Source organism: Micromonospora sp. NPDC049044, assembly GCF_040649215.1.
Lineage (GTDB): Bacteria > Actinomycetota > Actinomycetes > Mycobacteriales > Micromonosporaceae > Micromonospora.
Genome location: NZ_JBEZFA010000007.1, coordinates 1 through 115,343 on the forward strand (window position 1 = coordinate 1; position 115,343 = coordinate 115,343).

Genomic DNA, 115,343 nt, shown 5'->3' on the forward strand with positions numbered 1-115,343 from the left:
GGGGGTGGGGGGGGGGGGGGGGGGGGTGGGGGGGGGGGGTGGGGGTGGGGGTTAGGTTGGCCAGGATTGGGGTGGGGTTGCTGGTGGGGGTGCGCCGACCAGCTCGGCGAGCCGGGAGAGTCGACGGCGACCGGTGATCCGGAACGCGGGACCACCGTCGTGGGGGTCGAGCAGCGTGCCAGCGAGCCCGGCCGCGGCGAGCGCGACCCCGATCCGCTCCCAGCACTCCCGGTCGTCCGGGCCGAGGCGCAACAGGAAGCCATCGGGCGGCTCCGGCGTCCCGGCGGCGGCGAGCCACAGCCGCAGCCGCCGGCCGGTCAGGTGAAAGGTGACGGGCGGGCGTTTCGCCGTACCGTGCAGCCAGCCGGCCGCGAGTGGCTTCAACACCCGGGTGTACGACGTCCGCACGGCGTGTCGCTCCCCCTCGGTCGGCTCCCAGCTCGCCGCCAGCCCGCGCGCCGCCAACTCGGCGACGAGCACGTGCACCCGCCACGCGGCGTCCACCTGCACCGAGAGCCGGGCGGTGCCACCCATCCGGACCACCTCGCCCGGCCCGGCTAGCAGCCCGGCCAGGTCGGCGACCGCAGGCTCGGCCGCCTCCGCCCCGAAGAAGACAAGTTGCCGACCCGCCTCGGCGGCCTGGATCGGCTCCGGCTGCGGCCGGCCGGACTGAGCTGGGACGGCGCGTCGCCGCGCCGGTGCGGGCGCGTCGGACTCCGGGGCGGGAAACAGCGCGAGTGGCTCCGCCGGAGTGTCGTCGAGCCCGCTCAGTGACACTCCGGCACCTCGTCGAAGGCTTTTTTCAGCTCCTCGGAGTTGAGCTTGCTGGTGTCCAGGGCGCTGGCGTCGTACTCCGTGTTGAGGGTCGCCACCGCGGCCCGCACGCCGTCGTAGAAGGCGGTCGGCTCGCCGGTGCCCAGCCCGTCGATGGTGTCCCGGGCGCGACCGTAGGCGTCCCGCATCTTCTCAAGTGAGCTGCGGAAGCCGGCGGAGATGGCCTCGCCGTTGTCGGTCTCCGGCACACCCGCCCGTTCCACCTTGCGGCGCGCTGCCTCACTTGCCTGCTCCGCCCCACCGAAGAGCCGCACCAGGTTCTCCTTGGCCTGCGCCGGCGTGGTCTGCGCGGTCATCTGCTCGTCCGTGCTGCTGGTCAGCTTGCTGATCTCGGAGCGCCACGGGGTGAGCGCGCCGCACACCGAAGCCGCCCAGGCCCGTGGACTGGGGCCACCGCCGCAGCCGGCGAGGACGACGACGATCGTGGCCAGGACCACCGTGAGCTTTCCGGCGGCAGACGCCCGGCACGTACGCATGCGTTGCAGCGTACGGCCTTTGGGCAGGTGTGGCACCGGGCCGGACGGCCCGGGTCCCCGGTCGACGCTGACGTCGACCGGGGACCCGGTGCCGGTGCCGGGTCAGGCGTTGACCGTCTCCGGCCGGTGGTCGGTGCTGCCCGCGCCGGTGCTGCCATCGGCGTCGGAGTCGGACATCGCGATGCCCTTACGCTTGCTGAACACCACAGACGCCACGATGATCAGCGTCGCGACCAGCGCGATGCCGACCCGCACGCCGACGTTGCGGTCATCGCCGACGCTGTACGCCACCACGGCGGGCGCGATCAGCAGCGAGACCAGGTTCATCACCTTGATCAGCGGGTTGATCGCCGGGCCGGCGGTGTCCTTGAACGGGTCACCGACGGTGTCGCCGATGACCGTCGCGGCGTGCGACTCGGAGCCCTTGCCGCCGTACGCGCCGTCCTCGACAAGCTTCTTGGCGTTGTCCCACGCGCCACCGGAGTTGGCCAGGAAGACCGCCATCAGGGTGCCCGCCCCGATCGCCCCGGCCAGGTACGCGGCGAGCGCGCCGGGCCCGAGGCCGAAGCCGACAGCGATCGGCGCCAGGATGGCCAGCAGGCCGGGGGTCATCAGCTCGCGCTGGGCGTCCCGGGTGCAGATGTCGACGACCTTGCCGTACTCCGGGCGCTGGGTGCGGTCCATGATGCCGGGCAGCTCACGGAACTGCCGGCGGACCTCCATCACGACGGCGCCGGCGGAGCGGGACACCGCGTTGATGGCCAACCCGGAGAAGAGGAAGACCACCGCCGCGCCGATGATCAGACCGACCAGGTTGCGCGGGTTCGCCACGTTGAGCGCGTTGAGGATCTCCGCCTCGACGTTGCCCACCTTCGCGTCCCCGTACGCGGCCTTCAGCGAGTCGGTGTACGAGCCGAACAGCGCGGTCGCGGCGAGCACCGCCGTGGCGATCGCGATGCCCTTGGTGATCGCCTTGGTGGTGTTGCCGACCGCGTCCAGCTCGGTGAGCGTCCGGGCGCCGTGCTCGTCGATGTCGCCGGACATCTCGGCGATGCCCTGGGCGTTGTCGGAGATCGGCCCGAAGGTGTCCATCGCGACGATCACGCCGACAGTGGTGAGCAGGCCGGTGCCGGCCAGCGCCACCGCGAACAGCGACAGCGTGATGGAGCTGCCGCCGAGCAGGAACGCGCCGAAGACACCGGCGCCGATGAGCAGCGCCGAGTAGACGGCCGACTCCAGGCCGATGCTGATGCCGGCCAGGATCACGGTCGCCGCGCCGGTCTGCGAACTCTTGCCGATGTCCTGCACCGGTCGCCTGTTGGTTTCGGTGAAGTAGCCGGTAAGCGCCTGGATCGCGGCGGCCAGCACGATGCCGATCACCACCGCGCCGATGGCTACCAGTCGAGGGTTGCCGGGCGCGTCGGTGAGCCCGCCGTCGAACTCGTCGAACGTCGCCGGGAGGTAGGCGTAGGCGGCGATCGCCACCAGCACCGCGGAGAGCACCGCCGAGATGTAGAAGGCCCGGTTGATCGCGCTCAGGGCGTTACGGTCGGAGGCGCGCAACCGGGTGATGAAGACACCGACGATCGCGATCAGCACGCCGATGGTGGAGATGATCAGCGGGAAGACCAGGCCCTCCTCGCCGAACGCGGCGCGGCCGAGGATCAGCGCCGCGACAAGCGTCACCGCGTACGACTCGAACAGGTCGGCGGCCATGCCGGCGCAGTCACCGACGTTGTCGCCCACGTTGTCGGCGATGGTGGCGGCGTTGCGCGGGTCGTCCTCGGGGATGCCCTGCTCGACCTTGCCGACCAGGTCGGCGCCGACGTCGGCGGCCTTGGTGAAGATGCCGCCGCCGACCCGCATGAACATCGCGAGCAGCGCGGCGCCGAAGCCGAAGCCCTCCAGCACTGTCGGCGCGTCACCCCGGTAGACCAGGACGACGAGCGCGGCACCGAAGAGGCCGAGGCCGACGGTGAAGAAGCCGACGACGCCACCGGTCCGGAAGGCGATCTTCATGGCCGCCTCGCGGCCACCTTCCCGTTCCCTCGCGGCGGCGGCGACGCGCAGGTTGGCGCGGGTGGCCAACCACATGCCCGCTCCGCCGATGAATGCGCTGAACAGGGCGCCCACCACGAAGAAGAGGGAGCGGCCGAGCTTCACCGCTACCTCACTGCCGTCGGTGTCGTGCACCGGCAGCAGGAAGAGCAGCACCACGGCGATGACGACGAAGATCGCCAGGGTGCGGAACTGACGGAGCAGGTAGGCCGAGGCGCCCTCCTGGACCGCCCCCGAGATCTCCTGCATGTTGGTGGTGCCCTTGCCGGCGGCCAGCACCGTTTTCGTCAGGGCGGCAGCGAAACCGAGCGCCACCAGCGCGACAACCGCGGCGATGACGACGTAGGTGACATTGCTTCCGGTAAGGGAAAGCCCGCCGCCGTCGGCGGCCAAGGTCTCGGACATCTGTGTCCTCCTGTTACCGAACACTCGCGCCGGTGAGTGGAGACGCACCGACCGACGCCTGGATGCGGACTTCGCAAGCGAGCGCCAACCCCAGCGGACCAGCGATGACCACCCATACCCGCTGGCTGCGGGATGGATCACTTGCTGACAACCCGGGTACTGTAGCCCTCCACAGTGTTGGAGGTCACACGCAGGTGCCACCGTGTCGCGATGATCTTCGTCGCTGTGTTATGAATCCAAATCTGATATAGGGCACGGTCCATGAACGAAAGGGCCGCACCCCCACCGGGATGCGGCCCACGAAACGATTCGGTTCAGCGGCCGACCGGCCACACCATCCGTACCTCGGTGCCGATGCCCTCGTCGACCGGGCGCACCTGGAGGTCCTCGACGAAACCGGCGAGCAGCGCGAACCCGACGCCGGTGGTCAGCGCCTCATCGGTGAGCGACTCGTTCGCCAACTCGTCCGGGGGCAGCGCGGTCAGGCCGATGCCAGCCTCGATCGGCGCCCGGTCCACCACCCGCACCGCGTACGAACCACCGTCGGACATCTCCACGAGCACCGGGTCGGCCAGGCCGTACTGCCGGTGCAGTGCCACCGCACGGGTGCATGCCTCACCGATGGCCAGGCGTACCTCGTCCAGCAGGTCCTCCCGGACCCCGGCCCGCCGCGCGACGGCGACACCGACCAGCCGGGCGGTGCGCACGTGCACCGGAGCGGGGGAGAACGAGAGCTTGACGGTCGCCATCACGCGCCGGCGCCCGCCGGGTCGGCGCTGATCGCCGCGTCGACCGTCGGGTGCAACGGGAACACCTGGTCCAGTGCGGTGATCCGGAAGATCTTGAGCAGCGGTTCCTTGTCACAGACCAGGGCGAACGAGCCGCCGGCCGAGCGGAGCCGCTTGAGCGCGCCGACCAGCACGCCCAAACCGGTGGAGTCGAGGAAATCCACCCGGTCGAGATCGACGACCACGTGCCGGGCGCCACCGTCGATCAACTCGAGGAGTCGTTCGCGGAGCCGGGGCGCGGTGTAGACGTCCACCTCACCACCGACCTCGAGCACCGTGTGCTCACCCTCGGTGCGGGTCGCCAGCGACAGCTCCATCGGTCCTCCTCGCCAGAGCCGTAAACTCTCGTGGGCATCTAACCACTACCGCCGGTGCGGCCTGCGGACGCCAGCGGAGGCTTCCCCTTACCCCCCGGCCCGACTTTTCATCTCCGAACACCAGTGCGAGAGTGCAGGGCGTGACCTCCAACGACTTCGGCGCGGCGCACCACCCGCCGCCCCATGACCCGGAGTCGTCGCCCGCGGCCACCGTATCCGCTGCTCGCGGCCCTGGGCCAGCGCCGGCCGACCTGCTGCGCCGGCTCCGGGCCCGGGGCGTCGGCGATCCGGTCACCCACGTCGAGCGGGTGCCGGCCCGCGCCGGGGTGCCCGCCCCCTGGCCGTCGTGGGCACCGGAGGAACTGCGCGCGGCGTTCACCAGCCGCGGAGTGGCAGCACCCTGGCAGCACCAGGCCGCGGCGGCCGACCTGGCGCACGAGGGTCAACACGTGATCGTCGCCACCGGCACCGCGTCCGGCAAGTCACTGGCGTACCAGCTCCCGGCGCTTGCCACCCTGCTCGCCGACCCCCGGGCCACAGTGCTCTACCTGGCACCGACGAAGGCGCTCTCCGCCGACCAGCTGCGGGTCGTCGCCGCGCTGGAACTGCCAGGGGTACGCCCCGCCTGCTACGACGGGGACACTCCGCGCGCCGAACGGGAGTGGGTCCGCCGGCACTCCCGGTTCGTGCTGACAAACCCCGACATGCTGCACCACGGCATCCTGCCCGGCCACGCCCAGTGGTCCGGTTTCCTGCGCCGCCTCGCGTACGTGGTGATCGACGAGTGCCACACCTACCGTGGCGTGTTCGGCTCGCACGTGGCGCACGTACTGCGTCGGCTCCGCAGGCAGTGCGCCCGGTTCGGGGCCACCCCGGTCTTCGTCCTCGCCTCGGCGACCTCCGGCGACCCGGCGACCGCGGCCGGACGGCTTACCGGCCTGCCGGTGACGGCGGTCACCGAGGACGCGTCGCCGCGCGGCGGGGTGACCTTCGCGCTCTGGGAGCCGCCGCTGCTGCCACCCGAGCCGGGCTCCGCACCCCCTGCCTCCACACCTCCGGTGCCCCCACCGGCCACCGGCGACGGCATCGCGCCGCCCGCACCCCCGCAGGCCACCGGCGACCACGACGACCTTCGGCAGGTCCGCCGGTCGGCGCTGCGCGAGACCGCCGACCTGCTCGCCGACACGGTCGCCGAGGGGGTACGCACCCTCGCGTTCGTCCGCTCCCGCAAGGGCGCCGAGGTCGTGGCGGCAAACGCGCGCCGGTCGCTCGACGACGCGGTGCCGGGGCTCGGCGACCGGGTGGCCGCCTACCGGGGCGGCTACCTGCGCGAGGAGCGACGGGAGCTGGAGCGGGCGCTGCTGCACGGCGACCTGCTCGGCCTGGCCTCCACAAACGCGCTTGAGCTGGGCGTGGACCTGGTCGGGCTGGACGCGGTGCTGATCTGCGGCTACCCGGGCACCCGGGCGTCACTGTGGCAGCAGGCGGGCCGCGCCGGGCGTTCCGGACAGGAAGCCCTCGCCGTGCTGGTGGCCCGGGACGACCCACTCGACACCTACCTGGTGCACCACCCGGAGGCGATCTTCGGTGCCCCGGTGGAGGCGACGGTGCTCGACCCGGCAAACCCGTACGTGCTGGCGCCGCAGCTCGCCTGCGCCGCCGTCGAGGCGCCACTCACCCCGGCCGACCTGGTGCTCTTCGGTGACGGCGCGAAGGAGGCCGTTGACCAGCTGGTGGAGGCCGGGGCGCTGCGGCAGCGGCCCACCGGCTGGTACTGGCGGCATCGCGAGCGGCCCGAGGTGGACCTGCGCGGAGAGGGTGGCGCCCCGGTCTGCGTTGTGGAGTCGTCGACCGGCCGGCTGCTCGGCACTGTCGACGGCAGCTCCGCGCACTTCCTGCTGCACCGTGGCGCGGTCTACCTGCACCAGGGCGTCTCGTACGTGGTCGATGACCTCGACCTCGCCGACGGCTGCGCACTCGTGCACGCCGAGGAGCCGGACTGGTCCACCCACGCCCGCGACGTCACCGACCTGTCAGTGGTGTCGGTACGTTCCTACGTGGACGCCGGGCCGGTCGGCATGTTCCTCGGCGAGGTGGACGTGACCAGTCAGGTCGTGTCCTACCAGCGGCGACGAATCGCCACCGGCGAGGTGATCGACACCCGACCACTCGACCTGCCCACCCGGGAACTGCGGACGGTGGCGGTCTGGTTCACCCTGTCGCCGCAGTCGTTGGCTCTTGCCGGGGTCCAGCCCGCCGACGTGCCTGGTGCGCTGCATGCCGCCGAACACGCCGCGATCGGTCTGCTGCCGCTGATGGCCACCTGCGACAGGTGGGACATCGGTGGGCTCTCCACAGCCGTACACCCGGACACCGAGGCGCCTACCGTGTTCGTCTACGACGGGCACCCGGGTGGCGCGGGTTTCGCCGAGCGGGCGTACGGGACGGCGTCGGCGTGGTTGCGGGCCACTCGGGACGCGATCGCCGAGTGCGGTTGCGAGACCGGTTGCCCGTCCTGCGTGCAGTCGCCGAAGTGCGGCAACGGCAACAACCCCCTCTCCAAGCCGGACGCGATCCGGGTGCTCGACGTGGTGCTGGCGAACCTGCCCGAATGAGCGGTTGCATGAACCGGCCTGACACTGGGCACAATGTGTGGGAGCGCTTCCATCGATCTCTCTCTTGCTGATTGCCCCGCCGTGCCCGAGGAGAAGCCGTGGCCGACACCATCGCCGAGACCGTCGACCTGCTCTACAGCATCGACCAGGATCAACTCACCCTCGACCAGCAGATCGCGCTCGGTTCCGCGCTGGCCAACCTGGCTCAGGCCGAACGGCTGGAGCAGATCAACGAACGGCTGCGCGTCATCCACCAGGTCTTCAACACCTGGGCGCTGCGCGCCGCGACCACCACCGACGGGCGCTGATCCATCCCCCCTGCTGGTCCTCTGACACCCGCCGACGGCTACCCAGCGTCTTGCGATCGCCGATGGCAGGGGAGCACGACAGTTGTTGGGCTGTGCGAGACTCCGGCGGACCAAACCCCTGAGGAGCTCAGATGCAGTTCGACAATTTGCAGAACCAGCAGCAGTTCTATGTCCGTCAGCGACTGCGCATGATGGTCAACCAGTACGAGGTCCGGACGGTCGCCCCGGACGGCACCGAGGGTGAGCTGATCGCGTTCGCGCAGCAGAAGCGCCTCGCCTTCAAGGAACAGGTGACGATCTACACAGACGACTCGAAGCAGCAGCCCCTGCTCGGCTTCAAGGCCCGCCAGCGCATCGACCTCGGCGCCACGTACGACGTCACCGACGCGGCCGGCAACGCGATCGGTTTGTTCCGCAAGGACTTCGCCCAGTCCCTGCTCCGGTCGACGTGGCACGTCGAGCAGGCCGGCCTGCCGCAGGTCACCGGCCAGGAACGCAGCATGCCGGTGGCACTGCTACGCCGGTTTGTCGACTCGCTGTCGTGGCTGCCGTACCACTTCGACTTCACCGCCGGCGGCCAGCCGGTCTTCACCGTGGTCAAGAAGTGGGGGCTGCGGGACAAGTACATCGTCGAGGTGCAGCACCCCCAGATCGACCGTCGCCTGGTCATCGCCATGGCCGTCGCCCTCGACGCGCTCCAGGCTCGCTGACACCTTCGGCTCACCCACTGCCCGGCCGCTGACCGGGACGAGGCCTCAGCCTGGTCCCGGCCAGCAGGCTGTCGGCGGATACCGCGACGTTCGCCGGTTCGTCGAGCGGCCGGCCCCGCCGACCCGACACCTGGCGCGAGCCCTGTGTGGACGGCAGCAGCCGCCCAGCCGCGCGCCCGACCCGGCGATCTTCCGGCGTGCCCACGGAATGCTCGGCCCCGACCCGGCGATCTTCCGGCGGGTCCGCCGAATGCTTGGCATCGACCCCGAGTAGACCCTGATGATGTCGGTCAACCGCGTACCGGTCCGGCGCGGGCCGTCGATGTGGCGACCCGGGTCAGTCCGGGGAGTGGGGTGAACACCACCTCGACCGTCACCAGCACGTCCAGTCCGTCAAGGCGACAGCCGACCGTCCGGCCGGCGTTGCGGCTGGCGATGTCGGCAGCGAACGCGCAGGCCGTCGCCTCGCCGTCGAACGGGTGGGCGGCTCCCGCCAGCGCGCCAAGATCGGCTGCCACCGCCGCCCGCTGACCCGCCAACCAAGTCGCGGCGATGGCGGCGCCGAACGTGCCGACCAGCAGAAAGACCAGCCCGGTCGCCAGCACCAGGATGGTTGCCCCGCCGCGCTGCGCGTCCGGCGGGGCGTCGTCGAGCCGTTCGGAGTCCGGGCCGAGAGTCCGTCGCATCTCAACTCCGCTCAGCAACGCCAGGTTCCACCGCCGCGACCGCGGTGGCGACCACTGTGATCCGGGGAAGCCGGCCGCCAAGCGCCCGGACGGGCGCGCGTACCGTCGTCCGCACCCGGTTGCCGTCCACGGACACCGACACCTCCGCCCCCGGGGGTGCCGCGCGCTCACCTTCGGCTCCGCCGTCCGCGCCACGGGCGGTGGCCAGCGCCGCTTCCCGGGCCGCGTGCAGGCAGCCGGCCTGGGCACTCACGGCATTGACGGCGGCGAGTCCAGCCAGCAGGAGCAGGAGCAGCGCCGGCAGGCCAGCCGCCAGTTCGGCGGTGAACGACCCGCGTTCGCCGTCGGCGACCCACCCGACGGTGCGGGTTCTGCGCCCGCCGCGCGCTCGCCCGGGATCGCCGCGCCTCCGATCGGGGCCAGCCTGCCGGCGCCCGATCACTTCAGCGCCCGGTCGATGACGGCGGTCAGCGCCGACTGAACGTTGCCGGAGGTCAGCACCTTCAACAGGATCCCGGCGAAGGCAACCGCCGCGAGTGTGCCGACGGCGTACTCCGCCGTGTTCATTCCGGCGTCGCCACGCAGGCGGGCGATGAGTTTGCGCATTACTGTTTCCCTTCTCGATGGGTCAGAGCACGTCGCCGAGAACGGCGACGATCACCGGCACCAGGCCGGCGAGAATGAACGCCGGCAGGAAGCAGAGCCCCAGCGGCAGGACGATGAGCACACCCGCCCGACGGGCTGACGCCTCGGCAGCGGTCGCCCGGTCGGCACGTAGGTCGTCGGCGAGCCGGGTCAGTGCACCGGCCAGGGCTGCGCCGCTGTTCGACGAGCGCAACGCCGCAGCGGTCAACCGCTCAGCACCGGGCACCGCGTCCAGCGCGGACCACGCCTCCGCCGGACCACCGCCGAGCAGCATCGTGCGGCCGGCCCGGGCCAGCCGCACGGCGAGTGGTCCGTCCAGAGCCTCGGCGACGGCCAGCACCGAGCGATCCACCGGAGCGCCCGCCCGCATCGCGGCGGCCAGCAGGTCGACAGCGAGCGGCAGGTCGGCGGCTTCCTGAAGCCGCCGCTTGCGCACGCCCGGTGACTCGATCCGGCGCAGGAGAAAATCAAGCAGCACCGCGGTCGGGACCGCACCGAGCAGCCCCAGCCAACCCTCGGCGACCACGGCCACGGCCAGCCCGCCCAGCGCTGCGGCGAGGCGGATCGCGTCCGGCCGCCGCCCACCGGCTGGTCCGCGTGGGCTCGTTGGACTCCGCGACATCATCCGGCCCGCCCCGGCGCCGCGCCCAGCCGCTCCGTCCAGAGAAGGCCCACGACCTGCAAGGCGACCGCGACGACGGCACAGACACCGCCGACACCGCTGTGCAGCAGCACCGCCACCGGGTCGACGCCGATCCCGTACCCCAGCCCGATCCCGCCCACCGGCAACGCGGCCAACAACCAGGCCGTGGCCCGGGCGCCGGCCGCCTGGGCCGCCGCGGCGGCCAGCCCTCTGTCGGTCGCCCGCGCGTCGGCCTCGATCCGCTCGACGAGTTCCGCGAGTGGCGCGCCGGTCCGATCGGCCAGCCGCACCGCGGCCGCCGTCAGCTGACGCAGCCGGTCGGACCCGTCCCGCCCGTCGGTGGCGGCCTCGATCGCGTGCGGCACGGGCAGGCCGGCCCGGAGGTCGGCCGCAAGGCCACACAGTTGGTCCAGCCCACGTCGCCTTCGACGCTCGGCACCCCGGTTCACACGCCAGCGCACCATCGCCCGTGCGGCAAGTACGGCGTACCCGCCAGACGCGACCGCTGCGACCGGGCCGCCGAGCACCGCACCGGCACCAGCTGCCAGCATCCCCACCAGCGGCAGGACCCGCGTCGACGACGGTGGAATCCGCCGCCACGCACCCACGGTCGGGGCATCGGTCGATCCGACGAGCTGGTCGGCCCGGTGCACGACACCTGCACGGCCCTCAGCCGTGGCCGCTCCGGATCGGTCGCCCGGATCGGTTGCCAGGTCGGCACACCTGGCGGTCAGCAGCGCGTCCGAAGCGTCGTCGCGACGGTCCACCGCCTCATCGCCGCCGCAGATCGTCATCGCGGCCACGGATGTGCCACCCTGTCCAGCGACGTCCGGGACCCGGGCCTCCTGCCCGGTGCTCCCGGCCGGACGTCGGGGGTCCCGACGGGTCGGCGGGCGTGTCGGGCCTACCGGACGGGCATAACGCACCGATCCGCCCCTGGCCCCAGGCCCGCCCGCGCCGCCGGTGGCCTCCCGGCTGGGCCAGCCGAGCGCGGTCGACCTCCCAGTCCAGTCCGCCGTGGTCCGCGTCAGGGTCGAAACAGCGACCGGGCCACCCGGCGTCGGTGAGTCGCCAGGCCCGTCGACCAGCCCGTCCGGCGTACGGCCGAGTTCCCGGACCCACTCCACCAGGGCCTCGTCGGGATCGCCGCCCCCGCTCCCCCGAGCCGTCGTCAACACCCGACGCCGGCGGGCCCGGATGCTGCGTACCGGCCACGCCACCAGGGCCGCGGCGACCAGCAACAGTGCTGCCACCAGCATCGTGGCGCCGGTCATGCCGGACCTGCCGACCCGGGCCACGGTTCGCTGAGGATCGGCGGCACCGCCACCCCGCGCTCCCGGAGCAACGCCCCCAACGTGCGGGCGGCCAACCCGAGACCCCCGCCGCGTACCCAGGCGGGCACCACTGTCACCAACCGTTCCGGCCCGTCGGGCAGCAGCAGGCAGACCGACTCCAGGACACGTCCCCGGTCACCACGGCGCACCTGGAACAGCACCTGCAACGCGGCGGCCACCTGGGCGTGCAGCGCGGCGCGCGGCAGCCCACCCAGCATGCCCAGGGCCTCCAGTCTGGCCGGCACGTCGGACGGGGAGTTGGCGTGCAAGGTGCCGGCGCCACCGTCGTGGCCGGTGTTGAGCGCCGCGAGCAGATCGACCACCTCGCCGCCCCGGCACTCCCCCACCACCAGGCGGTCCGGGCGCATCCGCAACGCCTGCCGGACCAGGTCGCCGAGGCTGACCGCGCCCGATCCCTCCACATTGGCGGTACGCGCCTGAAGCCCGACCACGTGCGGATGCCCCGGACGCAGCTCGGCCGCGTCTTCCACGAGCACGATCCGCTCGGTGGCTGGCACCATCCCCAACAGCGTGTTGAGCAGTGTCGTCTTGCCCGAGCCGGTGCCCCCGGTGACCAGGTACGCCAGGCGGGCGGCCACGACGGCGGCGAGCAGCGGTGCCACCGGTCGCGGCACGGTCCCGTGGCGGACCAGTTCGTCAAGGCTGAACGGCCGGTGTCGGAAGGTCCGCAGGGACAGGTAGGGGCCCTCGGTCGCCACCGGCGGCAGCACGGCGTGCAGTCGGGTGCCGTCGGGGAGCCGGGCGTCCGCGTACGGGGAGCCGTCGTCGAGCCGCCGGCCGGCGCTGGCGATCAGACGCTGCGCCAACCGGCGAACGTCCTCGATCGAGCCGAACGGCACCGCGACCTGTTGCAACCCCGAACCACGATCCACCCACACGCGGGTCCCGTTGACGAGGACGTCGGTGACCTCCGGGTCGACGAGCAGTGGGGCCAACGGCCCGGCACCGACGAGATCGTCGTGCACCCGGTCGGCTATCCGCAGCACGGCGTTGTCGCCGAGCACCGCAGTGGTTGGTTCGGCCCGTACCGCGGAGACGATCGACGCCGCCGTGACCGGGGTGGTGGCCGCGGCGATCCGCTGCCGCACTCGGGCGGCGAGGGTGCCGTCCTGCGACCGGCCGGTCATGCCGCACCCGTCGCCGGGACGCCTGTCAGGTCGGCGACGATCCGCTGGCAGAGCGCGGCCAGCGGGCCTTTTCCCGCGGCGGCTGGCGCCTCGCCCCGTTCCAGCCCGCGGCACAGCCCCGGCTCGGGGCGCAACGTGCCTGCCAACGGCAGCCCTAGTGCCCGCGCCACCTCGGTGGCACGTAGTCGTCCCGGGGCGGGCCCGCGCACCACCACCGAGAGCGCGGCGCAGTGCGGGGCGGCCGCGGCCACCACCCGAGCGGCCGCCGCTGTGGCACGCAACTCGGCGGGGACGACGACGAACGCCTGGTCCGCCGCCTGCAACGCGACAACTGCGGCGTCGTCCAACTGCCGTGGCACGTCGGCCACCACGAAGTCCCGACCCCGCCGGGCGGCGTCGACGGTCGCCGCCATCGCCGCCGCTGGCAGCGCCAACATCTCGCCGCGGTCCCAGGAGAGCACCACCAGGTCCCCCCGGTTGGGCAGGGCCCGCACCAACGCCGGGGCGTCCACCCGCCCGTCGGCGCCGGTGAGCGACGGCCAGCGCAGCCCCTCCAACTGCTCCCAGCCGAGCACCAGGTCGAGGCCACCCCCGAGCGGGTCCGCGTCGACAAGCAGCGTGCGCAGCCGGGCCCGGGCGGCGGTCACGGCGAGGCCGCCAGCGAGCACACTCGCCCCGGCACCACCTCGGCCGCCGAGCACCGCGACGATCCGGGCGCCGACGTCGTCCGGGCGGTCCGGACCCTGCTCGGCGAACCGATCCACCAGCCACGGCTCCGCGGTGGGCAGCATGGCGACGTGCTCGGCCCCGATCAGCTCGGCGACCTGCCAGCCGGGGTCGAGCTGGCCGACGCGGCCGACAAGCACCAGCCGGGACCGCTGCGGTAACCGGGCACGCAGACACGACTGCGCCTGGTCGGCGCCGAGCAGCACCAGCGGAGCGGGCTGCCAGCGGGTACGGGCGGCGGCCGGGTCGCGGGCCAGGTCCACCTCGGTCCCGCCGGCGGCGGCGAGTCGGAGCAGGTCATCGAGCAGTTCGTCATCGCCGGTGACCACCAGCGGAAGCCGGCGGGTCGGCGGAACCGAGGTACGGGATGGCATCGCGGCCTCCAGCGGTCGGGCTCTGGTATGCCGCCGACCATGCTCGGAAACCGCCCGGCAAGCTGCCCGACCGCGCCGACCTGTGGACAACCAGGCGGGCTGTGGACAACGCCCGCGGCGACAGTTGATCTGCTACGCGCTCGGCCGGTCCGCCTCGCCACGAGTTGCTCGGCAACGGGACCGCTTCTCCCGGGAGCGGTCCCACTGTCGACGGTCAGGCAAGTTGGTCGGTCGACGGCGCGGGTCACGTGCGATGTTCCAGCGGTCGCGGTCGGCCTCCTGGCGCGCGGCCTGGACGAACCCACTCCCCCACCGTGGTGGGCATCGATCGTTGTAGGATCCCCGTCGTGGGATACGCAGTAAACCCTTCAGGTCGCGTGCACCTCCCGGAGTCGGACGATGCCGCCGCGGCCGCCGCCGCCCAGGCCGCCATGGCCGAACGAGTTGGTTGGTACAACCCGGACACGGTTCCGCCGGTTGGCACGGTTACCGACCTGGCGGACGAGGCCAGCGCCTCGATCATCCGCGACGGAGACTGGCTCGAGTTCGGGTTCGACGACGCGGGCGACCCAAAATGGTCGAACCAGGCCACCGCCTTCTACGTGGCGATCGCGCCGTTCGTTCGCTCGGGAACCGTCGACATCGAGGGCGAGGATGGTGCCCGCTGGTCATACACCTACGCCAACGGGCAGATCACCCAACAGGGTTGGAATGGTTGGGATGGATCGATCGAACCGTTTGGCGAGCACGTGAACCTCGATTCCCTGAACAATCCGTAGGCGCGACTTCCCGCATCGGCCGTTCGGATATCGACAGGGCTCTCCGATGCTCCTATCGAGGGCACATCTCGCCGGCTGACTCCGGGCGGAGTTTGGCCCCTCCCTCCCGAACGCCAGCACGGAACTGCTGCGTGTCAGCCATTGCTGCCTGGTGCCGTTGAGCAGGTGAAACATACTGGCCCATGCCGTCCGTCGTCAGCGCCTGGCGGCCGATTCGCTGCGTTCTCGCCGCTTCGGTCAGTGCCACTAAAACCCACGCCAGACATGGCGGCCAGAACGTGTGGCTTCCGTGTCCCGCAGACGGATCCACCACTCCCGGAGACCAACGGGACTAGCTAAGGCGCCCAGCCCTCTTGGTCACCTCGAACCATTCTCAGCAGAGGCGTCACTTTCTGCGCCGCAGCCGCATCGTGCATTGCTTCCAGAATCCGGATGCCTTCGAGCGCATTTCCGCCGCTCATCATTGCTAGCGCTTGCTTGTATTCGGCGGTGAGTACGTTGCCGCAGGCACGCCGTCACCAGTCCGGGAGCGCTCCCCGCAAAGGGACGACCCCCGTCGGGGGGAGACGGGGGTCGTCGAAGGTTCGGCTCCGGGGGGGTCGAGCCGAACCACTCAGCGGCCACGGGGGGTGCAACCGCTGAGGGTCTTGTCTATTTCGGGGATGTGAATGCTCGTCGTACCGACAAGTCTGCCTGAGCGGGCCCGTCACGTCGAGTGGTGCCGACCCCACTCACTGCGAAATTCTCCTCGCGGAGTGTGACCGTGATCACGCAGAGCGGGGATATTTGGTGCCAGCCCGCAGGTCCGAAGGGTGGCCTGACCCCGGGCACCCGCCGACGATAGACCATCCGGCTAGACTTTCGCGCCGTGGGCCGAAGTGCCGCTTTCTTCGATCTGGACAAGACCGTCATCGCCAAGTCGAGCGCCCTGGCGTTCGGTCGGCCGTTCTACCGGGACGGGCTGATCACCCGGCGTGACGTGGTCAAGTCGGCGTACGCGCAGCTGATGTTCCGGCTGGGCGGCACCGACGAGCAGACCATGGCCCGAACACGGGACTATCTGGCTGCGCTCTGCAAGGGCTGGCAGGTGGAACAGGTCCGCCAGATCGTCGCGGAAACCCTGCATGAGCTGATCAACCCCTATGTGTACGCCGAAGCAGCAGTCCTGATCGCGGAGCACCAGGCCGCTGGCCGCGATGTGGTGCTGGTGTCGGCGTCCGGCGAGGAGATGGTCCGGCCGATCGGCGAGTTGCTCGGGGTCACCGACGTGATCGCCACCCGGATGACGGTTCGGGATGGCCGGTACAGCGGCGAGGTCGAGTTCTACGCGGCCGGTCCGAGCAAGGTCGAGGCGGTCGGCGAGTTGGCCGCTGCCAGGGGTTATGACCTGGCTGACTCGTACGCCTACTCGGATTCGTACAGTGATCGACCGCTGTTGGAGTGTGTCGGTCACCCGAGTGTGGTCAACCCGGACCGGCAGTTGCGCAAGCTGGCTTCGGAGAATGCCTGGCCGGTGCTGGAGTTCCGGCACCCGATCCCGCTGGGCCGTCGGCTGCGGGAACGACCCGCCGTTCCGGTGGCCGCGGCGGCGCTCGGCGTCGGGGTGGGCGTGGCCATCGGTATCGCCTGGTATGGCCGGCATCGCCGGACCCGCGCCGCCGCCACCGCCTGACCGGTCCGGCCTGCGCGCCCCTTCCTCCCTACCCCTCGCTCCGGCATCCCGGAGCGGCGGTGAGTGCGGCCCTCGTTCCCCTGCACCGCGCTCGGATCGCGCCGAATCACTCGTTGAGCGATTGCTCAAGTAGTCGTATGCTCCGTTTGAGCGACTGCTTAAAACGGGAGGTCATGTGACTCAAGACGAGGAACCGCCAGCAGAGCGAACGGCCGCGCACTGGATCCTGGCCGGCTTGATCACGCTTTTCGGGGTGGTCGTCTTCATCAGGGTGGTCGATCAGGGCCGGGCCGACAGCGCCGTGCTCTTCGTGGCGCTTCCGGTGCTGCTGGCCGCCGCGCTCGCCCTGACCCCGCGCCAGACGGCCCACGGCAGGGTCTTCGGGGCCGTCACGGTGGCCCTGCTGCTGGCGGCGGTGGTGCTGCACGAGGGTGCGGTCTGCGTCCTGCTGGCCGCCCCGCTGGTGTACGCGGTGGCGCACGGCACCACCGCCCTGATCCGCGCCCTGCAGAAGGCCAACCGGCCGTACGTGTTCGCGGCCGTGCCGCTGCTGCTCCTGCCCGGCCTGGAAGGCAGTGGCATCGTCGGCCGGGTCGACCCGGCGCAGACGGTCGAGGTGACAAGGGTCGTCGGGCTTCCCGTCGATCGGGTGGCCGAGCGCCTCGCCGCCGGCCCGCACCCGACCACCGTCCGTTCCGCGCCGCTGCGGCTGCTGGGCGTGCCCACACCGGGGCAGGTAAGTGGCGACGGGCTCAGCCTCGGCGATCGGTGGATGTTCGGCTACCACGGCAGCGCGCACGGCCCGGGCGGGCACCTGCTCGCCGAGGTGGACGACGTCGCACCGGGGCGGGTCGGCTTCCGCTTCGTCGAGGACAGCTCCATCACCGCGCGCTGGTTCACCTGGCGGCACGCGGAGCTGACCTGGCGGACGATCGACCCCGGGCACACCGAGGTCCGGATCCAGGTCGACTACGCCCGGGGTCTGGACCCGTCCTGGTACTTCGGGCCGGTGCAGCAGGTGCTGCTCGGTGCCGGGGTCGGGCACCTGCTCGACATGCTGGCGTTGGAGTGACCGTCGCCCGCTGGCTGAGCCTGGCGCTGCCGCTGCTCGCCGTACTCGCCGTCGGTGCCCGGGTGCGGGACCGGACCTCCCGGGCCGCGGCACTGCTGGCGTTCGTCGCGGCCGGGATCGGCATCGCCGCGCTGCACGAGGTCGCCCGCCGGACCGGCTGGTACGCGTTCACGCCGGTCGCCGGCGCCTACCGGGGGATGCCGGTGGACCTGTGGATCGGCTGGGCCGCCCTCTGGGGCGCGCTGCCGGTGCTGCTGCGCCGGGTGCTGCCGCTGCCGGTCGCGCTGGGTCTGCTGCTCTGGGTCGATGCGGTGGCGATGCCGGCGCTGCACCCGCTGGTCCGCCTCGGCCCGCACTGGCTCGTCGGGGAGGTGCTCGGGCTGCTCCTGGTGGCCCTGCCCGCCCAACTGCTCGGTCGGTTCTGCGCCGACCGCCGGCACCTGGGCGCGCGGACGCTGCTCCAGGTCGGGCTCTTCGCCGCGCTGCTGCTCTGGTTCCTGCCCACAGTGGCCTTCGAACTGGGCGACGGGACGTGGGCCGGGCTGACCGGGCTGGACCGCGGCAGGCTGCTCGTGGTGGCGCAGCTGGCCGTGCTGACGGCCACGCCGGCGCTGGCCGCCGTCGCCGAGTTCGCCGTGCGGGGCGGCGGCACGCCGTACCCGTGGGACCCGCCGCGTCGGCTGGTCACCACCGGCCCGTACGCCTACCTCGCCAACCCGATGCAGCTCACCGCGGTGGCGATGCTGCTGCTCACCGCCGGGGTCACCCGGAGCGTCACCCTGGCCCTGGCGGCGGTGTCGGCGGGAGCGTTCGGAGCGGCGGTGGCCGGGCCGCACGAGCACCACGACCTACGAGCGCGGTACGGCGACTCCTGGCGGGCGTACCGGGCTCAGGTGCGCGACTGGTGGCCTCGCTGGCGGCCCTACTCCACCGGGCCCCCGGCGGTGCTCTGGCTGGACGACGACTGCGGGCCGTGCGCGGCCACCTGGCGGATGCTGGCCCGGCGGCACCCGGCCGGGCTGCGGATCCGACCCGCCCGGGAACACGAGCGCGTGCTGTGGCGGGCGGAGTACGTGGGCGGCGACGGTCATACCGAACGGGGGGTGGCCGCCGTCGCCCGCGGACTCGAACACGTCCACCTCGGCTGGGCGTTTGTCGGCTGGACGCTGCGACTGCCCGGGGCCACCTGGCTCGCCCAACTTGTCACCGATGCGATGATCGCACCGCCGCACCCGGCCCGCCCGCGAGGAGAGCCATGTCCGACACCAAACAGCGCCTCCTCGACGGCACCATCGCCGCCATCCGGGAGCACGGCATCGCCGGCGTCTCCGCCCGTACCATCGCCGCCACCGCCGGGGTGAACCAGGCGCTCGTCTTCTACCACTTCGGCACTGTCGACGACCTGCTCGCGGCGGCCTGCCGGCACGGCACTGTCGAGCGGGTCCGGCACTGGTCGGCGCGGTTGACCTCGACCGGGTCGCTACGCGATCTGCTCGCCGTCGGGCGGGAGCTGCACGACGAGGAACGCCAGCTCGGCAACGTCAACTTCCTGGCCCAGATGCTGGCGGGGGCACAGGCGGACAAGCGGATGGCCGCACCGACGGCTGCGGCGCTCCAGCTCTGGGTGGACGAGATCGAGTCGGTCCTGCGCAGACTGCTCGCCGGCTCACCGTTCGCCGAGGTGGCCGACGTGCCGGGCCTGGCCCGCGCGGTCTCGGCCGCGTTCATCGGGCTGGAGCTCTACGAGGGGGTGGACGAGGCGGGCGCCGCCCGGGCGATGGCCGCCCTCGACCAGCTCGCGCTGCTGCTGGAGATCGTCGACGACCTCGGGCCGATCGCCCGCCGAGCGCTGCAAGCCAAGGTCAACCGCGCGGTACGGCGGGAGTGACAGCGGCTCAGCCGGCGGCGAGGATCTCGTCGCCGATGGCGGTGAGCTGGTCGGCGCCGACCTCCACCGCCGCCATGTAGTGGCGCAGCCACGAGCGCAACCCGTCCGGGGTGCCGGTGGCGAAGGCGCTGGCCGAGCCGACGTACTCGGGCTCCCGCTCGCGGTGCCCGACGTCGACGGCGAGCAGCCCCCGCGGGTCGAGACCGCTGGCGAGCAGCACCAGCCGGGCGGCACCACGGGCCACCAGGCCGGACGGTCCGGCGAACGGGCGCAGGTTCAGCAACTCACAGTGGACCACTGCGGCGAGCACAAGCGGCGAGACGGTGCTGCCGCCGGCAACCAGCCCGGCCAGCCCGTCCAGCCGGGCGGCGACCACCGGATCGGCCACCGGGCGACCCAACTCGGCCTCCGGCACCACGTCCCGGGCGGCGAGCACGTGCAGTTTCGCGAGCGCCTGCCGGGGTGCCTTCGGCCAGAGTTCGCTCAGGCCGGGCAGCGCCCCGGCGACCCGCAGCGCCCCCTGGAGCACGCGATCGGTGACAGTGCCGGCGCGGACCGCCTCGCGGTCGTGTCCGGCCCCCTCAAGGGCGGCGCTGGCCACCGCCGAGCGGAGGCTCACCTCGGCCGCTACCTGCCCGCCGTGCCGGCGCAGCGCCCGGTGCCCGAGCGCCTGGTCGAACCGCTCGCGGGCGCGCTCGACGGCGGCGGCGATGTCGGCGAGCGCGAGCAGGGGCGCGAGCGGGTCGGTGGTCACCCCGTCACGCTAGCGACCCGGCCCGACCCGGCGGGTGGCCCCCGGGCGCAACGCGACAGGGACCACCCCACCCGAGACACCCGCCGGCCCCCGACGGTGCCCCCGAGGGGCTCCGGGCGCCGGCCCCGGGCCGGTCCAGTGGGCGGCGACAGGCCGTCGGGCGCGCGGCGGGGGCCGCTCGGCGCGACCGGGGTGGGCGGCGGTCGCCGGCTTGCTGACCCGCGACTACCCTCGTGGCCAGCGAGACGCAGGTCACCCGAGGACGAGGAGTCACGGCATGAGCGAGGCATTGGCAAATCTGCTGAACGAGACGCGCCAGTTCCCCCCGCCGGCCGAACTCGCCGCGCACGCCAACGTCACAGTCGACGCGTACGCGGAGGCCGACTCCGACCGCCTCGCGTTCTGGGCGAAGCAGGCCGACCGGCTGGCCTGGTCGAAGAAGTGGGACGAGGTGCTCGACTGGTCGAACCCGCCGTTCGCGAAGTGGTTCGTCGGTGGGCAGCTCAACGTGGCGTACAACTGCCTGGACCGGCACGTCGAGGCGGGCCGGGGCGACAAGGTCGCGATCCACTGGGAGGGCGAGCCGGGCGACACCCGGACCATCACCTACGCCGACCTGCACGAGCTGACCTGTCGGGCGGCGAACGCGCTCACCGACCTGGGTGTCACGGCCGGCGACCGGGTGGCGATCTACCTGCCGATGATCCCGGAGGCGGCGGTCGCGATGCTGGCCTGCGCCCGGATCGGCGCGGCGCACAGCGTGGTCTTCGGCGGCTTCTCCGCCGACTCGCTGAGCAACCGGATCCAGGACGCCAGCGCCAAGGTGGTGATCACCGCCGACGGCGGCTACCGGCGGGGCAAGCCGTCGGCACTGAAGCCGACAGTGGACGAGGCGGTGGCGAACTGCCCGTCGGTGGAGCACGTGCTGGTGGTCCGCCGTACCGGCGAGGACGTGGCCTGGTCGGCGAAGGACCGCTGGTGGCACGAGACGGTGGAGACCGCGTCGGCCGAGCACACCGCGCAGCCGTTCGACGCCGAGCACCCGCTGTTCATCCTCTACACCAGCGGCACCACGGCCCGCCCGAAGGGCATCCTGCACACCACCGGCGGCTACCTGACCCAGGCGTCGTACACGACGCACGCGGTCTTCGACCTCAAGCCGGAGACGGACGTCTACTGGTGCACCGCCGACATCGGCTGGGTCACCGGCCACTCCTACATCGTGTACGGCCCGCTCTCCAACGGTGCCACGCAGGTGATGTACGAGGGCACCCCGGACACCCCGCACAAGGGCCGGTTCTGGGACATCGTCGAGAAGTACAAGGTCAGCATCCTCTACACCGCGCCCACGCTGATTCGCACGATGATGAAGTGGGGCGAGGACATCCCGGCCGGGCACGACCTGTCGTCGCTGCGGCTGCTCGGCAGCGTCGGCGAGCCGATCAACCCCGAGGCCTGGATGTGGTACAGGGAGTTCATCGGCGGTGGGACGCTGCCCGTCGTCGACACCTGGTGGCAGACCGAGACGGGCGCCATCATGATCTCTCCGTTGCCGGGCGTGACCGCGACCAAGCCGGGGTCGGCGATGGCCCCACTGCCGGGCATCGTGGCCGACGTGGTGGACGACCAGGGCCAGTCGGTGCCGAACGGCGGTGGCGGCTACCTGGTGCTGCGTGAGCCGTGGCCGTCGATGCTGCGCACCATCTGGGGTGACGACAACCGGTTCATCGAGACCTACTGGAGCCGGTTCGACGGCATGTACTTCGCCGGTGACGGGGCCAAGAAGGACGACGACGGGCACATCTGGCTGCTCGGCCGGGTCGACGACGTGATGCTGGTGTCCGGGCACAACATCTCGACCACCGAGGTGGAGTCGGCGCTGGTGTCGCACCCGTCGGTGGCCGAGGCGGCGGTGGTGGGCGCGACCGACCCGACCACCGGGCAGGCCATCGTCGCGTTCGCCATCCCGCGCGGCAGCGCCGACATCGCGGGTGAGGCCGGCGAGCAGTTGATCGCGGACCTGCGCAACCACGTGTCGAAGACGCTCGGGCCGATCGCCAAGCCGCGGCAGATCATGCTGGTGCCGGAGCTGCCGAAGACCCGCTCCGGCAAGATCATGCGCCGGCTGCTGCGTGATGTCGCGGAGCACCGGTCACTCGGTGACGTGACCACGTTGCAGGATTCCTCGGTGATGGAGTTGATCTCCTCGGGGATGAGCGGGGCAAAGTCCGACGAGGACTGACGGCAGGCGTACACACCGGAGGGTGGCGGTCCGTGCGGACCGCCACCCTCAGTCATTTCTTACGGGCACGGCCGACAGCGTCGCCCTGCTGTCACATCGGTCGGTCGGGGGAGCAAAAAGAAGCTGAACGGACCAAGCGGTGGGTCACCTCTGTCCTTTCGGCCGGTTGTGATTTAGGTTCACGCAGGTTGGCACAGTTCGACGGTCGTCGCATCGACGGTCGGCCGGGCCAGCGTCCTCCCCCCATGCCCGAGAAATGGAGCGGCATGAACCACAAACCGCAGTCCGGGTCGCGACGACGACTACTCGTCGCACTGCCCGCCATCGCCCTCGCGGCCACGTCACTGACCGTGACGGGCAGCGCAGCGGCCCAGTCGTCGTCCCCGACGCCCCGGGCGGTGATCGGCGCGGATGAGTACTACATCAACTACGCCGAGCCCGAGGTGCAGCCGGACACCGCCGGCCGCGAGGTCAAGGGTAAGAACGGCGTCTACACCCCCGCAGGCAACGACGCCCGCGCGTTCGACCAGAAGCACGCGCGAGGCAACCCGGTCACCGCCAAGCAGCTGGCCAAGATCGAGGCAAAGTCGATCAAGACGGGCAAGAGCCCGCGCCAGATCAAGCAGGCGCCCACCACGCAGACCGCGAAGCTGCTGACGTTGCTTGTCGAGTTCAACGACAAGGCCAACGACGACTTCACAGACGTGATGGTCCCGAAGACCGTGTTCGAGGACCGGACCTGCGTTCCCGGCACCGTGCAGAACGGGCCGAAGCACAACAAGATCCCGGACCCGTCGCGCCTCGCGCACGAGGACAACAACTCGATGTGGGTGCCGGACTTCTCGCCGTCGCACTACAACAAGATGCTGTACAGCAAGAAGGGCATCACCGAGCGGGTCCGCACGGACCTCAAGGGCCCGGACGGCAAGAAGGGCATCGACATCTCCGGTCGCACGATGCACAACATGTACCTGGAGATGTCCAAGAACGCGTACACGGTCGACGGGCAGGCCAGCCCGTGGATCAGCGTGCCGCACTCCGAGGGCTGGTACGCGGCCAACCGCTGCACCCAGGACGAGAACGGCGACTGGGTGCCCGGCCGGGAGCAGTCGATGAACGGCCACCCGGACAACCCGGCCGGCGCGGGCCGGCTGGCGACCGACGCGATCGACGCGCTCGCCGCGAAGGACCCCACCTTCCCGTGGGCCGACTACGACAAGGAAGACCAGGCCGACCGCGACGGTGACGGCAACCTCTTCGAGCCGGACGGCGTGATCGACCACCTCGTGCTGGTGCACGCCGGCAAGGGCAAGTCGAGCGGCGGCGGCGACCAGGGCGTGTACGCCGTCTGGGCGCACTCCTCCTCGGTTCCGGGTGGCTACACCATCCCGGGCACCAGCCTGAAGGTGTCGAACTACATCGTGCAGCCGGAGGACGCCGGGGTCGGCGTCTTCGCCCACGAGTTCGGTCACGACCTCGGCCTGCCGGACCTCTACGACACCTCCGGCAACGCCGACTCCGACGTGGACTTCTGGGACCTGATGGCCTCCGGTTCGCACTCGGGTGAGATCTTCCAGGCGCTGCCCACGCACATGGGCATCTGGGACAAGTGGGTGCTCGGCTGGGCCGACCCGCTGACCATCCGCCCCGGCTCAAACCCGCGCGAGGTGAAGCTCGGGCAGACCTCCCGCACCCCGATCGACGCCGAGGACGGCATCAAGGTCGACCTGCCGGACAAGGTCACCACGTTCGCCATCCCGCACAGCGGCACCAAGATGTGGCACAGCAACAACGACCAGAGCTGGGCCGATGTCAAGCTGAGCCGCTCGGTCGACGTGCCCAACGCCGCGGACGCCAAGTTCTGGATGTGGAACAACTACATCATCGAGGAAGACTGGGACTTCGGCTTCGTCGAGCTCTCGACCGACGGCGGCACGACCTGGTCCGAGCAGAAGGTGTACGCCGAGGGCGGCACTGTCGTCACGACGCCGGACAACTACGGTGACCCGAACGGCCGGATGAACGACTTCGGTGGCAAGAAGTACGGCCTGACCGGCAGCACCGACGGCTGGCGCCACGACTACGTCGACCTGTCGGCGTACGCGGGCACCACCGTCCAGGTGCGACTGCGGCTCGCCACCGACGAGGCGTTCGAGGAGCGCAACTGGTTCGTCGACGACTTCTCGGTCACCGGCGGCGGCGCCACCACCTGGAGTGACGACGTCGAGGGCGGCGCCAACGGCTGGGAGACCAGCGGCGGCACCTTCGTCGACACCACCGGCGCGGGCTGGAAGGTCTCCGGCGGCACCGAGACGCACGCGCAGTACTACCTGGCCGAGTGGCGCAACTTCGACGGCTTCGACAACGGCCTGAAGTACGCCTACGACACCATCTACTCGCGTGAGGCGTGGAAGGTCGACCGGATCTCCTACAACGCCCCGGGCATGCTCGTGTGGTACCGGGACAGCGCGCTCGGCGACGTCAACCACGTCACCGGGCAGATGACCGCCCTGCCGAGCTACGGCGCCAAGGGCGGGCTGCTGATCGTGGACTCGCACTTCGACCCGTACCGTCGCACGGGCGAGGCGGCCGCGCTGGACCCGTCGGTGACGGACAACCTGCCCAGCCGTCCGCAGTCGGCGAACGCGGCCTTCACGCTCCAGAAGACGTACCCCTTCACGGAGTGCCTGGAAGCGCCGGACGAGCCGTACAGCGCGTACTGCACCAAGTTCAAGGCGCAGGCGCCGGTGAAGGCCTTCACCGATGCCAAGACGTGGTACCCGGGCATCGAGATGCGCGACGGGGCCGCGTACGCCCGGGACAACGACGCGTCGGTGGTCGTTCCGTCGCGCAACAACGCGCCGTACACCACCCGGGTCACCCACCCGGACGGCAGCCCGGCGCCGGAGTTCTACGGCACCACCCTGGGCGGCGGCGCGATCGTGCTGGGCACCGGCAACCCCGGTGACGCAGGCGTGAACTACGGCGTGTCGCTCACCGTCAAGAAGGCCGCGAAGGACAACACCTCCGCGACGATCTTCGTCACCCCGGCGACGAAGTGACGCTCTGCTGAGCGGTAACCGATAACAGTGGTTGGTGGGGCCGGTGGCGGAGACGCCGCCGGCCCCACTGTCGTACATCGATCGGGTCTATCGAAATACGTCGTTGCGGACCGGGGGTGGCCGGCCCGCCGCAGGCCAATGTGGCTGATGAAGCGCCGGGGTGTGACGGTGAAAAGCATTCTCAACAAAATCTTGCAACAAATCGACGCGTTCGTCTTCCCACCCGTCCCAGCAGTAACTATGTTCACCCTTGGTCCCACTCGTGGGATCGATCTCCCACCGGCCCGTACCCCCGTGGGGCCGGTTCCCTCACACCGGAGGTACCACGTGCGCAAAGTCGCAGTGGGTCTGCTCGGGCTCTCACTGACGGCGACGGGCCTGTTCTACGGTCCGTCCGCCTCGGCGGCGCCGCAGCCCAAACTGCCGGCGGCACCGGCCGCCGCAGAGCCGCAGGCGCTGCAGGACGAACTCCCCGACAAGCTCGAGGACAAGCGCCGCGAGCTGCGTGAGCAGGGCCTCGCCGACGTGCTGAGTGGGCGCAGCAAGCCCATCGAGCGCAACGGCAGCAAGGTCGTCAAGGTCGGCCAGGTGGGCAAGGCGAGCACGGCCAAGGCCAACGCCCGCACGGCCGGCACCGACCCGGAGCCCCGGGACCAGTACGTCGAGCTTGAGCGTGAGCGGACCGACAAGATCTTCGTGATCCTTGCCGAGTTCGGCGACGAGCGGCACCCGTCCTACCCGGACAAGGACATGAACCCGGACATCGCCGGGCCGACGACCTTCCAGGGGCCGCTGCACAACAAGATCCCCGAGCCCAACCGGGCCGTGGACAACTCCACCATCTGGCAGCCGGACTTCAGCCCGGAGCACTTCCGCCAGGTCTACTTCGGCACCAACCCGGGCGACGAGTCGCTCAAGCAGTACTACGAGGCGCAGTCCTCGGGTCGCTACACCGTCGACGGTGAGGTGACCGACTGGGTCAAGGTCCGGTACAACGAGGCCCGCTACGGTCGCTCCGACGACCCGATCCCGGACCCGGAGCCCGGCGAGGAGCCGAACCCCGGGGACGACCCGGCCGTCTGCGCGGACAACGTCTGCTCGAACACCTGGGCGCTGGTCCGCGACGCCGCCAACCAGTGGGTCGCCGACCAGAAGGCCAAGGGCCGGACCGACGAGCAGATCGCCACCGAGATGAAGTCCTTCGACCAGTGGGACCGATTCGACTACGACGGTGACGGCGACTTCAACGAGTCGGACGGTTACATCGACCACTTCCAGATCGTCCACTCCGGTGGCGACCAGGCCGACGGTGACCCGCAGCAGGGTGAGGACGCGATCTGGAGCCACCGTTGGTCGGCGTACAACAGCTCGCCGGTCGGCCCGCCGAACCTTCCGATCGGCGGCACCGAGATCGGCAACACCGGCGTCTGGATCCGCGACTACACGATCCAGCCGGAAAACGGCGGCCGCAGCGTCTTCTACCACGAGTACGGCCACGACCTGGGCCTGCCGGACGACTACGGCCCCGCGGACAACAACAACGAGCACTGGACCCTGATGGCCCAGAGCCGGCTCGGCGCCAAGAACGACGTCGGCATCGGCGACCGGGGCGGCGACCTCGGCGCGTGGAACAAGCTCCAGCTCGGCTGGCTCGACTACAAGGTGTTCGTCGCGGGCCAGGACAAGAAGCTGGATCTCGGGCCACAGGAGTACAACTCCGAGAAGGCACAGGCCGCCGTGGTGGTGCTGCCCCAACGGGAGTACACCTTCAACTACGGCGCACCGATCGAAGGCGCCAAACAGTACTTCTCCGGTAACGACGACAACCTCGACAGCAAGATGACGAGGACGTTCGACCTCACCGGGAAGTCCACCGCGGCGCTGTCGCTCAAGGGCAAGTACAGCATCGAAGCCAACTACGACTACCTCTACTTCGAGGCGTCGACCGACGGCGGTCAGTCCTGGATCGACCTGAACGGCACCGTCAACGGCCAGCCGATCGGCGTCGACGGCAACGGCCGCCCGGCCCTCTCCGGCAGCAGCAAGGGCGCCTGGACCGACATCAACATCCCGTTGACCGCTGTCGCCGGCAAGTCGGCGCAGGTTCGCCTGCACTACGTCACCGACGGTGGTGTCTCCGAGGGCGGCTTCTTCGGTGACGCGATCACCGTGACCGCCGACGGTCAGACCGTGTTCAGCGACGGCGCCGAGACCGACGCCGGCTGGACGCTCGACGAGTTCGAGGTGGTCGGGGCGACTTACACCCGGCTGTTCGACAACTTCTACATCGCCGGCAACCGGTCGTACGTCTCGTACGACAAGTACCTGAAGACCGGCCCGTACTTCTTCGGCTACGCGAACACCCGCCCGGACTGGGTGGACCACTACGCGTACCAGGAGGGCCTGCTCATCTCGTACTGGAACACCCGGTTCTCCGACAACAACACCGCGCCATACGACCCGGAGACGAACCCGGGTGGCCACCCCGGTGAGGGTCGCAACCTGTACATCGACGCGCACCCGGAGCCGATCTACAACCTGACCGGTGCTCCGTGGCGGGCCCGGATCCAGGTCTACGACGCGCCGTTCAGCCTCAAGAAGGCCGACTCGTTCACCCTGCGTCTCAACAGCCAGCCGCAGTACATCCGCGGTGAGGCCGCGCAGCCCCTGTTCGACGACACCAAGAAGTACTTCTACGAGGAGCTGCCGAACCACGGCGTCAAGCTCCCCGCGACCGGTGTCAAGATCAAGGTTCTGGAGCAGGACGGCACCTCGATGAAGATCCGGATCTTCTGACCGACGATCCCGCACCACCCAGCGGCGCCCGGGCAGCTCGACTGCCCGGGCGCCGCCCTTCGTCCAGCTTTCCCGGTAGGGGACAACCCGGGCTTCTCCCTGTTCAACGCGACCGCCAGGGCCGCCCGCGGTATCCGGGTCCTAGGCTGTCTGCCATGACCGACCAGCGCGGCGGAGTCGTCGACGAGTCCTGTGTCCTCACCGAGGGGCCGTGGACGCACCGTTTCGTCGGCGCCAACGGCACCCGGTTCCATGTGGTCGAAGCCGGCACCGGGCCGATGGTGCTCTTCCTGCACGGTTTCCCGGAGCACTGGTGGGCGTGGCACCAGATGCTGCCGGCGGTCGCCGACGCCGGCTTCCGGGCGGTCGCCGTCGACCTGCGCGGCTACGGCGCCAGCGACAAGCCACCCCGGGGGTACGACGGCTACACCCTCGCGGCCGACATCGCCGGGCTGATCCGGGCGCTCGGTGAGCGGTCGGCGACCATCGTCGGCAGCGGCGTCGGCGGCATGGTGGGCTGGACGGTGGCCTCCTTCCATCCGGCCCTGGTCCGGCGACTCGTGGTGTTGGGGGCACCACACCCACTGCGACTGCGCGCCGGCATCTTCGCCGACCCACGTGGGCAGTTCGCCGCCTCCACCCCGGCGCTGAAGTTCCAGCTACCCCGCTACGAGCACGTACTGACCCGGGACGGCGCGGCGGCCGTCGCGGAGATCCTGCGCCGCTGGGGCGGGCCACGCTGGGTCGCCGGACCGGACTTCGAGGCGTACGCCGAGCGGTGCCGGGAGGCGATGTGCATCCCCCAGGCCGCGTTCTGCGCACTTGAGGGTTACCGCTGGGCGTTCCGCTCGCTGCTGCGGCTGCACGGCTACCGGTTCGTCCGGCTCATGCAGAAGCCGCTGGCCACCCCGACCCTGCAGCTGCACGGCGCACTGGACGCCGCCTCCCTGCCGCGTACCGCCCTGGGCTCCGGCCGCTACGTCGTCGCCCCCTACGAGTGGCGGCTGCTCGACGGGGTGGGGCACTTTCCGCACCTGGAGGCGCCCGAGTTGGTGCTCGGCGAGATCCTGCGCTGGGCCAAGAGCTGACCGGTCAGACCCGCTGCTCCCGCAGGTTGGTGACCTCGGCGGCGGGCGCCCACCCCTGGTAGACGCCGAAGTCGAAGACCTCCAACCGCATCGCCTCGGCCACCGGCCAACGACCGCCTGTGTATTCCACCCGCAACCAGGCATCGTGCTCGCCGAGCACGATGAACGGCTGCCCCTGCCAGGTGCAGGTGGTCCGCACGTACGCGAGGTCCTCGATCTCGCTCGTCGGCAGCACCCGGACGTACCGGCCGGCCCGGACCTCCTCGAAGCCCTCCCCCGGTTCGCGTTGGTAGAGGCGGATGTTGTCGCCATCCGGGCTGGCCTGGTATTCCCGACCCTGCCACCGGGCCACGTAACCGTCGCGCATCACGCCTCACCGACCCGTCGCCAGACCACCGTGTCGGTGTCCAGTTCGGCGATCACCCGCTCGGTGCCGTCCGCGCCGATCCGCCAGAGCTGCGCACCGTGCGGAAGTCGCGCGCTGTCCACCTTGAACTCCGCGACCACGTCGCTGCTCTCGCCCGGGGCGAAGCCGTTGCCCCGGAACGGGGGCCGCTCGATGACCCAACCCTCCATGGCCCGCATCGCCGGTTCGTTCTGACCGCCGTAGGGGATCCGGTAGAGGCTCGGCCGGTGCGCCGGCCAACGCAGCACGTAGATCTCGTCGGCGTCTCTGGCGAACGGCGAACCCGGGTAGCTGAGGCCGAGAGCGTCGTACACCTGCGCGGGCGTGGTCAGGTGGGCCAGCTCACCGGCCCGGTGCACGAACCCGGACACCCGGTCGTACCCGCGATCCAGGTAGTAGGCGAGTTGGCTGGGTGCGACAGCCTTCTGCATGACCGTCGGTCGGGTCGGGTCGACCGCCGCTGGGGCGTACCGCGGGCGGGCGGTGGGCTCCGCCACGGCCGGCGCTTCCTCCGGGTCCACCTCCAGGTCGTCACCGAGCCCCACCTCGGCGGCCCAGTTGGCCAAGGCGACGATCTGCTCACCGGGCAGCTTGGCACCGACCGGGGTGCCCGGGTTGACGGCGAACGACCAGTCCTCGTCCGGCCACCGCCGGATCAGTTGGGCGAACTTCACCCGGACGGTGGCCACGTCGTCCTCGACGTGGTCGGCGAGGCGTTCCGGTGACGTGTAGACCACCACGTACGTCTCGCCGTCGAGCTGCGCCGTCCGCCAGACGAAGCCCGCATCACCGGGGCGGCTGCCCGGCAGAGAATCCGGGGCCGCCGGTAGCAGCACCCGGGCCAGCAGCAGGGTGGACAGGAAGGTGTCGGTGCTGCCGGCGCCGGCGGCACCGAGGAGGTCTTCTTCGACGGTGTTGGCCGGCTCGAACTCGACAGGGGCCGGCTCGTCGACAGGTGGCGGCTGCCCGCCGCCGTCCGCTGTCGCGCTCCCGCCGCTGCCGACCCGATCCGCACCAGCCGACGAGCCGTCGACGTCGGTGTGATCGGCACTGGCCGGGACGCCATCGTGGACATCGGTGTGCCCACCGCCCGTGCCGGCAGCACTCCGGACGTCCGCAGCGGGGCCTCCGGCCATCGGCCCGCCGACGGGCGGCCCCGAAGGGCTCGGACCGGGGTTGGCCGACGCGGGACCGGACGGGGTGGGGCTGGGGGACGACGGGGTGAACAGGTCCGGGCCGGAGGGCGCCGAGTCGAACGGTCGCGGGGCGGCCTCGGCGGGGCGGAGCGGCCGGGCCGCGTCGAACAGGCCGTTGGTCTCCACCGGGTCGGGGAGGTCCCGGGACTCGATGACGGTGCCCTCGATGACGATGGGCGTGAAGCCGCGCCGCGGCGCGGGCGGGCCGGAGACCGGTTCGGCCACGGACGCCGGCAACTCCTCCACCGGCCCGAATCGGCTCGGCCGGTCCCGGGGGATCGCCTGGGTCTGGTCGGCCGGTGCGCTGGGCCGCTCCGACGCCCGGGGCGGCGGTGGCTCACCCGTCATCCGAAAGGCGCGGGTCGGCTCCTCGGCCAGCGGGGTGGGCCGGCGCGGCGGCAAGGGCTGAGTGATCTCCTCGCCGGTTGCCGGTGCGCGTAGTCCGCGAGACGCACCGAGGTCGCCGCCCGGCGGACGCAGCGGCCGGGTGGCGTCCGGATCCGTCATCGGAAAGGCCCGGGTCGCGTCCCCCTCGGCCGGCGCGTCGGCCGGACGTCGGCGGGGGAAGGGCTGGCTACCTCGCCCGAATCGGGTCGGTGGGGCCGCCCGGTCGCCGGAGCGCCCGACGCCCGGCGTCGGGTCGGACGCCCGTTCCCGGGCGGTGCTCGGCTCGAAGAAGGAACGACGTCCGTCCTGCGGACCGCCGTTGCCGTTGCCCACGGTCAGGCTGTCGGCGTCGCCCGGCCGATTCGCTGCCGGCCAGCCCACACCCGGCCCGGCGGCATCGGCCGGGCCGACACCGGGACGGTCGACGGGGGCCAACGGGCTGAACCGGGACGGCCGGCCGGTGCGGGGCAGCGCGCCGGTGCCCGACGCGCCCGGTCGGGGCGGGTCGCTCGGGTATCGCTGACCGGCGGCGGGCAGGTCCTCCTCGTGCGGCCGGTGCGACGGTTCGACGAGGCCGGGCGTCCGCGACGCGGGGCCGGGCGCCGGCGGGGCACCGGCCGCCCGACCCGCCGGACCCCACGCGGCCCGGCGGGGCGGGACGTGGGCCGGCGGGATCGAGGCAGGCGGGACATGGGCCGGCGGAACCAGCGGAGGCGGAACCGGGGCAGGTGCAACCGGGGCAGGCGGAACGTGGGCCGGCGGGACCGGGGTGGGGCCAGCAAACGTCGCACCCGTGGTGGGAGGCGATCCGGCAGCCGGCGCGGCGTCCCGACCGGGCGTGCCGGTGCGGGTGCGGGCCAGGGTCTCCGCCCGCTCCAACCGGGCGCGGGCGCCCATGGCACGGCCGGGCAGGCGTACGTCGCCCCGGGAGAGCTGGGACACGAACCAGGCCGGCAGGTAGCCCTCGACCGGCAGGCCCGGGTTGACCGCGAGCCACCACTCCTGGTTGGGCCAGCCGAGCGCGAGGTCCGCGAAGGAGACCCGTCGACTGGTGCCAGAGTGCTCACCGAGGCAGACCCGCAGGGCGGTGGCGGAGGTGAAGGCGAGCACGTGCGTCCGACCACCTGTGGTCCAGGTGCCCCACCCGGGGGGTGCCTGACCGGGCTGCGCCGGCGCGGAGACCGGCAGCAACAGATCGGTCCGGGACAGAAGTCGGAAGTAGAGCTCCTGGTCGTTGGCGCGCAGCGCGTCGTGCATCGCCACCTCGGCCTCCGTGGCCGGCTCCCATGCGGTCACGGCCACCTCCCCTTCCGAGAACAGGCCACAGGTATCGCGTACAACCTACAAGGTGGTATCAAGATCACAATGGCTGACCGTCGGCGGCCGACCGGGGCGCGGGTGAGGCGATAACATCCCGTCCCGGAGCCGACACGATACGGAGGCTGTCGATGTCTCGATCGATCACGCGCCCGGTCCTCGCAGGTCTGGCCGCGGGCCTGCTGACCGTACCGGCTCTCCCGAGCGCGACCGTCACCGCCGGGCTCCGAACGGCGCCGGTGTGCGCGACCCCACTCGCCCCGGTCCGGCCGGTCACTGCCACACCGTGGCCTCAGCAACGGTACGACCCGACCCGTCTCGCGCAACTGGCCACCGGCGCCGGGGTGACCGTCGCCGTGGTCGACTCCGGGGTGGACCGGGCGCATCCCCAACTGGCCGGCCGTGTGCTGGCCGGCACCGATCTGCTCGACCCCGGCGGCGACGGCAGTCGGGACTGCGCCGGGCACGGCACCGGTGTGGCGAGCATCATCGCGGCGGCACCTCAGCCCGGGATCGCCTTCCGGGGCGTGGCGCCCGGCGCCCGGATCAAGCCGGTGCGGGTGAGCGAACAGCAGGTGGTGCAGGGGCGCGAGTCCGGGCGCACGGTCAGCGCCGACGAGTTCGCCCAGGCCATCCGCTGGGCCGTCGACCACGACGCCGACGTGGTGAACCTGTCGGTCGTGTTGTACGCGGACGACCCGGAAGTCCGTTCGGCAGTGCGGTACGCGGTCGACCGGGACGTGGTGCTGGTGGCCGCTGCTGGCAACCTGCACGACGGCGGGGATCCCCGACCGTTCCCCGCCGCCTACGACGGGGTGCTCGGCGTGGGGGCGATCGGCGCGGACGGTGCACGGGCGTCCTTCTCGCAGACCGGTTCGTACGTCGACCTGGTCGCACCGGGCAGTGAGGTGCTGACCGCCGCCCCCGGGTCGGGCCATCATCAGGTCGAGGGCACCAGCTACGCCGCGCCCTTCGTGGCCGCCACCGCCGCACTGCTGCGCGAGTATCGACCCGAGTTGACCGCCGCTCAGGTCGCGGAACGGATCATCGCCACCGCCGATCCGGCTCCCGGCGCGGGCCACGGCGGCGGATACGGTGCCGGTGTGTTGAACCCGTACCGGGCGGTCACCGAGACCAGCGGCAGCCGCGCGGCCGATCCACGACCGGTCGCCGTGCTCGCCGACGACCGGACCGACCCGGCGCTGCTGGCCCGCCAGGCCCGCCGGGCCACCGCGCAGCGACGTGCTCTGCTGGTCGGCGCGGCGGTCGGCACGGTGACGGCCGTCGTGGCGCTGTTCGCCCTGGTGGTGCCCCGCGGGGCCCGGCGACGCTGGCGCCCGGCCGACCCGGCCTGACCTCGACGGCTGACCGCCCGGACCGTCGGCCCTCGACGGCTGGCCGCCCGGACCGTCGACCCGCGGCGGCCGGGCGGCTGACCGGGACATGGTCAGGGCTCCCGACCCACCCCGTTCACTGGAACAGCCCGGTGTTCTTCTTTTCGGTGTCCAGGTAGTCGGTGGCCGAGTCCTGCACCGCCACCCTGATGTCGCGCAGCATCGCCTGGAGGTCCTGCGAGGCGGACCGCCACCGCGCCTGCCGCTGCTCGTAGGCCTGACGGGCCTCACCCGTCCAGCTCGCCACCAGCGGGGCGGCGTCCCGTTCGAGTTGACCGAGCTGCGAGTCGAGCGTGTTCAGCGCCTTCTGGATGTCCGCGCCGGCCTGCTGGAGCGCGGCGAAGTTGACAACCAGCACACCTTGGTCCATCGGATTTCCCTCCCGAACGGGATCAGAGCGGAAGCTGGATGCCGCCGCGATTGGTGCCGGCAACCCGGCTGGCCGCCTCGTCGTCGGAGACGTCGTACTGCCGGCCGGCGGTGCGGATCGCCCCGGCGGTCTCCCGCAGCGCCCGGTGCAGCGCCGCCTGGTCCTGTGACCACTGCTGCTTGACCTGCTCGAACGACCTGCCACCCGCGCCGCGCCAGGCCTGCTGCAACACCTGCAGCTCGGCCAGCAGGCCGGTGAGCATGGCCTGCAACGACTGGTCCACCTGCTCGAACTTCGCGGCGGTCTGCTGCATCACCGCGGCTTCTGCCTGGGTCTGGGACACCCGGACGTCACCTCGTCTCCCTGATCGCACCGTGGCCGTCTCGACGCGCCCGTCCTGGGAACGCGTCGCTCGCTTGGCCCGGTCGTCGAGCACTGAGACGCGGGTCAGCGATGACTTCGTGGCTGACGGTAGCGGCCTCGTTGCGGTTCTGCTACCCCTGCCGTCTCCCCTGTGGACAACCGCTTGAGCCATCGGTCACTTACGATGTGCTGCAGCCGCGTCGCGGCGTGTGACGGGCCGCCGGCGGGCCGGCCGCCCGACAGGTCCCCACTGGTCGAGGAGGCACGGTGCCGGCGATCACCACCGGAGGGCCGCACCCGGCGACCCCGGTCGGGTCCGGGCCGGACACCATCCGGCGAGCGGCCGGGGCGGGTGAGGCGGCCGGATCGACACGACCCACCGAGGTCAGCCTGGACCCGACCGGCCCGCGCGCACCCCGTCGCCGGTCGGCATCGGACCGCTGGGTTCGGTCCGATCGAAGGGCCGTCGCCGGGGTACGGGCCGGTCAACTGGTCGCCGCGCAGGTCGCGGCGGCGCTCGTGCTCACCACCGTCGGCCGACCGGCACCGCTGATCGTCGTGGCCGCACCGGTAGCCGTGCTGCTGCTGGCGGTCGCCGGGGTCCGGTTCCGGGGCCGCTGGCTCTTCGAGTGGCTGGGCACCGCGGTCGGGCACCTGACCCGCCGTCGGGCGCTCGCCGGCCCGGCCGGAGCTGCCGAGCTGCTCGACCTTGTCGCTCCCGGCACCGTCGTCCGCCCGACGGAGCTGACCGGCGGCCCGGCCGCCGTTCTTGAGGACACCGACGGCATGGTGGCGCTACTGGAGCTCGGCGACCCCGGTGACCTGCTCGGTGACGTGTCCCGGGCGATCCCCGCGCCAACCGCGTTGCTGCCCCCGGCCGGCCCGGACGTGCCCCCGCTGCGGATCCAACTGCTGCTCGCCGGGGCACCGGCGCCGGTGCCGGCAGCGGGCGGCACGGCCGGCACGTCGTACCGGCAGCTCACCGATGGGCGGCTCGCCGGCCGGGAGCGGGCGGTGGTGGCGATCCGGGTGCTACGGGTGGACGGCTGGTCCGAGGAGGACCTGCGCCGGGTGCTCGCCGGCACGGTACGTCGCGTCGTCCGCCGGTTCGGATCGCTTACCGCGCGGCCCCTCGGCGTACCCGCGGCCCTGCGTGTCCTGGCCGAGCTGGCCCACCACGAAGGCCAGCCGGTCCGCGAGTCCTGGCTGGCGCTGCGGTCGGGCACCCTGGTGCAGGCCACCTTCCGGCTGGTCCAATGGCCGGCGGCGGGCGGTGCGGGTGGTCCGCGGCTGGTGCACCGGATGCTCGCCCTGCCGGCGACCGCGACGACTGTGTCGATCACCGCGGGCCCCTCGCCGAGCACCGGTTCCGGCCCGGCGCCGACCGAGCTGACCGTGCGGCTGGCCGCCACGACACCCAGCGAGTTGACCGCCGCCACCGAGGCGCTGCACCGTCTGGTGACCGATCTGGGCGGGGAGTTGCGACGCCTCGACGGCGCACACCTGCCCGGACTGGCCGCGACGCTGCCGCTGGCGCTTGCCGCACCCGGGACGCGGACCCGCATCGCGATGGACGACTGGGAGCTGACCCTCGGCGACGCGGGAATGATGGTCGGCACGAACCGGCACGGCAGGGCCGTCACCGTACGACTCTTCCGGCCGGAGAGCACCCGGGTGCTGCTGGTCGGCGGGGTGCGCGCGGCCCAGTTGGTGACCCTGCGCGCGCTGGCGCTCGGCGCTCTGGTGGTGGTGCAGACCGCACGGCCGCGTGCCTGGGAGCCGTTCGTCCGGGGGGTGGGCGCTCCGGGCGGAACGATTCCGCTGCTCCCGCCCGGTCGACCGGTCGCCGCCGGGGTGGGCACGGCCCTGCGTCCGTTGCTGCTTGTCGTCGACGCCGGGCCGGTGTCGGCCGAGGCCGAGCCGGGTCCGCCGTGGCGGGCCACGCTTGTCGTACGGGACGAGTTGACCCCGGCCGACGTCGACGCGTTGAGTCGGGCCGACCTCGCGTTGCTGCAACCGCTCGACGACACCGAGGCCGCGCTGGCCGGCGCCGCCCTCGGGCTGGGTGGCTCGGCCGAGTGGCTGACCCGGATCCGGGACGACATGGTCGCCGTGGTCAACCGGCGGGCGCTGCGTTGGGCGCTGCTCTCCCCCACGCCGATCGAGTCGCAACTGATCGGTCGGCCCGGCCGCAGCTGATCGGCCCGCATGGTCAACTGGCGGGTTACGTCGGTGCGGGGTCCGTGGCACGATCCCCGCCATGGGTTTTCTGAAAGGTCTGCTGATTCGGCTGGCCAGCACAGCGCTGGCGTTCTGGCTGGCCACACTCCTCATTCCGGGCATCTCGCTGGAGTCTGACTCCGCCGTCGAGACGGTCACCACGCTGCTGCTGGTGGCGGTGATCTTCGGCGTGGTCAACGCGGTCCTCCAACCGGTCATCAAGACCGTCGGCTGTGGCTTCTACCTGTTGACCCTGGGTCTCATCGCGCTCGTGGTGAACGGGCTGCTGTTCCTGCTCACCAGTTGGATCGCCGACCAGGCCGGGCTGCCGTTCACCGTGGACGGGTTCTGGCCGGCCGCAGTGCTCGGTGCCCTGTTCGTGAGCATCGTGACCTGGATCCTCGGCGCCGTCCTCGACCGGGACTGACCGCCCACGGGCCGGCACCGGGCCGGCCCGCCGGGGCTGCCACGACGGCCGGCCAATGACCAGGATCTGGGAATTGGCCGGTCTGGCCGCCCACCTCGGCGGTTAGCGTCGCAGCGTGTTCTCGCTTACCCGCACCGATGGTCATCTGCTCAGCACCGACCCCGCCCGACTCGATCTGGCCCTGGTGCACCTCTGGTTGTCCACCGACGCGTACTGGGCGCTCGGTCGGGATCGGGAGACCACGGCACGGGCGTTCGCCGGCTCGCTGCCGTTCGGCGTCTACCGGCCGGAGGACGACCGGCAGGTGGCGGTGGCCCGGGTGGTCACCGATGGTGCCACCTTCGCGTGGCTCTCCGACGTGTACGTCGACCGTGCCGCCCGAGGCCGCGGGTTGGGCGGCTGGTTGGTCAGCTCGATCCGCGACCACCTCGACGACCTCGGCGTACGCCGGATCCTGCTGACCACACACGACGCACACAAGGTGTACGCCCGGGTGGGCTTCGCCCCGTTGGACGAGCCGCGGCGGTGGATGCAACTCGACCGGCGCACCCCGGTGACCCCGGTCACCGGAAAGGAGCAACACCGCAGCACGCCCTTACGGTAGCGAGATGACGCCACTTCGCCTGGGATACCTCTACGGCTTCGGCGCGTACCTGCTCTGGGGCTTCTTTCCGCTCTATCTCAGGCTGCTGCGGCCGGCCGGGCCGCTTGAGGTCCTGGCCCACCGGGTCGTCTGGTCGGTGGTCTTCGTGGCCCTGCTGCTCGCGGCGCTGCGCAACGTCGGCTTCCTGCGGGCGCTGGCACGCCGCCCCTGGGCGGTGGCCGGGATCGTCGCCGCCGCCGTGCTGATCGCCGTCAACTGGGGCACCTACATCTACGGGGTCAACTCGGGCCGGGTGGTGGAGACCGCGCTCGGCTACTTCATCAACCCGCTGGTCGTGGTGCTGCTCGGGGTGACGGTGCTGCGGGAGCGGCTCCGCCCGGCGCAGTGGCTGGCGCTGGGCATCGGCGCGTCGGCGGTCGTGGTGCTCACCGTGGACTACGGCCGGCTGCCCTGGCTGGCGTTGACGCTGGCGTTCAGTTTCGCCGGCTACGGCCTGGTCAAGAAGAGGCTCGGACTGCCGGCGGCGGAGGGACTCTTCGTCGAGTCGGCGGTGCTGGCCCTGCCGGCGCTTGGCTACCTGGCCTGGCTCACCAGCCGCGGCCAGTCCACCTTCGGCCACGTCTCGGCCGGGCACACCGCGCTGCTGGTGCTTGCCGGCGCGGCCACCGCGGTCCCCCTGCTGTTGTTCGCCGGGGCGACCAACCGGCTCCCCCTGAGCGGTCTCGGCATGATCCAGTATCTGGCGCCGATCCTTCAGCTCGGCTGCGGCGTGCTGATCTTCCACGAGCCGATGCCGCCGGCCCGCCTCGCCGGTTTCGCGCTGGTCTGGCTCGCCCTCATCGTCTTCACCGCAGATGCCGTCCGCAGCTCCCGCCGAACCCGGTCCCGCCGCCCCGACCCTGCGGCCGATCATGGTGTTGTGGTGCCCGCACAGCCCTAGTTTCGGGGGGTTTGTCACCCACCACAACTCCATGATCGACGCGGCAGGCGGTCGGGCCGCGAGACGGTCAGGGGGTCAGGGGGGTCAGGGGGGTCAGGGGGCGGGGGGTCAGGGGACCGCGTAGGTGAGGATGGGTGTGCCGTCGGCCCGTTGGAGTTCCACGCTCACCAGCTCGGCATCGGTGAACCTGGTGGCACCGGTGACCTGGAGGGCGTCGCCCGGCGCGGCCAGCCAGGAGCCGATCTGTTCGCTGGCGCCACTCGGGCCGTGGGCCACCAGCCGGAACGGGTACGCCTTGCCGTAGCTGGCCCGGGCGTCGTACCCGCAGCGCATGGTCACCTGGGTGCCCCACTTGGTGCCGACGAGCCCGATGTCGGCGTGCACCGGCCCGGTGCTGGCCACCGGACGCATGGCGACCATCGACACCTGCGGCGTCGGCGTGCCCTGGGCGACGGGCGGCCCAACGGGCCGGGGCAGCACCATCGCGGTGCCCACACCGACAAGCACGGCCAGCCCGGCGGCGGCAAGCGTGGTCAGCGCGTACCGTCGCCGGTCCGTGGCGCGATCCCGACGCCGGCGACGCCGGGCCTCGTCGAGCAGGGTGGGCACCCGGGGCGGGGCCGGTGGCGGCAGGATCTGCTCCAACCCCACCGGGTCGAGCCGGCCGAGCAACCCGGGCAGGACGGCGATCTCGGCGACCGCCTCCCGGCAGGACGCGCAGCCGCCAAGGTGCCGTTCGTAGGCCGCCCGCTCCGCGGGGGCCAGGGCACCCAGCACGTACGCGCCGTCGTCGTGCGCGAACTCGCACCGGGTCATCCCGTCACTCCCATCTCAGCCAGGACCAACCGTAGGGACCGCAGCGCGTAGTGGGTGCGGGACTTCACGGTCCCCGGTGGCACGCCCAGGCGGGAGGCCGCCTCGGCCACCGACCGTCCCTGGTAGAAACACTCGACGAGCACTTCCCGGTGGGTCGGGCTGAGCCGGTTGAGCGCCTCGGCGACGGTCCACGCCTCCACCGCCCGCTCGGCCTCGTCGATAACCTCGGGCGGCTCGGGCAGGTCGTCGGTGAAGACCTCGCCGACCCGGGTGGACCGCCGCCGCCAGGCGTCGATCGCCAGGTTGCGGGCGGTGGTGAAGAGCCAGGACCGCACCGATCCGCGCCGGGGGTCGAGTGACTCCGGATGTCGCCAGGCCCGCAACAGCGTCTCCTGCACCAGGTCCTCGGCTCGCTGCCGATCGCCGTTGACCAGCCGCAGGGCATGCGCGTACAGCGCCTCCGCGTGCTCGTCGTGCAGCGCGCGCAGCAGTTGGGCGTCGTGGTCGCTGATGGCGGTCTCCCTCGCTTCCGGCGCGCGTCCGGCGGTGCGTCCGCTCGGGAATACGTGCGGTCACGCCGATCGGTTCAGCCCGAGGTCAGACCGGTTACCCGCGGTAGCCGCCCGGGGAGGTGTTCACTGCCGGTTCACATCGTGGCCGACGCGCGCTCACCACGTCCTCCTACCGTCCGCCTGGTACGCCGCCTGCCGCGCCACCGACTCCTCTGGAGGCTTCCCCCATGAGCGACCGTCCCCGGCTGCTGCCGCTGCTGACCGGCAGCCGCCACGGCACCCGTGACGCCATGACCTGCCTGTACCGCTGCGGAAACGCCTGCGACCACCCGGTCCCGAACACCTCCGACAACGCGTACTTCGGCGACGTGGTGAGCGCGGAGGTCTCGCGGCGCGGAGTGGTCCGGGCCGGCGCGGTCGGCGCGCTGGTCCTCGGCTTCGGCGGCGCCGTTGCCGGGGCGGCCCCGGCCCTGGCGGCCCCCGCCACCCCGGACGTCCCGGAGGCATTCGGATTCGGCCGGCCCGGCACCGGAGTGGGCAACGGCGCGCTGACCTTCAAGCCGATCCCACCGAACAAGCTGGACACCCTTGTCGTGCCGAACGGCTACGACCATGCCGTGGTGATCAAGTGGGGGGACCCGGTGCTGCCGGGTGCGCCGACGTTCGACCTGCACCACCAGAGCGCCGCGGCGCAGTCCAAGCAGTTCGGCTACAACAACGACTTCGTGGGCGTGCTGCCGCTCGACAAGCAGGGCCGGCGCGCACTGCTCGTGGTCAACCACGAGTACACGAACGAGGACCTGATGTTCCCCGGATTCCCCGGCCTGGACGGGCTCTCCGTCGAGCAACTTCGCACCACGATGGCCGCGCACGGCATGTCGGTGGTGGAGCTGGAGCGGGTCGCGGGCACCGGGCAGTGGCAGCCGGTCGACGCGGGCCGCCGGCCGTACAACCGTCGGATCACCGCGCTGAGCACCAAGTTCGACCTGACCGGCCCGGCCGCCGGTTCGGCGTGGCTGAAGACCGCCGCCGACCCCAAGGGTCGTACTGTCGTCGGCACGCTCAACAACTGCGCCGGTGGCGTGACCCCGTGGGGCACTGTGCTGTCCGGCGAGGAGAACTTCAACCAGTACTTCGTGGGCGCCGACGCCGCCCCGGCCGAGCTGAAGCCGAAGCTGGACCGCTACGGCATCGGCACCGCGAGCCGTTACCCCAGCGGCAGCCGCAGGTGGGAGCGCGCCGACGAACGCTTCGACCTGGCCAAGCACCCCAACGAGGCGCACCGGTTCGGCTGGATCGTCGAGATCGACCCGTTCGACCCGGAGAGCCGCCCACGCAAGCACACCGCGATGGGCCGGTTCAAGCACGAGGGCGCGAACGTCATCGTCGCCAGGGACGGCCACGTGGTCGCGTACATGGGCGACGACGAGCGGTTCGACTACCTGTACAAGTTCGTCTCGGATCAGAAGTTCCTCAAGGGCAACTCCTGGGCGGCCCGCAAGCACAACCTGACCCTGCTGGAATCCGGCACGCTCTACGTGGCCAAGCTCGACCAGACGAGCGCCGCCGAGATCGACGGCTCGGGCCAGCTTCCCACCGACGGCGCGTTCAACGGCCGAGGTCGCTGGATCAAGCTGGTCAGCGGCAACCGGTCGTTCGTCGACGGGATGACCGCCGCGGACGTGCTCACCTTCACCCGGCTCGCCGGTGACAAGGTCGGCGCGACCAAGATGGACCGCCCCGAGGACGTGGAGCCGAGCCAGCTCACCGGCAAGGTGTACGTGGCGCTCACCAACAACACCGACCGCGGTAAGGCCGGCAAGGCCGCCGCGGACGAGGCCAACCCGCGCAACGCCAACAAGCACGGGCAGATCCTGGAGCTGGTCGAGGACCGCAACGACAACACCGCCGAGACCTTCGCCTGGTCGCTGCCGATCGTCTGCGGTGACCCGACCGACGCGTCGACCTTCTTCGCCGGGTACGACAAGACCAGCGTCTCGCCGATCTCCTGCCCGGACAACGTCGCCTTCGACGCCACCGGCAACCTGTGGATCTCCACCGACGGCAACGCGCTGGGCAGCAACGACGGCCTGTTCGCCACCGCCGTCGAGGGTCCGGAGCGGGGTCACCTCAAGCAGTTCCTGACCGTACCGGTCGGCGCGGAGACCTGTGGGCCGTTCATCACCGGCGACAACCGCTCGGTCTTCGTCGCCGTGCAGCACCCGGGTGAGATCACCGGCGCCTCGGTGGAGAACCCGGCCTCGAACTGGCCCGACGGTGACTACGCCAAGCCGGGTGTGGTGGTCACCTGGCGTCTCGACGGTGGCCCGGTGGGCAGCTGACGGTGCCGCCGCGGGCGGTGGACCGCTGAACCTCACTCACGGCGGGTCCGGCGCTGGACCGCCACGAGAGGCCCTCTCCCAGCCCGGGAGAGGGCCTCTCGCCGTCGGTGCGGGGTCAGGTGTCGGCGGCGATGCCGTCGGCGACGCTCCGGGCGACGGTGAGCAGTTTGGCGCGGACCACCCGGGCGGAGGTCATCATCTCGCTGGCCGGCAACGCGCAGGCCAGCACGACGCGGCGCTCCATGTCCTTGTCCGGCGCGACGAGCACCGCCGCGCACGCCACCCCCTGCCGGAACTGACCCAGCTCCAGCTGCATGCCGCGCCGGTCACCGGCGGCCAGATCGGCCTCGAACGCCTCGGTCGTGGTGAGCGTGGCGTTGGTGAACTGACGCATGCCGTACTCCCGCAGGTAGCGGTAGCGCTGATCGGCGGTCAGGGTGGCGAGCAGCGACTTGCCGAGAGCCGTCGCGTGCGCCCCCTCGTCGAAGCCGGGGACCAGGTCCTCCAGGTAGGGCGAGCGGTGGCCCTCGGCGACTGCCGTGAGCGCCACCTGCCCACCGACGAAGCGACCCAGGAAGTGGCTGTAGCCGGTGTCCAGAGCGGCCCGCCGGAGCGTCTCACCGACCACTGGCGGGCCGCGGAACGCGGTGACCAGCTCCCGGTAGCGGTCGGCCACCTCCAACCCCACGATGTACGTGCCGTCCTCGCGACGGATCACGTAGCCCTCGTAGGCGAGCGTGCGGACCAGGTGGTAGGTGGTGGCCACGGTCAGCTCGCACCGTCGGGCGATCTGCTTGACCGTCAGGCCTTTCGGGGCACGACCGACCGACTCCAGCACCCGCAGCGCTCGGGACACGCTGCGAATCAGGTCCGAAGGTTCTGCCAAGGGGTCGCGCACAACCACCTCCGCCGCCGGGGACTTACACCATATGAAATACAGGCCCACTGCGAAATGCCTGTTCGGGTGGAGGATGCCAGATCATCACCCACAGCGTGTACCCCGGTAGTCACCAAGCGTTGCCCGAGCAGGGTTCACGTAGCTTTGCCGGACGATGACAAACACCGTCTCCACCTCCGACCTGACAGTCGTCCGCCCCCACCCGGTACGGGCCAGCGCCGGCGCGGTCGCCACCACAGTGGCCTGCGTGCTGCCCGTCTTCCTGCTCGGCGGTCTCGCCGTGCAGATGGGCGCGGACCTCGGTTTCTCCCCTGCCGGTCTCGGCCTGGCCGTGGCCGTCTACTTCGGGGTCAGCGCGCTGGCCTCGGTACCCTCCGGCCGGCTCGTCGAGCGGTACGGGCCGGCCCTGGTGGCCCGCTGCGGCATCGTGCTGGCCGCCGGGTCGATGCTGGCGGTGGCCGCTCTCGCCCGGTCGTATCCGGCGCTTGTCGGCCTGCTGGCGGTAAGCGCCGCCGCGAACGCGCTCGGCCAGTTGGCGAGCAACACGGCGCTGGCCCAGCACGTACCGGCCCGACGGCAGGGGTTGTCGTTCGGCGTGAAACAGGCCGCCATCCCCGCCTCCACCCTGCTGGCCGGGGCGGCGGTGCCCGTCTTCGCGCTCACCGTCGGCTGGCGCTGGGCGTTCGTGGCTGCCGCCGGGGCCGCGCTGACGACGCTGCCCGCCGTACCCCGGCAGTTGCCCGGCCCGGCGCGGCGGACCGGAGCGGCGCGTGCGGGCCGGGCGACGATGGCGCTCCTGGTGCTCGGCGCGGCGGCGACGTTCGCCGCTGCCGCCGCCAACGCGCTCGGCACCTTCCTTGTCGACTCCGCCGCGGCTCGGGGTCTCCCGCCCGGCCTGGCCGGTCTCACCCTGACCATGGGCGGCGCGGTGTGCCTGGCGGCCCGGGTGGGCGCCGGCTGGTCTGCCGACCGGCGCGACACCGGTCACGTCGCCGTCATCGCCGCGATGCTTGTCGTCGGCGCGGCCGGGCTGGCCCTGCTCGCGTGGGCCGGCCCGGTGCCGCTGGTGGCCGGCGTGCTGCTCGGGTTCGGCCTGGGGTGGGCCTGGCCCGGCCTGATGACCTTCGCGGTGGTCCGGCTCCACCCGCAGTCACCGGCCACCGCCACCTCGATCACCCAGACCGGGGTGTACGCGGGCGGCTGCCTCGGCCCGCTGAGCCTGGGCCCACTCGCCGCCCACCTCGGCTACCCCGCCATGTGGACCACGGCGGCGGTGGCGATGCTGCTCGCCGCCGCCCTCATGCTCGCCGGCAGTCGGCTGTTGACCGCCGACGGTGGTCAGGGTGGGGTGACCCGGTCAGACGGCGTGGTGCCCCGGTAGCGGCCCGAGCGGACGGGGTGCGCCCTCAGCTGGTGCGGTCGGCGATGTAGTCGCAGAGCGACTCGAGCGCCTGTCGGGACGGGCCCTGCGGGAGTGGGGCCAGTCGCGCCCGGGCGTCCTCGGCGTAACTGCGCACTGTCTCCCGGGCGCGCTTGAGGGCCGGGCTCTCCCGCAGCAGCCCCAACGCCTCGGCGTGCAGCGCGTCGTCGGTGAGCGGGCCGGTCGCGAGGATCTCCCGCAGCCGCATCGAGGACGCGTCGGCGTCGTCCGCCGCGCGGGCGTAGAGCACCGGCAACGTCGGGACACCCTCGCGCAGGTCCGTGCCGGGCGTCTTGCCCGACTGACCCGACTCGGAGGCGATGTCGAGCAGGTCATCGGTGAGCTGGAAGGCGACGCCGATCGTCTCGCCGTACCCGGCGAGGGCCTCCACGTGCTCCGGAGCGGCGCCACCGAACATGCCGCCAAACCGGATCGACGTGGCGATCAGCGAGCCGGTCTTGTCGGAGATCACGTTCAGGTAGTGGGTCACCGGGTCGTCCTCGGCGCGCGGCCCCACGGTCTCCGCGATCTGGCCGTGCACCAGCCGGGCGAAGGTGCGCGCCTGCAACCGGACCGCCTCCGGGCCCAGATCGGCGGCGATGTCCGCCGCGCGGGCGAAGAGGTAGTCACCGACCAGGATGGCGAGCGAGTTGGTCCAGCGGGAGTTCGCACTCGGCGCACCCCGACGGACGACTGCCTCGTCCATCACGTCGTCGTGGTAGAGGGTGGCGAGGTGCGTGAGCTCCATCACCACAGCGGCCGGGACCACCTGCGCGCTGCCGGGGTCACCGAACTGGGCACCGAGCGCCACCAGCAGCGGCCGGAAGCGCTTCCCGCCGGCTTCCAGCAGATGCCGGGCAGCCTCGGTGACGAACGGGTCGGCGCTTGCCACACTGGCTCGCAACTCGACCTCGACCGTGTCCAGCACACCCAGCACGGACGCCTCGACGCGGGGATCGGCGAGGTGGAGCCCGAGCGCGCCGAACTGACTCGTGCTCGCCCGACCCCGCCGACCGCCGGAGCCGGAGGAAACTGAACGCTCGCCCGCCGGATTCACCACGCTATCAACCATGCCACACCCGTTCTACCTGCTCCGGGTCGGGGATACGCACCGGGGGTCGGCACGTGGACACGCGCCGACCCCCGGTGATCGATCCCTCGGTCATCTAACGAATTCGGCGGCTCCGGTGGCCAGATCGAGCAACGGCGCCGGGGCGACGCCCAGCACCAGGGTCGCCAGCACACCGATCATCAACGCGGCAGCGGTGAGCCCACCGGGCACCATGACGGTCGGGGTGGACTCGCCCGGCTCGGACAGCCACATCATCACCACGACCCGCAGGTACGGGAACGCGAGCACCATGCTGGTCAGCACACCGGCGATCACCAGCCAGGTCTGCCCACCCTCCAGCGCCGGCCCGAAGACCGCGAACTTGCTCATGAAGCCGCTTGTCAACGGGATACCGGCGAAGGCCAGCAGGATGAAGGTGAACAGGCCGGCGAAGAACGGCGAGCGGCGGCCCAGCCCGGCCCACCGGGACAGGTGGGTGGCCTCCCCGTCGGAGTCGCGCACCAGGGTCACCACCGCGAACGCGGCAAGCACCGAGAAGCCGTACGCGACCAGGTAGAACATCGTGCCGGCCAGCCCGTCGCGGCTCGGCGCCAACACCCCGACCAGCAGGTAGCCGGCGTTGGCGATCGAGGAGTACGCGAGCAGCCGCTTGATGTCGGTCTGGGTGACCGCGAGCACCGCGCCGAGCAGCATGGTCAGCACCGCCACCACCCCGAGGACCGGGGTGAAGTCCCAGTTGGCGTCGGCGAACGCGACGTGGAAGACGCGCAGCAGGGCACCGAACGCGGCGACCTTGGTGCAGGCCGCCATGAAACCGGTGACCGGGGTCGGCGCACCCTGGTACACGTCCGGGGTCCAGACGTGGAACGGTGCCGCCGCGGCCTTGAAGAGCAGGCCGATGGCGAGCAGCGCCATACCGGCGAAGAGCAGCACCCGGCTGGCCGGCGACTCGCTCACCGCCGCGTTGATGGTGGCGAAGTCGACGCCGGCCACCCGGCCCGGGATACCGGCGGTGAAGCCGTAGATCAGGGCCACGCCGAACAGGAAGAAGGCGGAGGCGTACGCGCCGAGCAGGAAGTACTTCATCGCGGCCTCCTGACTCAGCAGGCGGCGGCGACGGGCCAGCGCGCAGAGCAGGTAGAGCGGCAGGGAGAAGACTTCAAGCGCGATGAACATGGTCAGCAGGTCGTTCGCCGCCACGAAGATCAGCATGCCGCCGATCGCGAACGTGGTGAGCGGGTAGACCTCGGTGAGGCCGTTGCGGCCCTCGGCCTGCCGCCGGTCGTCGGCCGACTCGGCGGTCACCGCCGCCTGGGCGACGAACGCCCCACCCAGCTCGACCGAGCGGTCACCGATCAGCAGCAGCGCCATCGCGGCCAGCACCAGGATCGCGCCCTGGAGGAACAGCGTCGGGCCGTCGATCGCGAGGGCCTGGCCGGCGGTGATCATCCGCTCGTCCGCGTTGAGCACCACCATGGTCAACGCCGCGAGCACCGCGAGCAGCGCCAGCGTCAACTGCACGACGTGCCGCCAGCGCCGGGGCACGAGGGCCTCGACCAGCACGCCGAGCAGGGCGGTGCCCAACATGATCAGGATCGGGGAGAGCGCCGCGTAGTCGATCGACGGCAGTTTGAAATCGGTCACTTTGCCGCCTCCTGGACGGTGCCGACCGACGGGGCCGGGTCGGTTCTGCCGATGTCGTCCATTGTCGCCTGGACGGCCGGGTTGATCACGTCAGTGACCGGCTTGGGGAAGAAGCCGAGCAGCACGATCAGTGCGATAAGTGGCGCGACCACTACCTTCTCGCGCAGGTTGAGGTCCCGCCGCATGCCGTCGACCTCGGTGAGTGTCGGGTTGAGCGTGCCCTGGGTGGTGCGCTGCACCATCCACAGCACGTACGCGGCGGCCAGGATGATGCCGAGCGTGGCGATGATCGCGACCGGCTTGTTCACAGTGAAGGTGCCGATCAGCACCAGGAACTCGGAGATGAACGGCGCCGTACCGGGCAGCGCGAGCGAGGCGAGACCGGCGAAGAAGAGCACCCCGGCGAGCACCGGGACCAGCTTGCCCGCCCCACCGAAGTCGCTGATCAGGGCCGACCCACGCCGGGAGATCAACATACCCACCACCAGGAACAGCAGGCCGGTGGCCAGCCCGTGGTTGAGCATGTAGAGCACCGCGCCGGTGCCGGCCTGGGTGGTGAAGGCGAAGATACCCACCCCGATGAAACCGAAGTGCGCGATCGAGGTGTACGACACCAGCCGCTTGAGGTCGTTCTGACCGACCGCCAGCAGCGCCGCGTAGACGATGCCGATCACGCCCAACGCCAGCGCCCACGGCGCGAACCACTTCGACGCCTCCGGGAACAGCGGCAGGCAGTAGCGCAGGATGCCGAACGTGCCGACCTTGTCCAACACCCCGACGAGCAGGGCCGCGGCACCCGCCGGGGCCGCGCCACCAGCGTCCGGCAACCAGGTGTGGAACGGGAAGAACGGCGCCTTGATGGCGAACGCGAGGAAGAAGCCGAGGAACAGCCACCGCCCGGTGCCGGTGCTGATGTCGACCTCCGACAGCGCCTGCCAGTCGAAGGTCTTGCCACCGACCACCCACAACCCGATCACGGCGGCCAGCATGAACAGACCACCGACGAGCGAGTAGAGGAAGAACTTCACCGCCGCGTACTGCCGCTGGTGGCCGCCGTAGCTGCCGATCAGGAAGTACATCGGGACCAGCATGACCTCGAAGAACACGTAGAACAGGAAGACGTCGGCGGCCGCGAAGACACCGATCATCGTGCATTCGAGGACCAGCAGCAGTGCGAAGTAGACAGGCACCGACCGCTTCGACGACTCCGCGTCATGCCAGGAGGCCAGGATCACCAGCGGCACCAGCACCGCGATCAGCATCAGCATCACCAACGCGATGCCGTCGGCGGCGAAGGTGAAGCTGACGCCCCAGTCCGGGATCCACGAGTACGACTCGCGGAACTGGAACCGGTCACCGCCGGCCTTGAAGCTGACCCACATCACCACCGAGAGCACCAGCACCAGCAGTGACCAGACGAACGCCACCTGCTTGGCCAGCTCCGGCCGATGGCGCGGCAGGAAGGCCACCACCAGGGCGCCCACCAGTGGCGCCACGGTGAGCACCGAGAGGAACGGGAAGTTGGACATTATGCGGCCTTACCTCCGTCGTCACTGCGTGGTCCGCCGGCGGGGGCGGCCGGGAACAGGTCGATCACGCCAACCACCCCGCCTGCACCGCCAGGAACGCCGCCATCACCAGCAGCGCACCGGCCAGGATCGAGGTGGCGTACGAGCGGACGAAACCGGTCTGCATCCGCCGGAGCCGACCCGAGCCACCGCCGACCGCGGCGGCGAGCCCGTTGACCAGCCCGTCGACACCCCGGTTGTCGAGGTAGACGAGCGCCCGGGTGAGGAAGATGCCCGGCTTCTCGAAGACCGCCTCGTTCACCGCGTCCGCGTACAGGTTGCGCCGGGCGGCGGTGACGAGCACCCCGGCCGGCTGCGGTGCGGTGGCCGTGCCGGCCCGGAACAAGAACCAGGCCAGCCCTGCGCCGAGCACCGTCACCAGCAGCGACAGCGTGGTGATCACAGCGTGCGAGAGGACCGGCCCGTGTTCCGCGTGCTCGTCGCCCAGGCCGGCGGTCGCCGTCAGCCAGTCGGGCACCGACGTGGAGAGCAGGAAACCGGCACCGACCGATCCGGCGGCCAGCAGGATCAGCGGGACGGTCATCAGCTTCGGCGACTCGTGCGGGTGCTCGATGTCGTCGGTCCAGCGCTTCGGGCCGTGGAAGGTGAGCACGAACAGTCGGGTCATGTAGAACGCGGTGAGCCCCGCACCGAGCAGCGCCGCCCCGCCGAAGAGCCAGGCGGTCCAGTCGTCCCGCTCGAAGGCGGCCACGATGATCGGCTCCTTGGAGAAGAAGCCGGAGAACGGGAACATGCCGATGATGGCCAGCCAGCCCATCATGAAGGTCAGCCAGGTGACCTTCATGTACGTCGACAGCCCACCGAAGCGGCGGATGTCGACCTGGTCCTTCATCCCGTGCATCACCGAACCGGCGCCCAGGAACATGTTGGCCTTGAAGAAGCCGTGCGCCAGCAGGTGCACGATGGCCAGCGCGTACGCACCGCCACCCAGGCCGACCCCGAGGAACATGTAGCCGATCTGACTCACCGTCGACCAGGCGAGCACCCGCTTGATGTCGTCCTTGGCCGCGCCGATGATGCAGCCCATCAGCAGCGTCAGCGCGCCGACACTCACCACCACGAGCTGGAGCGTCGAGTTGGCGGAGAAGATCGGGTTGGACCGGGCGATCAGGTAGACGCCCGCGGTGACCATGGTGGCGGCGTGGATGAGCGCCGACACCGGGGTGGGGCCCTCCATCGCGTCCGGCAGCCATGCCTGGAGCGGGAACTGGCCGGACTTGCCGGCCGCACCGAGCAGCAGCAACAGGCCGAGGACCAGCACGGTGGCGCCGGTGAGCGAGCCGACCCCGTTGAACACCTCGTCGTACTGGGTGGTGCCCAGGGTGGCGAACATGATGAAGATCGCGATGGCCAGGCCGGCGTCGCCGACCCGGTTCATCAGGAACGCCTTCTTGCCGGCGGTGGCCGCGCTCGGCCGCTCGTACCAGAAGGAGATCAGCAGGTACGACGCCAGACCGACGCCCTCCCAGCCGACGTAGAGCATCACGTAGTTGTTGCCGAGCACCAGCAGCAGCATCGCCGCGACGAACAGGTTGAAGTACGCGAAGAACCGGCGACGGCCGGCGTCGTGCGCCATGTACTCCACCGCGTACAGGTGGATCAGGAAGCCCACCCCGGTGATCAGCAGCACGAAGACCGCGGCCAGCGGGTCGAACAGCAGGCCGAAGTCGACCCGCAACTCACCGACCGCGATGAAGTCCCAGAGGCTCAGCTCGACCGACTTGTTTTCCAGGCCGCGAAGCTGGAGGAAGGACGTCAGGCCGAGCACGAACGCGGCACCGATGGCGGTGACGCCCAACCAGTGCCCCCAGCGGTCGGCCCGGCGGCCGAGCAGCAGCAGGATGGCCGCGCTGAGCAGCGGGATCGCCACCAGCAGCCAGACGCCCCCGAGCAGCCCCGTGGCCTGGGCGTATTCCACAGTCTCTTCCACCGGTGGACCCCTCTAGTACTTGAGCAGGTTGGCGTCGTCGACACTCGCCGAGCGTCGCGTCCGGAAGATGGACATGATGATCGCGAGCCCGACCACGACCTCGGCCGCCGCCACCACCATCACGAAGAACGCCATGATCTGACCGTTGAGATCACCGTTGATCCGGCTGAAGGTGACCAGCGTCAGGTTGGCCGCGTTGAGCATCAGCTCCACGCACATGAACAGCACGAGCGCGTTGCGTCGGACCAGCACCCCGGCGGCGCCGATGGTGAACAGCACCGCGGCGAGAACGAGGTAGTAGGTCGGCTCGACCGAGAAGAACGATTCCATTACTTGTCCGTCCCCTTCAGCGAGGTCTCTTCGGCGGTCAGCTCACGCTGCGGAAGGATCGCCGGGGTGCTGCGGTCGGTGAGCCGGCCGTCGGGCAGCCGGGCGGGGGTGGCCACCGAAGAGGAGGTCGCGAAGACGCCGGGGCCCGGCTTCGGACCGGGGTAGTTGCCCGGGGCGAAGCGCGCCCGCATCGTCGACACCTGGTCGACCTTGTCCTGCTTACGCCGCTCGACGTGGGCCAGCACCATGGCACCGACCGCCGCCGTGATCAGCAGTGCCGAGGTCAACTCGAACGCGAAGACGTACTTGGTGAACAGCAGCCGGGCGATGCCCTGCACGTTCCCCTCCGCGTTGGCCTGCTCCAGCCCGACCGCGGGGGTGCCGTCAAGCGCCTGGTAGAGGCCGGTGGCGACCAGGCCGGCGAAGCCCAGGCCGAGCACGATCGCGGCGACCCGCTGGCCGCGCAGCGTCTCGATCAGCGAGTCGGTGGAGTCCCGACCGACGAGCATCAGCACGAAGAGGAACAGCATCATGATCGCGCCGGTGTAGACGATGATCTGCACCATGCCGATGAACGGACCGGCCTGGAGCACGTAGAACACGCCCAGACAGAGCATGGTCAGCACCAGCCACAGCGCCGAGTGCACGGCGTTGCGCGCGGCCACCATCCCGATCCCGCCGATGAGCGCGAGCGGGGCGAGGATCCAGAAGGTGACCGCCTCGCCGCTGGACACCGAGCCGGCGGCGGCGAGCACCGTAGACGTGGTCATGCTTGCTCTCCCTTGCCGGCCGCCGCGCGCTGGGCGGCCTGCTCGGCGCCCGGGAACGTCACGCCGGGGTGCTCCTCGACCTGGTAGCGGCCGGGACCCATCGGGGACGTCTCCGCACCGGCGGAGGTGCCCGGGTTGTCGAGCGCGCCGACGTAGTAGTCCTTCTCGCTGTCCCCGAGCCGCATCGGGTGCGGCGGCTGCTCCATGCCCTCGAGCAGCGGCGCGAGCAACTGCTCCTTGGTGAAGATCAGGTCCTGCCGGTTGTCCCGGGCCAGCTCGTACTCGTTGCTCATGGTGAGCGACCGGGTCGGGCAGGCCTCGATGCACAGTCCGCAGAAGATGCACCGGGCGTAGTTGATCTGGTAGATGCTGGCGTACCGCTCACCCGGCGAGAAGCGCTGCTCGTCGGTGTTGTCGCCACCCTCGACGTAGATCGCGTCCGCCGGGCAGGCCCAGGCGCACAGCTCGCAGCCGATGCACTTCTCCAGGCCGTCCGGGTGCCGGTTGAGGATGTGCCGCCCGTGGTAGCGCGGCGCCGACACCGGCGGCTTGAACGGGTAGTCGGTCGTGACGACCTTCCTGAACATGTGCGAGAAGGTGACACCGAATCCCTTGAACGTTCCGGTGATCGCGCCCACGTCACACCTCCCTGGAGTCCGAGCCGGCAACGATGTTTGCCGGCTCCCGCTCGGCGACCACGCGCGTGATGCGCGGGCTCGGTGGTACCTGAAGATCCATCGGCGGCAGCGGGAAGCTCCCGTACGGCCGGTTGTCGACCTGCTCCTGCGTCGTCGGCTTCGGCTGCGGCTTCCGGCTGGGCCAGAAGATCGTGGCGATCAGCAGGATGCCGGCCGGAACGCCGACGGCGATCATCTTGCTGCGCGAGTCCCAGTCCTCGATGGAACGCAGGCCCGACAGGACCAGGATCCAGACCAGGTTGATCGGCAGCAGCACCTTCCAGCCGAGGCGCATGAACTGGTCGTAGCGCAGCCGGGGCAGCGTGCCGCGCAGCCACACGAAGACGAAGACCAGCGTGATCACCTTGCCGAAGAACCAGAGCATCGGCCACCAACCGGAGTTGGCGCCCTCCCAGATGGTGATCGGCCAGGGTGCCCGCCAGCCGCCGAGGAACAGCGTGGTGGTGACCGCGGACATGGTCACCATCGCGACGTACTCGCTGAGCATGAAGAGCGCGAACTTCAGCGAGCTGTATTCGGTCATGAAGCCGGCGACCAGTTCGGACTCGGCCTCGGGCAGGTCGAACGGCGCCCGGTTGGTCTCACCCACTGTGGCGATGAAGAAGATGACGAAGCTGGGCAGCAGCAGGATCGCGTACCAGCCGGGGGCCGGCAGGTCGAAGCCACCGATGCTGAGCTGCGTCCCGTGGGCCTGCTTGGCGACGATCCCGCTGGTGCTCATGGTGCCGGCGGTCATGAAGACCGCCACGATGCTCAGGCCCATGGCGACCTCGTAGGAGATCATCTGGGCGCTCGACCGCAGACCACCGAGGAGCGGGTACGTCGAACCGGAGGCCCAGCCGCCCAGCACGACGCCGTAGACGCCCATCGACGAGCAGGCCAACAGCAGCAGCACCGCCACCGGCACGTCGGTGACCTGCAACGGCGTGTGGTGGCCGAAGATGCTCACCATCGGACCGAACGGCACCACCGACAGGGCGGTGACCGCGCAGATCACCGAGATGGTCGGGGCGAAGAAGTAGACGACCTTGTCGGCCGCCTTCGGCAGGATGTCCTCCTTGAAGGCCATCTTCAGGCCGTCGGCGAGGGTCTGCAGCAGACCGAACGGGCCGACCTGGTTGGGGCCGGGCCGCACCTGCATGTAGCCGACCACGCGCCGTTCGAACCAGACACCGAGCAGGGTGGCCAGCAGACCGAAGGCGAACGCGAAGACGATCTTGCCGAGAACCAGCCACCACGGATCCCGGCCGAAATCGGCAAGCGTCGGGTCCTGAGCCAGGACGATCGGACTCACTGGTTACCCCCGGAGTTGAGGAGCGGACCCGGGAGACCGGTCTCGTCCGCCGCTACCCGCCCGGCCGGAACGACCGCGCTCGGTGCGGGGACGGAGATCCGGACAACCGCGCCGGACGTCGCCCCGAGGCTGCGTCGCACGGTCGAGCCGGGTGAATTGGTCGGCAGCCAGACAACGCCGTCCGGCATCTCGGTGAGCTCGGCCGGCAGGGTGAGTGCCCCCCGGTCGGTGCCGACGGTGACCGCGTCGCCGTCGGCGACACCGAGCGCGTCGGCGGTGCCCTTGCCCAGCCGGACCACCGGCGGACGAGCGGTGCCGGCGAGGTTCTCGTCACCCTCGGTCAGACTGCCGAGGTCGACCAGTTGGTGCCAGGTGGCCAGCACGGCCTCCCCGGCGCCCGGGTGCGGCACCCGGCCCGGTGCCACCGACGGCGCGGACGGTCGCGACGTACGCGTCGCCGGCAGCGAGCCCAGCTCACGACGCACGCTCGGCACGTCCGCGGTCCCGAGCCGCACGTCGAGCAGCGCGGCCAGCGCGTCGAGCACCCGACCGTCGGTCATCGCGGCGGTGTTCAGCACCGCCTCGAACGGGCGCAGCCGGCCCTCCCAGTCCAGGAAGCTGCCGGCCTTCTCGGCCACCGGTGCGATCGGCAGCACCACGTTCGCCCGCCGGGTCACCGCGGTGGGCCGCAGCTCCAGGCTGACCAGGAACGGCACCGCGTCCAGGGCGGCCTCGGCCAGTCGCGGATCGGCCAGGTCGTTCGGGTCGACCCCGCCGACGACGAGCGCACCGAGCTGCCCGTTGGCGGCGGCGTTGAGGATGCCGTCGGTGTCCCGACCGGCCTGGCTCGGGATCACCCCGGCCGGGATGTCCCACGCCTCACCCAGCTCGGCGCGGGCGGCCGGCTCGTTTACCAGACGTCCACCCGGGAGCAGGTTGGGCAGGCAGCCCGCGTCGACAGCGCCGCGGTCACCCGCGCGCCGCGGCACCCAGGCCAACTTCGCGCCGGTACGCCGGGCCACGTCCGCCGCGGCGGAGAGCCCGCCCGGCACCCCGGCCAGCCGCTCGCCGACGATCAGGATCGCGCCCGGCGCGCTCAGCGCCTCGGTGACCGTGGCGTGTTCGGCGAGCACGCTGGCCTCCTCGCCCGGCACGACCCGGGCCAGCTTGGCGCCGAGCTTCTCCAGGCCGCGGGTGGCGAACGGCGCCAGCGCGTACACCGTCAGGGTCTTCTTCAGGTACGCCTTGCGCAGCCGCAGGAAGAGGATCGGGCACTCCTCCTCCGGCTCCAGGCCGACGAGCACCACCGCCGGCGCGTTCTCCACGTCGGTGTAGGTGACGTCGGTGACCCCGGCGACCGAGCTGGCCAGGAAGTCGGCCTCCTCGCGGGAGACCGGCCGGGCCCGGAAGTCGATGTCGTTCGTGTTGAGCGCGACGCGGGCGAACTTCGCGTACGCGTACGCGTCCTCGACGGTCAGCCGGCCGCCGGTGAGCACCGCCGTGCCCTGCCCGCCCTCCCGGGCGGTGTGCAGGCCTTCGGCGGCCACGGTGAGTGCCTCACTCCAGGAAGCCTCGCGCAGCTCACCGGTGCGCTCGTCGCGGACCAGCGGGGTGGTCAGCCGGTCGGTGGCCCGGGTGTACTGGAAGCCCCACCGGCCCTTGTCGCAGTTCCACTCCTCGTTCACCGCCGGCTCGTCGCCGGCCAACCGGCGCAGCACCTTGCCGCGCCGCCAGTCGGTGCGCTGCCCGCAGCCGGCCGAGCAGTGCTCGCACACGCTCGGGCTGGACACCAGGTCGAACGGGCGGGCCCGGAAGCGGTACTGGGCACCGGTAAGCGCCCCCACCGGGCAGATCTGCACGGTGTTGCCGGAGAAGTAGGAGTTGAACGGCACGTCGCCGGCGTCGCCCTCTTCGCCGTACGCGTCGTCCCGATAGATGTTGATCTCTTCGGCGGACGACCGGCCCATCAGGTCGATGAACTTGTCGCCGGCGATCTCCTCGGAGAACCGGGTGCACCGTTGGCAGAGGACACAGCGTTCACGGTCCAGCAGCACCTGGCTGCTGATCGCCATCGGCTTCTCGTACTCCCGCTTGTGCTCGTGGAAGCGCGAGTCGGTGCGGCCGGTGGACATCGCCTGGTTCTGCAGCGGGCACTCACCACCCTTGTCACACATCGGGCAGTCCAGCGGGTGGTTGAGCAGGAGCAGCTCCATCACCCCCTCCTGCGCCTTCTTGGCGACCGGCGAGGTGAGCTGGGTCCGGACCACCATGCCGTCGGCGACGGTCTGGGTGCAGGAGGCGACCGGCTTGCGCTGACCCTCCACCTCGACCAGGCACTGCCGGCACGCGCCGGCCGGGGCCAGCAGCGGGTGGTCGCAGAACCGGGGGATCTCGGTACCCATCTGCTCGGCGGCCCGGATCAGCAGCGTCCCCTTGGGGGCGGTGACCTCGACTCCGTCGATGGTGAGGGTGACCGTGTCGGTCTGCTTGGCTACGTCCGTCATCAGTGAGCTCCAACCAGCTGCTTGTCGGAGAGCTTCGGCGCGGTCCGTCCCTCGATGTAGTCGAGGTAGTCCTGCTTGAAGTACTTGAGCGACGAGGTCACCGGGCTGGTCGCGCCGTCACCGAGGCCGCAGAACGAGCGGCCCAGGATGTTGTCGCAGGTGTCCAGCAGGGTTTCCAGGTCCTCGTGGGTGCCCTGACCGGCGAGGATCCGCCGGTAGACCCGGACCATCCAGTAGTTGCCCTCCCGACACGGGGTGCACTTGCCGCACGACTCGTGGTGGTAGAACTCCAGCCACCGGTACGTCGCGTAGACCGGGCAGTCCTGGTCGGAGAAGATCTGGGTGGCGGTGGTGCCGAGGATCGAGCCGGCCGCCGCCACGCCCTCGAAGTCGAGTGGCACGTCCAGGTGCTCGGCCGCGAGCAGCGGGGTCGACGACCCGCCCGGGGTCCAGAACCGCAGGTTGTGACCGGGCTGCATCCCGCCGGCCAGCTCCAGCAGCTCGCGCAGCGTGATGCCCATCGAGCACTCGTACTGGCCCGGGTTGACGATCCGGCCGGACAGGGAGTAGATCATCGGCCCGGAGGACTTCTCGGTGCCCATGGACTTCCACCAGTCGGCCCCACCGAGCACGATCGGCGGCACACTGGCGATGGTGCCGACGTTGTTGACCACCGTGGGGCTGGCGTACAGGCCGTGGGTGGCCGGGAACGGCGGGCGCAGCCGCGGCTGGCCCCGGAATCCCTCAAGCGAGTCCAGCAGCGCCGTCTCCTCGCCGCAGATGTACGCCCCGGCGCCGGAGTGCACCACCAGCTCCAGGTCGTAACCGCTGCGCAGGATGTTCCGGCCGAGGTAGCCCTTGTCGTACGCCTCCTGGACCGCGTTGCGCAGCCGACGCGCGGCGTGCACCGCCTCGCCCCGGATGTAGATGTAGGCGCGGCTGGCCCGGATCGCGTACGACGCGATGATCACGCCCTCGACCAGCGCGTGCGGGTCGTGGGTCATCAGCGGCAGGTCCTTGCAGGTGCCCGGCTCGCCCTCGTCGGCGTTGACCACCAGGTAGTGCGGCTTCCCGTCGCCCTGGGGGATGAAGCCCCACTTGAGACCGGTCGGGAAGCCCGCGCCACCCCGGCCCCGCAACCCCGAGTCCTTGATCAGCTGGATCAGGTCGTCCGGGTGGGCCTTGAGCGCCTTACGCAGGGCGGCGTAGCCGTCGAGCTGCTCGTACGTGCCGATGCGCCAGGCGTCCGGCGACAGCCAGCGCTTGGTGAGCACCGGCGTCAGCTTGGCCACGGTCTCCGGGCGGGGAGTGGTCACTTCTGGGCCCCCGTTTCGTTCGCGGCGGCGGAGTCCGCGCCACTGGCGCTCGCCGACGCTTCGTTGAGGTTGCGCTCCTGCGCGCCGGTGGAGTCACCAGCGGGTTTGCCGTCGCCGGCCGGGGCGTTGTCCGCCACGCCGGCGGCCTCCGCCTCCTGCGCGTCGCGCCCGGAGGGCCGCGGCGCGTCCGTCGGGACCTTGGTGCCGGGCGCGTCCGGCACCGCGGTGCCCGCGTCCGGTTGCCGGGTCTCGGCGGTACGCACCTGCGGCGACTTGGCGTCCGGCGCCTGCACGTCCCGGGTGGTGCTGCCGGTGGCGTCCGCCGGCTCGGCGGTCCGAGTGGCGTCCGCCGGCCCGGTGGCGTCCGCCGGTTCGGCGGCGGCTGTCGTGCCCGTCGGGGCGGATGCCCCGTCGCCGCCCTTGACCGGGGCGGCGGTGGCCTCGACGGGCGCCGGCTTCGCGGCCTCGGCCTTCGCCTTCGCCTCGGCGGCGGCCCGGTCCGCCTCCGCCTTGCTCCGGATCGGGGTGTTCGGGTCGAAGCCCGGCACCGAGACGCCGTGCTGCTGTGCCAGCCGCAGACCGCGCAGGGTGGGCTCGCCCGGCCCGCCGTCGGCGACCGCGCCGTCGCGCTCGTCGGCGAAGCCGGCGAGCTGCACCGCCATCTCCTTGAGCGTGCAGAGCCGGGCGCCTCGGGTCGGCATCGGCCGCCCGCCCGCCCGCAGCTCGTCGACGACACCGACAGCGGTGGCGGAGTCCACACCGTCGAAGAAGTCGTAGTTGACGGTCATCACCGGGCCGTAGTCGCACGCCGCCAGGCACTCGGCGTGCTCAAGCGTGATCGTGCCGTCGGCGGTGGTCTCGTCGTGCCCCACGCCCAGGTGCTCGGACAGGGTGTCGTAGACCTCCTGGCCACCGAGCACGTTGCACATGGTGTTGGTGCAGACGCTCACCAGGAAGTCACCGGTCGGCTTGCGCTTGTACATCGTGTAGAAGGTGGCCACCGCACCGACCTGGGCCTTGTTCAGCCCCAGCACCTCGGCGCAGAAGGCGACCCCGGCCGGGGAGACGTACCCCTCTTCGGCCTGCACCAGGTGCAGCAGCGGCAGCAACGCCGAGCGGGACCGGTCCGTCGGGTAGCGGGCGATGATCTCGCGCGCCCGCTCCCGGGTCTCGTCAGTGAAAACAACACTCATCGGTCACAACCACCCATCACCGGGTCCAACGAGGCACCGCCGGCGATCACGTCGGCGATCAGACCGCCCTCGGCCATCGCCGGGAGGGCCTGGAGGTTGACGAAGCTGGGCTCCCGGTAGTGCACCCGGTACGGCCGGGTGCCACCGTCGGACACCGCGTGCACACCCAGCTCGCCGCGGGGCGCCTCGATGGCGACGTACACCTGACCGGGCGGAACCCGGAAACCCTCGGTCACCAGCTTGAAGTGGTGGATCAGCGACTCCATCGACTGACCCATGATCTTCGCGACGTGCTCCAGCGAGTTGCCCATGCCGTCGACGCCGATGGCGAGCTGCGCCGGCCAGGCGATCTTGCGGTCGGCGACCATCACCGGGCCCGGACGAAGCCGGTCCAGGGCCTGCTCGACAAGCTTCATCGACTCCCGGATCTCGGCCAGCCGGACCTGGTAGCGGCCCCACACGTCGCCGTCGGGGTGGGTCGGCACGTCGAACTCGTACGTCTCGTAACCGCAGTACGGCATGGTCTTGCGCAGGTCCCAGGCGAGACCGGCGGAGCGCAGCACCGGACCGGTGATGCCGAGCGCCACGCAACCGGTCACGTCCAGCACCGCTACGTTCTTCGTCCGCTCGGTCCAGATCGGCTGGCCGGAGAGCAGGTCCTCGTACTCCTTGAGCTTCTTCGGCATCATCTTGAGGAACTCGCGGATCTTGACGATCGCCGCGTCCGGCACGTCCTGCGCCACCCCGCCCGGCCGGACGTACGCGTGGTTCATCCGCAGGCCGGTGATGGTCTCGAAGATGTCGAGGATGTATTCCCGCTCGCGGAAGCCGTACAGCATGATCGAGATCGCGCCCAGCTCCATGCCGGTGGTGGCCAGCCAGACCAGGTGCGACGAGATCCGGTTGAGCTCCATCATCAGCACGCGGATGGTGGTGGCCCGCTCGGTGATGTCGTCGGTGATGCCGAGCAGCTTCTCGACCGCGAGGGCGTACGCCGTCTCGTTGAAGATCGGGGCGAGGTAGTCCATCCGGGTCACGAAGGTCGAGCCCTGCACCCAGTTGCGGTATTCGAGGTTCTTCTCGATGCCGGTGTGCAGGTAGCCGACGACCGAGCGGGCCTCGCGGACCGTCTCGCCCTCCAGCTCCAGGATCAGCCGCAGCACCCCGTGCGTGGACGGGTGCTGCGGACCCATGTTGACGACGATCCGCTCATCGTTGATCGGGTCGGTGCCCGAGACGATGGTGTCCCAGTCTCCACCGGTGACGGTGAAGACCCGACCCTCGTCGGTCTCGCGCTCGCTCGCGTAGTTCGACGTCGTCACTGGTACGACCTCCGCTCGTTCGGCGGTTGGATCTCCGCGCCCTTGTACTCGACGGGCACGCCGCCGAGCGGGTAGTCCTTGCGCTGCGGGTGGCCCTCCCAGTCGTCCGGCATCAGGATCCGGGTCAGGTTGGGGTGGCCGTCGAAGACGATGCCGAACATGTCGTACGCCTCCCGCTCCTGCCAGTCCGCCGTCGGGTAGATGGCGGTCACGCTGGGCAGGTGCGGCGCCTCGACGGAGACCGCGGCCTCCAGCCGGACCCTCCGCCGGTAGGTCATCGAGGTGAGCAGGTAGACCACGTGCAGCCGGCGCTCGTCGGCGCCGAGGTAGTCCACGCCGGACACCGACGAGCACAGCTCGAACCGCAGCGCCAGGTCGTCCCGCAGCACCTGGCAGACCTCGGCGATCCGCTCCGGCCGGACGTGCAGGGTCAGCTCGCCCCGGTCGACGACGACCTTCTCGATCGCGTCACCGAAGGCCGGGTACGCCTCCTCCAACGCGTCGCGGACCTCGTCGAAGTAGCCACCGTACGGCCGGGACGCCTCCTCGACGGGCTGGCGCTGGCGCACCAGGCCGCCGTAGCCGGACACGTCGCCGGTGCCCTGGTTGCCGAACATGCCGCGCCCCGCCGGGCTGGCCGGCGGGTACTCGGCCGGGGCGGTGCTGCTGGCGCCGGCCGGCGTGACCGGCACCGGCACCCCGCCGTCGTTGGGCTTGTCCGTGGGAGACGTCATTTGGGACCTGCCTGCGGGTGGAGGTGGTTCTGAGCGTTCATCCAGTTCTCGATCCGCAACTGCTCCTCGCGGCCCTCGCGGACCGCCTTGGTCCACTCGGCCCGGCGGGCCTTGTCGCTGCGGTACGAGGAGGGCATGGAGCCGTAGGGCACCACCGGGACGTCGCCGCGCTCCTGGCGGGCGGCAAGCATCTTGCGGCCGTTCGGTCCGAGCGGCTCATACATGATCTTCTCGCGGAGCTTGAGGATCGCGTCGATGAGCATCTCCGGCCGGGGCGGGCAGCCGGGCAGGTACATGTCGACCGGCACGACGTGGTCGACGCCCTGCACGATCGCGTAGTTGTTGAACATGCCGCCGCTGCTGGCGCAGACGCCCATGGAGAGCACCCAGCGGGGCTCGGCCATCTGGTCGTAGATCTGGCGCAGCACCGGAGCCATCTTCTGACTCACCCGGCCGGCCACGATCATCAGGTCGGCCTGCCGGGGGGACGCCCGGAAGACCTCCATGCCCCAGCGACCCATGTCGTAGTGCGGACCACCGGCGGCCATCATCTCGATGGCGCAGCAGGCCAGGCCGAAGGTGGCGCCCCACACGGACGACTTCCGGGACCAGTTGACCAGCTTCTCCACCGAGGTGAGCAGGACGCCGGCGGGAAGCTTCTCCTCGATGCCCATCTGACGTTCCTTCCTCAGTCCCAGTCCAGGCCGCCGCGCCGCCACACGTAGGCGTACGCAACGAAGACCGCGACGATGAACAGGACCATCTCCACGAAGCCGAAGATCGGCAGGGCGTCGAACGAGACCGCCCAGGGGTAGAGGAAGATGATCTCGATGTCGAAGACGATGAAGAGCATCGCCGTCAGGTAGAACTTGATCGGGAACCGGCCGCCGCCGACCGGCTGCGGGCTGGGCTCGATGCCGCACTCGTAAGCCTCGAGTTTGGCCTTGTTGTAGCGATGGGGACCGGCAAAGCGGGCGGCGCCAACGGAAAATAGCGAGAACGCCGCGGCGAGGGCGAACAGCCCGATGATCGGTGCGTAAGGCGAGAGCGACATCGTTTTCTCCTGCTCGTCCTTCCCTGCCTCGGTGCTTGACGAAAATCACACTATTCACGTCCCTCGCCGTGGCAGTCGGCGGGGGTCGATCTTTGGCAGCGTCGGGGCCGTGACCAGCACCGATGCCGTCCTACTCAGACAGCTGGGGCGACCTTCGTCATCGCGTTGATGACCCGGTCCATCGCGTCCCCGCCACGCGGGTCGGTCAGGTTGGCCAACAGCTTGAGCACGAAACGCATAAGTGTCGGGTGCGGCATGCCGTGTTTGGTGGCGATCCGCATGATCTCCGGACGGCCGATCAGCTTCACGAAGATGCCGCCCAGCCGGTAGTAACCGCCGAGGCGGGCCTTCAGCTCGTTCGGGTACGCCAGCAGCGCCCGCTCCCGCTCCGGCCCCGCCGGTCGGGCCAGGGCCTGCACCACTACCTCCGCGGCCAGTTCGCCGGACTCCATCGCGTACGCGATGCCCTCCCCGTTGAACGGGTTGACCATGCCGCCCGAGTCGCCGACCAGCAGCACGCCGCGCGTGTAGTGCGGCACCCGGTTGAAGCCCATCGGCAGCGCGGCACCGAGGATCGGGCCGTCGGCGTTTGTCTCGTCGGTCATCCCCCAGTCTTCCGGGGTGTTGGCGAGCCAGTCGGTGAGCAGCCGGCGGTAGTTGGTCTTGCCGAACGCCGAGGACGAGTTGAGCACGCCGAGCCCGACGTTGACCCGCCCGTCACCGAGGCCGAAGATCCAGCCGTACCCGGGCAGCAGGTTGTCGCCGCTGTCCTTGCTGCGCAACTCCAGCCAGGACTCCAGGTAGTTGTCCTCGTGCTTGGCCGGCGAGCGGTAGTAGCGGCGGACGGCCACACCGATCGGCCGGTCCTCCCGCTTGGCCAGCCCGAGCGCGAGCGGGAACCGGCCGGAGACGCCGTCCGCCGCGACCACAAGCGGGGCGTGGAAGGTGGTCGGCTCCTTGCCCGGCCCGACCTCCGCCTCGACGCCGGCGACCCGGCCGTCGCCGTCGAGCACCGGGCCCAGCACGTTGACGCTGGTCCGCAGCTTGGCGCCGGCGGCCACAGCGCGCTGGGCGAGCAGGTCGTCGAAGTCCAGCCGGGTGCGCACCAGGCCGTAGTTGGGGAAGCTGGCCAGCTCCGGCCAGTCCAGTTCGAGGCGCACCCCGCCGCCGATCACCCGCAGGCCACGGTTGTGCAGCCAGCCGGCCTCGGGGGTGGTGTCCACCCCCATCCGGATGAGCTGGCGCACCGCGCGCGGGGTCAACCCGTCGCCGCAGACCTTCTCCCGGGGGAACTCGGTCTTCTCCAACAACAGCACCCGTACGCCGTGCCGGGCCAGGTGGTACGCAGTAGCTGATCCACCGGGACCGGCGCCCACGACAATGACGTCGGCGTCGTGTTCCACCGGGGTCATTCGCGCCTCCTCCCGCACGCTCGTGAAATGCTTCACAAGCCAGACGGGACGAGTGTATGACCGGCGTCATACCAGCGCAGGATCAGGGGTACCTAACTCGCCGATGTGACAGCTCTCGACCGTCCACAGCGGTCGAGTGTCAGGCCGGACTGGAGGCGTCCAGCCCCGCATCGACCCGGATGGCCTCCGGCAGGTGCTCCCGGAGCGCGCCGCCGGCGGCCCGGTCGAGCGCCGCGAGGACCTCGGCCACCACCTGCCGGACCTCCACCGGATCGGCGCCGGCCAACGCGCGCAGTTGCGCGACGAGTTCGGCCGCGTCGTCGTCGGTGGCGGCCACCGCGTCCGCCGGGTCTGCTCCGGTCATGCGGACGAGCGTACGGCGCAAAGTGGACTAAAGACCGATATTCGCGAAACCTGAAAGATGTCCGTGTCGGTCGCGCCGACTACTCGCGGATCCCCCGGTGCAACGCCACCACACCACCGGTCAGATTGCGCCACGCCACCCGGCCCCACCCGGCGGCGGCGACCCGGCCGGCCAACGCGGCCTGCGCCGGCCAGGCCCGGACCGACTCGGCGAGGTAGACGTACGCGTCGGGGTTGCTCGACACCGTTCGGGCGACCACCGGCAGCGACCGCATCAGGTACGACAGGTAGACCGTCCGGAAGACCGGGTTGACCGGGGTGCTGAACTCGCAGACCACCAACCGCCCACCCGGGCGGGTGACCCGGGCCAACTCCCGCAGGGCGGCATCGGTGTCGCTGACGTTGCGCAGCGCGAAGGAGATGGTCACCGCGTCGAAGCTGCCGTCGGCGAACGGCAGCCGGAGCGCGTCACCGGCCAGCAGCGGCACCTCGGACCGGACCCGCTTGCCGGCGTACAGCATGCCCAACGACAGGTCGAGCCCCACCGCGTACGCCCCGGACTGCGCCAACTCCCGGGTCGAGACGCCGGTGCCCGCGCCCACGTCCAACACCCGCTCGCCCGGCCGCAGCCCGAGCGCCGCCCGGGTGGCCCGCCGCCAGGATCGGTCCTGGCCGAAGGAGATGACCGTGTTGGTCAGGTCGTAGCGCTCCGCCACGCCGTCGAACATCGCGGCGACCTCGTGCGGCTGCTTGTCCAGACTGGCGCGCTGGCCCTGCGGGAAACGGCTCACCCCTTCACTCTGCCAGCCGCCCGCCAACCAACACCCGTGGGGTGGCGTGGCGACCGGCCCGGTACGCGAAGGGGCGGGGTGGTCGCCCACCCCGCCCTCGCGTTCCGACGCCGACTGCCGGCGCCACTGTCAGTCGTTCGGCGTCTCGTCGCTCGGGGCGACCACGACGACCTTGCGCCGGCGGGAGAGCACCAGCAGCGCACCGCCGGCCAGCAGGATGATGGCGCCGATGCCGCCGATCAGGCCGACCTGCACACCCGTCACCGGCAGGCCGCCACCACCGGAGCCGCCACCACCGGCAGCCGGCGAGGTGCTCGCGCCCGGCGTCGGCGTGCCACCCGGAGTGGGCGTACCGCCCGGCGTCGGGGTGGCCGTCCCGCCCGGGGTCGGCGTGGCGGTGGGCGTCGGGATCGCCGTCGGGGTGGCGGTCAGGGTCGGGGTGGCGGTCGGGGTCGGGGTCGGCTGCGCGGTCAGGTCGACGAACACGTCGAAGACCGCCTGGTTGTCGACCTCGTCGACCTCGGTGAAGGCCTTCCGCTGGGCGCTCGTCGCCGGTTCGGGCTGCTCCTCGGCCTGACCCGACGCACCGTCGAGACCCTGCGCGACAAGCTCACCGACCCGCAGCACCGGCTGGGTGACGTTCGCGCCGACCGTCACCTGGACGTCCGCCGTGTAGTACTCGCCGGGCTTGATCACCGCGCCGTCGTCCTGGCAGAGCGCCTGGGCGACCCCGCCGAAGGTCTGCGCCGTGCAGGCGTCCGGCAGCGTGGCGAAGGTGACGCCGGCCGGGAGCGTGAGCACGTAGGACAGGCCGGTGGCCTGGCGGCTGCCGTGGTTGTAGACCGCCCAGTCCAGCGGCACCGTCTCGCCGCGCTTGACCGGCCGGAGGTCGGGGTCATCGTCCTTGACGCCGTTCACCACGACGTTCGCGTAGACGTCCTGCACCCAGCTGGTCAGGTCGTAGCCCGGCTTGCCGACGGTGATGTCGTGCTCGACCTTGTTGTCCTTGCGGTGGGGATCGGCGGTGGCCGACTTGATGGTGACCACCAGGGTGCCGGCCTCGCCGCGCTTACCGGTGGAGAAGAGCGGAACGCCGAAGTCCTCGCTGGTGCCGGCCGGCACGTCGCCGAGCGGGCAGGTGAACGTCTTGCCCTTGACCTGGCAGCCGTCGGGCACGACGAACCCGATCACGCTGTTCAACAGGTTGCTGGTGTCCACGGTGTAGCTGACGCCCTTGGCGGCGACAGTGCTCCGGGTGTTGTCGACAAGGAACTTGAACGGCTTGGCCCTTGCCGCCTTGACGCCCTTGGCCAGCTCGGAGCTGAGCGGCACAAGTGCCAGGTCGGCCTGGTCGGCGGCCTGCGCCGGGGCGGCCACGGTGGCCAGGCCACCGGCCGCGAGCACTGCCACAACGCCGGCGCGGGCCAGGGCCGAGCGGTGGAACGCTGTCATCGGTCCCCCGGGGGTAGGGAAGAAAGATTGGTTGCGGAACGAGCGGACGTTATCGGAGCTCGATCACGCACGCCAGCGTGCGCGGCCCTTTTCAACCGTCCGGCCCGGGGTCCGCAGACGGTACGGGCGGGATGGTCACCCATCCCGCCCGTACCGCCGTGCGTTATATAAACGACCCGCAACGGGCCGATGGAGGACAGCCCACGAACGACCATCAGACCACCCGCCACCAGCACGATCGCTGTGGTTCACCGATCGGGGTTGGTGACGGATACGAGCCGGGACGCTAGCCGCCGACGTTCACCTTCACCACCCCGCAGCGGACAGCCTGACGCTGCGGTGGCCGGGACCACCCGTACCGCCGGGGTGGGCCGGCGGGAGCATGAGCCTCGATCAGCCGAACGGCCGGGTGTCGAAGCGGGTCAGTTGGCGTCGACGAGTGGCAGGGATCGGCCCGCACCACCGCCGGGGAGCGCGATCGAGGAGAAGTGCGAGACGACCCGCTCGTCGGTCGGGTCGTCGGCCGGGGTGTGGTGCACGGCGAGCCGGTGGTAGAGAGTGTCGCGCTGCGCGGGGATCCGATCCGCGGAACGGATCATGCCGATCAGCTCGTGCAGGTTGGAGCGGTGCCGCGCACCGGCGGAGGAGATCACGTTCTCCTCCAGCATGATCGAACCGAGGTCGTCCACGCCCATGTGCAACGCGAGCTGCCCGACGTCCTTGCCGGTGGTCAGCCAGGACGCCTGCAGGTGCGGCACGGTCTCGAAGAAGAGCCGGGCCACCGCGACGAGGCGCAGGTATTCCAGGGTGGTGGCCTGGGTGCGACCCTTCAGGTGATTGTTCTCCGGCTGGTACGTCCACGGGATGAAGGACCGGAAACCACGGGTGCGGTCCTGCACGTCCCGGATCATGCGCAGGTGCTCGATCCGCTCGGCGTGCGTCTCGCCGGTGCCCATCATCATGGTGGCGGTCGACTCGATGCCCTGCCGGTGCGCCAGCTCCATGACCTCCAGCCAGCGCTCGCCCGACTCCTTCAGCGGCGCGATGGCCTTGCGGGGCCGCTCGGGCAGCATCTCCGCGCCGGCGCCGGCGATCGAGTCCAGACCGGCGGTCTTGATCCGGGCGATGGCCTCGTCCAGGCTCACCCCGGAGACCTTCGCCATGTGCAGGATCTCGCTCGGGCCGATCGAGTGGATGACCAGCTGCGGGTACGCCTGCTTGACCGAGGAGAACAGCTCCTCGTAGTACTCGACGCCGTAGTCCGGGTGGTGCCCGCCCTGGAGCATCACCTGGGTGGCGCCCAGCTCGACCGCCTCGCCGCAGCGGCGCAGGATCTCCTCGGTCGGGTGGGTCCACCCCTCGGAGTGCTTGGGCGCGCGGTAGAACGCGCAGAACTTGCACGCCGTCACGCAGACGTTCGTGTAGTTGATGTTGCGATCGATCAGGTACGTGACGACGTTGTCCGGGTAGCGCCGCCGACGCACCGCGTCCGCCGCCTCGCCCAACGCGTGGAAGGGCGCCTCGGTGTAGAGCAGCAGGGCCTCCTCGGGCGTGATCCGCCCGCCGTCCGCGCCACGCTGCAGGATGTCATCGATCTCCCGGCTCACCGTCACACCCCGAGCCTACGCCGGCCGGACGCCTACGCCCTGAGGGGTGCTCAGGGCTGTGACCCGGCACCGGTTCAGGCGTCGTAGTCGACAGTGAGCTTGTCGGTGGTCGGGCTGGACTGACAGGTGAGCACGTAACCGGCGGCCAACTCGTCCGGCTCCAGGGCGTAGTTGCGGGCCATCGTCACCGACCCGTCGACGACCTTCGCCTTGCAGGTCGAGCAGACCCCGCCCTTGCAGGCGTACGGCAACTCGCCGCGCACCTTCAGCGCGGCGTCCAGCACCCGCTCCTCGCGGCCCATCGTGAAGCTCGACGACCGACCGTCGAGCACGATGGTGACCTCCGCCCCGGCGCCCGCCTGGTCCACCGGACGGCGCACCGGCTCCGGCGGGGCGTCGACGTGGAACAGCTCGGTGTGCACCGCCGACTCGGGCAGGCCGCGTGCGGTCAACACGTCCCGGACGTCGAGCACCATGGCGTACGGGCCGCAGAGGAACCACTCCTCGATCACGTCCCCCGGCACGATGGTGCCCAACAACCGGCCCAGCCGCTCGGCGTCGATCCGCCCGGAGAGCAGCGCCGACTCGCCCTGCTCCCGGGAGAGCACGTGCACCAGGTGCAGCCGGGTGGGATAGCGGTCCTTCAGATCGGCGAGCTCCTCGGCGAACATCACGGTGTTCGCCGTGCGGTTGCCGTACACCAGGGTGAAGGTGCTGGCCGGCTCGACGGCTAGCGCGGTCGCGACAAGCGCGAGCACCGGGGTGATCCCGGAGCCGGCGACGACAGCGCCGTAGTGCCGCACCCGGTCCGGCGTGAACGCCGTGGTGAAGGTGCCCAACGGCGGCAGCACCTCGACAGTGTCGCCACCACGCAACGCCCCGCACGCGAACGCCGAGAATGCCCCGCCGGGGATCTCCCGCACCCCGATCCGCAACCGGCCGTGCCGGGCCAGGTCGTCGGGGGTCGAGCAGATCGAGTACGACCGGCGCACGTCGGCGCCGTCCTCGGCCACCCGCCGCACGGTGAGGTGCTGGCCCGCGCGGAACGCGAAGATCTCCCGCAACTCCTCGGGTACGGCGAAGGTCACCGCGACAGCGTCGTCGGTGAGCCGGTCGACGGCGGCGACCGGCAGCGGATGGAAGACCGGCCGGCGGCGGACCGGGCGGGTGATGGTGACAGTCACAGCGCCTTCAGGTGGTCGAAGGGTTCGGAGCAGGAACGGCACCGCCACAGCGCCTTGCAGGCGGTGGAGCCGAACCGGCTGACCTGCTCGGTCTCCGGTGAGCCGCACTGCGGGCAACGGACCGCGAGGGTCAACGGGACGACGCCGGCGGCGGGCACCGGGGCCGGCGGGGCGATCCCGGCCGCGGCGAGCTTGGCCCGCCCACCGTCGGAGATCCAGTCGGTGCTCCACGGTGGGCTGTAGACGGTGCGGACCTCGGCGTCGGGGTGGCCGGCGGCCGCCAGCGCACGGCGGATGTCGGTGCGGATCACGTCCATCGCCGGGCAACCGGTGTAGGTGGGGGTGATGGTGACGGTGACCCGACCGCTCGTCGGGTCCTCCTCGACCGCCCGCAGGATGCCCAGCTCGGCAACGGTGATCACCCGGATCTCCGGATCCACGACGCTGGCGACGGCGTCCCACGCGCTCACCGGGCCGCCGTCGGCGAGCACCGGGCTCGCGCTCCGCCCGCTCACCAGGTCGCTCCGGGGTGGGCGCGGTGCAGCACCTGCATCTCGGCGAGCAGGTAGGCCAGGTGCTCGGTGTGCACACCGTCCCGGCCACCGGCCGGCGCCCAGCCGCCCTCCGGTCGGGTGAGCGTCGCCTCGGCCAGCACCGCGCCGACGGTCTCGTCGAACGCCGGCCGCAGGGTGGCCGGGTCGACCGGCGCCGCCGGGTTCGCGGCGAACAGCTCGTGGGTGTACGGCCACACCTGGTCGACGGCCGCCTGCATGCGACGGTGCGACTCGTCGGTGCCGTCGCCGAGCCGCTTCACCCACAGCGCGCCGTGGTCCAGGTGGTACGCCGACTCCTTGCGCGCCTTCGCACCGATCGCGGCCAGCCGCTGGTCGGCGCAGTCGGCCAGCGCCGTGTACAACGGCAGCTGGTAGGCCGCCAGGAGGAACAGCTTCGCCATGGTCACCGCGAAGTCGCCGTTCGGCAGCTCGACCAGGAGCGCGTTGCGGAACTCGCGGTCGTCGCGCAGGAACGCCAACGCGTCCTCGTCCCGGCCGGCGCCCTCCAGCTCACCCGCGTAGGACAGCAGCAGCCGGGCCGCGCCGAGCTGGTCGAGGGCGATGTTGGCAAGCGCGATGTCCTCTTCCATCTCCGGCGCGCGGGTCGTCCACTCGGCCAGTCGTTGCGCAGCGATCAGCGCGTCATCGGCGAGGGCGAGGGTGAAGTCGTACGGCCCGTTCACGCTGCCACCTCGCTGTGCCGGCTGGTTCGCTCGCTCCGCTCGCTTCCCGCAACCACCTCGCTGCGCTCGGCGGCCGCGCGAAGCGCCCCGCTGCTGAGCCGGCTGGTTCGCTCGCTCACAGGTGGGCCACCCCGTCCGGCACTTCGTAGAAGGTGGGGTGGCGGTAGACCTTGTCGGCGGCCGGGTCGAAGAAGGCGTCCTTCTCGTCGGGGCTGGACGCGGTGATCGCGCCGGCCGGCACCACCCAGATCGACACGCCCTCCTGGCGGCGGGTATACAGGTCCCGGGCGTTGCGCAGGGCCAGCTCCGCGTCGGGGGCGTGCAGGCTGCCGACGTGGGTGTGCGACAGCCCGCGACGGGCCCGCACGAAGACCTCCCAGAGCGGCGAGTGTTCGGTAGTCACGCGGCCACCTTCTCCTTCTGTTGCGCCCGCTTCGCGGCGTACGCCGCGGCGGCCTCGCGGACCCAGGCGCCCTCGGCGTGCGCCGCCCGGCGGTGGGCCATCCGCTCCCGGTTGCACGGCCCGTCGCCGGAGATCACCCGCAGCAGCTCGTCGTAGTCCGGCTGGGTGTAGTCGTACGCCTGCCGCTCCTCGTTCCAGCGCAGGTCCGGATCGGGGATGCGCACGCCGAGGATCTCGGCCTGCTGGACGCACATGTCGACGAAGCGTTGCCGCAGGTCGTCGTTCGAGAAACGCTTGATCTTCCAGGACATCGACTGGGCGGAGTGCGTGGAGTCGCCGTCCGGCGGGCCGAACATGGCAAGCGACGGGTACCACCAGCGGTCCACCGCGTCCTGGGCCATCGCCTGCTGCGCCGGGGTGCCGTGCGCGAGGGTGTGCAGGATCTCGTAGCCCTGCCGCTGGTGGAACGACTCCTCCTTGCAGACCCGGATCATCGCGCGGGCGTACGGGCCGTACGAGCAGCGGCACAGCGGCACCTGGTTGACGATCGCCGCGCCATCCACCAGCCAGCCGATCGCGCCCACGTCAGCCCAGCTAAGGGTGGGGTAGTTGAAGATCGAGCTGTACTTCTGGCGGCCGTCGAGCAGCAGCTGGACCAGCTCGTCACGGCTGATGCCGAGGGTCTCGGCGGCGGCGTAGAGGTAGAGGCCGTGACCCGCCTCGTCCTGCACCTTGGCCAGCAGGATCGCCTTGCGCTTCAGCGACGGCGCCCGACTGATCCAGTTGCCCTCCGGCTGCATGCCGATGATCTCCGAGTGGGCGTGCTGGGCGATCTGCCGGATCAGCGTCCGGCGGTAGGCGTCGGGCATCCAGTCGCGTGGCTCGATCTTCTGCTCGGCGTCGACCACCTCGGCGAAGTACGCCGCGAGGTCCTCGTCGGGCGCGGGTCCGCCACGCCGGCCGCGCGCCGCCGCCGCGCGTAGCTCCGCCTCGGCGGCCTCGACCTCACCCAGCAGACCGCCGGGCGCCTCGTCCGGGGCGCTGTTCGGGGCGGAGAAGTCGTTGCCATACATGAGGCTAAGTGTTACAGCTTGCGCCTCGTTGCACCAGGGCTGTGTAACAGGAATCCGCGCATCCCTTCCGTAGTCGTATGACTGCTTTGTGCTGCCTGGGCGTCGTCGGAACGCCGTGACTTGGGCCACGAAACAAAGGTGAAGCCCCGCAAAAACCTCATACCGGCCCCATATCCCGCCTTTATCGCAGGTTGCCTAGTGTCGAAGCCTGGCGTCCGGACGGTCCGGACGTAGACTTCTGCCGGACAACCGATCGGCTGCCGAACATCGACATCTCTACTGAGGCCATCTCCCCCGGCCTTGGCGATCGCACCCGATTCGTCCCGACGACAAGCCGGTCCCCCCGGCCCTGACACCTGGAGTTCACCCACTCATGCGATCTCGCGTGACCCTGGTGCTCGCCATCACGGCAGTCGTGCTCGGCGGCGTCCTGCTGGTCCCCACCGCGTACGCCCGACTCGCCAGCGACGACAGCGGCGGAGGTGGCGGTGGTGGCACGTCAAACGTCGCCGCGCCCGCACCCACGCCACCGCCGCCGCCCACCCTGGCGGCCGGTCCGGTGTCGGTGAACTTCCAGGGCGACTTCTTCTCGTGGGCACTGCTGGATCGGCAGACCGGCAAGATCTCCGGGTCACCGAACATGACGGCGACCAGCTCCACCGAGTCGATGATCAAGGCGTGGATCGTGTCGGACTATCTGCGCCAGCTCGGCGACCGGGAGCCGCCCCCGCCGTTGAAGAAGGCCGCCAGCCTCGCCATCCGGGAAAGCAACGACACGGCGGCCAACCAGGTCTACGCCGCCGCGGGTGGCTCGTACCGGGTGCCGCCGAACGGGCAGCCGGGTCCGGTCATCCAGCGGGCGATCAAGATCTGCGGGTTGACCGACACCAAGCGTGGCAACGTGCCGAAGTACGAGGGCTGGTGGAGCTACACCCGGATGTCCCCCCGCGACGCGGTCCGAGTCGGTGACTGCATCGCCGACGGCAAGGCCGCCGGCCCGAAGTGGACCAAGTGGGTGCTCAGTGAGATGAGCAAGGTCACGGGCAGCACCGCAGCCAAGGACCAGAAGTCCGATTCCGGTGGCGGCCGCTGGGGGATCATCGACGGTCTCCCCACGTCGATCACCTCGCAGGGGCCGGTCAGCATCAAGAACGGCTGGACCCCGATCTATGACGAAGGCAACTGGCACGTCAACTGCCTCGCCGTCACCAGCAGGTGGAGCCTCGCGGTGATGCTGCGCTACCCGATCCGGGCCGGCCTGGACTACGGTGCGAAGGTCTGCGCCAGCGTGGCCACCCAACTGGTCACCCCGCAGCCCGGTGCCGCGCTCAAGGTGCCGCAGCAGCCGGTCGGGAAGCTCTGATGGCCGGCACCCGTCGGGGAAACCGCCGCGGCGACGGCGATGCCTCCCCGATGCGGCTGATCGCCATCGCGGTCATCCTCATCGGCCTGGTGCTGGTGTCGCTGCGACTGTTGCCCGGGTCGCCGTTCGAGTCGGCAGCCGTCGCCAAGTGGGGCGACGCCGGCTCCAGCACGAGCGACCGCCCCACCGGCGCAGGCGCCAACCGAAGCGCCCGCCAGCCGTCCTCGCCGGCACCGAGCCCCAGCCCGGAGCTGGAGCCGCTGCCGTTCGTCGCCAAGGACCTCAAGCTCGACATCGAGGGCTGGTACGCCTGGAGCGTGCTGGACCGTCGAACCGGAAAGATCATCGGTTCGAAGAACATGGACGAGACCAGCACGACCGCCTCCATGATCAAGGCGTGGATCGTCGCGGACTACCTGCGTCGCGCGGCCGACGCCGGCCAGACCCCGAGCGACGCGAAGCTCGCCGACGCGACCCGGATCATCCGGGACAGTGACAACACCCGGGCCGAGCAGTTCTACAACCTGGTCGGCCGGGACGCCTCGATCAAGCGTCTGATCTCCATGTGCGAGCTGACCGACAGCAGCGTCGCCCCCGACAAGGGCTGGAGCCGGACGGCGCTCTCACCCCGGGACACCGCCCGGCTGGGCAACTGCATCGCCGCCGGCACCGCCGCCGGGCCGAAGTGGACCAAGTGGCTGCTCAACGAGATGAAGCTGGTCCGCGGCGCCGGTGACTTCGGCATCCGCAAGGCCTTCCCGGCCGCCGAGCAGAAGCAGATCGCCATCAAGAACGGGTGGATCGACCGGACCCAGGAGCAGGAGATGCACATCAACTGCCTGGCCATCGGCGACACCTGGACGATGGGCGTGATGGTCAAGTACCCGATCAACATGGGCTACGACTACGGCATGAAGAACTGCGAAAAGATCACCGAGGCGCTGCTGCGCCCCGGCACCTGAGCCGTACGCCTTCCCGTCGACCCGCCCGACCAGGCTGCTGGTCGGGCGGTTCGCGCCGGCCGTACCCCGGAAAGCGCCGATCGCTCAGCGCGCCGCCGCCCCGGCGCTCAGCCGGCGAAGAACTCGGGGCCGCCGTCCGGCAGCGCCGGGGCCTCGCCGATCGCGGTGGCCCGCCGGGCCCACTCGCGCAGCCCGGCGACCTGCCGGTCACCAAGGGAGAAGTCCAGGGTCCGGAAGTACGTGGCGAGCGTCGCCGCGTCGAACGTCTCCCAGCGGGCCGCGGCCTCGGCGACCTGGTCCAGCTCGGCCAGGCAGAGGTCCCGCGAGCGCAGGAACGCCTCGTGTACCTCCTTGACCAGACCCGGGTGGGCGGCGGCAAAATCGCGACGGACCGCCCAGACGGCGAAGACCATCGGCAGACCGGTCCACTCCCGCCACGCCTGCCCGAGATCGGTGACGATGAGGCCGCGCTGCGGCGCCTCGTAGTACGCCCGCAGCGCCACGTCCCCGATCAGCACCGCGGCGTCGGCCTCCAGCAGCATCTGCGTCAGGTCCGGTGGGCAACGGAAGTATTCGGGCCGCACGTCGTACCGCTCGGCGAGCAGCAACTGCGCCGTCATCACGCCGGTCCGCGAGGTCGAGCCGAGCGCCACCCGGGCGCCGTCCAGCTCGGCGAGAGGCCGGGTGGAGACCATGTTGACCGAGAGCACCGGCCCGTCACTGCCCACCGCCAGGTCCGGCAGCAGGAGCAGCTCGTCGGCGTGCTTCAGGTATTCCAGCAGGGTGATCGGGCCGATGTCGAGGTCACCGGCGACCAGCGCCGCGCTCAGCAGGTCCGGCGAATCTTTCTGCAGGTCGACGTCGAGCAGGGCCCCGGAGCGCATCAGACCCCAGTAGATCGGCAGGCAGTTCAGGAATTGGATGTGCCCGACCCGCGGGCGTGCGATGCGCTCAGCCATGACCCGACCGTATCCCCGGCCTCCGGATCCGGCTCGGCGGGTCGCCCCGGAGTGGCAAAGCCCCCATCGGGCCTGGTCGTCGGCGGCTGTCCCCGGTCCGGCGCTACCGGCCGCCGGCGTCGCACCGCCACGGCCGCGACCGGCACGAACAGCAGCACCACAAGCAGCCCTAACACTCCGGCACCGGCGATCAGTGGGCGCGGCGCGACGGCAGTGAGCAACGCCCCGCCGCCGAGAAACCCGACAATCGAACCACCCTGGACCGCCGCGCCGTAGCTGGCGTACGCCCGGGCGCGCACCGCCTCCGGGACCCGCCGAGTGGTGAGCAGGTTGGCGAAGACGTTGTCGCCACCGTTGGCCGCGCCGCCCACCAGCCAGAGCGGCACCAGAAGGAACGCCCCCGGCACCGTCGAGGCGAGCAGCACCATCAGGCTGCACACGCCGAGGGTGGCCAGCACCCCGCGTACCAACGCGCCGTCGTCGTCGAGCCGGTTGGCGACCCGCGCGGCGAGCCAGGCGCCGGGCAGCATGCCGGCCATCCACGCGGCGGTGACCAGACCGTACGTGGTGGCTGATCCGCCCAGCGTCTCCCGGATGAAGAAGACCTCGACCACGTTGATGCAGCCGATCGCCGCGATCACCACGGCGGTGCTAACCACCATGAGGAGCATCAGCGGGTCCTGGCGCAGCCGCCAGACGACAGCCGTGCCCACCGGGTCTGCCGTGCCGCCGGGGACGGTCCGGCCCGGCACGGCGACGGGCCCGCGACCTCCGCGCCGAGTCCGCAGCCGCAGGCCCGCGACCACGAGCGCCAGGTAGGTAGCGGCATCGAGAAGCAGGGGTACGCGGGTGCCGAACTGCCCGACCAGCAGCCCGGCCAGCACCGGGCCGCCGAGCGCGCCGAGCGAGACCGCGGTCTGGCTGATCGCGCTCGCGCGTGGCAGGTCGGCCGGACGGACCATCGCCGGCAGGAGCGCTGCCAGGCAGGGTTGGGTCACCGCGAGCCCGCAGGCCAGGAGGGCGACGAGCCCCACCACGAGGACCGGGCGCTCGACGACGGCGAGGAGCGCGCAGACCGCGGCCTGGAGCAGGCCGATGGTCACCAGCAGGGTACGACTGTCCACCCGGTCGGCGACCCGGCCAGCAAGCGGGGCGAGCACCACCAGGGGCAGGGTGGCCGCCAGAAGCAGCCCCGACACGGCGAGCCCGCCGGCTCCGGCGCCCTGCAGGGCAAGCGCCAACGCCGTGGCGGCGAGGAAGTCGCCGCAGATCGTGGTGCCCCGAGCGGTGGCGGCAAGCCAGACGTCGGACCAGCGCGACTCCTCAGATGCGAAGGACATACTTCGAAAATAATCCTTCACAACTGCCCAGCGCAATCCCCCGGCTACGCCAGCGGCACCGTCCGGTATTGCACAGCGACAGTGCGCGCGCCCTGCGGCGGATCGGCCTCGCGTCGTCGCGCCTGGTAGGGCCGCAGCAACGCCAGGACCGCCTCGTTCAGCCCCGCCAACTCTTCGGCCGTCAGCAGCAGCAGCGTGTCGTTGAACAGCGCGTTGTCGTACCACTCGGCGGGCTCGTCCCCAGCGCGCCGCGACCAGTCCCGAACCCGCTCCATGGCACGAGCCGCGTACGCCTCCACCACCGCCTGCTCGGCCGCACGCGCCGCAGGCCCGGCGTCGCGTCCCGCGTCGACGCGCAAACCGGCACTCCGCACGCGCCACACCCGCTCGCGCGCGTCCCCCCGGCTCGGCGCCTGCTCGACCAGGCCGAACTTCGCCAACTCCCGCAGGTGGTAACTGGTCGCGCTCGGCGACAGCCCGACCACCTCCGCGCACTCGGTGGCAGTGCCGCCACCGTCGCGGGCAGCCAGGTATTCCATGAGGGCTATCCGGGCCGGATGGGCCAGCGCCCGCATCACCTGCGGATCACTGATCGCCGTCCGGCGCGAATCGGGCCGAGCCTCGGTCATGAACCCATGATCCCGGCAGGCTCCCCAACCTGCCATCACCCCCATGTTCCGACCCGTTCCACCCGGCGTCGCCACCCGGGCTGGTGGGCTGCTCAGCGCGGCGCTGGCCGGCGCAGTGCTGGCCCGGCGCGGCGCTGACCCGGCGCGACGTGATCTGTGCGCTCAAAGATCGACGAATCCGGTTCCATTCCGTGCTGGCCGGCCCCCCGAAAGTGTCGTACACCAGTTCTATTGTGGTGTCATGTTGAGGGCGTTGGCGCAGCTCGGCGGTGCGGTGGACGACTGCGCCGAGACTGCTCTCTGGGGGCTCTCCGACGCCGAGCTGCTCGCCGCACTCGATGCGACCCAGGTGTTGGCGCAGCGGTTGGCCACCATTCAGCTCGGGCTGATCCGCGAGGTGGACGGCCGTGGCCTGGCGGTCACCCAGGGCGCTTCGTCCACCGCCGTCTGGCTGCGGGAGCGGCTCCGACTCTCCGGTCGTTCCGCGCGCCAACTGGTCCAGCTCGCCACCACCGTCGATGCCGCGCCAGCAGCGGTGCGCGACGCGCTGCTCAGCGGCGCCATCACCGTCGAGCAGGGTCGAGTGGTGGCCGAGACGATTGCCGCGCTCCCGGTGGAGGCCGGCCCGGAGGTGGCGGACAAGGCCACCCAACTCCTGGTCGCTTGGGCCGACCGGTTCGACCCGACCATCCTGAGCCGGCTCGGCGAGCGCGTCCTCACGCACGTCGCACCGGATCTCGCCGACCAGGCTGAGCTGAAGGCTCTCCAACGGGCCACCGAGCGGGCCGAGGCCCGCCGGCACGTCACGCTCTCCGAGCAACAAAACGGTCAGGTACGCCTCAGCGGCAACCTCGACACCGAAACCGCGAGCCTGCTACGTGAGGCGATCGACCCGCTCTGCGCCCCGGCCGGTGAGCACGATGACCGCAGTCCAGGTCAGCGCCGCGCCGACGCGCTGGGCGAGATCTGTCGGTTGGCGCTGCGCACGGGTCAGCTGCCCGACAGCGGCGGAGACCGGCCGCAACTCGTGGTGACCGTGTCGCTCGACGATCTGGTCAACGGCGTACGCGCCGGCACATTGGAGACCGGAGCCCGCCTCACGCCGGGTGCGGTCCGTCGCCTCGCCTGCGACGCCAACCTGTTGCCGGCTGTGCTGGGCGGCAACAGTCAGGTCCTGGACGTCGGTCGCCAACGCCGGCTCTTCACCGGCCCGCTGAGGCGTGCGCTCGTGCTACGCGACGGCGGTTGCGCCTTCCCTGGCTGTGATCGGCCGCCGCGATGGTGCGACGGTCACCATGTCCGGCACTGGGCCGACGGTGGGACGACAGCGCTGGGCAATGCCGTGCTGCTCTGCGGCTACCACCACCGGTTCGTCCATCGTGGCGACTGGACCGTCCGCATCGGGCCCGATGGCGGGCCGGAATTTCTCCCGCCCAGCTGGCTCGACCCCCTGCGCACACCACGCCGCAACCTCTATCACCGGCGCTGCTGATACCCGGCGCACACATGCCGCCGCCAGCCGAGAGCGAGATCAACCACACGGGCCCGACCGATGACGTCCGGGCAGGGATGGCCGGCGTACTCGTATGGAGGTGCTTCCACGGCCAGCAGCCTGCCTGTCCGGGCGTGCCAACCGCCTGGTATCGCGCACTGCGCCGCGCCACACCACGCACCGCACCGCACGCCCCATGCACCGCACCGCACCGCACCGCACCGCACCGCACCGGGCACCGCACCGCACCGGGCACCGCACCGCACCGCACCAAGCCAGCGCGCCACGCACGCAGCGCACGCAGCGCACGCAGGGCACGCAGGGCACGCAGCGCGCAACCACCGCACCGGGCAGCCACTGCGCCGCACCGCCGTACCCGGTGAGACGCCCACCGCGTTACTGCCCGACGACGCGCCCACTTTCGTGCGCCGCGCCCGGCCACGCCCTCTCCTACGGATGGTTGCGTGGGTAATTCGGTGGATCAGACGGGCTTGAGAGCGTAGGGTTGCAGCCCGCTTGACGGCCGAGGTGAGCTGCACCGGAACGGACGTCATCGCGCCGGGCGGCCGGCCATCCGCCCCCGGACACGCGAGCGCGCAGCAGATGTGAACGATGGGACGTCAGCATGCCCGCACTTGACCTCGACAACGATCTGTCCGCCGAACGCGCACACCTGGCAGCTTCGCGGAACGCGCTGCGGCGAATGCGGGACCGGGCCGAAGCCCTCTTCGCCACCGGTGACCAGGTGGCCGGCGACGCGTACGCGGCGGAGACACTCGGCCGCACCCTGGCCCGCCGCGTAGCCGAGCTGGCCGACGACCCGACGACGCCCCTGTTCTTCGGCCGTCTCGACTTCGCCGAGTCCACAGACCCCGACGGCACGAGCACCGACACCAGCAGCGGGAGCACCGGTGGCAGCCGCACCACGCACGGCAGCACCACCCATGGCAGCACCACCCATGGCAGCACCACCCATGGCAGCACCGCGCACGGCAGCACCGCCACCGGCAGCACCGGGAGCAGGGCCGGCGACGGGGATCCCGACGCGGGTGTGCGCAGTTCGGATCATGACGGTCGGCGGTACCACGTGGGGAGGCGGCATGTCGCCGACGACCGTGGCGAGCCGTTGGTGTTGGACTGGCGAGCCCCGGTCTCGCGGTCGTTCTACCAGGCCAGCGCTCGGGACCCGCAGGGAGTGGCGGTCCGGCGACGGTTCGGGTTCAGCAACGGGGTGTTGACCAGTTTCGAGGATGAGCGGCTCGATCGGGGCGAAGAGCTCGGTACGACAAGTCGGATCCTCACCGCCGAGATCGAGCGACCGCGCGTCGGGCCGATGCGGGACATCGTGGCCACGATTCAGCCGGAGCAGGACGAGTTGGTCCGGGCCGACCTCGCCGACTCGATCTGCGTGCAGGGCGCGCCGGGCACCGGGAAGACGGCTGTCGGCCTGCACCGGGCCGCGTACCTGCTCTACCTGCACCGGGAGCGGTTGCGTCGGGCGGGTGTGTTGATCGTCGGGCCGAACCGGGCGTTCCTGTCGTACATCGCGGCGGTGCTGCCGGCGCTCGGTGAGGTGGAGGTCGAGCAGGCCACCGTCGAGGATTTGATCTCGCGGGTGCCGGTCCGGGCGGTCGAGGCGCCGGCGGTCGCCGCGCTCAAGCATGACGTGCGGATGGCCGAGGTGTTGCGGCGCGCGGTACAGGCGCAGATCGCCACACCGACCGAGTCGATCACCGTGTCCGACGGCTCTTTCCGGTGGCGGATCGGGCTGGAGCCGCTGCACCGGATCATCGAGGAGACCCGCCGGGAAGGGCTGCCGTACGGCACCGGTCGGGAGCGGGTCCGCGCCAGAGTGGTGAGCCTGCTGCAACGACAGGCCGAGGCACGGCGGGCGGAGTCGCCGAGCGATGCCTGGTTGCGTCGGATGGGCCGCTGCCGACCGGTGGTCGACCTCCTGGACGCGGTCTGGCCGGTGCTCACCCCGGAAGGGCTGGTGCACGGTCTGCTCGCCGACCCGGCCCGGCTCGCCGCGGCGGCGGACGGGCTGCTCAGTGAGGACGAGCAGGCGCTGCTGAGCTGGGCGAAGCCGGCCCGCACCGCGAAGGCGACCCGGTGGACCGCCGCCGACGCCGTGTTGATCGACGAGGCGGCCGGGCTGTTGGAACGGCCCTCCGGCTTCGGGCATGTGGTGGTGGACGAGGCGCAGGACCTCTCCCCGATGCAGTGTCGGGCCATCGCCCGGCGCAGCGAGCACGGCTCGGTCACCCTCCTCGGCGACCTCGCCCAGGGCACCGCGCCGTGGGCCGCGACGGACTGGCGGGAATCCCTCGTCCACCTGGGCAAGCCGGACGCCGTGGTGGTCCCGTTGACTGTCGGGTTCCGGGTGCCCGCAGCTGTGGTCGCGTTCGCGAACCTGCTGCTGCCGGCGCTCGCGGTGGACGTACCGCTGGCCGAGTCGCTGCGCCACGACGGCGGGCTGGACGTGCGTACCGTGACCGACCTGGTCGCGGAGACGGTGGCGGAGGTGCGGGCGGCGCTCGCCCACGACGGCTCGGTCGGGGTGATCGCCGCGGAGGACGCTGTCGACGGGCTGCGCGCGGCGCTTGCCGACGCCGGTGTCGCGACCGCGACCGCCGACGACGTGGCGACCGCGGAGCGGGTCACCGTGGTGCCCGCGACGCTCGTCAAGGGCCTGGAGTACGACCACGTGGTGGTGGTCGAGCCGGCCGCGATCGTCGCGGCCGAACCGCGCGGGCTGCACCGGTTGTACGTGGTACTCACCCGGGCGGTGTCCCGATTGGCGGTGCTGCACCACGAGCCGCTTCCGGCCCCGCTGCTGACCACACACGTGGTGACCAGCCCAGCGACCGCCAACGGCTGACCGGCCCGTGCGGGGTCTGGGCTAGCGGGTCGTCAGGGCCGAGGCGATCCCGCGTAGCGGCTTGCCCGGCTCGGCGATCGGCACGACGAACGCCAACCAGGAGCCGTCGGTGAACTCGATTCGGAGTCGCTTCGGGTTGAGCCGGTGCCAGCCCACCCGCGCGTCCGCCACCGCGGACCGGGGCGCTGACCAGACCACCTGGGTCTCGGCTGCCGCCCGATCGTCGTCGGCCTGGCTCGACCAGAGCTTCAGCGGACCGGACGCGCACACGAGCAACCGCCGGTCGGTGACGGCGAGGATGGTGTCGTCGATTGTGGTCACCGGTGGCACTGGACGCCGGGAGTATCGCAGGGTGGACGCGGCCGAGCCCGGTGCACCTCGCCCGGCGACCCCGTAGGCGACGCGGTCGACGATCCGGTCCCCGGCCGAGAAGGAGATCAACGGCGAGACCAGGTTGAGCAGCGCCCCGAGGGCGACGCCGCGCCGACTGATCTTTGACGACGACTCCGGGCTCACCTCGACCGGAGGATCCGCCGGCAGGACACCCTGCGCGATCGACGTCTTCGCGATGGCGAGGACTCGTTCGCCCGGCTCGACGAGTTGGTTGAGTCGTTCCTGGTAGATCACCTCGGACATCGGCTCAGCACCAGCCCGGGCGATCGTCGGCCGGGCGACTGCCGTCGGGTGCGTCGGCGGTCACCACGCCCACCAGTTCGCGTCCCCGGGTGGCGCCGTCAGCGCCTCCGGCTGGGACCGACAGCTCCCTCGGGCTCGACACGGATCCTCCCCTGTGGCCTGTGCGACGGATCAGTCGCTACGACTCACCACCATAGGCACTGACCGCCGCGACCGGGGACCCGCCCGCGAGTACGGGGCAATCCGTCTCGACTTTGTCCCGTAAAGTAGTTTGCGTGAACCCAGACGACGATCTGCCGCCGACCGACGCCGCGGCGGCGCTCCGACTGATCGAAGACCAGCGGTCGGCGACGGTACGCCGGCTCGACCCCGACGCCCGCATGCTCTACTGGCCGTGGGGAATCGCCTGGCTCGTCGGTTTCGGGCTGTTCTTCCTGCGGTTCCCGCCCGGCGACCGGGAACTGCTCGCCCTGCCCACCTGGCTGCCGCTGACGGTTCTCTTCACGCTGCTCGTGGTCGCCGGCGCGATCCAGGCGGTGGTCAGCACCCGCGCCTACGGTCAGGTGATCGGTGACTCCGCCCGGCGTGGCCGCTGGTACGGGTGCGCCTGGGGTCTGGGTTCGGTAAGCATCTACGCCGGGCTCGGCCAGATCTCCGAGCACCTGCCACACGACCTGGCGGCACTACTCTGGTCGGCCACCGCCGTCGGACTGACCGGCGCGCTGCACATGGCCGGCGGGGCGGTCTGGTTGGACCGGGACCTGTTCCGGCTGGGCGTCTGGATCAGCGTGATCAACCTGGTCGGCGCACTGGCCGGTCCGGGCTGGCACGCACTTGTCGTCGCGGTGGCCGGCGGCGGGGGGATCCTGGTCGCCGGCGCACTCGCCCGACGGCGACAGCGTACGCGCCCGTGACCGAACTGGATCCGGTCATCCACGCGCAGGCCCGACTGCGGGTGGTCGCCAGCCTCTCCGCCCTCGGCGACGGCGATCGGATCGCGTTCCCGCGCTTGCAGGAACTGCTGGAGATGACCGCCGGCAACCTCTCCGTGCACCTGCGCAAGCTCGAGGAGGCCGGCTACGTGGAGATCAGCAAGACCCACCGTGGGCGTACACCGGCGACCCTGGTCCGGCTCAGCCGGCGCGGCCGGTTGGCGTTCGAGGAGTACACCGAAGCGATCCGCGCCCTGCTCGACCCCACCCCGTCAAAGGAGCAGTCATGACCCTCCTCCGCGCCGACCAGGCCAGCCGCCGGTACGGCGACGTCCTCGCCCTCGACCGCGTCGACCTGGAAGTCCGGGCCGGTGAGCTGGTCGGCCTGCTCGGGCCCAACGGTGCCGGCAAGAGCACCCTGATGAACCTGCTCGTCGGCCTGCGCCGTCCCACCTCGGGGCGGGTCGAACTGTTCGGCCAGGACCCCCGCGACCCGGCGAGCCGCCGGCAGATCGGGGTCACTCCACAGGAGACCGGCCTGCCGGGCACGCTGCGCGTCGGTGAGGTCGTGGACTTCGTCTCCGCGCACTACCCGGACCCGGTCCCCCGCGCGGAGTTGCTCGACCGCTTCGGTCTGGGCGAGCTGGCCCGACGGCAGACCGGTGGGCTCTCCGGTGGGCAGCGCCGTCGGCTGGCGGTGGCGCTGGCGTTCGTCGGCCGGCCCCGCCTGGTGCTGCTCGACGAACCGACCACCGGACTGGACGTGGCCGCCCGGCACACCCTGTGGGAGGCGATCCGCGCGTTCCACGCCGACGGCGGCACAGTGCTGCTGAGCAGCCACTACCTGGAGGAGGTGGAGGCGCTGGCCCACCGGGTGGTCGTCATCGGGCAGGGCCGGGTGCTCGCCGACGACACTGTGGACGCGGTACGCGGCATCGTCGGCGTACGCCGGGTCAGCCTCGTCACCGACGACCTCCCCGACCTGCCCGGGGTCGTTCGTAGTGAACGCGTCGACGGGCGGCTGCACCTGCTCACCACCGACGCCGACGAGCTGGTCCGCGCGCTGGTCACGGCCGGGACCAGGTTCACCGACCTGGAGGTACGGCCGACCTCGCTCGAGGAGGCGTTCCTCGCCATCACCAGCGGGGACACGCCCGGCGGAGAGCAACCGACAAACCAGGGCCAGCCCGCCACCGCCGCTGCCGGCGGCCTATCCACCACCCTCTGAGGAGGCCACCGTGCAGCTCGCCCTGGTCCACGCCCGCTACCAACTCCTGGAGATCATCCGGATCCCGGTGGCCGTTGTCGGCAGCGCCTTCTTCCCGGCCGCCGCCATGATCTTCTTCGTGGTGCCGTTCGCCGGCGACGACTCGGCCGGTGCCACCTTCGCCACCGCGTCGATGGTCACCTTCTCGGTGATGAGCGCCAACATCTTCCAGTACGGGGTCGGCGTCGCCGAGGACCGCGACCAGCCGTGGAACCCGTACACCCGGACCCTGCCGGCCGGGTCGGCGCCCCGCTTCGCCGGCCGGGTGCTTGCCGGTCTGGCACTCACGTACCTCTCACTGATTCCGGTGGTGGTCATCGGCGCGACGCTCACCGCGGCCCGGATCACCCCGGCGGCGTTCCTGCTGACCGCCGTCACGGTGGCCGTCATCTCGGTGCCGTTCACGCTGATGGGCCTGGCCATCGGCTACTCGCTGCCGAGCAAGGCCGCGATCGTGGTGGCCCAGGTGGTCTTCCTGCCGCTCGCGTTCGGCGGCGGGCTGCTCTCCGCGCCGGGAGAGGCGCCCGGGTTCATCGAGACGATCGCACCGTTCCTGCCCACCCGGGGGGCGGCCGAACTGATGTGGTCGGCGGTCGGTGACTACCCCGTCGAGCCACTGGCAATGATCATGCTCGGTGTCTGGGTGGTGCTGCTCGCCGCGCTCGCCGCCTGGGCGTACCGACGGGACGAGGGTCGCCGGTTCAGCTGACGATTCGTCCATTTCCGCCCCGCGCCGCAGCGGGACGGTGCCAGGATTCCGGCAGGGGGTCGCCGTGGCCGCCCGGGCCGAGAGGGGTCTTTGACCGTGAGCACCGTCCCGCCGGGTACGCCCTGCTGGGCCGACCTGGCCACCCCCGACCTGACCGACGCGCGGCGCTTCTACCCGGAGCTGTTCGGTTGGACCGGCCGGGTCACCCCGGAGCCCGAGGCGGGCGGCTACACGGTCTTCCTGCTCGACGGCAAGGCGGTCGCCGGGGCCGGACCGCCGGCGATCCCGGACCAGGTGCCCATCTGGTCGACGTACCTCGCCACCGACGACGCCGAACTGGTCGCCGGCCGTGTCGAACGGGCCGGCGGGCAGGTGGTGGTGCCGCCGTTCGAGGTCTTCGACCGAGGCTGGATGGCGGTCTTCGCCGACCCGGCGGGCGCCACGTTCAGCGTCTGGCAGCCACTGACGATGCCCGGCGCCGAGGTGTTCAACGTGCCGGGCGCGATGAGCTGGAACGAGTTGGTCACCCCCGACCCCGAGGGCGCGAAGGTCTTCTACGAGTTGGTGTTCGGCTGGCAGCCCGACGACCAGGCGGTGGGCGGGATGACGTACACCGGGTGGCGGCTCGGGACGCAGATCGTCGCCGGGATGATGCCGCCGTTGGCCGACGACTTTCCGGCTGACCTACCCGCCTACTGGACCGTGTACTTCGCGGTGACCGACGCGGACGCCGCCGCGGCCCGCGCTGCCGAGCTGGGCGGGACGATCCTCGTGCCACCCCGGAACGTCCCGGCCGGCCGGTTCGCGGCACTGCGCGACCCGCAGGGCGCCCTCTTCTCCGTCATCGACCTGGGCAGCTGACCGGCCCAAACCTGCGCACACCTGGAGACGCCGGGGCAAGATCATGCTCGATGCCGGATGTAGTGGTCAGCGCGCGCCAGGATCGCGCTCGATCCAGGATGCAGTGGTCTCCGCCGGGCAAGATCGCGCTCGATCCACGATGCAGTGGTCTCCGTGCGCTGGTAGGCCACTCGTTCCTGCATCGAGGGCGATCTTGCGTGGCCCCCGCCCTATTCGCTCACCCCCGGGCAGCAGGGCGAGCGGGGCGGACGGGGACCACAAGCGGACCGTGGGTGCCGGGGACGACCCGCACGCTGGCCCGGTAGTGGGTGGCGAGCAGGTGCTCGGTGAGCACCTCGGCCGGGGTTCCGGCGGCCACCACCTTGCCGTCGGCGAGCATGACCATCCGGTCGGCGTACTCGCCGGCCAGGGAGAGGTCGTGCATCGTGGCGAGGACGGTCAGGCAGTGCTCGCGGCGCAACTGGTCGATCAGCTCCAGCACCTCCTGCTGGTGACCGATGTCGAGCGCGCTTGTCGGCTCGTCGAGCAGCAGCAGCGTCGCGCCCTGGGCGAGCGCCCGGGCGAGGAACACCCGCTGCCGTTCGCCCCCGGAGAGGGTGGCCAGTTCGCGGTGCTGGAAGCCGGTCAGGTCCAACCGCGTCAGTACGTCGTACGCGGCGTCGACGTCGGCCGTCGACTCCCGGCCCAGCGCCGGGATGTACGGGGTGCGCCCGAGCAGCACGTAATCAAGCACCGACATGCCGGGCGGCACCACCGGGGACTGCGCCACAGTGGCCACCACCCGGGCGCGGTCCCGGCGGCGCAGGGCGGCGCTCGCCGTACCGAACAGGGTGATCGCCCCTGGCGCGGGCAGCAGGCCGCCGACGGCGCGCAGCAGTGTCGACTTGCCGGCGCCGTTCGGGCCGATCACGGTGACCCATTCGCCGACGGCGACGGTCAGGTCGACGCCGGTAAGGATCGGCGTGCCGGCCAGGCTGACGTGCAGCCCGCGTACCTCGACGGCCGGCAGGTCGCGGTCGGCCGGCCGGGCGCCGGCGGACGCGCCGGCGGACGGGCCGGCGGTGGGTTCGGCGCTCATGTGAGCACCCGGCGGGCGGTTCGCAGCACGAGCACGAAGAACGGGCCGCCAAGTAGTGCGGTCACCACTCCGATCGGCACCTCGGAGGGGGCGGCGGCGGTGCGGGCCACCACGTCGGTAAGCGCCAGGAACGCTCCGCCGAACAGCAGCGACATCGGCAGGATCACCCGGTAGCTCGATCCGGCGAGCAGCCGGACGGTGTGCGGCACGATGATGCCGACGAAGCCGATCAGCCCGGTCGCGGAGACCGCCGCCGCGGTGCCCAGGGAGGCGGCGGCGATCAGCAGGTACCGGGTGCGCTGCGGATGCAGCCCCAGACTCCTCGCCTCGTCGTCACCGACCGCGAGGACGTCCAGCTCCCGCCGGTGCAGCAGCACCACCACTGTGGTCAGCGCGGCGTACGGCAGCACCAGCAGCACGTCGTGCCAACCGGCGGTGGCCAGCCGACCGAGCAGCCAGGAGTAGACCGGCTGGATGGTGTCGGCGTGTCGTTGCAGCAGGTACGTCTGCCCGGCGGAGAGGAACGCGGAGACCGCCACCCCGGCCAGGATCAGCATCGCGGGTGACCCGCGTCGCCCGCCGGCCGCGCCGAGCACGTAGGTCATCGTGACGGCAAGCAGCGATCCGGCGAACGCGGCAAGCGGGATCGTCATCGGCAACCCGGAGAGCGTGCCATCCCGACCGGCGCCGCCGAGGGCGATCGCCGCGGTGACCGCGAGGCCGGCGCCCGCGGCCACCCCGAGCAGGTACGGGTCGGCGAGCGGGTTGCGGAACACACCCTGGTAGCACCCACCGGCCATGGCGAGCAGGCCGCCGACGACCAGGCCCAGCACCACCCGGGGCAGCCGCAGCTCGGTGACGATCGCGATCTCCCGCTCGGTCAGCCCACTGTCCAGGTGCACCCCGGGGATCAGGTTGAGCAGCTCGGCGGCGACGCTGCCCGGGGGCAGGCTCACCGGGCCGAGCGACACCCCGACGACGAGCGCGACGAGCACCGCGAACACCCCGGCGACCAGCCAGCGCATCCGCAGCCCGGCCGGTCGGGCCACCGACGGCAGCCCGGTCGGCCGGGCCACGGAAGACGGCGCTCGACCGGGCACCCCAACCGTCGGCGTTGCAGTGGGCGTGCCCGCCGGTGGGGTCCCGGCCGGCCGAGCGGTTGGTACCGGTTCGGACACCTGTCGTGATCCGCTCACTTGGCCGCGACGCTCACGCGGGCACCTTGGCGACCGCGTCGATGATCACCCGGAGCAGGTCCACGACGCGCGGACCCCACCGGGAGGCGATGTCGTCGTCAAGCGCGACCACCTGGTTGTTCTTGACGGCGGTGAGGCCGGCCCAGCCGCTGCGGGCCTTGACCGTGTCGGCGTTCTGCTGGCAGCACCTGGCGTCGGCCAGGAAGACGAAGTCCGGGTCGGCCTTGACGATGAACTCCTGGGACAACTGCGGGTAGCCGGCGCTCTTGCCGTCCGCGTCGGCCGGGTCGGCGATGTTCGTCAGGCCGGCCTGGCTGTAGAGCGAGCCGATGAAGGTCTTGCTTGTCGCGCTGTACAGCTCGGGACCCAGCTCGTGGAAGTAGGTGAGCTTCTCGGCGCGCTGTGGCAGGTCCTTGACCAGCTTGGCGATGTCGTCCTTCATCCGGGTCACCACGTCGGTGGCCTGGTCGGCGTGTCCGGTAAGCGTGCCCAGCTCGGCGATCTGTTGGTACGAGTCGTCGAGGGTGGTCGCCGCCGGGGTGCGGTAGACCGGGATCTTCAGCGTGGTGAGCTGGTCGACGATCTTGTTGCGGTCGTCGGAGAGCACCACGAGGTCCGGGTTCTTACCGGCGATCGCCTCGGCGTTCGGCTGGAAGGCGGAGAGGTCGGTCTTCGGCGCGTCGGCCGGATAGGTCGACTGGTCGTCGACGGCGGTCACCTGCGGGCCGGCACCGATCGCGAAGAGCATCTCGGTGGCGCTCGGCGACAGCACGACGATCTTCTCGGGGCGCTTGTCGAGAGTGAGCGCGCCGACCGTCACCGGGTACGCGGCCGCCGCGGTGCCGGCACTGGGCTTGTCGTCGGCCTTCTCGGCGCAGGCGCCGAGGCCGAGCGCGGCGACCGCGAGGGTCGCGGCGAGGAGCCGAGGGGTACGTCTGAACATGGGGGCCTCCTGTCGGTCGAGGAGTGTGGTGCTTCGCCGACAGGGACTTTCGTACGCCCGCCCACGAGGCGCCCTTCCTCGAGAGCGCGTTTCGCGACCGGTCCGCAGGCGACCTGGCTCGTCCCCACCGACGGTGGGGCATCACAGTTGCGGGACAGCGCCGGATTTCGCACCGGCTTCGCTGCGGACTGGTCGCTAAGACGGTAGCGCACCGCGAGGACGTGCCGGATCGATCAAGCTCTGATCGCCGCTTGTCGATCGGCCCGGGCAGCCACCGGGCGGCATATGTCCCGGATCTGCGGGCTCGGGAGCGGGTGGTGGGGCCCCGTCGGGGGCGGAACGGGGCCCCACCCGATCAGGAGGACGTGATGGTGACGTTGTCCACAGCGGCCTCCACGAGACTGGCTCCGGAGGCGTCCGCCGCCTCAACGAGGATGCGGACCGACTGGCCGGCGTACGGGCTGAGGTTGAGGTTGGCCACCGCCCAACTGCCGTTGCGGTTGGTCGCCGCGCCGGCCTGGGTGAGCAGCGCTGTGGTGCCGCCGTTGTGCACCACGCTCACCCGCAGGTAGTCCGCCGACGAGGCGTTCGACCCGTGTGCCAGGTACCAGGCCAGGGAGAGGGTGAGCGTCCCGGACGAGGGCAGGGTCACCGCCGGGGACCGGGCGCTCGTCACGCCGCCGTCGAGGTCGTAGTCACCGGCTGCCGAGCCGGCGAGCCGGCCGGTGACCAGGTCGTTGGACCCGGCGTACGGGGTGAGCTGCTTGGCACCGGAGGACGTGGTCGCCTGGGCGGCACCCCTCTCGAACGCGCCGAGGGTGGCGGTGTCGGTGCCGGACGGGTTGATGGTCCAACCGGTGGCGGTCTCGAAGGTGTCCGACCAGACAGTGGTGCCGCCACCACCGCCGCAGTACTGCGCCTGCTTGCCGATCGCCCGGTACGGGCAGTCGGCGTACTCACTGAGCAGCAGCACGGCCTCGCGGTTACGGGTGGTCTGCGCAGTGATCACCTCGTCCGGCGGGTAGAAGCCGCCGCCACCGGACGAGCCGGGGTACATCTCGAAGGTGTACGCCCAGATGTTGTGGGTGGCCCACATCCAGTCGAGGCTGTCCCCGTCGGTGATGTAGAGGTCGCTCGACTGCTCCGGGGTGTAGCTGTTGGTGGCTGCCATCTGCTGACCGATGGTGGCGAAGGTGTTGTACTGGTCGGCGCTCATCCCGGTCGCGGTGTTCGCCGTGGTGTAGCCGTACGGCCAGAGCACCAACTGCGAGTACGTGTGGAAGTCGATGTTCGCCTTGATCTGCTGCACACCGCTGACCACCCGGCCGTTGACGAAGTTGCGCAGTGCCTGCGTCTCGGGGGCGGAGAACGCCGACGGGCCGCGGTAGGTCTCCGACGAGGTGCTGCCGGACGAGCCGCCGCAGCAGCCCCAGTTGTAGCCCCAGTTGCGGTTCAGGTCGGTGCCGACGTTCGACGAACCGCTGTTGGGCTGCCGGTTCTTGCGCCAGGACCGGTACGAGCCGGTGGCGATGTCGTATTCGCTGCCGTCCGGGTTGACCGTCGGCACGATCCAGATCTCCCGGCTGTTGACGATGCCTGTGATCCGGGAGTCGTTGCCGTAGCTGTCGGTGAAGAGGTTGAGCAGGTAGATCGCCATCTCGACGGTCAGGTGCTCGCGGGCGTGCTGCTGGGAGTTGAACAGGATCTCCGGTTCGCTCTCGTCGGTGCCGACGTTGTCGGAGATCTTCACCGCCATCAGGTCGCGGCCCTCGTACGACGAACCGATGCTGATCTTGCGGGCGATCGCCGGATGGTCGGCGACCACCTGGTTCACGACGGCCGTCAGTTCGGCGTAGTCGTGGTAGTTGGAGTCGGCGGGCGGGAAGGCCGTGGTGCCGATCTCGCCGGCGCCGCGCTCGGCGTTGGGCGGTGGCGCCAGGGGTTCGAGCCGAAAGCCGAGCTTGCTGATCGCGGCGGCCTCACCGGCGGTGGCCGAGATGTGCAGGACGCCGTGTTCGGAGTAGTCGATGGCGGCGCCGGTGCGGGCCACCGCGTTGCGGTCGGCGAGGGTGCGGGGCCCGAGCACCCGGTAGGCGGCGGCGACCGGCTCGGTGCTGCGGTCGGGTGCCGGTCGGGCGGCGACCGGCCCGGCGGCGACGGTGACGAGTCCCAGCCCGGTGACGACGGCGAGCACCAGGACGCGGCGGAGGGGGATGGGCGTGCGGAGGGCCATGGACTACCTCCTCGATGGGCGGGAGATCCCGCTCGGTGAAGAACACTTCACCATCCGTCACATGGTCATATCAACATTGATCGTTGCTTGGTCCATCCCAGGCGGATCATCGTGGCGGCAATGATTTTCCATGCGTCAACGTCTGGCGAAACTTCCTTCCGAACGGAAAGCTGACAGGCGACGATGCCCCTCTCGACCCCCGCGGAGCACTCATGGCCAGATCCCGCTTGCGCGCGGGCGCCCTCGCCGGCGTCACCGCGCTCACCCTGCTCGCCACCACCGCGCCCGCGATGGCCGGCCGCCCACCCACCGCCGACCACGACGAGCAGATCACCTTCCAGGACTGGTCCGGGCCCGCCGACTGGCACCGGGGCAGCCGGGCCGGCACCCGCGTGCTGCCCGGCGCCCGGGCGGGACTCACCCTGGACCGCCCGGCCGGCACCACCGAATACACCGACCCCCACACCGGCAGCACCCGCACCTGGGAGTACGGCACCTGGACCTCACCGGAGACCCGGATCGGCTTCGACGCCACCGAACTGATCGCGTCATGGAACGCGGAGACCCCCGCCGGCACCTGGATCCAGGTGGAGATGCAGGGCGGCTACACGAGCGGTGACCGCACCCCGTGGTACGTCATGGGTCGCTGGGCGTCCGGCGACACCGACATCAAGCGGACCAGCGTCGAACCGCAGGGTGACCCCTGGTCGACGATCTGGACCGACACCTTCAGCATCGACGACGCCGACGCCGGGGTGCTGCTGCGGTCGTACCAGCTGCGGCTGACCCTCTACCGGGCACCCGGGCAGACCGCCGCACCGGTGGTCCGGATGGTCGGCGCGATGAGTTCGACGGTGCCGGATCGCTTCACCGTGCCGCCCAGCGCCGGGCACATCGCCTGGGGCGTCGAGTTGCCGGTGCCGCGTTACTCGCAGAACGTGCACGCCGGGCACTACCCCGAGTACGACGGCGGCGGCGAGGCGTGGTGCTCGCCCACCTCCACCGAGATGGTGGTCGAGTACTGGGGTCGCAAACCGTCGGCGGCCGACACCTCCTGGGTGGACCCGACCTACCCCGACCCGACGGTGAACCACGCCGCCCGGATGACGTTCGACTACGCGTACGACGGGGCCGGCAACTGGCCGTTCAACACCGCGTACGCGGCGAGCTTCCCCGGACTGGAGGGTCGGGTGACCCGACTGCACTCACTCGACGATCTGGAGCGTTTCATCGCCGCCGGCATTCCCGTCGTGACCAGCCAGTCCTTCCTCGCCAGCGAGCTGGACGGGGCGAACTACGGCACCTCCGGGCACCTCTTCGTGGTGGTCGGCTTCACCGCCGACGGCGACGTGATCGTCAACGACCCCGCCTCGTCGAGCAACGAGGTGGTGCGCAACGTCTACAAGCGCACGCAGTTCGAGCAGATCTGGCTGCGGACCAAGCGCACGAACGCCAGCGGAGGCACCTCCGGCGGCTCCGGCGGCATCGCCTACCTGATCAAGCCCACCTCGAAGCCCTGGCCCAAGACCCCCACCTCCACCACCTGGTAACCCACACCCCCACCCCACCCCCACCCCCAGCTGCGTCGATCATGAATTATTGCCCGTTCACTCGGCGTGTCGTGGCAATAACTTCATGATCAACGCGGGGAGTCGGGGTTTTGGGGGTTGGGGGGCGGGGTGGGGGCGCTGGGCGGGGTGGAGGGCTGGTCTTCGCCGGCTAGGGCGGAGCGGAGGCGTTCCTTTTCGGCCCGGCGGCGCTCGGTGGCGTCGGCCATCTCTCCAGCCATCTCGTCGCGCCAGCCGCGCAGCAGGAAGAAGGAGAGCGCGGCGGAGAAGACCAACGCCAACATCAGCTTCAGGAACACGTTCATGTCGATCAGCCAGAGACCGGCCAGCACGGCGACGAACAGCCCGATCCGGCCCAGCGTGTACTTGAGCGCGGCGCTCACCTGCACCACTCCGTTCTCTCCGTCGCCCACCGGTGCCGGCGGGACAGTCGATCCGCCCGACGGGCGGCCCCGGTCAGCCGGTCCGGCGGGTAAGCCAGCGGACACCCGGGAACCAGATCATCGCGTACGCCACGGTGAACGCCCCCGCCGCCAACGTCCCGGAGAGCAGCGTCGGCAGGCCTGCGGCCAGACCGGCGATCAGCAGCCCGACGAACACCCCGACGGCGGCGGCGACCACCGCCGCCACCACCCGGGCCGCGCCGAACGACCAGGCCCGAAAATCGTCCCAGAACAGCCAGGCCGGCAGGATCACTGCCAACCAGCCGTTGGTGTGCCCGAAATCGCCGGCGCCGATCGAGGCGAACGCCCAGTCGAACAGCACCAACGCCAGCGCACCGATCACCAGACCGGCCAGGCAGACCCCGAGCAGATCACCAAGGGTACGAACGCGCCCCTCGGCGTCCCGGCGGGGAAACCCGCCCTGCTGCTCGGAACCACTCTGCTCGGTCATCGACTGCGAGGGTACGTGGTGGCTCAGGCCCAGACCTGCTGCGGCTGGGCGCGACGCTCAGCCAGCGACGGGGCCTTGTCGTACTCGCGTACCACGTTGTAGCGGGTGTCCCGCTCGACCGGCTGGAAACCAGCGTCCCAGATCAGGTGCAGCAGGTCCTCGCGGTGCATGGTGTTCGGGGTGCCGTACGAGTCGGCGTCGTGCGTGATCTTGTATTCGACGACCGAGCCGTCCAGGTCGTCCACACCGAAGTTCAGCGAGAGCTGGGCCACCGACAGCCCGTGCATCACCCAGAAGTTCTTGACGTGCGGCACGTTGTCGAAGAGCAGCCGGGAGACGGCGAACGTCTTCAGCGACTCGGCCGGCGAGGCCATCGTGGTGCGCGCCTGGATCCGGTTACGGATCTTGCCGTCCGCCGAGTCCACGAAGTCGTGCTGGTAACGCAGCGGGATGAAGACCGCGAAGCCACCCGTCTCGTCCTGCAACTCCCGCAGCCGCAGCACGTGGTCGACCCGGTGCCGGGGCTCCTCGATGTGGCCGTACAGCATGGTTGCCGGGGTCTTCATGCCCTTGCGGTGCGCCAGGGCGTGGATGCGCGACCAGTCCTCCCAGTGGCAGGCATGGTCGACGATGTGCTGCCGGACCTCCCAGTCGAAGATCTCCGCGCCACCGCCGGTCAGCGACTCCAGACCGGCGTCCATCAGCTCGTCGAGGATCTCGTCGGCGCTCAGACCGCTGATCTTCTCGAACCACTGCACCTCGGTCGCCGTGAAGCACTTGAGCTTGACGTTCGGCAGCGCCGACTTCAGCTCACGCAACACCTTGGGGTAGTACCGCCAGGGCAGCGTGGGGTGCAGGCCGTTGACGATGTGCAACTCGGTGAGCTGCTCGTCCTCCATCTCCTTGGCCTTGCGGACCGCCTCGTCGATGCGCATCGTGTACGCGTCCTTCTCGCCCGGCTTGCGCTGGAACGAGCAGTACGCACAGGACGCCGAGCAGACGTTGGTCAGGTTGAGGTGCCGGTTGACGTTGAACATCACCCGCTCACCGTTCAGCTCGGTCCGCTTGTGGTGCGCCAGCCGCCCCAACCAGGTCAGGTCGTCACTCTCGTAGAGGGCGACACCGTCCTCCCGGGTCAGCCGCTCACCGGCGTACACCTTCGCTTCGAGCTCACGCTTGAGTCCGGCGTCCATGGCACGTCCCTTCCACCTGCGGTCGGATCGAGCGTACGTCGAGGGGTCGAGTACGCCGGCGGCACGGTCGGCGACAGCGACCCACTTCACCAGACTCTCAGCCTCCCGTAACCCGACAACGCATCGACATGAGTGGCGAGGTGCGGTAGTAACAAGGTGGGGCGGAACACACACACTGGTACCGTCCCGGCGGCCGCGCCCACCGAGCGCGGCGACGAACGGTTGAACGGGGAGCGGAATGGTCTACAGCGGGCGCGGGCGACGGCAGCGACGACGGAGCCCGGTGATCTCGCCGGTCCTGCGCCCGAAGCTCTGGGCCGCCCTGCTCGGCGCGATCGCCGCCGCCGTGCTGGCCACCCCCGCGTACGCCGACCCGGCAGTGCCCACGACGGTGCCGGACATCGGCGCCCGCCCGCCGGCGATCGGCACGCCCCAACTGCCCGGCGCCCCGCCCTTCGGCGGCGTCCCGTCGTCGCCACCGGTGGGCAGCATCGGCACCGGTCCGCTCGCCGCGCAGATCTACGCCGCGGAAACCCAGGTCGGCACGCTCGGTGAGGCGCTGCTGAGGAGTCGGCAGAAACGCGCAGACGCCCAGGCCCAGCTCGACGCCGCCAGCAAGGTGCTGGCGACCACGCAGGACGCCCTGCTCCGGGCCCAGCAGGACGCCGACGCGGCCGCCGCGGACGCCGTCAAGGCAGACGCCGCGCTGCCGCCCGGCGAGTTCGCCCAGGACCTGCGTGGGCTGAGCCGCCTGCAACAGATCACCCGCGGCGAGAAGGTCGACGGCGGCACCACCGGGGTGACCGGGGCGTTGGCCCGCGCCCGCGCCGATGAACAGGCCGCCTACCAGAAGCACACCGAAGCCAAGAACCTGCTCAGCACCGCCCAGACGGAGTTCACCACGGGCGAGACGGCACTCCGCGCGGCCGAGGCGAGCCTGCTCACGCTGCGCCGCAACAACGCCGCCCAGCTGATCGAGATCGAGCGCCAGCAGGAGGCCGCCGAGCAGCAGTACGGCGCCGGCTACGTCACCAACCAGAACATCAGCGGGATGGCCGCCCACCCCCGGGCCATGGCGGCGGTCCGGTACGCGCTCGCTCAGCTCGGTGACGATTACAGGTGGTCCGAGGAGGGGCCGGACGAGTTCGACTGCTCCGGCCTGATGTGGGCGGCGTACCGGTCCCGGGGTGCCGACTACTTCGACCTGCCACGGGTGTCCCGCGACCAGTACGCCGCCACCCGGAGCCGGACCGTGCCGCAGAGCGCGCTGCTCCCCGGCGACCTGCTCTTCTTCGCCTCCGGCAGCAGTTGGACGACGATCCACCACGTCGCCATGTACATCGGCAACGGCAAGATGGTGCAGGCGCCCACCACCGGCGACGTCGTCAAGATCTCGGTCGTCAGCTGGTCCCGGTTGTACGCAGCGACCCGGGTGATCGGCGCGGTGCCAGCACCGGTCCTGACCGTGCCGACGACCCCGCCGGTCACGCCGCCCACCGTCAAGCCCACCCCGAAGCCGACGCCGACGCCCAAGCCGACGCAGACCACGAAGCCGACGCCCTCGACGACGCCGACCGGGCCGGCCACGCCGACGCCCACCGGCGGCACGACGCCGACGCCCACCGGCGGTGCGACGCCGACGCCGACCGAGAGCGACTCGCCGACCCCGACAGCCACCCCGGACAACACGCCGTCGACGCCGCCCCCGCCTCCCACCAGCGCGCCGGGCAGCACGACGCCGACGAGCACACCGGAGGCCGGCACGAGCGTGACGGGCAGTCGCAGCTCGGCGGGCAGTCCCAGCGCCACTGGCTGATCCGCCACGACCGGCTCCGGCTGTCCGCTCGGGAAGATCTGTGGCACCGTGACAACCAGGCACATCCGACTCGACATCTCGGGTCCGGGTGCGAGCATGGCGCGGAGGGCGGAGATGGCCGAGCAGAGTGATCCGGCGGAGACTGTCGACCCCGTGGTCGTCCAAGCCGACCCGTCCGGGCCGGGCACTGTCGACCCGGCGTCCACCACCGACGCCTCCGCAGCTGCCCGTGCCGCCGGCCCGACCGACGCCGAGGCCGACCCAGCGCCCCCCGCAGCCTCGGACCCGACCTCCGGCACCGGCCCGGCCTCGAACGTGGACCCGGCGGCCACGAAAGCAGCGACCTCGGACGCCAGCCCGACCTCGGACGCCAGCCTGTCCTCGGACGCTGGTCCGGCCTCGGACGCCAGCCCGGCCTCGGACGGAGAGCCGGTCTCGGCCGCCGGTCCGGCGGCCTCGGATGCGTCCCCGGCCTCGGCCGCCGGCCCGGATTCCGACGGCGCCGCCAGCGGTGACGACGCCTCCGTGGACGCCGATCCCACTCCGGACAGCAGCAGTGTCGGCGCTGACGTGCCCGGCCCGGACGCCGGCCAGCCGCTTGTCACCCGCCCCGACGCCAGCCAGCCGGCCCCCACCCACGATCACCCGGGCCCGGCCGCCGCCCCGGTACGGGCCCGCGCCAGCGTCGCGACCGCCGGAGCGCTGCGCAGTGACCTGCCGGCCAGCACCCCGGTGAGCGCAACCACCTACCGCGCTACCGGTTCCGCCGACTCCGCCGGCTCGCCCGGCTCCGTGGATGTCTCGTTGCCGGCGCAGCGGAAAGACTCGACCGCGCCGGCCCGGGCCAGCGCCACGGTTCCCGGCAGCAGTCGGGCCACACCCGGCGCCCTGGGCACTCCGGACACGCGGGGCAGCACGCCCGCCGTATACCGGGGCGGGCCGGCGCGTCCCGAGCCAGCCGACCCGGAACAGGCACCCGAGCCCGCCCGGCCGCCGGCGGCCCCGAAGCCGGAGCCGACACCCACGCCACCCGGCCCTGGGCCGACCCAGCCGGCGCCAGCCGAGCCGGAGCCCGCGCCAACCCCGGGGCCGTACCCGCCCGGCCCGATGCCGACGCCCGGGCCCCGCCCGACGCCGCCACCCGGTCCGGTTCCGCCCGTCCCGGGTCCTCCCATCCCGCCGCCCTCGCCGATGCCGCCCATCCCGGGCCCGCCGGCACCGCCCATCCCGAGCCCGCCCGTGCCGCCACCCGGCCCGCCGGTGCCCGCGCCACCCGGCCCGCCCGGTCCGATGCCGGCACCGCCGTTCCCGCCGCCACCGGCGATGATCGACACGCCCGGGTTACGGGCCAGCGCTGCGGCTTCCGCACCGCCGTCCGGCTGGTCGTCCACCGCCGGGACGGCAAGAACGGCAGCCGACGACGGGTGGGCCGGGACGCCCGTCTCCGCGCCGCCGGTGATCCCCGCGCCCGCCCTGCCGACGTGGCCACCGTCCACCACCGGCACCTCCCGATCGGCCGGGAATGACAGTGGCGATCCAACCCGAGCCGCTGGCGCCGCGCGGACGCCCGGGAATGTCGGCGGGAGCCCGCGCGGGACCACGTCGACGGGCAGGCCTTCGGGTGGTTCTGCCACTCCGGGCGTTACCGGTGCCGGCGGAGGTCGGCACGACGGCGGCTCCGACCTGGCCGGCACCGTCTATGGCAGCGGCGATGGGCCGGGCTTCACCACCATCGCGATACCTGCCAACGCGGTGGAGAATTCCGGGTCGCTGACCGGGCACATCCTGGCCCAGGGCTGGTCGGACACGTCGGCCGAACGATCCCGGAACACCCGGGTGATGATCGTTCTGGCGGCGTCGCTGGGGCTGCTGGTGGCGATCAGCATCATGGTCGTGCTCCTCGCCGGTGACGCGCTCGACGGTCTGGTGGGCAGCGTCCTCAACGGGTGAACACCTGAGGGTGACGATGGTGAGTCCGCCCACTACCGTCCGGCAACCGGCTGGCGGCTTCGCCAGATCGCCGTACACTGGCTGAGATCACTGACCCGGCGCGCGTGGTGTGCGCCCCTGGGCGATCTTGCGGGCGATCCGGCGGCACAGCCGCGGCAGGCCATCGCGAAGATGCGCCCCGCTCGAAAGGCTTTTGTTGACCACCTCTGCTGACCCCAGCACTGTTACGTCCGTTTCCACCTCAGCTGCGACGACCGACACCGGCCGGGAGCAGCCCGTCGCCGCCCCCGGCGAGGCCGGCACCGCCCCTGCCGGGAGCGTCGCCCAGGCGGCCGAGCCCGCGCCGACGGCGACCGTCGATCCGATCAGCTTCGCCGCCCTCGGCCTGCCCGATCAACTGGTCCGCGCCCTGGCCCAGCAGGGCATCACCAGCCCGTTCGAGATCCAGCGGGCCACCGTTCCGGACGCGCTGGCCGGCCGTGACGTGCTGGGCCGCGGGCAGACCGGCTCGGGCAAGACGCTGGCCTTCGGTCTGCCGATGATCGCCCGGCTGGCCAACCGCAACCGGGCCCGGCCGATGCGTCCACGCGCCCTGGTCCTGGTCCCCACCCGCGAGCTGGCCATGCAGGTCAACGACGCGCTGGTGCCACTCGGCAAGTCCGTGGGCATCTTCCTCAAGACCGCCGTCGGCGGCGTCCCGTACGACCGCCAGATCGACGCGCTGCGCCGCGGCGTGGAGATCATCGTGGCCACCCCCGGCCGGCTCGGCGACCTGATCGAGCGGGGCATCTGCCAGCTCGACGACGTCGAGGTCACGGTGCTCGACGAGGCCGACCAGATGGCGGACATGGGATTCCTGCCCGAGGTGACCGACCTGCTGTCGAAGACCCCGGCGAACGGTCAGCGGCTGCTCTTCTCGGCCACTCTCGACGGTGACGTCGACGCGCTCGTCAAGCGCTTCATGACCGATCCGGTGACCCACTCCACGGCACCGTCGACCGCGTCGGTGTCCACCATGGATCACCACATGCTGTTGATTCCGCCGCACGAGAAGTTCCCGGTGGCGGCTTCGATCGCCGCCCGCGACGGCCGGACGATGGTCTTCGCCCGCACCCAACTCGGGGTGGACCGACTGGTCGAGCAACTGGCGGCGGTCGGCGTGCGCGCCGGTGGACTGCACGGCGGCAAGACCCAGCGGATGCGCACCAAGACGCTTGCCGAGTTCCGTGAGGGCCGGATGAACGTGCTTGTCGCCACGGATGTGGCGGCCCGGGGCATCCACGTCGACGGCGTCACCCTGGTGCTGCACGTCGACCCGCCGAAGGACCCCAAGGACTACCTGCACCGCGCGGGGCGCACGGCCCGGGCGGGCGAGTCCGGCGCGGTCGCCACCCTGGTGCTGCCCAAGCAGCGCCGCACCACGCTGGCGATGATGGAGAAGGCCGGCGTCGCGCCGGCCGAGACCCGGGTGCGGGTCGGCGACCAGGCCCTGGCCGAGCTGGTCGGCGCCCGCGAGCCCAGCGGCGTCCCGGTTCGCGTCGAGGCGGAGCCCCGGGGCTTCGGGGACCGCTCCGGCGGCCCCCGTCGCTTCGACGACCGGGACCGGGGCCCGCGCCGGTTCGGCGACCGCACGGGCGGCGAGCGCCGCTACGGCGACCGGCCCACCGGTGAGCGGCGCTTCGGCGACCGTCCACAGGGCGACCGCCAGTACGGCGACCGGCCGACCGGCGAGCGACGTTACGGGGACCGACCGCAGGGCGACCGCCAGTACGGCGACCGCCCGCAGGGCGAGCGACGGTACGGCGACCGGCAGCACAGCGACCGCCCTTCCGGCGAGCGGCGGTACGGCGACCGCCCGGCCGGTGAGCGAGGCTTCGGCGACCGCCCGCAGGGTGAGCGCCGGTACGCCGATCGGGACACCCGGGGTTACGGTGACCGCCCGCAGGGTGAGCGCCGGTTCGGTGACCGGCCGCAGTTCGGCGACCGGGACGGTCGGCCGAGCGGCGAGCGGCGTTTCGGCGACCGTCCGCAGGGCGACCGCCAGTACGGTGACCGGCCGACCGGCGAGCGGCGCTTCGGTGACCGCGACACTCGGGGTGGCTTCCGCCCGGACAGCCGGGTTCGCGACGATCGTCCCCGTGACGACCGGCCCCGCGACGATCGCCCGCGCGACGACCGGCGTGGTTTCGGCGGGCGACCGCCGGCGCGTACCCACTGATCTGACTGTTCCACCGGACGCCGTCGCGGAGTTCCTTCTCCGCGGCGGCGTTCGCGCATGCCCTGCCGAGTTCGGCGCGGTCGCGTAACGTCCGGCTCATGCCGACCATGCCGAAGTCGATCTTCTGGTCCCGCACGGACACCGCCGGCAGCGAGCAGGTGCTGCTCGACGACGGCCGCGGGTTGGCGGCCCGCGGCACCATGCTCGCCGTGGACCCGATCCCCTGGACCGCCCGTTACCAGCTGACCACCGCGCCGGACTGGACCACCACCCGGGTCGAGGTCGAGGCCGAAGGGTTGGGCTGGCTGCGCCGGGTGACGCTGGAGCGGACCACGGACCGGTGGCGGGTGACCACCGCCGAGCAGGGCGACCTGGACGCGGCGCTTGTCGCCGCCGGGCACCCTCGGGCCGGCCTGCCGGGCACGGATGATCCGGACCGGCTTGCCGACGCGTTCGACGTCGACCTGAGCGGCTCGCCGCTGTTCAACACTTTGCCGGTCCACCGGCTGGGGTTGGCCGCCGAGCCGGCCGACCTGGCCCACCGGATCACCGTGGCGTGGGTGCTGCTGCCCGGCCTGGAGGTGGTGTCGGCCGAGCAGATCTACACCGGGCTCGGGCCGGGTCGGGTGCGTTTCGCCAGCGGCACCTTCACCGCCGAGATCGACCTGGACGACAGCGGTTACGTGGTGCGCTACCCCGGGCTGGCCGAGCGGATCGACCCGCGCTGAACGGTGCCGACCGGCTCAGCCGGGCCAGGTGCCGCTGGTCAGGAACCTGTCGAGCGTGGCCAGGTGCGGGGTCAGGTCGAGGCCCTGCGCGGCGACCCAGTCGTCGGAGTAGTAGGTGTCGGCGTACCGGTCACCCGGGTCGCAGATCAGGGTGACCACCGAGCCGGTCCGGCCCTCGGCGAGCATCGTGGCGATCAGGCCGAAGGCACCCCACAGGTTGGTGCCGGTGGAGCCGCCCACGCGGCGCCCGAGCAGCGCCGATCCGGTGCGCATCGCGGCAAGCGACGCCGCGTCCGGCACCTGGACCATCCGGTCCACCACCGAGGGCAGGAAGGACGCCTCCACGGTGGGGCGGCCGATCCCCTCGATCCGGGAACCCTTCCCGGTCCGGACCGACCAGTCGGCGGCCAACCAGGCCGGGTAGAACGCCGAGTTCTCCGGGTCGACCACGCAGAGTTTGGTGGCGAGCCGGCGGTACCGGGCGTACCGGCCGATTGTCGCGCTGGTGCCTCCGGTGCCGGCACCCACCACCACCCAGGCGGGGATCGGGTGCCGCTCCAACTCCAACTGCGCGTAGATCGACTCGGCGATGTTGTTGTTGCCCCGCCAGTCGGTCGCCCGCTCGGCGTAGGTGAACTGGTCCATGAAGTGCCCGCCGGAGTCCTCGGCAAGCCAACGCGCCTCGACCACCACTGTCGCCGGGTCGTCCACCAGGTGACACCGGCCGCCCTGGAACTCGATCTGCGCGATCTTCTCGGGCGAGGTGGAGGAAGGCATCACCGCGATGAACGGCAGCCCGAGCATCCGGGCGAAGTACGCCTCGGACACCGCCGTGGAGCCCGACGACGCTTCGACGACAGTGGTACTCGGCCCGATCCAGCCGTTGCACAGCCCGTAGAGGAACAGCGAGCGGGCCAGGCGGTGCTTCAGTGAGCCGGTGGGGTGCGACGACTCGTCCTTGAGGTAGAGGTCGATCCCCCAGGACCGAGGCAGGGGGAACGGCAGCAGGTGGGTGTCGGCCGAGCGGTTCGCGTCCGCCTCGACGGTGGCGATCGCCGCCGTCACCCAGGCCCGGCTGCCCTCGTCACACCTGTCGAGATGAGTCACGCTCGGAAACGTAGCAAGCAGGCCACTGGTGGTCAGCGCCGGTCCGGGGACGCGGTCCTGCGGCGTTGCCGGCGTTGGCCGGCCCGGCCGGCGGCCCGGACCAGCGGGGTGAGCGCGACGGCCAGTCGGGGCAGTGCGTCCAGCAGGCGCACCTGCGCTCCCCGCCAGCGGGGCAGGCTGACCACCGGGCGGGGCCGGCGGGCCAACCGGACCGCACGGGCGGCCACCCGTTGCGCGGTGAGCATCGACCCGGTGAACGAGGCCACCGCTGCGGGGTCGTCCAGCCGGTCGTGCAGCATCGGGGTCCAGATGCCGTCCGGGCAGAGGCAGGAGACGTGTACCCGCCGGTACCCGGCCATCCGCAGGTCGGCCAGGGTGCCGAGGCTGAACGCCAGCAGGGCGTGCTTGCTCGCCGCGTACACCGTCTCGCCGGGCGCGGCGACCAGCCCGGCCAGCGAGACGACGTTGAGCACGTGGCCGTGGCCCTGCCCGCGCATGATCGCCAGCGCGGCGAGCGTGCCGTTCATGGCGCCGTGGGCGTTGACGTCGAGCATCCGGCGGCGGGTCGCGCCGTCGTGCTCCCAGGACGGACCGGTGCTCAGGATGCCGGCGTTGTTGACCCAGAGGGCGAGGTCACCCCGGCCGGCCGCGATCGCGGCGATGTCGGCGCAGGCGGCCTCGTCCCGGACGTCCAGGACGGCCGACCACCCGCCGAGCGGTGCCGCGGCGGCGCCCACCGCCCTGGCGTCAAGGTCGGTGAGCAGCACCGACCAGCCGTCGTCGTGCAGCGCGGCGGCGATGGCGCGGCCCAGGCCGCCGGCCGCGCCGGTCACCACGGCCACTCGGCGTCCCTGCGGGGTCATCGGCGCACGCTACCGCCGGCCGATCCGGTGACACCAGGGGTACGCGGCGGTCAGGCCGGGTTCGGCCCGACCCGCTGGGGGCGGTTCTCCCATTTGGTGGAGAGTGCGATGGCGGTGCGGGTGGAGGCGACCCCGGGGGTCCGGTTCAACCGCACGATCAACTGCTCCAACTCGGCGATCGTGCCGACCCGCGCCTTCAGCAGGAACGACTCCACCCCGGCCATGAAGTAGCAGGACTCGATCTCGGGCAGTACGCGCAGCGACTCGAGCATGTCGTCGCTGTCGGCGCCGGAGTCCTCGACGATGCCGATCAGCGCGGTGACGCCCAGCCCGATCGCCTCCGGCTCCACGTCGGCGCGGTAGCCGCGGACCACACCGCTGTTCTCCAGCTTGCCGACCCGCTCGTGCACGGCCGGGGCGGAGAGGCCCACCTGCCGGGCCAACTCGGCGTACGACAGGCGGGCGTTGCCGCGCAGCAGGTCGACGAGGCTCAGGTCGATGGCGTCCACGGAGAGTGACCTTAGCCGGTTACGCGTAACGCGACGCCTTCAGCATCCGTTGGACCAAACAGTGAGTAACTGTTAACGAACCGACAGTCAAGGCAGGGGTTGCACCAGTACCATTTACTAACTTCCCACTCAGTGCATTTTTCGCGTTTGGCGGACACGCCAGGTCCCTGGTGCTGTAATTGCCATACGTCCCTCATGACGGCTCTGGGCTCGCACCAGCCGGGGGCAGTGTGTTCAGCCAGGGGCTTCGTCGACGCGAGGAGGGGGCTGTGGACACTGGAGATCGCCTGCTGACACCGGGTGAGGTCGCCGCGCTGTTTCGGGTGGACCCGAAGACTGTGACGAGATGGGCGGCGGCCGGCCGGATAGGAAGCATCCGGACTCCAGGCGGGCATCGCCGGTTTCGGGAATCCGAGGTGCGAGCCCTGCTTGAGGGGGAGGGCATGCTGGACGAAGTGGACGAGGTCGGTAAGCCACGCAACGTGGGGCCGGCCGCATCCACCGGGCCGGGTCCGGCCAACGCCGGCATGTACTGAACTGGTGCGGACTACGCCACGCGGACCGGACGCCAGTCCGGTCCGCGTCCCGCTTCGACCGGATCGGGTCGGGCAGCACGAACACGTGCGCTGAGCCGACAGCTCAGCCCCGGGCCACGCCGAGCTGGCCGGACCACCGCCGGAACAGGCTGTGCGGGACGCCGAGCGCGTCAAGCACCTTGCCGGCCACGAAGTCGACCAACTGCTGCGCGCTGGCCGCCGCACCCGCGCCGTAGAAGCCGGGGCTGGCCGGCAACACCACCGCTCCGGCGTCGTGCAGCGCGATCAGGTGCTCCAGGTGACTGCGGGTCACCGGCGTCTCCCGGGGGACCACCACCACCGGCCGCCGTTCCTTGAGGTTGACCTCGGCGGCGCGCTGCAACAGATCCTTGGACAGCCCGATCGCGATGCCCGCGCAGGCCGCAGTGCTGGCCGGGACCACTGCCATGCCGCGTACCCGGTAGGAGCCGCTGCTGGGCCCGGCGGCCAGGTCGCCGGCCGGCCAGTACCGCACGTCCGCTCCGGTCAGGTCCCGGTCGAGCCAGCCGGCGAGGTCCTCGGCCCAGTGCCCGTCGCGGAACGGTCTTCCGGTCTCGTCGAGCACTGTGAGTCGGGCCGCCCGGGACACGATCAGGTCCACCGACTCGCCCGCGTCGAGCAGCCCGCCGATGACGGCCGCCGCGTACGGCGTGCCGGAGGCCCCCGAGACCCCGACCACCCATGGTTCCCGCATGCCCCCAGCCTGCCCGGTCCAGCCAACCCGCTGGTACGCACCCCCCGAGATTGCCTGTCCGACATGTCCGATGGGTGCATGGGCGTCCCGCCAACCTGACATGCTGCCGCTGGCGATTCGGACCGGACCCATCTCGCACAGGAGGCATCGGGTGACAACCGGCGAGATCCTCTGGGCGCTACGAGCCGACTGCCCGATCCCATCACGGCTCGCACCGCACACCGACCAGGTGCAGGAGTGGCTGCTCGACCTGCTGCCCACGCTCGACCTCCCGCTTGACGACACCGCGCTGCACCGGCTGTCCCGGGGAGCCTTCGCCAGGTACGCCGGGCGGCTCTACCCGGCGGCGACCGAAGCCGACCTGCGGGTGCTGACCGCCCTGTTCACCTGGTTCTTCCTCGTCGACGACGCCTGCGACGGACCGGACCGACTCACCTCGGAGCAGATCCGGGCACTGCGCGACGGCACGCTGGCGGTGCTGCACGACGGGCCGCGATCACCGCACCCCGGGCTGACCGGTCCGCTGCGGCAACTGCTGGTGCTGGCCTGGCGGGAGCCGCACCAGCGGATGCCGGCGCGGTGGCGGCTGCGCTTCGCCAACGCGGTGGCCCGGCACCTCGACGGCACCTGGCAGGAGGCGGTCAACAAGGAGACCGGCCACCGACCCGGCGTCAGCGAGTACGTCGAACTGCGGCGGTCGACGTCGGCGGCGGAGGCGTCGTACCCGCTTGTGGAGTTCGCTTACGGTCGACAGGTGCCCGACCCGGTCTACCATCACCCGCTGCTGCGCGAGATCGCCCACGTCGGCAACGACCTGCTCTCCTGGTACAACGACCTGGCCTCGCTGGATCGGGACCGGGCCACCGCGGGCGGGCACAACCTGGTCCTGGCCATCGAGGGCGAGCTCGGCGTGTCGTCGGCGGAGGCGGTCGAGTTGGCCGCTGGGCGCTGGCGGGAGTCGATGCGGCGCTTCGTCGCGCTGCGGGCCGCGGTGCCGTCGTTCGGCCCGGCGCTCGACGAGGCGGTGAGTGACCATCTCGACGGGGTCGGGTACGCGGTCCGCGGCACCATCGACTGGACCGTGGAGAGCGCCCGTTATCCGGCCGCCACCGTCCAGCCGACCTCAGGGGCGTAGGTCGAGCCGGATCACCAGGTCGAGCAGGGCGAAGACGAACAGCGCGATGCCGACGAAGCCGTTGGCCGTGAAGAACGCGCGGTTGACCTTGCTGAGGTCGGTCGGGGTCACCACCAGGTGCTGGTAGCCGAACGCCACGGCGGTGAGGGCGAGCCCGATCCACCAGAGCCAGCCCAGGCCGATCAGCGCACCGAACCAGATGAACAGCGCGAAGGTCACCACGTGCGCTGCGGTGGAGGCGTGCAGCGCGAAGCGCCGGCCGTAGCGCGCGGGCACGCTGTGCACGCCGATCTCCTTGTCGATCTCGGAGTCCTGGCAGGCGTAGATCAGGTCGAAGCCGCCGATCCACAACCCGACGGCCGCACCGAGCAGCCAGGCCGGCCCGGAGCCGTCCAGGGTGCCGGTGACCGCCAGCCACGCGCCGACCGGGCCGACCGCCTGGGCGATCCCGAGAATGGCGTGCGGCCAGTTGGTGAACCGCTTGGCGTAGGGGTAGACGACGAGCGGCACCACGGCGAGCGGCGCGAGCACCAGGCAGAGCGGGTTGAGCAGGGCTGCCGTGGCGAGGAAGACCACGAGCGCGACGGCCGCGCCGGTCCAGGCCGTCCGCACGCTCACCGCCCCGGTCACCAGTTCCCGGCCGGCGGTACGCGGGTTCCGCGCGTCGATCCGCCGATCGAGGATCCGGTTGGCGGCCATCGCGAACGTCCGCGCGCCGACCATCGCCACGGTGATCAGCAGCAGGTCGAGCCACCGCACGTGCCCGCCGTTGACCTGCATGGCGGTCAGCGCCGACAGGTACGCGAACGGCAGCGCGAACACCGAGTGTTCGATGGCGACGAGCTTGAGGAAGGACTTGACCCGGCCCGGCTTCTCCACCGGTGCGTCGAGGACGGCCATCAGATCCCGTACTCCTTCCAGCGCTTGTCGACAAGGGCCGCGACCTCCGGGGCCATGGTCATCTCCTCCGGCCAGCCGCGGGTGTAGCCCTCGGTGGGCAGCTTGCGGGTCGCGTCGACGCCCGCCTTACCGCCCCAGAACTGCTGGTACGAGGAGTGGTCGAGGTGGTCCACCGGCCCCTCGGTGAGCAGCAGGTCGCGGGCGTAGTCGACGTTGCCGAAGGCCCGGAAGGCGACCTCGTTGTAGTCGTGCACGTCGCAGTCCTCGTCGACGATCACGATCAGCTTGGTCAGCGACATCAGGTGGGCACCCCAGATCGCGTTCATCACCTTCTGCGCGTGCTTCGGGTAGCGCTTGCGGATCGAGACGATCGCGCAGTTGTGGAAGACACCGGCGGCCGGCAGGTCGTAGTCGACGATGTCCGGGATCATGAGCTTGAGCAGCGGCTGGAAGATCCGCTCGGTGGCCTTGCCGAGACCGTGGTCCTCCTGCGGCGGCTTCGAGGTGACGATCGAGTGGTAGACCGGCTTGCGCTGCATGGTCATCGCCTCGATGTGCAGCACCGGGAACGGCTCGACCGGGGTGTAGTAGCCGGTGTGGTCGCCAAACGGACCCTCGGGCAGCCGCTCACCGGGCTCCAGGTAGCCCTCAAGCACGATCTGCGCGTGCGCCGGCACCTGCAACGGCACGGTGAGGCAGTCGACCATCTCCACCCGTTCGCCGCGCAGGAAACCGGCGAACAGGTACTCGTCGATGTCACCGGGCAGCGGGGCGCTTGCCGCGTACGACACGACCGGGTCGCAGCCGATCGCCACCGCGACCGGCAGGCGCTGCCCGAGTCGCTCGGCGACCGCGTGGTGGGCTGTCGAGTCCTTGTGGATCTGCCAGTGCATGCCCAGGGTGTTGCGGCCGTGCTGTTGGAGTCGGTACAGGCCCAGGTTGCGTTTGCCGGTCTCCGGGTGCTTGGTGTGGGTCAGCCCGTAGTTGTGGAAGATCCCGCCGTCGCCGGGCCAGACCTGGAGCCCCGGCAGCCGGTTCAGGTCGACGTCCTCACCCCGGTAGACGACCTCCTGGCAGGGCGCGGTCTTCACCTTGCGCGGCGGCACCGACTTGAGCTGCATGACCTTGCCAAGGCCCTCCCGGATGCCGGACCAGCCGACCGGCAACTCCGGCTTGACGAGCGCGCCGATCCGGGCGCCGATCTCGTCGAGCGACTCGACGCCGAGCGCCATCGCCATCCGCTTCTCGGTGCCGAACAGGTTGATCGCCAACGGCATCTCGCCCCGGGTCGGGCGCTCGAAGAGCAGCGCCGGGCCGCCGGCCCGCACCGTGCGGGTGACCACCTCGCTGATCTCCAGGGTGGGATCGACCGGGACGTCGACCCGGCGCAACTCCCCCGCGCGCTCGAGCGCCGCGAGGAAGTCCTTGAGATCGGTGTACGGGAAGCCACGAGCCGCCATGCCGCCCAGTCTCCCGTACCGACTCCCGCACCACCCACGCCGGGTGCTGTGACACCCGCGACGGCCCGGGTCGGAGCTGCTCCCGGCTCAGCGTCGCCGGGTAACGCGAGCGGCAACCCTGCCGCACCGCCAGCTTCGGCCGGACGGTGCCAAGGTCGACTCGGATCCCATGAAATCGCGCTGTCCCGCGGCCTGGATGCCCCGACTTCACGGAAGTCGGGTGGATCAACGATGACGGCCGCGCCCCGCGAGCATGGCGGGCGGTTGAGCGGGTAGCCGGGCAACCGGCGGATGGGGGGGTGCGATGGGTGCGGAGCGAGTGCCGGCGGGGTTCACCGAGCAGCGGGCGCGGGTCGGTGAGATCACCCTGAACTACGTCCGGGGCGGCAACGGCCCGCCACTGGTGCTGCTGCACGGGTACCCGCAGTGCTGGCACATGTGGCGGCACCTGCTGCCGGAGCTGGGGCGCTCCTTCGACGTGGTCGCACCCGACCTGCGCGGCTTCGGGGGCAGCGACGCCCCGGCCGATGGGTACGACAAGAAGACCGTCGCCGCCGACCTGCACGGCCTGCTCGACCAACTCGGCCTGACCAGCGACCTCCGGCTGGTCGGGCACGACCTGGGCACCATGGTGGCGTACGCGTACGCCGCCGCCCACCCACAGCGGGTGAGTCGGCTGGTGCTCAGCGAGGCGCCGATCCCCGACGAGAGCATCTACACGTTTCCCGCGCTCACCTCGGCCGGGCCGGGGGTGTGGAACTTCGGCTTCTTCACCCTCGGCAACGGGCTTCCGGAGGCGTTGGTGAGCGGGCGGGAGTCACTCTGGGTCGACCTGTTCACCGACGCACTGATGGTGCGCAAGGGCAGCATCGCCGCGCCCGACATCGAGGAGTTCGCCGGTCACCTGCGCGACCCGGCGCACCTGCCGGCCAGCTTCGCCTACTTCCGGGCGTTCGAGCAGGACATCGCGGACAACGCGTCGTACCGGACCACGAAGCTGACCATGCCGGTGCTTGCCGTCGGCGCGGCGGCCAGCCTCGGTGGGCAGGTCGCCGAGCAGGTTCGCCGGTACGCCGACACGGTCCGTGGCGAGGTGATCGAGGACTGCGGGCACTGGCTGTACGAGGAGCACCCGGACAAGATGCTCGCCCTGCTGCGTGACTTCCTCGGAGCGTCCTGAGCGGCGACCCGCCGCCAGTGCCGCTTCGGACTGCGGGTCGCCGCACTCCCAGGACCACGGTGCCGCCAACGGAGGGTGCGTCCGGGTCGGGTCAAGTCTGGCGGGGACATCTCACCGTTCCTGGCGGATCGGCGGTAGGCGCGGCAGGGTGGAGGCCATGTCGGACGCCTTCGTCGTCGGCGACCCGGACGGGTTGTCTCCCCTGCTCGTGACGATTCGCGACGCCATCGCCCGGGAGCTGCACGCCCAACTGGCGCTGCGTGGCGAACGGATCGAGCTGGCCGACCTGCCGGAGGTGTCCTACCAGGTCACGCTGCGCGTGGACGAAACCCTGCGCGGCCGGGCCGGGCTGTCACATCGCCACCGGAGGTAGGACACGCCCTGTGGTTCAGTCCAGCCCGCCGTACGAGTGCAGGCCGGTGAAGAAGATGTTCACGCCGAACAGGTTCATCAGCATGGTGAGGAAGCCGAGCACCGCCAGCCAGGTGGCCACGTTGCGCTTGACGCTCGGCGTGGCCCGGGCGTGCAGGTAACCGGCGTACACGACCCAGGAGATGAAGGCCCAGGTCTCCTTCGGGTCCCAACCCCACGGCCGACCCCACGCCGCCTCGGCCCAGATCGCCCCGGCGATCACCGCGAAGGTGAAGATCGGGAACGCGAAGGCGTGCAGCGCGAAGGTCAACCGCTCCAGACCGACCGCACCGGGCAGGCGCTTGGCCAGGGTGTACGGGAAGCTCCGCTTGCCCTGCTCGTACCCGTTGCGCATCAGGAAGCCGACCGCCGGCACCACACCGAGTAGGAAGATGCCGGACGCGAAGACGATCGTCGAGACGTGGATGACGAACCAGTACGAGTTCAGGGCCGGCACCAGCGGCACGATCGGGACGTACAGCACCAGCTCGGCGGTGGCGACAAGCAGCACCATCACCAGGGTCAGGAACAGCCCGAGCTTGCGCAGCGACGGCCGCTTCCAGAGCACCACCAGCCAGGCGGCGACACCGATGAACGTCACGGTGAGCACGAACTCGTACATGTTGCCCCACGGCATCCGGTCCGCCGCGAGGCCCCGCGTGACAAGCGCCGCCAGGTGCAGCACGGCGGCGACAGCGGTGGCGCCCACCGCGATCAGACCGGCGAGGCGGGCACGTCGCGTCGACCGGTCGCTCCCGGCCGACGGCGCGACGGGCGCGGGCGGCGGTGGCAGGGCGCCGCCGCCGGCCCCCACCAGCTCACGGACCGGAGCCGCCGGGGCGACTCGGGTACGCGCGTTGCCAAGCGCGTACTCCACGGCGTGGCCGATCATCGCGACCAGGTACGCGAGGATCGCGAAGGTCACCAGATTGTCGGAGAGTGCGGACATCACTCGGCTCCTTCTCGCGCGCCGGCCCGTTCAGTGGCGTCTGCCTCGGGCCGGTCGGCACCGTTGACCGCGGCGACGAGCTGGGTGAACTCGTCGGCGAACCCTGGGTAGTCGGTACGCGGCAACCCACCGACCTCCATCAAGCTACTACCGCTCGTCGGAGATCCTTCCCCGGGGTCGGCCGGCACCACCCGGAAGAACACCCGTCGACGCCGCCCGAACAGCGAGCCCATCAACCCGACAAGCAGCACCCCGCAGCTGATCAGCAGCGGGGTCGCGCCGGGATCGTGCCGGACGGAGAGGGTGACGTACCGCTCGGTGTCCACGAACTCGACAGTGGAACCGTCGTCCAACGTCCAGGTCTCGCCCTTGCGGAGCAGTTTGGTGCCGACCTCCTTGACCTTGCCGGTCCGCACCTGCCGCTGGTCCAGTTGGTAGATCGAGCCGGGGATGCCGGCGTCCTGGCCGAGGTTGCCCCGGTAGGCGACCAGGTTGAGCGCCGGGTTGCGCTCGGTCGGGTACTGCGAACGCACGAACGGCCCCTGTTCGGGCGCTGTGGGCAGGTAGATGCCGGTGAACGCCATCTGCTGGTCCGGTGCGCGCTGCCCGGTGGCCGGGTCGACGTTCGCGTCCGGGAACGCCGCCAGCCCTTCGCTGGTCAGGCCCATGTCGCCGGTGGTGAGGAACGGGTCGTCACTGAGCTGGCTGTTGCCGAACCGGTCGGTGTAGCGGATCACCGGGGCGTACCCGTGGCCGAGCAGGTAGACGCTGGCGTCCTTCAGGCGCAGCGGCGAGTTCACCGAGAAGTCCGCGCTGCGGGTGGGCTCGTCCGGGCCGTCGACGGTGACCGTGGCGTTGAAGAACTCCGGCTGGCCGGACGGCAGGAACCGGGCCTGGAAGTCGTCCAGCCGCAGGCAGAAGCGGGGCAGGTCGGCGCTGTCCACCCGGGGGCCGAGCTTGGCCTCGGCGAACTGCTGGCGGGTGTTGCAGAACTCGTTTTCCGCGCCGGCCACCAGCAGTCGGTTGCCGCTCCAGCCGTACCACGAGCCGAGCCCGACGCCGATCAACACCGCGATCAGCGACAGGTGGAACAGCAGGTTGCCGGTCTCCTTGAGGTAGCCCTTCTCGGCGGAGACCTCGTTGCCGCGCACCTGCACCCGCCAGCGGCGCTTGCGCAGCACCTCGGCGATCGCCGCGGTGCCACCTTCCGGCGCGGGCAGCACCGTGTGCTGCGGCAGCCGGGCCATCCGCTTCGGCGCGGCCGGTGGCCGGGCCCGCAACGCCCGGACGTGGTCCCGCAACCGGGGCGTGATGCAACCGATCAGGGAGGTGAACAGCAGCAGGTAGATCGCGGAGAACCAGACCGAGCCGAAGACCTCGAACGCGCCGATCCGGTCCAGTCGGGGGGCCCAGTCCGGGTGGTCGACGAAGTACTGGTTGACCTTCTCCGGGCTGATCCCGCGCTGCGGCAGCACCGAGCCGGGGATGGCGGCGACAGCGAGCAGGAAGAGCAGGATCAGCGCCGTACGCATGCTGGTGAGCTGCCGCCACGAGTTGCGCAGCAGCGCCAGCAGCCGGTTGGGCCGACGCCGGGGCGCCGGGGCCACGGTCTCCGGTCGGTCGTCGACGACAGTCATCAGATACTCACCTCGCCCACCCCGACGGTGGTCTGCAGCCAGATCACGAAGCTCTGCCACCCGCCTGTGACAAGCGCCAGGCCGATCAGGATGAGCAGCGCGCCGCCGACCCTGGTGACCCAGCGGCTGTTGCGCCGGACGGCGCGGAAGACCCCGAGCAGGCGTTCGAAGCCCAGCCCGAAGACGACGAACGGTATCCCCAACCCGAGGCAGTACGCCACGGCGAGCACCACAGCGCGGTCGCTCTGGCCGCTCGTGGCCGCCATGCCCATCACCGCACCGAGCGTCGGGCCGGTGCAGGGCACCCAGCTGAGTGCGAAGACCGCCCCGAAGACCGGTGCGCCGAGCAGCCCGGCCGACGGCAGCCGGGAGATCCGGAACTCTCGTTGCAGGGCGGGGATCATCCCGAGGTAGCTCAGCCCGAGCACGATGATCAGCACGCCGACGCCGATCTGCAACTCGCGCTTGTAGTCGAAGAACACCCGGCCGATGCTGGCGAAGAGGATCGCGCTGGCGACGAAGACGACGGTGAAGCCGCCGATGAAGAGCAGCGTCCCGGCGAGCACCCGACCCTTGACCGCGCCGATCCGCGCGACCCGCTCCTTGACCGCGACACCCCCGCCGGCCGGCGTGGGATCGGCCTCCGGCCGCCGGCCCTCCAGGTCGGCACCGGCCAGACCTGTCACGTACGACAGGTAACCGGGGACGAGTGGAAGCACGCACGGGGATAGGAAGCTGACCAGGCCGGCGAGCGCCGCCGCGCCGATGGCGAGCAGCAGCGGCCCACTGAGGGCCAGTTGCCGGAAGGTTTCACCCATCAGTTCGACGCCGGCTTCTCGGCCGCGACCCGTTCCACGATCGGCCGTAGCTCGTCCTGGGTCACGGCGCGACGGATCACCACGGCGATCCGGCCGTCGCGGTCGAGGAGCACTGTCGCCGGTGTCGTGTTGGGCGGGATGTCGAAGTTCAGCGCCTGGCGGCTGGACGGGTCGAAGATGCTCGGGTAGGTGACCCGCCCCTTTTCGAAAGCGAGCGCCTTGTCCTTGCTGTCCTGCACGTTGACGCCCAGGAAGGTCACCCCGGACGCCTTGGTGGCCTGGTAGGTGGCCTCCAGGTCGTCGGCCTCGGCACGGCAGGGCGCGCACCAGGAACCCCAGAAGTTGACGACCACGACCTGGCCGCGTGCCTGGGAGACGTCGTACTGGCCGCCGGTGAGCAGGTCGCCGACCACCTTCGGGGTCTTCGACCGCTGGTCCTGCGCACAGGTGATGGTGAGGCCGTCACTTGTGCAGCTCTTCTCCCCGCCGCCCCCGGAGGAGCAGCCCGCAAGCGTCACCGCGGCGACGGCGGCGAGCAGGCCGGCGGTCCACCTCCGGGCGTTCATCAGGCCCCCTTGGCCGTCCGGGCGGTCGCGGAGAGAGCGATCAGGTGCGCGGCCGGCTCGCTGTAGCCGATGCCCACCACCTTCGCCCCGTCGAAGTGGAACGTGGTCAGGCTCGCCAGCCCGCACTGCCGCTTGCGCGGGTCGTGCCAGAGCCGCTTGCGCTCGACATAGCGGCGCAGGGTCCAGATCGGGAGCTGGTGTGACACGAGCACCGCCTCACGTCCCTCGGCGGCGATCCGGGCGGCGTGCACGGCGGCGAACATCCGCTCGGCGATCACCCGGTACGCCTCACCCCAGGACGGGGTCACCGGGTCGCGCAGCACCCACCAGTTACGCGGGTCGCGGAACGAACCGTCACCCGGGGACACCTTCTTGCCCTCGAACCAGTTGGCGCTCTCGATCAGCCGCTCGTCCACTCCGACCGGCAGCCCGAACTGGGCGGCGATCGGCTCGGCGGTCTGCTGGGCGCGTTCCAGCGGGCTGGCCACCACGTGCACGATCTCCCGCTCGGCCAGGCCCTGCGCGGCGGCCTTGGCCATCTGCACACCCAGCTCGGAGAGGCGGAAGCCGGGCAGTCGACCGTAGAGGATCTGGTCGGGGTTGTGCACCTCGCCGTGCCGGAGCACATGGACCACCGTCTTGCTCACTGCTGCGCTCCCTCTGTTCGCGACTGCGGGGCTCGCAGAG

104 protein-coding genes and 1 riboswitch are annotated in these 115,343 nt (G+C 71.3%); of the genes, 37 read left to right on the plus strand and 67 right to left on the minus strand.

Translation table 11 applies throughout. The annotated features are described in order from the left end of the window. Nucleotides 1–51: 51 nt before the first annotated feature. The 5 genes from AB0B85_RS07280 to AB0B85_RS07300 all read right to left on the minus strand — a co-directional run bounded on the left by AB0B85_RS07280 (nt 52) and on the right by AB0B85_RS07300 (nt 4,878). Nucleotides 52–777 carry a hypothetical protein gene (locus AB0B85_RS07280; protein WP_357404544.1) on the minus strand — a complete coding sequence of 242 codons (726 nt, stop codon included), beginning with the start codon at nt 775–777 and terminating at the stop codon, nt 52–54. Beyond that, complete coding sequence (locus AB0B85_RS07285) at nt 768–1,310, minus strand: hypothetical protein (protein WP_357404546.1); 543 nt, start codon at nt 1,308–1,310, stop codon at nt 768–770. Before AB0B85_RS07285 ends, AB0B85_RS07280 begins: the two co-directional genes overlap by 10 nt. A 102-nt stretch (nt 1,311–1,412) precedes the next feature. Continuing rightward, nucleotides 1,413–3,773: a sodium-translocating pyrophosphatase gene (locus AB0B85_RS07290; protein ID WP_357404548.1), complete on the minus strand. Its 2,361-nt coding sequence runs from the start codon at nt 3,771–3,773 to the stop codon at nt 1,413–1,415. Nucleotides 3,774–4,087: 314 nt separating this feature from the next. Continuing rightward, nucleotides 4,088–4,525: an ATP-binding protein gene (locus AB0B85_RS07295; protein ID WP_030334228.1), complete on the minus strand. Its 438-nt coding sequence runs from the start codon at nt 4,523–4,525 to the stop codon at nt 4,088–4,090. Further along, on the minus strand, nt 4,522–4,878 hold the full coding sequence (locus tag AB0B85_RS07300; RefSeq protein WP_357404550.1) for an STAS domain-containing protein: 357 nt from the start codon (nt 4,876–4,878) through the stop codon (nt 4,522–4,524). Before AB0B85_RS07300 ends, AB0B85_RS07295 begins: the two co-directional genes overlap by 4 nt. Nucleotides 4,879–5,129: 251 nt before the next feature. On the opposite strand from AB0B85_RS07300, the gene AB0B85_RS07305 reads away from it, so the two are divergent. From AB0B85_RS07305 to AB0B85_RS07315, 3 genes are all read left to right on the plus strand, one after another. Further along, the gene (locus tag AB0B85_RS07305) at nt 5,130–7,493 is read left to right on the plus strand and encodes a DEAD/DEAH box helicase (protein ID WP_357404911.1); all 2,364 of its coding nucleotides are present in this window, start codon (nt 5,130–5,132) and stop codon (nt 7,491–7,493) included. Between the two features lie 98 nt (nt 7,494–7,591). Further along, nucleotides 7,592–7,801 carry a hypothetical protein gene (locus AB0B85_RS07310; RefSeq protein ID WP_357404552.1) on the plus strand — a complete coding sequence of 70 codons (210 nt, stop codon included), beginning with the start codon at nt 7,592–7,594 and terminating at the stop codon, nt 7,799–7,801. 131 nt (nt 7,802–7,932) lie between these two features. Continuing rightward, complete coding sequence (locus AB0B85_RS07315) at nt 7,933–8,511, plus strand: hypothetical protein (RefSeq protein WP_357404554.1); 579 nt, start codon at nt 7,933–7,935, stop codon at nt 8,509–8,511. Nucleotides 8,512–8,801: 290 nt separating this feature from the next. On the opposite strand, the gene AB0B85_RS07320 is transcribed toward AB0B85_RS07315, so the two are convergent. The 7 genes from AB0B85_RS07320 to ssd form a co-directional block, all read right to left on the minus strand. Continuing rightward, nucleotides 8,802–9,197, minus strand: coding sequence for an Rv3654c family TadE-like protein (locus AB0B85_RS07320; protein ID WP_357404556.1), 396 nt, complete (start codon nt 9,195–9,197; stop codon nt 8,802–8,804). Between the two features lies 1 nt (nt 9,198). Next, nucleotides 9,199–9,513, minus strand: a complete 315-nt coding sequence (locus AB0B85_RS07325; protein WP_357404913.1) for a TadE family type IV pilus minor pilin — start codon at nt 9,511–9,513, stop codon at nt 9,199–9,201. A gap of 122 nt (nt 9,514–9,635) precedes the next feature. Beyond that, nucleotides 9,636–9,803 (minus strand): DUF4244 domain-containing protein, encoded by a 168-nt coding sequence (locus AB0B85_RS07330; protein ID WP_081883916.1) that lies wholly within the window; start codon nt 9,801–9,803, stop codon nt 9,636–9,638. A gap of 22 nt (nt 9,804–9,825) precedes the next feature. Further along, nucleotides 9,826–10,464, minus strand: coding sequence for a type II secretion system F family protein (locus tag AB0B85_RS07335; RefSeq protein ID WP_357404558.1), 639 nt, complete (start codon nt 10,462–10,464; stop codon nt 9,826–9,828). Further along, nucleotides 10,464–11,759, minus strand: coding sequence for a hypothetical protein (locus tag AB0B85_RS07340; protein ID WP_357404560.1), 1,296 nt, complete (start codon nt 11,757–11,759; stop codon nt 10,464–10,466). The genes AB0B85_RS07335 and AB0B85_RS07340 overlap by 1 nt, the downstream gene beginning before the upstream one ends. Further along, a complete protein-coding gene (locus AB0B85_RS07345; protein WP_357404562.1) occupies nt 11,756–12,967 on the minus strand; it encodes a TadA family conjugal transfer-associated ATPase in 1,212 nt (403 codons plus the stop codon). Before AB0B85_RS07345 ends, AB0B85_RS07340 begins: the two co-directional genes overlap by 4 nt. After that, nucleotides 12,964–14,067 (minus strand): septum site-determining protein Ssd, encoded by a 1,104-nt coding sequence (gene ssd, locus AB0B85_RS07350; RefSeq protein ID WP_357404564.1) that lies wholly within the window; start codon nt 14,065–14,067, stop codon nt 12,964–12,966. The genes AB0B85_RS07345 and ssd overlap by 4 nt, the downstream gene beginning before the upstream one ends. Before the next feature lie 347 nt (nt 14,068–14,414). Here ssd and AB0B85_RS07355 point away from each other — a divergent pair, with 347 nt between their 5' ends. From AB0B85_RS07355 to AB0B85_RS07375, 5 genes are all read left to right on the plus strand, one after another. Next, nucleotides 14,415–14,846 carry a hypothetical protein gene (locus AB0B85_RS07355; protein WP_357404566.1) on the plus strand — a complete coding sequence of 144 codons (432 nt, stop codon included), beginning with the start codon at nt 14,415–14,417 and terminating at the stop codon, nt 14,844–14,846. An 868-nt stretch (nt 14,847–15,714) separates the two neighbouring features. Next, a complete protein-coding gene (locus AB0B85_RS07360) occupies nt 15,715–16,518 on the plus strand; it encodes an HAD-IB family hydrolase (protein WP_357404568.1) in 804 nt (267 codons plus the stop codon). A gap of 175 nt (nt 16,519–16,693) precedes the next feature. Further along, entirely contained in the window at nt 16,694–17,590 is an 897-nt protein-coding gene (locus tag AB0B85_RS07365) for a hypothetical protein (RefSeq protein ID WP_357404570.1), read from the plus strand. Continuing rightward, nucleotides 17,587–18,951, plus strand: coding sequence for an isoprenylcysteine carboxylmethyltransferase family protein (locus AB0B85_RS07370; RefSeq protein WP_357404572.1), 1,365 nt, complete (start codon nt 17,587–17,589; stop codon nt 18,949–18,951). Before AB0B85_RS07365 ends, AB0B85_RS07370 begins: the two co-directional genes overlap by 4 nt. Next, complete coding sequence (locus AB0B85_RS07375) at nt 18,846–19,478, plus strand: TetR/AcrR family transcriptional regulator (protein WP_357404573.1); 633 nt, start codon at nt 18,846–18,848, stop codon at nt 19,476–19,478. Before AB0B85_RS07370 ends, AB0B85_RS07375 begins: the two co-directional genes overlap by 106 nt. 7 nt (nt 19,479–19,485) lie before the next feature. On the opposite strand, the gene AB0B85_RS07380 is transcribed toward AB0B85_RS07375, so the two are convergent. Then, on the minus strand, nt 19,486–20,232 hold the full coding sequence (locus AB0B85_RS07380) for an oxidoreductase (RefSeq protein WP_357404575.1): 747 nt from the start codon (nt 20,230–20,232) through the stop codon (nt 19,486–19,488). Nucleotides 20,233–20,509: 277 nt separating this feature from the next. Between AB0B85_RS07380 and acs the strand changes: the two genes are divergently transcribed. The 4 genes from acs (at nt 20,510) to AB0B85_RS07400 (ending at nt 29,420) form a co-directional block, all read left to right on the plus strand. After that, the gene (gene acs, locus AB0B85_RS07385; protein ID WP_357404577.1) at nt 20,510–22,474 is read left to right on the plus strand and encodes an acetate--CoA ligase; all 1,965 of its coding nucleotides are present in this window, start codon (nt 20,510–20,512) and stop codon (nt 22,472–22,474) included. A gap of 266 nt (nt 22,475–22,740) precedes the next feature. Beyond that, nucleotides 22,741–25,536, plus strand: coding sequence for an immune inhibitor A domain-containing protein (locus AB0B85_RS07390; RefSeq protein WP_357404579.1), 2,796 nt, complete (start codon nt 22,741–22,743; stop codon nt 25,534–25,536). Nucleotides 25,537–25,878: 342 nt separating this feature from the next. Beyond that, on the plus strand, nt 25,879–28,332 hold the full coding sequence (locus AB0B85_RS07395; RefSeq protein WP_357404915.1) for an immune inhibitor A domain-containing protein: 2,454 nt from the start codon (nt 25,879–25,881) through the stop codon (nt 28,330–28,332). Nucleotides 28,333–28,487: 155 nt separating this feature from the next. After that, complete coding sequence (locus AB0B85_RS07400; RefSeq protein WP_357404581.1) at nt 28,488–29,420, plus strand: alpha/beta hydrolase; 933 nt, start codon at nt 28,488–28,490, stop codon at nt 29,418–29,420. Nucleotides 29,421–29,424: 4 nt separating this feature from the next. Here AB0B85_RS07400 and AB0B85_RS07405 read toward each other — a convergent pair whose 3' ends face one another. Beyond that, complete coding sequence (locus AB0B85_RS07405) at nt 29,425–29,790, minus strand: hypothetical protein (protein ID WP_357404583.1); 366 nt, start codon at nt 29,788–29,790, stop codon at nt 29,425–29,427. Further along, nucleotides 29,787–32,705, minus strand: coding sequence for an SseB family protein (locus AB0B85_RS07410; protein WP_357404585.1), 2,919 nt, complete (start codon nt 32,703–32,705; stop codon nt 29,787–29,789). The genes AB0B85_RS07405 and AB0B85_RS07410 overlap by 4 nt, the downstream gene beginning before the upstream one ends. 152 nt (nt 32,706–32,857) lie before the next feature. Here AB0B85_RS07410 and mycP point away from each other — a divergent pair, with 152 nt between their 5' ends. After that, entirely contained in the window at nt 32,858–34,081 is a 1,224-nt protein-coding gene (gene mycP, locus AB0B85_RS07415) for a type VII secretion-associated serine protease mycosin (RefSeq protein ID WP_357404587.1), read from the plus strand. Nucleotides 34,082–34,196: 115 nt separating this feature from the next. On the opposite strand, the gene AB0B85_RS07420 is transcribed toward mycP, so the two are convergent. Further along, on the minus strand, nt 34,197–34,490 hold the full coding sequence (locus AB0B85_RS07420; protein ID WP_357404589.1) for a WXG100 family type VII secretion target: 294 nt from the start codon (nt 34,488–34,490) through the stop codon (nt 34,197–34,199). 22 nt (nt 34,491–34,512) lie between these two features. Further along, the gene (locus tag AB0B85_RS07425) at nt 34,513–34,833 is read right to left on the minus strand and encodes a WXG100 family type VII secretion target (protein ID WP_357404591.1); all 321 of its coding nucleotides are present in this window, start codon (nt 34,831–34,833) and stop codon (nt 34,513–34,515) included. Nucleotides 34,834–35,342: 509 nt separating this feature from the next. Between AB0B85_RS07425 and eccE the strand changes: the two genes are divergently transcribed. The 4 genes from eccE to rarD all read left to right on the plus strand — a co-directional run bounded on the left by eccE (nt 35,343) and on the right by rarD (nt 39,044). Continuing rightward, the gene (eccE, locus tag AB0B85_RS07430) at nt 35,343–37,052 is read left to right on the plus strand and encodes a type VII secretion protein EccE (RefSeq protein ID WP_357404917.1); all 1,710 of its coding nucleotides are present in this window, start codon (nt 35,343–35,345) and stop codon (nt 37,050–37,052) included. A gap of 61 nt (nt 37,053–37,113) precedes the next feature. Next, nucleotides 37,114–37,500: a phage holin family protein gene (locus AB0B85_RS07435; protein ID WP_355027384.1), complete on the plus strand. Its 387-nt coding sequence runs from the start codon at nt 37,114–37,116 to the stop codon at nt 37,498–37,500. Nucleotides 37,501–37,615: 115 nt separating this feature from the next. Continuing rightward, a complete protein-coding gene (locus AB0B85_RS07440) occupies nt 37,616–38,104 on the plus strand; it encodes a GNAT family N-acetyltransferase (protein WP_357404594.1) in 489 nt (162 codons plus the stop codon). A 4-nt stretch (nt 38,105–38,108) separates the two neighbouring features. After that, nucleotides 38,109–39,044, plus strand: coding sequence for an EamA family transporter RarD (gene rarD, locus AB0B85_RS07445; RefSeq protein WP_357404596.1), 936 nt, complete (start codon nt 38,109–38,111; stop codon nt 39,042–39,044). Nucleotides 39,045–39,152: 108 nt separating this feature from the next. On the opposite strand, the gene AB0B85_RS07450 is transcribed toward rarD, so the two are convergent. Together AB0B85_RS07450 and AB0B85_RS07455 are read right to left on the minus strand one after the other, a co-directional pair. Next, nucleotides 39,153–39,860 carry a zf-HC2 domain-containing protein gene (locus AB0B85_RS07450; protein ID WP_357404598.1) on the minus strand — a complete coding sequence of 236 codons (708 nt, stop codon included), beginning with the start codon at nt 39,858–39,860 and terminating at the stop codon, nt 39,153–39,155. Next, complete coding sequence (locus tag AB0B85_RS07455) at nt 39,857–40,351, minus strand: sigma-70 family RNA polymerase sigma factor (RefSeq protein ID WP_030334158.1); 495 nt, start codon at nt 40,349–40,351, stop codon at nt 39,857–39,859. The genes AB0B85_RS07450 and AB0B85_RS07455 overlap by 4 nt, the downstream gene beginning before the upstream one ends. Before the next feature lie 248 nt (nt 40,352–40,599). On the opposite strand from AB0B85_RS07455, the gene AB0B85_RS07460 reads away from it, so the two are divergent. Beyond that, a complete protein-coding gene (locus AB0B85_RS07460) occupies nt 40,600–42,714 on the plus strand; it encodes a PhoX family phosphatase (protein ID WP_357404600.1) in 2,115 nt (704 codons plus the stop codon). Nucleotides 42,715–42,829: 115 nt separating this feature from the next. On the opposite strand, the gene AB0B85_RS07465 is transcribed toward AB0B85_RS07460, so the two are convergent. Beyond that, nucleotides 42,830–43,612: an IclR family transcriptional regulator C-terminal domain-containing protein gene (locus AB0B85_RS07465; RefSeq protein ID WP_357404602.1), complete on the minus strand. Its 783-nt coding sequence runs from the start codon at nt 43,610–43,612 to the stop codon at nt 42,830–42,832. Between the two features lie 154 nt (nt 43,613–43,766). Between AB0B85_RS07465 and AB0B85_RS07470 the strand changes: the two genes are divergently transcribed. Then, nucleotides 43,767–44,993 (plus strand): MFS transporter, encoded by a 1,227-nt coding sequence (locus tag AB0B85_RS07470; protein WP_357404604.1) that lies wholly within the window; start codon nt 43,767–43,769, stop codon nt 44,991–44,993. A gap of 25 nt (nt 44,994–45,018) precedes the next feature. On the opposite strand, the gene AB0B85_RS07475 is transcribed toward AB0B85_RS07470, so the two are convergent. The 25 genes from AB0B85_RS07475 to paaA all read right to left on the minus strand — a co-directional run bounded on the left by AB0B85_RS07475 (nt 45,019) and on the right by paaA (nt 72,004). Continuing rightward, nucleotides 45,019–46,104: a polyprenyl synthetase family protein gene (locus AB0B85_RS07475; RefSeq protein WP_357404606.1), complete on the minus strand. Its 1,086-nt coding sequence runs from the start codon at nt 46,102–46,104 to the stop codon at nt 45,019–45,021. A 90-nt stretch (nt 46,105–46,194) separates the two neighbouring features. Beyond that, nucleotides 46,195–47,748 carry an NADH-quinone oxidoreductase subunit NuoN gene (gene nuoN, locus AB0B85_RS07480; RefSeq protein ID WP_357404608.1) on the minus strand — a complete coding sequence of 518 codons (1,554 nt, stop codon included), beginning with the start codon at nt 47,746–47,748 and terminating at the stop codon, nt 46,195–46,197. Next, on the minus strand, nt 47,745–49,277 hold the full coding sequence (locus AB0B85_RS07485; RefSeq protein WP_357404610.1) for an NADH-quinone oxidoreductase subunit M: 1,533 nt from the start codon (nt 49,275–49,277) through the stop codon (nt 47,745–47,747). Before AB0B85_RS07485 ends, nuoN begins: the two co-directional genes overlap by 4 nt. Before the next feature lie 64 nt (nt 49,278–49,341). Next, nucleotides 49,342–51,267: an NADH-quinone oxidoreductase subunit L gene (gene nuoL, locus AB0B85_RS07490; protein WP_357404612.1), complete on the minus strand. Its 1,926-nt coding sequence runs from the start codon at nt 51,265–51,267 to the stop codon at nt 49,342–49,344. Nucleotides 51,268–51,279: 12 nt separating this feature from the next. Continuing rightward, the gene (gene nuoK, locus AB0B85_RS07495) at nt 51,280–51,597 is read right to left on the minus strand and encodes an NADH-quinone oxidoreductase subunit NuoK (protein WP_112638712.1); all 318 of its coding nucleotides are present in this window, start codon (nt 51,595–51,597) and stop codon (nt 51,280–51,282) included. Continuing rightward, nucleotides 51,597–52,367: an NADH-quinone oxidoreductase subunit J gene (locus AB0B85_RS07500; protein ID WP_357404615.1), complete on the minus strand. Its 771-nt coding sequence runs from the start codon at nt 52,365–52,367 to the stop codon at nt 51,597–51,599. Before AB0B85_RS07500 ends, nuoK begins: the two co-directional genes overlap by 1 nt. After that, nucleotides 52,364–53,005, minus strand: a complete 642-nt coding sequence (gene nuoI / locus AB0B85_RS07505; RefSeq protein ID WP_357404617.1) for an NADH-quinone oxidoreductase subunit NuoI — start codon at nt 53,003–53,005, stop codon at nt 52,364–52,366. The genes AB0B85_RS07500 and nuoI overlap by 4 nt, the downstream gene beginning before the upstream one ends. A 1-nt stretch (nt 53,006) precedes the next feature. Next, nucleotides 53,007–54,359, minus strand: coding sequence for an NADH-quinone oxidoreductase subunit NuoH (gene nuoH, locus AB0B85_RS07510; RefSeq protein ID WP_357404619.1), 1,353 nt, complete (start codon nt 54,357–54,359; stop codon nt 53,007–53,009). Further along, complete coding sequence (locus tag AB0B85_RS07515; protein ID WP_357404621.1) at nt 54,356–56,863, minus strand: NADH-quinone oxidoreductase subunit G; 2,508 nt, start codon at nt 56,861–56,863, stop codon at nt 54,356–54,358. Before AB0B85_RS07515 ends, nuoH begins: the two co-directional genes overlap by 4 nt. Beyond that, entirely contained in the window at nt 56,863–58,179 is a 1,317-nt protein-coding gene (gene nuoF, locus AB0B85_RS07520; RefSeq protein ID WP_357404622.1) for an NADH-quinone oxidoreductase subunit NuoF, read from the minus strand. Before nuoF ends, AB0B85_RS07515 begins: the two co-directional genes overlap by 1 nt. Then, a complete protein-coding gene (gene nuoE / locus AB0B85_RS07525) occupies nt 58,176–59,372 on the minus strand; it encodes an NADH-quinone oxidoreductase subunit NuoE (RefSeq protein ID WP_357404624.1) in 1,197 nt (398 codons plus the stop codon). The genes nuoF and nuoE overlap by 4 nt, the downstream gene beginning before the upstream one ends. After that, entirely contained in the window at nt 59,369–60,694 is a 1,326-nt protein-coding gene (locus AB0B85_RS07530) for an NADH-quinone oxidoreductase subunit D (protein ID WP_357404626.1), read from the minus strand. The genes nuoE and AB0B85_RS07530 overlap by 4 nt, the downstream gene beginning before the upstream one ends. Then, complete coding sequence (locus AB0B85_RS07535; RefSeq protein WP_357404629.1) at nt 60,691–61,428, minus strand: NADH-quinone oxidoreductase subunit C; 738 nt, start codon at nt 61,426–61,428, stop codon at nt 60,691–60,693. The genes AB0B85_RS07530 and AB0B85_RS07535 overlap by 4 nt, the downstream gene beginning before the upstream one ends. Next, entirely contained in the window at nt 61,425–62,102 is a 678-nt protein-coding gene (locus AB0B85_RS07540; RefSeq protein WP_357404631.1) for an NADH-quinone oxidoreductase subunit B family protein, read from the minus strand. The genes AB0B85_RS07535 and AB0B85_RS07540 overlap by 4 nt, the downstream gene beginning before the upstream one ends. A 14-nt stretch (nt 62,103–62,116) precedes the next feature. Then, nucleotides 62,117–62,482, minus strand: a complete 366-nt coding sequence (locus tag AB0B85_RS07545; RefSeq protein ID WP_121655464.1) for an NADH-quinone oxidoreductase subunit A — start codon at nt 62,480–62,482, stop codon at nt 62,117–62,119. Between the two features lie 134 nt (nt 62,483–62,616). After that, entirely contained in the window at nt 62,617–63,894 is a 1,278-nt protein-coding gene (locus AB0B85_RS07550) for a geranylgeranyl reductase family protein (RefSeq protein ID WP_357404633.1), read from the minus strand. Nucleotides 63,895–64,033: 139 nt separating this feature from the next. Then, complete coding sequence (locus tag AB0B85_RS07555; protein WP_357404635.1) at nt 64,034–64,258, minus strand: hypothetical protein; 225 nt, start codon at nt 64,256–64,258, stop codon at nt 64,034–64,036. Nucleotides 64,259–64,337: 79 nt separating this feature from the next. Further along, entirely contained in the window at nt 64,338–65,048 is a 711-nt protein-coding gene (locus AB0B85_RS07560) for a demethylmenaquinone methyltransferase (protein WP_357404637.1), read from the minus strand. Nucleotides 65,049–65,177: 129 nt separating this feature from the next. Then, nucleotides 65,178–66,500, minus strand: a complete 1,323-nt coding sequence (locus AB0B85_RS07565) for a cell wall anchor protein (RefSeq protein ID WP_357404639.1) — start codon at nt 66,498–66,500, stop codon at nt 65,178–65,180. 422 nt (nt 66,501–66,922) lie between these two features. Continuing rightward, a complete protein-coding gene (gene mqnC / locus AB0B85_RS07570) occupies nt 66,923–68,113 on the minus strand; it encodes a cyclic dehypoxanthinyl futalosine synthase (RefSeq protein WP_357404641.1) in 1,191 nt (396 codons plus the stop codon). A 68-nt stretch (nt 68,114–68,181) separates the two neighbouring features. Beyond that, nucleotides 68,182–69,291 carry a 1,2-phenylacetyl-CoA epoxidase subunit PaaE gene (paaE, locus tag AB0B85_RS07575; RefSeq protein WP_357404643.1) on the minus strand — a complete coding sequence of 370 codons (1,110 nt, stop codon included), beginning with the start codon at nt 69,289–69,291 and terminating at the stop codon, nt 68,182–68,184. Then, nucleotides 69,288–69,761 (minus strand): 1,2-phenylacetyl-CoA epoxidase subunit PaaD, encoded by a 474-nt coding sequence (gene paaD / locus AB0B85_RS07580; protein WP_357404919.1) that lies wholly within the window; start codon nt 69,759–69,761, stop codon nt 69,288–69,290. The genes paaE and paaD overlap by 4 nt, the downstream gene beginning before the upstream one ends. Nucleotides 69,762–69,802: 41 nt before the next feature. Further along, nucleotides 69,803–70,528 carry a 1,2-phenylacetyl-CoA epoxidase subunit PaaC gene (gene paaC, locus AB0B85_RS07585; protein ID WP_357404645.1) on the minus strand — a complete coding sequence of 242 codons (726 nt, stop codon included), beginning with the start codon at nt 70,526–70,528 and terminating at the stop codon, nt 69,803–69,805. A gap of 115 nt (nt 70,529–70,643) precedes the next feature. After that, the gene (gene paaB / locus AB0B85_RS07590) at nt 70,644–70,931 is read right to left on the minus strand and encodes a 1,2-phenylacetyl-CoA epoxidase subunit PaaB (RefSeq protein ID WP_355027413.1); all 288 of its coding nucleotides are present in this window, start codon (nt 70,929–70,931) and stop codon (nt 70,644–70,646) included. Beyond that, nucleotides 70,928–72,004 (minus strand): 1,2-phenylacetyl-CoA epoxidase subunit PaaA, encoded by a 1,077-nt coding sequence (paaA, locus tag AB0B85_RS07595; RefSeq protein ID WP_357404647.1) that lies wholly within the window; start codon nt 72,002–72,004, stop codon nt 70,928–70,930. Before paaA ends, paaB begins: the two co-directional genes overlap by 4 nt. 373 nt (nt 72,005–72,377) lie before the next feature. On the opposite strand from paaA, the gene AB0B85_RS07600 reads away from it, so the two are divergent. Together AB0B85_RS07600 and AB0B85_RS07605 are read left to right on the plus strand one after the other, a co-directional pair. After that, complete coding sequence (locus AB0B85_RS07600; RefSeq protein WP_357404649.1) at nt 72,378–73,367, plus strand: hypothetical protein; 990 nt, start codon at nt 72,378–72,380, stop codon at nt 73,365–73,367. Beyond that, nucleotides 73,367–74,329: a hypothetical protein gene (locus tag AB0B85_RS07605; protein WP_357404651.1), complete on the plus strand. Its 963-nt coding sequence runs from the start codon at nt 73,367–73,369 to the stop codon at nt 74,327–74,329. The genes AB0B85_RS07600 and AB0B85_RS07605 overlap by 1 nt, the downstream gene beginning before the upstream one ends. Before the next feature lie 107 nt (nt 74,330–74,436). Here AB0B85_RS07605 and AB0B85_RS07610 read toward each other — a convergent pair whose 3' ends face one another. Genes AB0B85_RS07610 through AB0B85_RS07620 form a run of 3 tightly spaced genes read right to left on the minus strand, consistent with a single transcriptional unit; the run spans nt 74,437 to nt 77,257 of the window. Further along, complete coding sequence (locus AB0B85_RS07610; protein WP_357404653.1) at nt 74,437–75,288, minus strand: menaquinone biosynthesis protein; 852 nt, start codon at nt 75,286–75,288, stop codon at nt 74,437–74,439. After that, nucleotides 75,240–76,628 (minus strand): MFS transporter, encoded by a 1,389-nt coding sequence (locus tag AB0B85_RS07615; RefSeq protein ID WP_357404655.1) that lies wholly within the window; start codon nt 76,626–76,628, stop codon nt 75,240–75,242. The genes AB0B85_RS07610 and AB0B85_RS07615 overlap by 49 nt, the downstream gene beginning before the upstream one ends. A gap of 44 nt (nt 76,629–76,672) precedes the next feature. Then, the gene (locus AB0B85_RS07620) at nt 76,673–77,257 is read right to left on the minus strand and encodes a helix-turn-helix domain-containing protein (RefSeq protein WP_357404657.1); all 585 of its coding nucleotides are present in this window, start codon (nt 77,255–77,257) and stop codon (nt 76,673–76,675) included. A 241-nt stretch (nt 77,258–77,498) separates the two neighbouring features. Between AB0B85_RS07620 and AB0B85_RS07625 the strand changes: the two genes are divergently transcribed. After that, nucleotides 77,499–78,749: a DUF222 domain-containing protein gene (locus tag AB0B85_RS07625; protein WP_357404659.1), complete on the plus strand. Its 1,251-nt coding sequence runs from the start codon at nt 77,499–77,501 to the stop codon at nt 78,747–78,749. A gap of 625 nt (nt 78,750–79,374) precedes the next feature. After that, nucleotides 79,375–81,630: an AAA family ATPase gene (locus tag AB0B85_RS07630; protein ID WP_357404661.1), complete on the plus strand. Its 2,256-nt coding sequence runs from the start codon at nt 79,375–79,377 to the stop codon at nt 81,628–81,630. Between the two features lie 21 nt (nt 81,631–81,651). Here the strand turns inward: AB0B85_RS07630 and AB0B85_RS07635 are convergent, their stop codons facing one another. Further along, nucleotides 81,652–82,266, minus strand: coding sequence for a hypothetical protein (locus tag AB0B85_RS07635; protein WP_357404663.1), 615 nt, complete (start codon nt 82,264–82,266; stop codon nt 81,652–81,654). A gap of 275 nt (nt 82,267–82,541) precedes the next feature. On the opposite strand from AB0B85_RS07635, the gene AB0B85_RS07640 reads away from it, so the two are divergent. The 5 genes from AB0B85_RS07640 (at nt 82,542) to AB0B85_RS07660 (ending at nt 86,035) form a co-directional block, all read left to right on the plus strand. Next, a complete protein-coding gene (locus AB0B85_RS07640) occupies nt 82,542–83,180 on the plus strand; it encodes a transporter (protein WP_357404664.1) in 639 nt (212 codons plus the stop codon). After that, nucleotides 83,177–83,488: a transcriptional regulator gene (locus AB0B85_RS07645; RefSeq protein WP_357404665.1), complete on the plus strand. Its 312-nt coding sequence runs from the start codon at nt 83,177–83,179 to the stop codon at nt 83,486–83,488. Before AB0B85_RS07640 ends, AB0B85_RS07645 begins: the two co-directional genes overlap by 4 nt. After that, nucleotides 83,485–84,426 carry an ABC transporter ATP-binding protein gene (locus tag AB0B85_RS07650; protein WP_357404666.1) on the plus strand — a complete coding sequence of 314 codons (942 nt, stop codon included), beginning with the start codon at nt 83,485–83,487 and terminating at the stop codon, nt 84,424–84,426. The genes AB0B85_RS07645 and AB0B85_RS07650 overlap by 4 nt, the downstream gene beginning before the upstream one ends. Before the next feature lie 10 nt (nt 84,427–84,436). After that, the gene (locus AB0B85_RS07655) at nt 84,437–85,174 is read left to right on the plus strand and encodes an ABC transporter permease (protein ID WP_357404668.1); all 738 of its coding nucleotides are present in this window, start codon (nt 84,437–84,439) and stop codon (nt 85,172–85,174) included. Between the two features lie 96 nt (nt 85,175–85,270). After that, nucleotides 85,271–86,035, plus strand: a complete 765-nt coding sequence (locus AB0B85_RS07660) for a VOC family protein (RefSeq protein ID WP_357404670.1) — start codon at nt 85,271–85,273, stop codon at nt 86,033–86,035. Between the two features lie 217 nt (nt 86,036–86,252). Here the strand turns inward: AB0B85_RS07660 and AB0B85_RS07665 are convergent, their stop codons facing one another. The 4 genes from AB0B85_RS07665 to AB0B85_RS07680 all read right to left on the minus strand — a co-directional run bounded on the left by AB0B85_RS07665 (nt 86,253) and on the right by AB0B85_RS07680 (nt 91,485). Then, complete coding sequence (locus AB0B85_RS07665; RefSeq protein WP_357404672.1) at nt 86,253–87,113, minus strand: ABC transporter ATP-binding protein; 861 nt, start codon at nt 87,111–87,113, stop codon at nt 86,253–86,255. Beyond that, nucleotides 87,110–88,138, minus strand: a complete 1,029-nt coding sequence (locus AB0B85_RS07670; protein WP_357404921.1) for an iron ABC transporter permease — start codon at nt 88,136–88,138, stop codon at nt 87,110–87,112. The genes AB0B85_RS07665 and AB0B85_RS07670 overlap by 4 nt, the downstream gene beginning before the upstream one ends. A 184-nt stretch (nt 88,139–88,322) precedes the next feature. Next, nucleotides 88,323–89,252 carry an ABC transporter substrate-binding protein gene (locus tag AB0B85_RS07675; RefSeq protein WP_357404674.1) on the minus strand — a complete coding sequence of 310 codons (930 nt, stop codon included), beginning with the start codon at nt 89,250–89,252 and terminating at the stop codon, nt 88,323–88,325. A gap of 112 nt (nt 89,253–89,364) precedes the next feature. Further along, nucleotides 89,365–89,429: riboswitch (cobalamin riboswitch) on the minus strand. Between the two features lie 178 nt (nt 89,430–89,607). Continuing rightward, entirely contained in the window at nt 89,608–91,485 is a 1,878-nt protein-coding gene (locus tag AB0B85_RS07680; protein ID WP_357404676.1) for a M14 family metallopeptidase, read from the minus strand. A 212-nt stretch (nt 91,486–91,697) separates the two neighbouring features. On the opposite strand from AB0B85_RS07680, the gene AB0B85_RS07685 reads away from it, so the two are divergent. Next, complete coding sequence (locus AB0B85_RS07685) at nt 91,698–93,035, plus strand: C39 family peptidase (protein WP_357404678.1); 1,338 nt, start codon at nt 91,698–91,700, stop codon at nt 93,033–93,035. Between the two features lie 89 nt (nt 93,036–93,124). On the opposite strand, the gene AB0B85_RS07690 is transcribed toward AB0B85_RS07685, so the two are convergent. The 3 genes from AB0B85_RS07690 to mqnE form a co-directional block, all read right to left on the minus strand. Then, nucleotides 93,125–93,436, minus strand: coding sequence for a DUF4229 domain-containing protein (locus AB0B85_RS07690; RefSeq protein WP_357404680.1), 312 nt, complete (start codon nt 93,434–93,436; stop codon nt 93,125–93,127). 73 nt (nt 93,437–93,509) lie between these two features. Beyond that, nucleotides 93,510–93,947, minus strand: a complete 438-nt coding sequence (locus AB0B85_RS07695) for a hypothetical protein (RefSeq protein WP_357404682.1) — start codon at nt 93,945–93,947, stop codon at nt 93,510–93,512. A 23-nt stretch (nt 93,948–93,970) separates the two neighbouring features. After that, complete coding sequence (gene mqnE / locus AB0B85_RS07700; RefSeq protein ID WP_357404684.1) at nt 93,971–95,140, minus strand: aminofutalosine synthase MqnE; 1,170 nt, start codon at nt 95,138–95,140, stop codon at nt 93,971–93,973. A 238-nt stretch (nt 95,141–95,378) separates the two neighbouring features. On the opposite strand from mqnE, the gene AB0B85_RS07705 reads away from it, so the two are divergent. The 4 genes from AB0B85_RS07705 to AB0B85_RS07720 all read left to right on the plus strand — a co-directional run bounded on the left by AB0B85_RS07705 (nt 95,379) and on the right by AB0B85_RS07720 (nt 101,852). Continuing rightward, complete coding sequence (locus AB0B85_RS07705; protein WP_357404686.1) at nt 95,379–96,956, plus strand: NlpC/P60 family protein; 1,578 nt, start codon at nt 95,379–95,381, stop codon at nt 96,954–96,956. 96 nt (nt 96,957–97,052) lie between these two features. After that, nucleotides 97,053–98,906 carry a hypothetical protein gene (locus AB0B85_RS07710; protein ID WP_357404688.1) on the plus strand — a complete coding sequence of 618 codons (1,854 nt, stop codon included), beginning with the start codon at nt 97,053–97,055 and terminating at the stop codon, nt 98,904–98,906. A 364-nt stretch (nt 98,907–99,270) separates the two neighbouring features. Next, entirely contained in the window at nt 99,271–101,124 is a 1,854-nt protein-coding gene (locus tag AB0B85_RS07715; RefSeq protein WP_357404923.1) for a DEAD/DEAH box helicase, read from the plus strand. 107 nt (nt 101,125–101,231) lie between these two features. Further along, a complete protein-coding gene (locus AB0B85_RS07720) occupies nt 101,232–101,852 on the plus strand; it encodes a putative glycolipid-binding domain-containing protein (protein WP_357404925.1) in 621 nt (206 codons plus the stop codon). A gap of 15 nt (nt 101,853–101,867) precedes the next feature. Here the strand turns inward: AB0B85_RS07720 and AB0B85_RS07725 are convergent, their stop codons facing one another. From AB0B85_RS07725 to AB0B85_RS07735, 3 genes are read right to left on the minus strand one after another with little or no spacing between them, the layout of a single operon-like run. Then, nucleotides 101,868–102,959, minus strand: a complete 1,092-nt coding sequence (locus AB0B85_RS07725; protein WP_357404690.1) for a PLP-dependent cysteine synthase family protein — start codon at nt 102,957–102,959, stop codon at nt 101,868–101,870. 32 nt (nt 102,960–102,991) lie between these two features. Then, nucleotides 102,992–103,822, minus strand: a complete 831-nt coding sequence (locus AB0B85_RS07730) for an SDR family oxidoreductase (RefSeq protein WP_357404692.1) — start codon at nt 103,820–103,822, stop codon at nt 102,992–102,994. A 50-nt stretch (nt 103,823–103,872) separates the two neighbouring features. Continuing rightward, a complete protein-coding gene (locus AB0B85_RS07735) occupies nt 103,873–104,331 on the minus strand; it encodes an Lrp/AsnC family transcriptional regulator (protein ID WP_357404694.1) in 459 nt (152 codons plus the stop codon). 269 nt (nt 104,332–104,600) lie between these two features. Here AB0B85_RS07735 and AB0B85_RS07740 point away from each other — a divergent pair, with 269 nt between their 5' ends. Then, nucleotides 104,601–104,867, plus strand: coding sequence for a BldC family transcriptional regulator (locus AB0B85_RS07740; protein ID WP_007454516.1), 267 nt, complete (start codon nt 104,601–104,603; stop codon nt 104,865–104,867). A 103-nt stretch (nt 104,868–104,970) separates the two neighbouring features. Here AB0B85_RS07740 and AB0B85_RS07745 read toward each other — a convergent pair whose 3' ends face one another. After that, nucleotides 104,971–105,600 (minus strand): UbiX family flavin prenyltransferase, encoded by a 630-nt coding sequence (locus AB0B85_RS07745; protein WP_357404696.1) that lies wholly within the window; start codon nt 105,598–105,600, stop codon nt 104,971–104,973. A gap of 151 nt (nt 105,601–105,751) precedes the next feature. On the opposite strand from AB0B85_RS07745, the gene AB0B85_RS07750 reads away from it, so the two are divergent. Further along, nucleotides 105,752–106,735: a terpene synthase family protein gene (locus AB0B85_RS07750; RefSeq protein WP_357404698.1), complete on the plus strand. Its 984-nt coding sequence runs from the start codon at nt 105,752–105,754 to the stop codon at nt 106,733–106,735. On the opposite strand, the gene mqnP is transcribed toward AB0B85_RS07750, so the two are convergent. Next, nucleotides 106,724–107,635: a menaquinone biosynthesis prenyltransferase MqnP gene (gene mqnP / locus AB0B85_RS07755; protein WP_357404700.1), complete on the minus strand. Its 912-nt coding sequence runs from the start codon at nt 107,633–107,635 to the stop codon at nt 106,724–106,726. The two genes, AB0B85_RS07750 and mqnP, sit on opposite strands and share 12 nt — an antisense overlap. Continuing rightward, entirely contained in the window at nt 107,635–109,095 is a 1,461-nt protein-coding gene (locus tag AB0B85_RS07760; protein ID WP_357404702.1) for a menaquinone biosynthesis decarboxylase, read from the minus strand. Before AB0B85_RS07760 ends, mqnP begins: the two co-directional genes overlap by 1 nt. Nucleotides 109,096–109,399: 304 nt before the next feature. Between AB0B85_RS07760 and AB0B85_RS07765 the strand changes: the two genes are divergently transcribed. Both AB0B85_RS07765 and AB0B85_RS07770 read left to right on the plus strand, forming a co-directional pair. After that, nucleotides 109,400–110,275, plus strand: coding sequence for an alpha/beta hydrolase (locus tag AB0B85_RS07765; protein WP_357404704.1), 876 nt, complete (start codon nt 109,400–109,402; stop codon nt 110,273–110,275). A 157-nt stretch (nt 110,276–110,432) separates the two neighbouring features. Next, nucleotides 110,433–110,648, plus strand: coding sequence for a hypothetical protein (locus AB0B85_RS07770; protein ID WP_357404706.1), 216 nt, complete (start codon nt 110,433–110,435; stop codon nt 110,646–110,648). A gap of 15 nt (nt 110,649–110,663) precedes the next feature. Here the strand turns inward: AB0B85_RS07770 and ccsB are convergent, their stop codons facing one another. The 5 genes from ccsB to AB0B85_RS07795 are packed head-to-tail and all read right to left on the minus strand — an operon-like array spanning nt 110,664 to nt 115,303. Further along, nucleotides 110,664–111,635: a c-type cytochrome biogenesis protein CcsB gene (gene ccsB, locus AB0B85_RS07775; RefSeq protein ID WP_357404708.1), complete on the minus strand. Its 972-nt coding sequence runs from the start codon at nt 111,633–111,635 to the stop codon at nt 110,664–110,666. Beyond that, the gene (locus AB0B85_RS07780; RefSeq protein WP_357404710.1) at nt 111,635–113,272 is read right to left on the minus strand and encodes a cytochrome c biogenesis protein ResB; all 1,638 of its coding nucleotides are present in this window, start codon (nt 113,270–113,272) and stop codon (nt 111,635–111,637) included. Before AB0B85_RS07780 ends, ccsB begins: the two co-directional genes overlap by 1 nt. Beyond that, nucleotides 113,272–114,090, minus strand: coding sequence for a cytochrome c biogenesis protein CcdA (locus tag AB0B85_RS07785; RefSeq protein ID WP_357404712.1), 819 nt, complete (start codon nt 114,088–114,090; stop codon nt 113,272–113,274). Before AB0B85_RS07785 ends, AB0B85_RS07780 begins: the two co-directional genes overlap by 1 nt. Further along, on the minus strand, nt 114,090–114,656 hold the full coding sequence (locus tag AB0B85_RS07790; RefSeq protein WP_357404714.1) for a TlpA disulfide reductase family protein: 567 nt from the start codon (nt 114,654–114,656) through the stop codon (nt 114,090–114,092). The genes AB0B85_RS07785 and AB0B85_RS07790 overlap by 1 nt, the downstream gene beginning before the upstream one ends. Next, nucleotides 114,656–115,303: a histidine phosphatase family protein gene (locus AB0B85_RS07795; protein ID WP_357404716.1), complete on the minus strand. Its 648-nt coding sequence runs from the start codon at nt 115,301–115,303 to the stop codon at nt 114,656–114,658. Before AB0B85_RS07795 ends, AB0B85_RS07790 begins: the two co-directional genes overlap by 1 nt. Nucleotides 115,304–115,343 lie beyond the last annotated feature (40 nt).

Coding starts and splice junctions, on each gene's coding strand:
- AB0B85_RS07460 (WP_357404600.1), top strand. CDS start 40,600: ATGAGCGACCGTCCCCGGCTGCTGCCGCTGCTGACCGGCAGCCGCCAC.
- AB0B85_RS07420 (WP_357404589.1), bottom strand. CDS start 34,490: ATGGACCAAGGTGTGCTGGTTGTCAACTTCGCCGCGCTCCAGCAGGCC.
- AB0B85_RS07330 (WP_081883916.1), bottom strand. CDS start 9,803: ATGCGCAAACTCATCGCCCGCCTGCGTGGCGACGCCGGAATGAACACG.
- nuoK (WP_112638712.1), bottom strand. CDS start 51,597: ATGGAATCGTTCTTCTCGGTCGAGCCGACCTACTACCTCGTTCTCGCC.
- acs (WP_357404577.1), top strand. CDS start 20,510: ATGAGCGAGGCATTGGCAAATCTGCTGAACGAGACGCGCCAGTTCCCC.
- AB0B85_RS07435 (WP_355027384.1), top strand. CDS start 37,114: ATGGGTTTTCTGAAAGGTCTGCTGATTCGGCTGGCCAGCACAGCGCTG.
- AB0B85_RS07555 (WP_357404635.1), bottom strand. CDS start 64,258: ATGACCGGAGCAGACCCGGCGGACGCGGTGGCCGCCACCGACGACGAC.
- AB0B85_RS07545 (WP_121655464.1), bottom strand. CDS start 62,482: ATGTCGCTCTCGCCTTACGCACCGATCATCGGGCTGTTCGCCCTCGCC.
- AB0B85_RS07315 (WP_357404554.1), top strand. CDS start 7,933: ATGCAGTTCGACAATTTGCAGAACCAGCAGCAGTTCTATGTCCGTCAG.
- AB0B85_RS07475 (WP_357404606.1), bottom strand. CDS start 46,104: ATGGTTGATAGCGTGGTGAATCCGGCGGGCGAGCGTTCAGTTTCCTCC.
- AB0B85_RS07500 (WP_357404615.1), bottom strand. CDS start 52,367: ATGACCACGTCTACGGTGCTCGCCGCCGCCGGCTCGGTGTCCAGCGGC.
- AB0B85_RS07675 (WP_357404674.1), bottom strand. CDS start 89,252: ATGTTCAGACGTACCCCTCGGCTCCTCGCCGCGACCCTCGCGGTCGCC.
- AB0B85_RS07650 (WP_357404666.1), top strand. CDS start 83,485: ATGACCCTCCTCCGCGCCGACCAGGCCAGCCGCCGGTACGGCGACGTC.
- AB0B85_RS07665 (WP_357404672.1), bottom strand. CDS start 87,113: ATGAGCGCCGAACCCACCGCCGGCCCGTCCGCCGGCGCGTCCGCCGGC.
- AB0B85_RS07400 (WP_357404581.1), top strand. CDS start 28,488: ATGACCGACCAGCGCGGCGGAGTCGTCGACGAGTCCTGTGTCCTCACC.
- AB0B85_RS07635 (WP_357404663.1), bottom strand. CDS start 82,266: ATGTCCGAGGTGATCTACCAGGAACGACTCAACCAACTCGTCGAGCCG.
- ssd (WP_357404564.1), bottom strand. CDS start 14,067: ATGCCATCCCGTACCTCGGTTCCGCCGACCCGCCGGCTTCCGCTGGTG.
- AB0B85_RS07320 (WP_357404556.1), bottom strand. CDS start 9,197: ATGCGACGGACTCTCGGCCCGGACTCCGAACGGCTCGACGACGCCCCG.
- AB0B85_RS07565 (WP_357404639.1), bottom strand. CDS start 66,500: ATGACAGCGTTCCACCGCTCGGCCCTGGCCCGCGCCGGCGTTGTGGCA.
- AB0B85_RS07375 (WP_357404573.1), top strand. CDS start 18,846: ATGTCCGACACCAAACAGCGCCTCCTCGACGGCACCATCGCCGCCATC.
- AB0B85_RS07290 (WP_357404548.1), bottom strand. CDS start 3,773: ATGTCCGAGACCTTGGCCGCCGACGGCGGCGGGCTTTCCCTTACCGGA.
- AB0B85_RS07705 (WP_357404686.1), top strand. CDS start 95,379: ATGGTCTACAGCGGGCGCGGGCGACGGCAGCGACGACGGAGCCCGGTG.
- ccsB (WP_357404708.1), bottom strand. CDS start 111,635: ATGTCCGCACTCTCCGACAATCTGGTGACCTTCGCGATCCTCGCGTAC.
- AB0B85_RS07535 (WP_357404629.1), bottom strand. CDS start 61,428: ATGACGTCTCCCACGGACAAGCCCAACGACGGCGGGGTGCCGGTGCCG.
- AB0B85_RS07790 (WP_357404714.1), bottom strand. CDS start 114,656: ATGAACGCCCGGAGGTGGACCGCCGGCCTGCTCGCCGCCGTCGCCGCG.
- AB0B85_RS07600 (WP_357404649.1), top strand. CDS start 72,378: ATGCGATCTCGCGTGACCCTGGTGCTCGCCATCACGGCAGTCGTGCTC.
- AB0B85_RS07345 (WP_357404562.1), bottom strand. CDS start 12,967: ATGACCGGCCGGTCGCAGGACGGCACCCTCGCCGCCCGAGTGCGGCAG.
- AB0B85_RS07605 (WP_357404651.1), top strand. CDS start 73,367: ATGGCCGGCACCCGTCGGGGAAACCGCCGCGGCGACGGCGATGCCTCC.
- AB0B85_RS07685 (WP_357404678.1), top strand. CDS start 91,698: ATGGCCAGATCCCGCTTGCGCGCGGGCGCCCTCGCCGGCGTCACCGCG.
- AB0B85_RS07550 (WP_357404633.1), bottom strand. CDS start 63,894: ATGACCCCGGTGGAACACGACGCCGACGTCATTGTCGTGGGCGCCGGT.
- AB0B85_RS07630 (WP_357404661.1), top strand. CDS start 79,375: ATGCCCGCACTTGACCTCGACAACGATCTGTCCGCCGAACGCGCACAC.
- paaA (WP_357404647.1), bottom strand. CDS start 72,004: ATGTATGGCAACGACTTCTCCGCCCCGAACAGCGCCCCGGACGAGGCG.
- AB0B85_RS07300 (WP_357404550.1), bottom strand. CDS start 4,878: ATGGAGCTGTCGCTGGCGACCCGCACCGAGGGTGAGCACACGGTGCTC.
- AB0B85_RS07470 (WP_357404604.1), top strand. CDS start 43,767: ATGACAAACACCGTCTCCACCTCCGACCTGACAGTCGTCCGCCCCCAC.
- AB0B85_RS07620 (WP_357404657.1), bottom strand. CDS start 77,257: ATGACCGAGGCTCGGCCCGATTCGCGCCGGACGGCGATCAGTGATCCG.
- AB0B85_RS07515 (WP_357404621.1), bottom strand. CDS start 56,863: ATGACGGACGTAGCCAAGCAGACCGACACGGTCACCCTCACCATCGAC.
- AB0B85_RS07485 (WP_357404610.1), bottom strand. CDS start 49,277: ATGTCCAACTTCCCGTTCCTCTCGGTGCTCACCGTGGCGCCACTGGTG.
- AB0B85_RS07285 (WP_357404546.1), bottom strand. CDS start 1,310: ATGCGTACGTGCCGGGCGTCTGCCGCCGGAAAGCTCACGGTGGTCCTG.
- AB0B85_RS07730 (WP_357404692.1), bottom strand. CDS start 103,822: ATGACCCCGCAGGGACGCCGAGTGGCCGTGGTGACCGGCGCGGCCGGC.
- AB0B85_RS07540 (WP_357404631.1), bottom strand. CDS start 62,102: ATGGGCATCGAGGAGAAGCTTCCCGCCGGCGTCCTGCTCACCTCGGTG.
- AB0B85_RS07785 (WP_357404712.1), bottom strand. CDS start 114,090: ATGGGTGAAACCTTCCGGCAACTGGCCCTCAGTGGGCCGCTGCTGCTC.
- AB0B85_RS07780 (WP_357404710.1), bottom strand. CDS start 113,272: ATGACTGTCGTCGACGACCGACCGGAGACCGTGGCCCCGGCGCCCCGG.
- AB0B85_RS07760 (WP_357404702.1), bottom strand. CDS start 109,095: ATGGCGGCTCGTGGCTTCCCGTACACCGATCTCAAGGACTTCCTCGCG.
- AB0B85_RS07450 (WP_357404598.1), bottom strand. CDS start 39,860: ATGACCCGGTGCGAGTTCGCGCACGACGACGGCGCGTACGTGCTGGGT.
- AB0B85_RS07680 (WP_357404676.1), bottom strand. CDS start 91,485: ATGGCCCTCCGCACGCCCATCCCCCTCCGCCGCGTCCTGGTGCTCGCC.
- mqnP (WP_357404700.1), bottom strand. CDS start 107,635: ATGGCCGTCCTCGACGCACCGGTGGAGAAGCCGGGCCGGGTCAAGTCC.
- nuoE (WP_357404624.1), bottom strand. CDS start 59,372: ATGAGTGTTGTTTTCACTGACGAGACCCGGGAGCGGGCGCGCGAGATC.
- AB0B85_RS07625 (WP_357404659.1), top strand. CDS start 77,499: ATGTTGAGGGCGTTGGCGCAGCTCGGCGGTGCGGTGGACGACTGCGCC.
- rarD (WP_357404596.1), top strand. CDS start 38,109: ATGACGCCACTTCGCCTGGGATACCTCTACGGCTTCGGCGCGTACCTG.
- AB0B85_RS07615 (WP_357404655.1), bottom strand. CDS start 76,628: ATGTCCTTCGCATCTGAGGAGTCGCGCTGGTCCGACGTCTGGCTTGCC.
- AB0B85_RS07390 (WP_357404579.1), top strand. CDS start 22,741: ATGAACCACAAACCGCAGTCCGGGTCGCGACGACGACTACTCGTCGCA.
- mqnE (WP_357404684.1), bottom strand. CDS start 95,140: ATGGACGCCGGACTCAAGCGTGAGCTCGAAGCGAAGGTGTACGCCGGT.
- AB0B85_RS07765 (WP_357404704.1), top strand. CDS start 109,400: ATGGGTGCGGAGCGAGTGCCGGCGGGGTTCACCGAGCAGCGGGCGCGG.
- AB0B85_RS07610 (WP_357404653.1), bottom strand. CDS start 75,288: ATGGCTGAGCGCATCGCACGCCCGCGGGTCGGGCACATCCAATTCCTG.
- AB0B85_RS07720 (WP_357404925.1), top strand. CDS start 101,232: ATGCCGAAGTCGATCTTCTGGTCCCGCACGGACACCGCCGGCAGCGAG.
- AB0B85_RS07770 (WP_357404706.1), top strand. CDS start 110,433: ATGTCGGACGCCTTCGTCGTCGGCGACCCGGACGGGTTGTCTCCCCTG.
- mycP (WP_357404587.1), top strand. CDS start 32,858: ATGTCTCGATCGATCACGCGCCCGGTCCTCGCAGGTCTGGCCGCGGGC.
- AB0B85_RS07670 (WP_357404921.1), bottom strand. CDS start 88,138: ATGCGCTGGCTGGTCGCCGGGGTGTTCGCGGTGCTCGTCGCGCTCGTC.
- AB0B85_RS07745 (WP_357404696.1), bottom strand. CDS start 105,600: ATGCGGGAACCATGGGTGGTCGGGGTCTCGGGGGCCTCCGGCACGCCG.
- AB0B85_RS07695 (WP_357404682.1), bottom strand. CDS start 93,947: ATGACCGAGCAGAGTGGTTCCGAGCAGCAGGGCGGGTTTCCCCGCCGG.
- AB0B85_RS07710 (WP_357404688.1), top strand. CDS start 97,053: ATGGCGCGGAGGGCGGAGATGGCCGAGCAGAGTGATCCGGCGGAGACT.
- AB0B85_RS07340 (WP_357404560.1), bottom strand. CDS start 11,759: ATGACCGGCGCCACGATGCTGGTGGCAGCACTGTTGCTGGTCGCCGCG.
- AB0B85_RS07335 (WP_357404558.1), bottom strand. CDS start 10,464: ATGTCGCGGAGTCCAACGAGCCCACGCGGACCAGCCGGTGGGCGGCGG.